This is a genomic window from Maribacter litoralis, assembly GCF_902506355.1.
Taxonomy (GTDB): domain Bacteria; phylum Bacteroidota; class Bacteroidia; order Flavobacteriales; family Flavobacteriaceae; genus Maribacter; species Maribacter litoralis.
Genome location: NZ_LR733271.1, coordinates 461374 through 576716, shown reverse-complemented (window position 1 = coordinate 576716; position 115343 = coordinate 461374). Strand labels below are relative to the sequence as shown.

General features: G+C 36.0%; 87 protein-coding genes (2 of these 87 only partly in view). 52 read left to right on the top strand and 35 right to left on the bottom strand.

Annotation, left to right across the window (positions count from 1 at the left end; translation table 11 throughout):
• The 5 genes from rplJ to EXIGUO8A_RS02255 form a co-directional block, all read left to right on the top strand.
• Nucleotides 1-38: the final stretch of a 50S ribosomal protein L10 gene (rplJ, locus tag EXIGUO8A_RS02275; protein ID WP_116769917.1), read on the top strand. The gene continues 478 nt to the left of window position 1, outside the view; only the last 38 of its 516 coding nucleotides appear in the window; the start codon falls outside the window, past its left edge; its stop codon occupies nt 36-38.
• Between the two features lie 51 nt (nt 39-89).
• The gene (gene rplL / locus EXIGUO8A_RS02270; RefSeq protein WP_116769916.1) at nt 90-467 is read left to right on the top strand and encodes a 50S ribosomal protein L7/L12; all 378 of its coding nucleotides are present in this window, start codon (nt 90-92) and stop codon (nt 465-467) included.
• A 132-nt stretch (nt 468-599) separates the two neighbouring features.
• Nucleotides 600-4409 (top strand): DNA-directed RNA polymerase subunit beta, encoded by a 3810-nt coding sequence (rpoB, locus tag EXIGUO8A_RS02265; RefSeq protein ID WP_116769915.1) that lies wholly within the window; start codon nt 600-602, stop codon nt 4407-4409.
• A 62-nt stretch (nt 4410-4471) separates the two neighbouring features.
• Nucleotides 4472-8770: a DNA-directed RNA polymerase subunit beta' gene (rpoC, locus tag EXIGUO8A_RS02260; protein ID WP_159301785.1), complete on the top strand. Its 4299-nt coding sequence runs from the start codon at nt 4472-4474 to the stop codon at nt 8768-8770.
• A gap of 56 nt (nt 8771-8826) precedes the next feature.
• On the top strand, nt 8827-9141 hold the full coding sequence (locus tag EXIGUO8A_RS02255) for a DUF3467 domain-containing protein (RefSeq protein WP_116769913.1): 315 nt from the start codon (nt 8827-8829) through the stop codon (nt 9139-9141).
• Between the two features lie 31 nt (nt 9142-9172).
• Here the strand turns inward: EXIGUO8A_RS02255 and EXIGUO8A_RS02250 are convergent, their stop codons facing one another.
• A complete protein-coding gene (locus EXIGUO8A_RS02250) occupies nt 9173-10762 on the bottom strand; it encodes a peptide chain release factor 3 (protein ID WP_159301784.1) in 1590 nt (529 codons plus the stop codon).
• Nucleotides 10763-11266: 504 nt separating this feature from the next.
• On the opposite strand from EXIGUO8A_RS02250, the gene EXIGUO8A_RS02245 reads away from it, so the two are divergent.
• From EXIGUO8A_RS02245 to EXIGUO8A_RS02190, 12 genes are all read left to right on the top strand, one after another.
• Nucleotides 11267-15127: an Ig-like domain-containing protein gene (locus tag EXIGUO8A_RS02245; protein WP_456085615.1), complete on the top strand. Its 3861-nt coding sequence runs from the start codon at nt 11267-11269 to the stop codon at nt 15125-15127.
• Nucleotides 15128-15140: 13 nt separating this feature from the next.
• On the top strand, nt 15141-16094 hold the full coding sequence (locus EXIGUO8A_RS02240) for a PorP/SprF family type IX secretion system membrane protein (RefSeq protein ID WP_159301782.1): 954 nt from the start codon (nt 15141-15143) through the stop codon (nt 16092-16094).
• Nucleotides 16095-16109: 15 nt separating this feature from the next.
• The gene (locus EXIGUO8A_RS02235) at nt 16110-18050 is read left to right on the top strand and encodes an OmpA family protein (RefSeq protein ID WP_159301781.1); all 1941 of its coding nucleotides are present in this window, start codon (nt 16110-16112) and stop codon (nt 18048-18050) included.
• Nucleotides 18051-18324: 274 nt separating this feature from the next.
• The gene (locus EXIGUO8A_RS02230) at nt 18325-22776 is read left to right on the top strand and encodes a Calx-beta domain-containing protein (protein ID WP_159301780.1); all 4452 of its coding nucleotides are present in this window, start codon (nt 18325-18327) and stop codon (nt 22774-22776) included.
• A 252-nt stretch (nt 22777-23028) separates the two neighbouring features.
• Nucleotides 23029-28632 (top strand): FG-GAP-like repeat-containing protein, encoded by a 5604-nt coding sequence (locus tag EXIGUO8A_RS02225; protein WP_159301779.1) that lies wholly within the window; start codon nt 23029-23031, stop codon nt 28630-28632.
• Nucleotides 28633-29088: 456 nt separating this feature from the next.
• Nucleotides 29089-31716: a beta strand repeat-containing protein gene (locus EXIGUO8A_RS02220; RefSeq protein ID WP_159301778.1), complete on the top strand. Its 2628-nt coding sequence runs from the start codon at nt 29089-29091 to the stop codon at nt 31714-31716.
• Between the two features lie 32 nt (nt 31717-31748).
• Nucleotides 31749-33770 carry a T9SS type B sorting domain-containing protein gene (locus EXIGUO8A_RS02215; RefSeq protein ID WP_236564415.1) on the top strand — a complete coding sequence of 674 codons (2022 nt, stop codon included), beginning with the start codon at nt 31749-31751 and terminating at the stop codon, nt 33768-33770.
• A gap of 5 nt (nt 33771-33775) precedes the next feature.
• On the top strand, nt 33776-34729 hold the full coding sequence (locus tag EXIGUO8A_RS02210; RefSeq protein WP_159301777.1) for a PorP/SprF family type IX secretion system membrane protein: 954 nt from the start codon (nt 33776-33778) through the stop codon (nt 34727-34729).
• 58 nt (nt 34730-34787) lie between these two features.
• Nucleotides 34788-35315, top strand: a complete 528-nt coding sequence (gene idi / locus EXIGUO8A_RS02205) for an isopentenyl-diphosphate Delta-isomerase (RefSeq protein ID WP_116769906.1) — start codon at nt 34788-34790, stop codon at nt 35313-35315.
• 2 nt (nt 35316-35317) lie between these two features.
• Nucleotides 35318-35725, top strand: coding sequence for a 6-pyruvoyl trahydropterin synthase family protein (locus tag EXIGUO8A_RS02200; protein ID WP_159301776.1), 408 nt, complete (start codon nt 35318-35320; stop codon nt 35723-35725).
• A 74-nt stretch (nt 35726-35799) separates the two neighbouring features.
• Nucleotides 35800-36762, top strand: coding sequence for a type I phosphomannose isomerase catalytic subunit (locus EXIGUO8A_RS02195; protein ID WP_116770181.1), 963 nt, complete (start codon nt 35800-35802; stop codon nt 36760-36762).
• Between the two features lie 57 nt (nt 36763-36819).
• Nucleotides 36820-37092 carry a hypothetical protein gene (locus EXIGUO8A_RS02190; RefSeq protein ID WP_159301775.1) on the top strand — a complete coding sequence of 91 codons (273 nt, stop codon included), beginning with the start codon at nt 36820-36822 and terminating at the stop codon, nt 37090-37092.
• 81 nt (nt 37093-37173) lie between these two features.
• Here EXIGUO8A_RS02190 and EXIGUO8A_RS02185 read toward each other — a convergent pair whose 3' ends face one another.
• The 5 genes from EXIGUO8A_RS02185 to EXIGUO8A_RS02165 all read right to left on the bottom strand — a co-directional run bounded on the left by EXIGUO8A_RS02185 (nt 37174) and on the right by EXIGUO8A_RS02165 (nt 44637).
• Nucleotides 37174-37869 (bottom strand): DUF4369 domain-containing protein, encoded by a 696-nt coding sequence (locus tag EXIGUO8A_RS02185; RefSeq protein ID WP_116769903.1) that lies wholly within the window; start codon nt 37867-37869, stop codon nt 37174-37176.
• Nucleotides 37870-37952: 83 nt separating this feature from the next.
• Nucleotides 37953-39227, bottom strand: coding sequence for a DUF819 family protein (locus EXIGUO8A_RS02180; protein ID WP_159301774.1), 1275 nt, complete (start codon nt 39225-39227; stop codon nt 37953-37955).
• A gap of 27 nt (nt 39228-39254) precedes the next feature.
• Nucleotides 39255-40058, bottom strand: coding sequence for a Cof-type HAD-IIB family hydrolase (locus tag EXIGUO8A_RS02175; protein WP_159301773.1), 804 nt, complete (start codon nt 40056-40058; stop codon nt 39255-39257).
• Nucleotide 40059: 1 nt separating this feature from the next.
• Complete coding sequence (locus EXIGUO8A_RS02170) at nt 40060-42258, bottom strand: DUF5916 domain-containing protein (protein WP_159301772.1); 2199 nt, start codon at nt 42256-42258, stop codon at nt 40060-40062.
• 117 nt (nt 42259-42375) lie between these two features.
• Nucleotides 42376-44637: a transglycosylase domain-containing protein gene (locus EXIGUO8A_RS02165; RefSeq protein WP_159301771.1), complete on the bottom strand. Its 2262-nt coding sequence runs from the start codon at nt 44635-44637 to the stop codon at nt 42376-42378.
• A gap of 88 nt (nt 44638-44725) precedes the next feature.
• Here EXIGUO8A_RS02165 and EXIGUO8A_RS02160 point away from each other — a divergent pair, with 88 nt between their 5' ends.
• Nucleotides 44726-45499, top strand: a complete 774-nt coding sequence (locus EXIGUO8A_RS02160) for a S1/P1 nuclease (RefSeq protein WP_159301770.1) — start codon at nt 44726-44728, stop codon at nt 45497-45499.
• A 7-nt stretch (nt 45500-45506) separates the two neighbouring features.
• Here EXIGUO8A_RS02160 and EXIGUO8A_RS02155 read toward each other — a convergent pair whose 3' ends face one another.
• Both EXIGUO8A_RS02155 and EXIGUO8A_RS02150 read right to left on the bottom strand, forming a co-directional pair.
• Nucleotides 45507-45785 carry a TIGR03643 family protein gene (locus EXIGUO8A_RS02155; RefSeq protein ID WP_159301769.1) on the bottom strand — a complete coding sequence of 93 codons (279 nt, stop codon included), beginning with the start codon at nt 45783-45785 and terminating at the stop codon, nt 45507-45509.
• Between the two features lie 164 nt (nt 45786-45949).
• Nucleotides 45950-46822: an AraC family transcriptional regulator gene (locus tag EXIGUO8A_RS02150; RefSeq protein ID WP_058105794.1), complete on the bottom strand. Its 873-nt coding sequence runs from the start codon at nt 46820-46822 to the stop codon at nt 45950-45952.
• A 214-nt stretch (nt 46823-47036) separates the two neighbouring features.
• On the opposite strand from EXIGUO8A_RS02150, the gene EXIGUO8A_RS02145 reads away from it, so the two are divergent.
• Complete coding sequence (locus tag EXIGUO8A_RS02145) at nt 47037-47621, top strand: T9SS type A sorting domain-containing protein (RefSeq protein WP_116769898.1); 585 nt, start codon at nt 47037-47039, stop codon at nt 47619-47621.
• Nucleotides 47622-47672: 51 nt separating this feature from the next.
• On the opposite strand, the gene EXIGUO8A_RS02140 is transcribed toward EXIGUO8A_RS02145, so the two are convergent.
• From EXIGUO8A_RS02140 to htpG, 5 genes are all read right to left on the bottom strand, one after another.
• Complete coding sequence (locus tag EXIGUO8A_RS02140; RefSeq protein ID WP_159301768.1) at nt 47673-48032, bottom strand: DoxX family protein; 360 nt, start codon at nt 48030-48032, stop codon at nt 47673-47675.
• Between the two features lie 2 nt (nt 48033-48034).
• Complete coding sequence (locus EXIGUO8A_RS02135) at nt 48035-49828, bottom strand: DUF885 domain-containing protein (protein ID WP_159301767.1); 1794 nt, start codon at nt 49826-49828, stop codon at nt 48035-48037.
• Nucleotides 49829-49844: 16 nt separating this feature from the next.
• Nucleotides 49845-50480 (bottom strand): MOSC domain-containing protein, encoded by a 636-nt coding sequence (locus tag EXIGUO8A_RS02130; protein ID WP_159301766.1) that lies wholly within the window; start codon nt 50478-50480, stop codon nt 49845-49847.
• Between the two features lie 154 nt (nt 50481-50634).
• Nucleotides 50635-52038, bottom strand: a complete 1404-nt coding sequence (locus EXIGUO8A_RS02125; RefSeq protein ID WP_159301765.1) for a hypothetical protein — start codon at nt 52036-52038, stop codon at nt 50635-50637.
• Between the two features lie 93 nt (nt 52039-52131).
• Nucleotides 52132-54021, bottom strand: coding sequence for a molecular chaperone HtpG (htpG, locus tag EXIGUO8A_RS02120; RefSeq protein WP_159301764.1), 1890 nt, complete (start codon nt 54019-54021; stop codon nt 52132-52134).
• A 369-nt stretch (nt 54022-54390) separates the two neighbouring features.
• Between htpG and EXIGUO8A_RS02115 the strand changes: the two genes are divergently transcribed.
• From EXIGUO8A_RS02115 to EXIGUO8A_RS02100, 4 genes are all read left to right on the top strand, one after another.
• Nucleotides 54391-55044, top strand: a complete 654-nt coding sequence (locus EXIGUO8A_RS02115) for a TetR family transcriptional regulator C-terminal domain-containing protein (protein WP_159301763.1) — start codon at nt 54391-54393, stop codon at nt 55042-55044.
• Nucleotides 55045-55059: 15 nt separating this feature from the next.
• Complete coding sequence (locus EXIGUO8A_RS02110) at nt 55060-56370, top strand: ABC1 kinase family protein (protein WP_159301762.1); 1311 nt, start codon at nt 55060-55062, stop codon at nt 56368-56370.
• A gap of 111 nt (nt 56371-56481) precedes the next feature.
• Entirely contained in the window at nt 56482-57492 is a 1011-nt protein-coding gene (locus EXIGUO8A_RS02105; RefSeq protein ID WP_159301761.1) for a 3-oxoacyl-ACP synthase III family protein, read from the top strand.
• 399 nt (nt 57493-57891) lie between these two features.
• The gene (locus tag EXIGUO8A_RS02100) at nt 57892-58251 is read left to right on the top strand and encodes a CoA-binding protein (protein ID WP_159301760.1); all 360 of its coding nucleotides are present in this window, start codon (nt 57892-57894) and stop codon (nt 58249-58251) included.
• Here the strand turns inward: EXIGUO8A_RS02100 and EXIGUO8A_RS02095 are convergent.
• Nucleotides 58248-59735 (bottom strand): sodium:solute symporter, encoded by a 1488-nt coding sequence (locus EXIGUO8A_RS02095; RefSeq protein ID WP_159301759.1) that lies wholly within the window; start codon nt 59733-59735, stop codon nt 58248-58250. The genes EXIGUO8A_RS02100 and EXIGUO8A_RS02095 overlap by 4 nt on opposite strands.
• Nucleotides 59736-59931: 196 nt before the next feature.
• On the opposite strand from EXIGUO8A_RS02095, the gene recR reads away from it, so the two are divergent.
• The 14 genes from recR to EXIGUO8A_RS02025 all read left to right on the top strand — a co-directional run bounded on the left by recR (nt 59932) and on the right by EXIGUO8A_RS02025 (nt 71329).
• Nucleotides 59932-60552, top strand: coding sequence for a recombination mediator RecR (gene recR, locus EXIGUO8A_RS02090; protein WP_116769888.1), 621 nt, complete (start codon nt 59932-59934; stop codon nt 60550-60552).
• Nucleotides 60553-60642: 90 nt separating this feature from the next.
• Nucleotides 60643-62085 (top strand): dihydrolipoamide acetyltransferase family protein, encoded by a 1443-nt coding sequence (locus tag EXIGUO8A_RS02085; RefSeq protein ID WP_159301758.1) that lies wholly within the window; start codon nt 60643-60645, stop codon nt 62083-62085.
• 168 nt (nt 62086-62253) lie between these two features.
• On the top strand, nt 62254-63030 hold the full coding sequence (locus EXIGUO8A_RS02080) for a 3'-5' exonuclease (protein WP_116769886.1): 777 nt from the start codon (nt 62254-62256) through the stop codon (nt 63028-63030).
• A gap of 1 nt (nt 63031) precedes the next feature.
• On the top strand, nt 63032-63946 hold the full coding sequence (locus EXIGUO8A_RS02075; RefSeq protein WP_159301757.1) for a carboxypeptidase-like regulatory domain-containing protein: 915 nt from the start codon (nt 63032-63034) through the stop codon (nt 63944-63946).
• A gap of 6 nt (nt 63947-63952) precedes the next feature.
• Nucleotides 63953-64564, top strand: a complete 612-nt coding sequence (locus EXIGUO8A_RS02070; RefSeq protein WP_159301756.1) for a fumarylacetoacetate hydrolase family protein — start codon at nt 63953-63955, stop codon at nt 64562-64564.
• A complete protein-coding gene (locus EXIGUO8A_RS02065; RefSeq protein ID WP_116769883.1) occupies nt 64564-64902 on the top strand; it encodes an Hpt domain-containing protein in 339 nt (112 codons plus the stop codon). Before EXIGUO8A_RS02070 ends, EXIGUO8A_RS02065 begins: the two co-directional genes overlap by 1 nt.
• Nucleotides 64902-66152, top strand: coding sequence for a competence/damage-inducible protein A (locus tag EXIGUO8A_RS02060; protein WP_159301755.1), 1251 nt, complete (start codon nt 64902-64904; stop codon nt 66150-66152). Before EXIGUO8A_RS02065 ends, EXIGUO8A_RS02060 begins: the two co-directional genes overlap by 1 nt.
• A 69-nt stretch (nt 66153-66221) precedes the next feature.
• Entirely contained in the window at nt 66222-66461 is a 240-nt protein-coding gene (gene rpmB / locus EXIGUO8A_RS02055; RefSeq protein ID WP_036155860.1) for a 50S ribosomal protein L28, read from the top strand.
• A 21-nt stretch (nt 66462-66482) separates the two neighbouring features.
• Nucleotides 66483-66665, top strand: a complete 183-nt coding sequence (gene rpmG, locus EXIGUO8A_RS02050) for a 50S ribosomal protein L33 (RefSeq protein WP_058105695.1) — start codon at nt 66483-66485, stop codon at nt 66663-66665.
• Between the two features lie 37 nt (nt 66666-66702).
• A complete protein-coding gene (locus EXIGUO8A_RS02045; RefSeq protein ID WP_071340023.1) occupies nt 66703-66855 on the top strand; it encodes a DUF4295 domain-containing protein in 153 nt (50 codons plus the stop codon).
• Between the two features lie 86 nt (nt 66856-66941).
• Nucleotides 66942-67898, top strand: coding sequence for a signal recognition particle-docking protein FtsY (gene ftsY, locus EXIGUO8A_RS02040; RefSeq protein ID WP_116769881.1), 957 nt, complete (start codon nt 66942-66944; stop codon nt 67896-67898).
• 2 nt (nt 67899-67900) lie between these two features.
• Nucleotides 67901-68782 (top strand): DUF2911 domain-containing protein, encoded by an 882-nt coding sequence (locus EXIGUO8A_RS02035; protein WP_236564414.1) that lies wholly within the window; start codon nt 67901-67903, stop codon nt 68780-68782.
• A gap of 4 nt (nt 68783-68786) precedes the next feature.
• A complete protein-coding gene (locus EXIGUO8A_RS02030; RefSeq protein WP_159301754.1) occupies nt 68787-70469 on the top strand; it encodes an amidase family protein in 1683 nt (560 codons plus the stop codon).
• Nucleotides 70470-70483: 14 nt separating this feature from the next.
• The gene (locus tag EXIGUO8A_RS02025) at nt 70484-71329 is read left to right on the top strand and encodes a metallophosphoesterase (protein ID WP_159301753.1); all 846 of its coding nucleotides are present in this window, start codon (nt 70484-70486) and stop codon (nt 71327-71329) included.
• 10 nt (nt 71330-71339) lie between these two features.
• Here EXIGUO8A_RS02025 and EXIGUO8A_RS02020 read toward each other — a convergent pair whose 3' ends face one another.
• The gene (locus EXIGUO8A_RS02020; RefSeq protein WP_159301752.1) at nt 71340-71942 is read right to left on the bottom strand and encodes an NAD(P)H-dependent oxidoreductase; all 603 of its coding nucleotides are present in this window, start codon (nt 71940-71942) and stop codon (nt 71340-71342) included.
• A 78-nt stretch (nt 71943-72020) separates the two neighbouring features.
• Entirely contained in the window at nt 72021-73142 is a 1122-nt protein-coding gene (locus tag EXIGUO8A_RS02015; protein WP_159301751.1) for a serine hydrolase domain-containing protein, read from the bottom strand.
• 117 nt (nt 73143-73259) lie between these two features.
• Between EXIGUO8A_RS02015 and rimO the strand changes: the two genes are divergently transcribed.
• Nucleotides 73260-74561: a 30S ribosomal protein S12 methylthiotransferase RimO gene (gene rimO / locus EXIGUO8A_RS02010; protein WP_159301750.1), complete on the top strand. Its 1302-nt coding sequence runs from the start codon at nt 73260-73262 to the stop codon at nt 74559-74561.
• 7 nt (nt 74562-74568) lie between these two features.
• Here the strand turns inward: rimO and EXIGUO8A_RS02005 are convergent, their stop codons facing one another.
• The 4 genes from EXIGUO8A_RS02005 to EXIGUO8A_RS01990 form a co-directional block, all read right to left on the bottom strand.
• A complete protein-coding gene (locus tag EXIGUO8A_RS02005) occupies nt 74569-75792 on the bottom strand; it encodes a DUF3999 family protein (protein ID WP_159301749.1) in 1224 nt (407 codons plus the stop codon).
• A complete protein-coding gene (locus EXIGUO8A_RS02000; RefSeq protein ID WP_159301748.1) occupies nt 75776-78145 on the bottom strand; it encodes a DUF2339 domain-containing protein in 2370 nt (789 codons plus the stop codon). Before EXIGUO8A_RS02000 ends, EXIGUO8A_RS02005 begins: the two co-directional genes overlap by 17 nt.
• A 154-nt stretch (nt 78146-78299) precedes the next feature.
• Nucleotides 78300-78494 carry a DUF4177 domain-containing protein gene (locus EXIGUO8A_RS01995; protein WP_159301747.1) on the bottom strand — a complete coding sequence of 65 codons (195 nt, stop codon included), beginning with the start codon at nt 78492-78494 and terminating at the stop codon, nt 78300-78302.
• An 8-nt stretch (nt 78495-78502) separates the two neighbouring features.
• Nucleotides 78503-80956 (bottom strand): M14 family metallopeptidase, encoded by a 2454-nt coding sequence (locus EXIGUO8A_RS01990; protein ID WP_159301746.1) that lies wholly within the window; start codon nt 80954-80956, stop codon nt 78503-78505.
• Between the two features lie 173 nt (nt 80957-81129).
• On the opposite strand from EXIGUO8A_RS01990, the gene bshC reads away from it, so the two are divergent.
• Both bshC and EXIGUO8A_RS01980 read left to right on the top strand, forming a co-directional pair.
• Nucleotides 81130-82734: a bacillithiol biosynthesis cysteine-adding enzyme BshC gene (bshC, locus tag EXIGUO8A_RS01985; RefSeq protein WP_159301745.1), complete on the top strand. Its 1605-nt coding sequence runs from the start codon at nt 81130-81132 to the stop codon at nt 82732-82734.
• A gap of 3 nt (nt 82735-82737) precedes the next feature.
• Nucleotides 82738-84111: an ArnT family glycosyltransferase gene (locus tag EXIGUO8A_RS01980; protein ID WP_159301744.1), complete on the top strand. Its 1374-nt coding sequence runs from the start codon at nt 82738-82740 to the stop codon at nt 84109-84111.
• On the opposite strand, the gene EXIGUO8A_RS01975 is transcribed toward EXIGUO8A_RS01980, so the two are convergent.
• Together EXIGUO8A_RS01975 and EXIGUO8A_RS01970 are read right to left on the bottom strand one after the other, a co-directional pair.
• A complete protein-coding gene (locus EXIGUO8A_RS01975; protein ID WP_159301743.1) occupies nt 84108-84653 on the bottom strand; it encodes a pyridoxamine 5'-phosphate oxidase family protein in 546 nt (181 codons plus the stop codon). The two genes, EXIGUO8A_RS01980 and EXIGUO8A_RS01975, sit on opposite strands and share 4 nt — an antisense overlap.
• Before the next feature lie 374 nt (nt 84654-85027).
• Nucleotides 85028-85753 (bottom strand): SIMPL domain-containing protein, encoded by a 726-nt coding sequence (locus EXIGUO8A_RS01970; RefSeq protein WP_116769868.1) that lies wholly within the window; start codon nt 85751-85753, stop codon nt 85028-85030.
• A gap of 73 nt (nt 85754-85826) precedes the next feature.
• On the opposite strand from EXIGUO8A_RS01970, the gene guaA reads away from it, so the two are divergent.
• Genes guaA through EXIGUO8A_RS01950 form a run of 4 tightly spaced genes read left to right on the top strand, consistent with a single transcriptional unit; the run spans nt 85827 to nt 90474 of the window.
• On the top strand, nt 85827-87359 hold the full coding sequence (gene guaA / locus EXIGUO8A_RS01965; RefSeq protein ID WP_159301742.1) for a glutamine-hydrolyzing GMP synthase: 1533 nt from the start codon (nt 85827-85829) through the stop codon (nt 87357-87359).
• A gap of 1 nt (nt 87360) precedes the next feature.
• A complete protein-coding gene (locus tag EXIGUO8A_RS01960) occupies nt 87361-89547 on the top strand; it encodes a LysM peptidoglycan-binding domain-containing protein (RefSeq protein WP_159301741.1) in 2187 nt (728 codons plus the stop codon).
• 1 nt (nt 89548) lies between these two features.
• Nucleotides 89549-89953: an OsmC family protein gene (locus tag EXIGUO8A_RS01955; RefSeq protein WP_116769865.1), complete on the top strand. Its 405-nt coding sequence runs from the start codon at nt 89549-89551 to the stop codon at nt 89951-89953.
• Nucleotides 89941-90474 (top strand): DUF922 domain-containing protein, encoded by a 534-nt coding sequence (locus EXIGUO8A_RS01950; RefSeq protein ID WP_236564413.1) that lies wholly within the window; start codon nt 89941-89943, stop codon nt 90472-90474. The genes EXIGUO8A_RS01955 and EXIGUO8A_RS01950 overlap by 13 nt, the downstream gene beginning before the upstream one ends.
• A gap of 62 nt (nt 90475-90536) precedes the next feature.
• On the opposite strand, the gene EXIGUO8A_RS01945 is transcribed toward EXIGUO8A_RS01950, so the two are convergent.
• On the bottom strand, nt 90537-91406 hold the full coding sequence (locus tag EXIGUO8A_RS01945) for a hydroxypyruvate isomerase family protein (RefSeq protein ID WP_159301740.1): 870 nt from the start codon (nt 91404-91406) through the stop codon (nt 90537-90539).
• A gap of 51 nt (nt 91407-91457) precedes the next feature.
• Here EXIGUO8A_RS01945 and EXIGUO8A_RS01940 point away from each other — a divergent pair, with 51 nt between their 5' ends.
• The 3 genes from EXIGUO8A_RS01940 (at nt 91458) to yidC (ending at nt 95311) form a co-directional block, all read left to right on the top strand.
• The gene (locus EXIGUO8A_RS01940) at nt 91458-91700 is read left to right on the top strand and encodes a DUF3820 family protein (RefSeq protein WP_116769863.1); all 243 of its coding nucleotides are present in this window, start codon (nt 91458-91460) and stop codon (nt 91698-91700) included.
• A gap of 50 nt (nt 91701-91750) precedes the next feature.
• Nucleotides 91751-93367 carry a CTP synthase gene (locus EXIGUO8A_RS01935; RefSeq protein ID WP_116769862.1) on the top strand — a complete coding sequence of 539 codons (1617 nt, stop codon included), beginning with the start codon at nt 91751-91753 and terminating at the stop codon, nt 93365-93367.
• A 90-nt stretch (nt 93368-93457) separates the two neighbouring features.
• On the top strand, nt 93458-95311 hold the full coding sequence (yidC, locus tag EXIGUO8A_RS01930; protein ID WP_159301739.1) for a membrane protein insertase YidC: 1854 nt from the start codon (nt 93458-93460) through the stop codon (nt 95309-95311).
• Between the two features lie 245 nt (nt 95312-95556).
• Here the strand turns inward: yidC and EXIGUO8A_RS01925 are convergent, their stop codons facing one another.
• On the bottom strand, nt 95557-97584 hold the full coding sequence (locus EXIGUO8A_RS01925) for a fasciclin domain-containing protein (RefSeq protein WP_159301738.1): 2028 nt from the start codon (nt 97582-97584) through the stop codon (nt 95557-95559).
• Between the two features lie 290 nt (nt 97585-97874).
• On the opposite strand from EXIGUO8A_RS01925, the gene mnmA reads away from it, so the two are divergent.
• On the top strand, nt 97875-99065 hold the full coding sequence (mnmA, locus tag EXIGUO8A_RS01920; protein ID WP_159301737.1) for a tRNA 2-thiouridine(34) synthase MnmA: 1191 nt from the start codon (nt 97875-97877) through the stop codon (nt 99063-99065).
• A 157-nt stretch (nt 99066-99222) separates the two neighbouring features.
• Complete coding sequence (locus EXIGUO8A_RS01915; protein ID WP_159301736.1) at nt 99223-100164, top strand: NAD(P)H-dependent flavin oxidoreductase; 942 nt, start codon at nt 99223-99225, stop codon at nt 100162-100164.
• A 1-nt stretch (nt 100165) separates the two neighbouring features.
• Here the strand turns inward: EXIGUO8A_RS01915 and EXIGUO8A_RS01910 are convergent, their stop codons facing one another.
• Nucleotides 100166-103597 carry a HEAT repeat domain-containing protein gene (locus tag EXIGUO8A_RS01910; protein WP_159301735.1) on the bottom strand — a complete coding sequence of 1144 codons (3432 nt, stop codon included), beginning with the start codon at nt 103595-103597 and terminating at the stop codon, nt 100166-100168.
• 196 nt (nt 103598-103793) lie between these two features.
• On the opposite strand from EXIGUO8A_RS01910, the gene EXIGUO8A_RS01905 reads away from it, so the two are divergent.
• Nucleotides 103794-104729, top strand: a complete 936-nt coding sequence (locus EXIGUO8A_RS01905) for a 3-keto-disaccharide hydrolase (protein ID WP_159301734.1) — start codon at nt 103794-103796, stop codon at nt 104727-104729.
• Between the two features lie 52 nt (nt 104730-104781).
• On the opposite strand, the gene EXIGUO8A_RS01900 is transcribed toward EXIGUO8A_RS01905, so the two are convergent.
• The 4 genes from EXIGUO8A_RS01900 to EXIGUO8A_RS01885 all read right to left on the bottom strand — a co-directional run bounded on the left by EXIGUO8A_RS01900 (nt 104782) and on the right by EXIGUO8A_RS01885 (nt 108422).
• The gene (locus EXIGUO8A_RS01900; RefSeq protein ID WP_159301733.1) at nt 104782-105003 is read right to left on the bottom strand and encodes a putative signal transducing protein; all 222 of its coding nucleotides are present in this window, start codon (nt 105001-105003) and stop codon (nt 104782-104784) included.
• Nucleotides 105004-105010: 7 nt separating this feature from the next.
• Nucleotides 105011-106105: a Gfo/Idh/MocA family protein gene (locus EXIGUO8A_RS01895; protein ID WP_159301732.1), complete on the bottom strand. Its 1095-nt coding sequence runs from the start codon at nt 106103-106105 to the stop codon at nt 105011-105013.
• 9 nt (nt 106106-106114) lie between these two features.
• A complete protein-coding gene (locus EXIGUO8A_RS01890) occupies nt 106115-107488 on the bottom strand; it encodes a sensor histidine kinase (protein WP_159301731.1) in 1374 nt (457 codons plus the stop codon).
• Nucleotides 107489-107711: 223 nt separating this feature from the next.
• On the bottom strand, nt 107712-108422 hold the full coding sequence (locus tag EXIGUO8A_RS01885; protein WP_159301730.1) for a pirin family protein: 711 nt from the start codon (nt 108420-108422) through the stop codon (nt 107712-107714).
• A 190-nt stretch (nt 108423-108612) separates the two neighbouring features.
• On the opposite strand from EXIGUO8A_RS01885, the gene EXIGUO8A_RS01880 reads away from it, so the two are divergent.
• A complete protein-coding gene (locus tag EXIGUO8A_RS01880) occupies nt 108613-109080 on the top strand; it encodes a hypothetical protein (protein ID WP_159301729.1) in 468 nt (155 codons plus the stop codon).
• A 1-nt stretch (nt 109081) separates the two neighbouring features.
• Here EXIGUO8A_RS01880 and EXIGUO8A_RS01875 read toward each other — a convergent pair whose 3' ends face one another.
• Genes EXIGUO8A_RS01875 through EXIGUO8A_RS01850 form a run of 6 tightly spaced genes read right to left on the bottom strand, consistent with a single transcriptional unit; the run spans nt 109082 to nt 115244 of the window.
• Nucleotides 109082-110416 carry a DUF58 domain-containing protein gene (locus EXIGUO8A_RS01875; protein WP_159301728.1) on the bottom strand — a complete coding sequence of 445 codons (1335 nt, stop codon included), beginning with the start codon at nt 110414-110416 and terminating at the stop codon, nt 109082-109084.
• 6 nt (nt 110417-110422) lie between these two features.
• Nucleotides 110423-111421: an AAA family ATPase gene (locus tag EXIGUO8A_RS01870; RefSeq protein WP_159301727.1), complete on the bottom strand. Its 999-nt coding sequence runs from the start codon at nt 111419-111421 to the stop codon at nt 110423-110425.
• Nucleotides 111411-112631, bottom strand: a complete 1221-nt coding sequence (locus EXIGUO8A_RS01865) for a DUF4350 domain-containing protein (protein WP_159301726.1) — start codon at nt 112629-112631, stop codon at nt 111411-111413. The genes EXIGUO8A_RS01870 and EXIGUO8A_RS01865 overlap by 11 nt, the downstream gene beginning before the upstream one ends.
• A gap of 1 nt (nt 112632) precedes the next feature.
• Nucleotides 112633-113355, bottom strand: coding sequence for a hypothetical protein (locus tag EXIGUO8A_RS01860; protein WP_159301725.1), 723 nt, complete (start codon nt 113353-113355; stop codon nt 112633-112635).
• 1 nt (nt 113356) lies between these two features.
• Nucleotides 113357-114295 carry a hypothetical protein gene (locus EXIGUO8A_RS01855; RefSeq protein WP_116769846.1) on the bottom strand — a complete coding sequence of 313 codons (939 nt, stop codon included), beginning with the start codon at nt 114293-114295 and terminating at the stop codon, nt 113357-113359.
• The gene (locus tag EXIGUO8A_RS01850) at nt 114258-115244 is read right to left on the bottom strand and encodes a stage II sporulation protein M (RefSeq protein WP_159301724.1); all 987 of its coding nucleotides are present in this window, start codon (nt 115242-115244) and stop codon (nt 114258-114260) included. The genes EXIGUO8A_RS01855 and EXIGUO8A_RS01850 overlap by 38 nt, the downstream gene beginning before the upstream one ends.
• Nucleotides 115245-115277: 33 nt before the next feature.
• Between EXIGUO8A_RS01850 and EXIGUO8A_RS01845 the strand changes: the two genes are divergently transcribed.
• A protein-coding gene (locus tag EXIGUO8A_RS01845; protein ID WP_116769844.1) for an RDD family protein crosses the window boundary here: on the top strand, nt 115278-115343 show its beginning. It continues 660 nt past the right edge of the window; the window shows 66 of its 726 coding nt (coding positions 1-66); the start codon lies at nt 115278-115280; its stop codon lies off the right edge, out of view.

The window sequence follows — 115343 nt, the reverse complement described above, 5'->3', positions numbered from 1 at the left end:
AAATCGCTGGTATCCTTAAAACATTATCTGAAAAATAAGTACGCACAATAAACTAAGTATATTTTAAAAATTTTATTAAACGATAGAAAATGGCAGATTTAAAAGATTTCGCAGAACAATTAGTTAACTTAACAGTTAAAGAAGTAAACGAGTTAGCTGATATATTAAAAGAAGAATACGGTATTGAGCCTGCAGCAGCAGCAGTAGCGGTAGCTGCCGGTGGTGGTGGTGAAGCTGGTGAAGCAGCAGAAGAGAAAACTGAATTCGACGTTATTTTGAAAGCAGCAGGTGCTTCTAAATTAGCAGTTGTAAAATTAGTTAAGGAATTAACTGGTTTAGGTTTGAAAGATGCTAAAGATATCGTTGATAGTGCACCAAAAGCAGTAAAAGAAGGTGTATCTAAAGACGAAGCGGAAGGTATCAAAAAATCATTGGAAGAAGCTGGAGCAGAAGTTGAGCTTAAATAATAGCGACAACCATATTACTTTTGGTTTAGGTCTTTGCGCTTTTTGCGTTTAGACCTAAGCCTTTTTATAGAATTAGGTATATCAAGAGGTATACTACCCAACTAGTACTCACGATCAAAACACTGTCCGTAGATGTTCACAAATAATACTGAAAGAATAAGCTTTGCTTCTGCAAGAAACACACCGGATTATCCGGATTTCTTAGATATTCAGATTAAATCTTTCCAAGACTTTTTTCAACTTGAGACTAAATCAGATGAAAGAGGTAATGAAGGTCTTTATAACACCTTCATGGAAAATTTCCCAATTACTGATACCAGAAATCAGTTTGTATTGGAATTCCTTGATTATTTCATAGATCCACCTAGATATTCAATTCAAGAATGTATTGAGCGTGGTCTTACTTATAGCGTTCCGTTAAAAGCACGTTTAAAATTATATTGTACAGATCCAGAACATGAAGATTTTGAGACTATTGTACAAGACGTTTATTTAGGGACCATTCCTTACATGACTCCGAGTGGTACTTTCGTTATCAACGGAGCTGAAAGAGTTGTGGTATCTCAGTTACATAGATCTCCAGGGGTTTTCTTTGGTCAGTCTTTCCATGCAAATGGAACAAAATTATATTCTGCTAGGGTAATTCCTTTTAAAGGTTCTTGGATAGAATTTGCTACCGATATCAATGGCGTAATGTACGCTTATATCGATAGAAAGAAAAAATTACCGGTTACTACTTTGTTCAGGGCTATTGGTTTTGAACGTGATAAGGATATTTTAGAGATTTTTGACCTTTCTGAAGAGGTTAAGGTTTCTAATGCCGGACTTAAAAAAGTACTAGGTCGCAAATTAGCGGCAAGAGTGTTGAACACATGGCACGAGGATTTCGTAGATGAGGATACAGGTGAGGTAGTGTCAATTGAACGTAACGAGATAGTTTTAGATCGTGACACTATTCTTGAAAAAGAACACATTGCAGAAATTATTGATGCAGATGTAAAAACAATTCTATTACATAAAGAAAATAATGCGCAATCTGATTACGCTATTATTCATAATACCTTACAGAAGGATCCAACGAATTCTGAAAAAGAAGCTGTTGAACATATCTATCGTCAATTGCGTAATGCAGAACCGCCAGATGAAGAAACTGCTCGTGGTATTATAGATAAGTTATTCTTCTCTGATCAACGCTACAACTTAGGTGAAGTTGGTCGTTATAGAATGAACAAGAAATTACAGTTGGATATTGGAATGGATAAGCAAGTCTTAACCAAAGAAGATATCATAACTATTATAAAATATTTAATTGAGTTAATTAACTCAAAAGCAGAGATTGATGATATTGACCACTTGTCTAACCGTCGTGTTAGAACTGTAGGTGAACAATTATCTTCTCAATTCGGTGTTGGTCTAGCTCGTATGGCAAGAACAATTCGTGAGCGTATGAACGTTCGTGATAACGAGGTGTTTACACCTATAGATTTGATTAATGCCAAGACATTGTCTTCTGTAATTAATTCTTTCTTTGGTACCAACCAGTTGTCTCAGTTTATGGATCAAACGAATCCATTGGCAGAGATTACGCACAAGAGAAGATTATCGGCATTAGGACCAGGTGGTCTATCTAGAGAACGTGCTGGTTTTGAGGTACGTGATGTTCACTACACGCACTACGGTCGCTTATGTCCTATTGAAACTCCTGAAGGTCCGAATATTGGTTTGATCTCTTCATTATCGGTGTTTGCGAAAGTAAACCCAATGGGATTCTTAGAGACACCATATAGAAAAGTAACTGACTCTGTTGTTGATTATAAGAACTATGCATATTTAAGTGCAGAAGAGGAAGAAGGAATGAAAATTGCTCAAGCGAACATTCCTATGAAAGAAGATGGTACTATAGATGCTGAAAAGGTAATTGCTAGAGAAGAAGGTGATTTCCCAGTAGTAGATCCATCTGAAATTCAATATACGGATGTTGCTCCTAACCAAATTGCTTCCATATCGGCTTCATTGATTCCTTTCTTGGAGCATGATGATGCAAACAGGGCTTTGATGGGATCTAACATGATGCGTCAAGCAGTTCCTTTGTTAAAACCACAGTCTCCAATTGTTGGTACTGGATTAGAGCGTCAAGTAGCTTCTGATTCTAGAGTATTGATAAATGCTGAAGGTGATGGTGTAATCGAGTATGTAGATGCTCAGAAAATTACCATCAAATATGATAGAACTGATGAGGAGAGATTGATCAGTTTCGAAGAAGATAGCAAGACTTATTTCTTGGTGAAGTTTAGAAAAACAAACCAGGGAACTAATATTAACCTAAAACCAATTGTACAAGTTGGTGATAGAGTTAAGAAAGGACAAGTTCTTTGTGAAGGTTATGCAACTGAAAAAGGTGAATTGGCATTAGGTAGAAACCTAACTGTGGCATTTATGCCTTGGAAGGGTTACAACTTTGAGGATGCAATTGTAATTTCTGAAAAAGTTGTACGTGAAGATATTTTCACATCTATTCATGTTGATGAATATTCTCTTGAAGTAAGAGATACCAAATTGGGAGCTGAAGAACTTACTCATGATATACCGAATGTTTCTGAAGAGGCAACAAAAGACCTTGATGAAAATGGTATGATCAGAATAGGTGCAGAAGTAAAACCTGGTGATATTCTTATTGGTAAGATTACACCAAAAGGTGAGTCTGATCCAACTCCTGAAGAGAAATTATTACGTGCCATATTTGGTGACAAAGCTGGTGATGTAAAAGATGCTTCTTTAAAGGCTTCTCCTTCTTTAAGAGGTGTTGTAATTGATAAGAAATTATTCTCTAGATCTGTAAAAGATAAGAGAAAACGTTCTGAAGATAAAGAAGAGCTTTCTAAACTTGAATTGGAATACGAAGTAAAATTCCAAGAGTTAAAAGATATTTTAGTAGAGAAATTGTTTACGATTGTAAACGGTAAAACTTCTCAAGGTGTTCTTAATGATTTAGGTGAAGAGGTATTGCCTAAAGGTAAGAAGTACTCAATGAAGATGTTGAACTCTGTTGATGATTTTGCACACTTGGTAGGTGGTAGTTGGACAACAGATGCAGATACAAACGCATTAGTTGCTGATCTTCTTCATAACTATAAGATTAAGCTTAATGATTTACAGGGTAACCTAAGAAGAGATAAGTTTACCATATCAGTTGGAGATGAATTACCAGCAGGTATTATGAAACTTGCTAAAGTATATATCGCTAAAAAGCGTAAGCTTAAAGTTGGTGATAAAATGGCAGGTCGTCACGGTAACAAGGGTATCGTATCAAGAATTGTACGTCATGAAGATATGCCTTTCTTGGAAGATGGAACTCCGGTTGATATTGTATTGAATCCGTTAGGTGTACCTTCTCGTATGAACATTGGTCAAATCTATGAAACAGTATTAGGTTGGGCTGGTCTTAAACTTGGTAGAAAGTATGCTACGCCAATTTTTGATGGTGCTACTTTAGAAGAGATCAATAAATATACCGATGATGCTGGTATTCCAAGATTCGGACACACATACTTATTCGATGGTGGTACAGGACAACGTTTTGATCAACCTGCAACAGTTGGGGTTATTTATATGTTGAAGCTTGGTCACATGGTAGACGATAAGATGCACGCACGTTCTATAGGACCATATTCTCTTATTACACAACAACCTTTGGGTGGTAAAGCTCAATTTGGTGGTCAGAGATTTGGTGAAATGGAGGTATGGGCGTTAGAAGCTTATGGTGCATCTGCAACTTTACGTGAGATATTAACGGTTAAGTCTGATGATGTTATCGGAAGAGCTAAAACCTATGAGTCCATTGTTAAAGGTGAAACAATGCCAGAGCCTGGTTTACCAGAATCTTTCAACGTTTTAATGCACGAACTTAAGGGATTAGGTTTGGATATTAGATTGGAAGAATAGTTCAATAGTTAGTATTGAAGACTATTAAGTAAAACAAATTAAAACATTATCAGAACGCTATTATGGCTAGAATAAAAGATAATAACCAAGTAAAAAGGTTTGATAAAATTTCCATAGGTTTAGCTTCTCCAGAATCTATTTTGGCAGAATCTAGAGGTGAAGTTTTAAAGCCAGAAACAATTAACTATAGAACTCACAAACCAGAACGTGATGGTTTATTCTGTGAACGTATCTTTGGTCCTGTAAAGGATTATGAGTGTGCTTGTGGTAAATATAAGCGTATTCGTTACCGTGGTATCGTATGTGACCGTTGTGGGGTAGAGGTAACTGAAAAGAAAGTTCGTAGAGATCGTGTAGGTCATATTAACTTGGTGGTACCAGTTGCACATATTTGGTATTTCCGTTCATTACCTAATAAAATAGGATATCTTTTAGGTTTACCTTCCAAGAAATTGGATATGATCATTTACTACGAACGTTACGTAGTAATTCAACCAGGTATTGCTAAAGGTCCAGAAGATGAAGAAATCAATAAAATGGATTTCTTGACCGAAGAAGAGTATTTGAATATTTTAGATACGATTCCTCAAGAAAATCAGTATTTAGAAGATTCTGACCCTAATAAGTTTATAGCTAAAATGGGTGCAGAGTGTTTAATTGATTTATTGGGTAGAATAAATCTTAAAGAGCTTTCTTTTGAGCTTAGACACAAAGCAAATACAGAGACTTCTAAGCAGAGAAAAACTGAAGCACTTAAACGATTACAAGTTGTTGAGGCGTTAAGGGAATCTCAAGAGAATAGAGAAAACGAACCAGAATGGATGATTATGAAAGTAATTCCGGTTATTCCACCAGAATTACGTCCATTGGTGCCATTGGATGGAGGTCGTTTTGCAACATCAGATTTAAATGATCTTTATAGAAGGGTAATTATCCGTAATAACCGTCTAAAAAGATTAGTTGAAATAAAGGCTCCTGAAGTAATTTTACGTAATGAAAAACGTATGCTTCAAGAAGCGGTAGATTCTTTGTTTGATAACACAAGAAAGGCTTCAGCTGTAAAAACTGAATCTAACAGACCATTAAAATCGCTTTCAGATTCATTGAAAGGTAAACAAGGTCGTTTCCGTCAAAACTTACTAGGTAAGCGTGTTGATTATTCTGCACGTTCTGTAATTGTTGTTGGACCTGAATTGAACTTATACGAGTGTGGTCTTCCAAAAGATATGGCAGCTGAACTTTATAAGCCTTTTGTAATCAGAAAATTGATTGAAAGAGGTATTGTAAAAACGGTTAAGTCTGCTAAGAAAATTATAGACAAAAAAGAGCCTGTAGTTTGGGATATTTTAGAAAATGTATTGAAGGGTCATCCAGTTTTATTGAACAGGGCTCCTACATTACACCGTTTGGGTATCCAAGCATTCCAACCTAAATTAATAGAAGGTAAGGCAATTCGTCTACACCCATTGGCTTGTACTGCATTTAATGCGGATTTTGATGGGGATCAAATGGCGGTTCACTTACCATTGGGTCCAGAAGCTATTTTGGAAGCACAATTATTAATGCTTGCTTCTCAAAACATATTAAATCCAGCGAACGGTTCGCCAATTACGGTACCATCACAGGATATGGTCTTGGGTCTTTATTATATGACCAAAGAGCGTAAGTCAACTCCCGAAGTTCCAATTATCGGAGAAGGTTTAACTTTTTATTCTGCAGAAGAGGTAGAAATTGCTTTCAATGAAGGTAAGGTTAACTTAAATGCAGGTATTAAGGTTAGGGCTAAAGATTTTAACGAAGAAGGAGAGTTGGTTAATCAAATTATACCTACAACTGTTGGCCGTGTATTATTCAATAAGAACGTACCAGAAGAAGCAGGTTATATTAACCAAGTTTTGAATAAAAAAGCTTTAAGAAATATCATTGGTGATATTTTAGCGGTAACAAGTGTACCCGCAACTGCTGCATTCTTGGATAAAATTAAAACTATGGGTTATGAATTCGCCTTTAAAGGTGGATTGTCCTTTAGTTTAGGGGATATTATTATCCCAGCAGAAAAAATGGATATGATCGGTGAGGCAAATGGTCAAGTAGATGGCATTATGGCCAACTATAACATGGGTCTTATTACCAATAATGAAAGATACAATCAAGTTATTGATGTTTGGACATCGACTAACGCTATGTTGACGGAGTTAGCTATGAAACGTATCCGTGAGGATCAACAAGGTTTCAACTCTGTGTATATGATGCTTGATTCTGGTGCAAGGGGTTCTAAAGAGCAAATTCGTCAGTTAACAGGTATGCGTGGGTTAATGGCTAAACCTAAAAAATCAACTGCTGGTGGTGGTGAAATTATTGAAAACCCTATTCTTTCTAACTTTAAGGAAGGTCTTTCAATTTTGGAATACTTTATTTCAACCCACGGTGCTCGTAAAGGTCTTGCGGATACCGCTTTGAAAACGGCGGATGCTGGTTACCTAACAAGAAGATTGGTTGATGTTTCTCAAGATGTAATTATCAATACAGAGGATTGTGGTACACTTAGAGGAGTAGAAGTACAAGCACTTAAGAAGAATGAAGAAGTAGTTGAAAGCTTAGGTGAAAGAATATTAGGTCGTGTTTCATTACATGATGTATATAACCCTATGACCGAAGAATTAGTTCTTGAGGCAGGTCAGCAAATCATGGAATCTGATGTGAAGAGAGTTGAAGCATCCCCGATTGAAAAAATCGAGGTACGTTCAGCACTTACATGTGAGGCAGAAAAAGGTATTTGTGCTAAATGTTACGGTAGAAACCTATCAACCAATAAAATGGTGCAAAGAGGTGAAGCTGTTGGTGTAGTTGCCGCTCAATCAATTGGTGAGCCGGGTACACAGCTTACACTTAGAACATTCCACGTAGGTGGTATTGCGGGTAACATTTCTGAAGATAATAAATTAGAGGTAAGATTCTCTGGTATCGCTGAAATCGAAGATTTAAGAACGGTAACAGGTGAAGGTTCTGATGGTAAACCAGCAGAAATCGTAATATCAAGAACAACTGAAATAAAAGTTGTTGATGCTAAAACCGGTATCACGTTAAGTACTAGTAATATTCCTTATGGTTCTCAATTATTTGTGGAGAATGGAGCTAAGGTTGAAAAAGGTGATGTTATTTGTTCTTGGGATCCATATAACGGTGTAATCGTTTCTGAATTCCCAGGTAAGATTGCTTATGAGAATATTGAGCAAGGTGTTACTTATCAAGTAGAAATAGATGAGCAAACTGGTTTCCAAGAAAAAGTAATCTCTGAATCTAGAAACAAGAAGTTGATACCAACATTATTGATTCAAGATTCGAAAGGAGAAACATTGCGTTCTTATAACCTACCTGTAGGTTCTCACATTATGGTTGATGATGGAGATAAGATTAAAGAAGGTAAAACTTTAGTGAAAATACCACGTAAATCTGCTAAAGCAGGTGATATTACCGGTGGTCTTCCAAGAGTTACCGAATTATTCGAAGCTAGAAACCCATCTAACCCAGCTGTAGTATCTGAAATTGATGGTGTTGTTTCTTTTGGTAAGATAAAGAGAGGTAATAGAGAGATCATTATTGAGTCTAAATTAGGCGAGGTTAAGAAATATCTAGTGAAACTATCTAATCAAATATTAGTTCAAGAGAACGATTATGTTAGAGCTGGTATGCCATTATCTGATGGATCTATTACCCCAGAAGATATCTTAGCAATTAAAGGACCATCTGCGGTACAACAATACTTGGTGAACGAAGTTCAAGAGGTATATAGACTACAAGGTGTGAAAATTAATGACAAACATTTTGAGGTAGTTGTTAGACAGATGATGCGTAAAGTAAGAATACAGGATCCAGGTGATACGATTTTCTTAGAGAATCAATTGATTCATAAAGATGATTTCATTAAAGAAAATGATGAAATCTTTGGTAAGAAAGTGGTAATGGAAGCGGGTGATTCTGATAACCTTAAACCGGGTCAAATTGTAACTCCAAGAGAGTTGAGAGATGAAAATTCTTTATTGAGACGTGGAGATAAGGCATTGGTTGAAGCTAGAGATGCAGTTTCTGCAACGGCTACCCCAATACTTCAAGGTATTACAAGAGCATCATTACAGACGAAATCATTTATATCTGCAGCATCGTTCCAAGAAACGACTAAAGTATTAAATGAAGCTGCTGTAAGTGGTAAAGTAGATACTTTAGAAGGTCTGAAGGAGAATGTTATTGTAGGTCATAAGATTCCGGCAGGTACGGGTATGAGAGACTATGATAGTATAATCGTTGGGTCTAAAGAAGAGTATGATGAAATAATGGCCAGAAAAGAGGCATTAAGATTCTAATAATTCAATAACCCTCAAATTTTATTTGAGGGTTATTTTTTTAATATAAATTACGCATGAGTGACAATAAAAATCCGAATCAGAAACAAATAAATATTGAATTGGATGAGAAAATGGCAGAAGGGATATACTCCAATCTTGCTATTATCAATCATTCAGTCTCTGAATTTGTTGTTGATTTTATTAGTATGATGCCAGGAGCACCAAAGGCAAAGGTTAAAAGTAGAATTATTTTAACCCCTCAACATGCCAAGAAATTTTTAAAGGCATTGAATGATAATGTACAGCGTTTCGAAAAAGCTCACGGAACAATAAAGGATTATGAACAACCTTCTATACCAATAAATTTTGGTCCAACTGGAGAAGCATAAATAAAAGCCCAATTTTTAATTGGGCTTTTATTTATTCAAATTCTGAAGTGAAATGTAACTTGACCGACGGGTATTTTTGTTGGGTCATTTGTAGAGAAAATTGAGAATCTGCCAAGAAAACCAATTGTCCTCTTTTATCCTTTGCCAAGAATTTTTGTTTTACCCGTTCAAATTCCTTGAACTCATCTGTTTTTCTGTTTTCAGTACCAACCCAACACGCTTTGTGAACATTGAAATTTTCGTAGCTACATTTGGCACCATATTCATGCTCCAATCTATATTGAATTACCTCAAACTGTAATGCTCCTACAGTACCAATAACTTTTCTACCATTCATCTCTAAGGTAAATAATTGAGCAACTCCTTCATCCATTAATTGGTCAATTCCTTTATTAAGTTGTTTTGATTTTAAAGGGTCTGCATTATTTATGTATCTAAAATGCTCTGGAGAAAAACTTGGTATTCCTTTGTAATGTAGTGTTTCGCCCTCGGTTAAAGTATCGCCAATTTTAAAGTTGCCGGTATCATGCAGGCCAACAATATCACCTGGATAAGAAATATCTACAATTTCCTTTTTCTCAGCAAAAAATGCATTGGGGCTGGAAAATTTTAAATTTTTACCATGTCTTACATGTAAGTAGGGTTTGTTTCTTTCAAAAGTTCCAGAGACAATTTTAATAAAAGCAAGACGATCTCTATGCTTAGGATCCATATTGGCATGTATTTTAAATACAAAACCGGTCATAGCTTTTTCGGTAGCCTCTACTAATCTCTCTTCAGCATTTTTTGAACGAGGGGTAGGTGCAATTTGAATAAAACAATCAAGTAACTCCCGAACTCCGAAATTATTTAAGGCCGAACCAAAAAATACAGGTTGTTGATCTCCTTTCAAATAAAGTTCTTTATTGAACTTTGGATATACACCCCAAACCAATTCAAGATTATCTCGTAATTCTGCAGCAGCGTTACTACCAATTATTTTATCTAAATCTGGGTTGGTAACATCGTCAAAAGCTATGGTTTCCTTTATGTTCTTTTTGCTGTCACCACTAAACAAATTAATATTCTTTTCATAAATATTGTAGATTCCTTTAAAATCATAACCCATTCCTATAGGGAAACTTAATGGGGTGACAGATAGTCCTAGTTTTTGCTCCAATTCATCCAATAGGTCGAAAGCATCTTGACCCTCTCTATCTAACTTATTAATGAATACCAGCATAGGTATTTTACGCATTCTACAAACTTCAACCAGTTTTACAGTTTGCTCCTCAACACCTTTGGCTACATCAATAACAACAATAACACTATCTACTGCAGTTAACGTTCTAAAAGTATCTTCAGCAAAATCTTTGTGCCCAGGAGTATCTAGAATATTAATCTTCTTATTTTTATAATTGAAAGCAAGTACAGAAGTAGCGACAGAGATACCCCTTTGTCTTTCAATTTCCATAAAATCACTAGTTGCCGATTTTTTGATTTTATTATTTTTAACGGCACCTGCTTCTTGAATAGCACCTCCAAAAAGTAAAAGCTTTTCTGTTAAAGTAGTTTTACCTGCATCTGGGTGTGAGATGATACCAAAGGTTCTTCTTCGTTCTATTTCTTGTTTGAAGCTCATATAAAAAATTTGTGCAAAAGTAAGATAAAATAGATACTTAACATTTAAGAATACATGCTTATCCTTTGGTGTGGAATATTATATGAACATACATAAACAAGTCCATTTTTAAATTAAGAATTGGATTTTATTCATGAAAATGATCCATATTGTAAAAATTAACGTATTTAAATAAATGTTAAATTGTTTACATCAATTAAACTAATTAATTGACCGATTAACTATTGATTTTGAGGGTTAATCGAAAAAGAATTTGAGTTCAATTCATTTTAATATATCTTAGCAACGTTTTAATAAGACTGCCCCACTTTCTTATAAAGAACATTAAAAACACTACCATTTGCCATGGTGATTAGTAAAACACTAACACTTATGGGTAAAATTACTTTTAGAAAATATTTCCTTTTTTCCTTTCAAACTTTCGTTGTTGTATCAACTTTGTTTTTGACTTTGTCATTTAAGTCTGGAAATTATTTGAGTCACAATTATGATAGTTTCTATTTTATGGATACTGATGGGGACGGTGTGCCAGATGTTGATGATTTAGATGATGATAATGATGGAATTATAGACTCTAGAGAAGATAGTAACTTAGATGGAGATAATAATCACTTGACAAATCCTACAGATGTAGATGGTGACGGTATACCTAATTACTTAGACGTAGACTCTGATAACGATGGGATTTTAGATAATATTGAAGCTCAAGTTTCTAAAGACCTGGTTCTTGCTACAGGCGATGATAATGATAATAATGGTTTAGATGATGTTTACCAGTCAGAGTTTGGAAGTGGCGAAGGTTTGATACCAGTAGACACTGACAGTGATGGTATACATGATTTTTTGGATTCAGATTCTGATAACGACGGAATATTTGATAGTGTAGAGTCTATTGAATTAAGTACCGATTTTGATTGTGAAGTTGTACCTAATTTAGATTTTAGTAGCGCACCAATTCTTGAAGAAGGAACAGCGTTAAATGAAGGGGCTGTATATAGGTTTCCCAATATTACTGCAAACCTTGATGCCTTGGTGACCATTGAGGAAATTGTTAATGGGAGAATAAGTACACTTGACCAAAATTCTGTTGATCCGGAATTTTTTAAACCTGAAATTGAATTTACGACTACAGATGATGTAAGAAGACCATATGTCGATTTACGTATTAAAATAGTTAAATCAGGTACAATTGAAAATGAGTTTTTAGATGAATTGATTGCTAATTTTATAGATGTCGATGGAAACGAACAATACCAAGAATTTAATAGATTTGATACACCGGCTAGTTATACTTACGACAACCCTACGGATGTCGGTATAAATTACACTTCAGGTGGGCTTTTGATTAACGGAGGAATGCGGGAATATGATGGAATATCAAACTCTAATCCATCTGTTAATGTCGCTGTAGAATTCATTAATATAAATACGTTTGTATTTCGTTTTGGAATTGAAACGGAAACTTCTGATAATTTTACTACCTCTGTACCTCGGCAATCTGGAATTCAATTTTCATGTTTGGACAATTTTTTGAATCCCCAAACGATTTCTTTTAGTCAGGATGTTGACTCCGATTCAGATGGTTATCCAGATAGGGTTGATATCGATAGTGACGATGATGGTATTCCCGATAACGTTGAGGCACAGACCACCGATGGTTATATCGCCCCCAACGATGACGATTCCGCAACCTATGCTTCGAACGATGGTGTGAACAGTGCGTATCCCGATGGTCTGGAACCGGTGAACACCGATGGTACCGACGATGTTGATTACCTTGATGACGACAGTGACAACGATTTAGTACCGGACAACAACGAAGGCAACGATTTTAACTTCGACGGAATCCCGGATCAGACCTATACAGGTGTGGATACCGACGGTGACGGTCTTGATGACGGTTACGAAGGTTCTGATGTAAACGATGGCTTCGATGTCAATGACGAGATCGATGACCCTGCGAACGACTTGCCCGATACCGATGGTACCGAGGACGTGAACTACCGTGACCTTGACGATGACGGTGACGGAGTTGATACTCCCGATGAGGACGTCGACATGGACGGCGACCCTACCAACGATGACAGTGACGCAGACGGAACTCCCGATTATCTGGATCCCGATAGTCCTGGTCCCGATACCGATGTTGATGGAGTTCCCGATAGTGCGGACCTTGATGATGACAACGATGGTATCTTGGATGCGGTTGAAGACCCGAATATGGATGGGGACAATGATCCATTGACCGATTCGTTGGATACGGACAACGATGGCATACCTAACCATTTGGATATCGATAGTGACGATGATGGTATTCCCGATAACGTTGAGGCACAGAGCACCGATGGTTATATCGCCCCCAACGATGACGATGCCGTAACCTATGCTTCGAACGATGGTGTGAACAGTGCATATCCCGATGGTCTGGAACCAGTGAACACCGATGGTACCGACGATGTTGATTACCTTGATGACGACAGTGACAACGATTTTGTACCGGACAACAACGAAGGCAACGATTTTAACTTCGACGGTATTCCGGACCAGGCCTATACAGGTGTGGATACCGACGGTGACGGTCTTGATGACGGTTACGAAGGTTCTGATGTAAACGATGGCTTCGATGTCAATGACGAGATCGATGACCCTGCGAACGACTTGCCCGATACCGATGGTACCGAGGACGTGAACTACCGTGACCTTGACGATGACGGTGACGGAGTTGATACTCCCGATGAGGACGTCGACATGGACGGTGACCCTACCAACGATGACAGTGACGCAGACGGCACTCCCGATTTTCTGGATCCCGATAGAGGAAACCCTGATGAACTTGATGTTGTCGACGATATAGTTTCCACACCAATTGACACACCTATCGAAGTAGATATATTGAATAATGATTTCGGTATTCCGACCGATGGTACTTTAACTGTGACCGATCCTTCCAATGGAACGGTGGACATCAACGACGGAGGAACGCCGGATGATATTACGGATGATATTACGGATGATACCATAACCTACACACCGAATGATGGTTTTGAGGGTGAAGATGTAATAGAATACACGGTGTGCGATTCAGATGGCAATTGTGATACTGCGACGGTGACGATAACAGTAGGTGAACCAGAAGAACTTGATGTTGTAGACGATTCGGTTTCAACACCAGTTGACACACCTATCGAAGTGGATATATTGGATAATGATTTCGGTATTCCGACCGATGGTACTTTAACTGTGACCGATCCTTCCAATGGAACGGTGGACATCAACGACGGAGGAACGCCGGATGATATTACGGATGATATTACGGATGATATTACGGATGATACCATAACCTACACACCGAATGATGGTTTTGAGGGTGAAGATGTAATAGAATACACGGTGTGCGATTCAGAAGGCAATTGTGATACTGCGACGGTGACGATAACAGTAGGTGAACCAGAAGAACTTGATGTTGTCGACGATATAGTTTCCACACCAGTTGACACACCTATCGAAGTGGATATCTTGGATAATGATTTCGGTATTCCGACCGATGGTACTTTAACGGTAACCGATCCTTCCAATGGAACGGTAGACATCAACGACGGAGGAACGCCTGATGATATTACTGATGATACCATAACCTACACACCAAATGATGGTTTTGAGGGTGAAGAGGTAATAGAGTACACGGTGTGCGATGCAGATGGTAATTGTGATACTGCAACGGTGACTATCACAGTGGGTGAATTAGAAGAACTTGATGTTGTCGACGATTCGGTTTCAACACCAGTTGACACACCTATTGAAGTGGATATATTGGATAATGATTTCGGTATTCCGACAGATGGTACTTTAACGGTGACCGATCCTTCCAATGGAACGGTGGAAATCAACGACGGAGAAACGCCTGATGATATTTCGGATGACACCATAACCTATTCACCAAATGATGGTTTTGAAGGTGTAGATTCTTTTGAATATACTATATGCGATGCAATGGGAAACTGTGATACAGCAACAGTAGATATAAGTATTATCAATGATGATCCTACTGACCCAAATGATAATTCAATTGAAGTAAATCAGCTTGTGACCCCAAATGGAGATGGTAGAAATGAATTCCTATTCATCAGAGGTGTTGATAAAATACAAAGTAGTACTTTAAGAATATTCAATAGGTGGGGAGTAGCAGTTTATGAGGGCGAGAATTATAACAATCAAAATAATGTATTTGATGGAAGATCAAGAGGACGATCTACTTTGAGTGTTGAGGAATATCTTCCATCCGGAATTTATTTCTATATTTTTGATTATACTACCTTTGAAGGTGAAAGTAAAGTGGATAGTGAATATCTGTACATTAGTAGATAATAGATAATAAAATATGAATATTAAGAATAAAGTTTTAATTCTATTTGGAGGTTTACTACTTGCTTGTGGTACTTCTTTCGCCCAGCAAGATGCACAATATACTCAGTACATGTTCAATACTATGAGTGTCAACCCTGCTTATGCTGGTAGTAGAGGACAGTTAAGTATAACGGGTTTATACCGATCACAATGGGTAGGTTTAGAAGGGGCGCCCAAAACACAAACATTAAACATTCAATCACCTATTAGAAATAGTAAACTTGGTTATGGTGTTTCAATTGTAAATGATGAAATTGGGGATGGTGTTGTTCAAGAAACATATTTTGATGCGGTAATATCATATACCATAGACGTTTCTGCAGAAGGAAAACTTTCTTTTGGACTTAAAGCTGGCGGTAACTTATTGAATCTTGATTTTAATAAGTTGCGTAATTTTGATTCAGAGCCGGTTAATTCAGAAAATATAGAAAACAAATTCTCACCGAACGTTGGTGTTGGTCTGTATTATCACTCTAATGAATTTTATGCAGGACTTTCTGCTCCAAATTTGTTTCAAACTGAACATTTTGATAATTCGCAACAAGACGCAAATACCGTAAGATTTTTATCAAAAGAAAGAATTAATTTTTATTTGATTACTGGTTATGTATTTGATCTTAATGGGAATTTAAAATTTAAACCGGCATTGCTTACCAAAGTTGTCGGTGGTGCGCCTTTACAGGTTGATGTTTCTGCCAATTTTATGTTCAATGAAAAATTTACTTTTGGTGCGGCATACCGGTGGGATGCTGCTGTAAGTGCAATGGTTGGTTTTCAAGTATCTGACCAGCTTATGATAGGGCTTGCTTATGATAGGGAAACAACAGATTTGGGAGGTACACAATTTAACGACGGATCATTTGAAGTACTCTTAAGATATGAGTTGGTAAAATCTTTTCAAAGATTGGTATCACCACGTTTTTTCTAAAAGGCAAATTTATATATGAAGCATAAAGTAAAATTTTTAATAATCACCTTAATAGCTTTTTGCGGAATAGCTATTGGACAAGAACGACTAATTCAAAAAGGGAACGAAAAATTTGAGTCGTATTCATTTAGTCCTGCTATAGATATTTATAAAAAAGTCTTAGAAAAAGGATATGTCTCGGCGGACTTGCTTCAAAAATTAGGCAATTCATATTATTACAATGCAGACTATAAAGAGGCTGCGGGTATTTATAAACAGTTAGTTTCTGATTATACTAGTGATGTTACCGCTGAAGATTATTTTAAATACGCTCAAGCGTTAAAATCAATCGGGGAATATGATACCTCTAAATCTATAATGAATAAATTTATAGAGGAAACTAAAAAAGATGGTCGTGCCTCTGCCTTTACTGAGGATAGAGATTTTATGTCGGAAATTGAGGAGAATTCTGGTAGATATACTTTGGGATCCTTTGAATATAATTCTCCATATTCCGAATTTGCTCCTTCTTTCTTCAGAGAGGGTTTGATTTTTTCTTCCGATAGGGATACTGGTAATTTTGCAAGATATCGACATACTTGGAATGCAAAAGATTTTTTAGACCTATATGAAGTTAATGCAGATAGTTCTTCGATAGAGAATGTAAAAAAACTTGGAGAAAATGTAAATACCCGTTACCATGAATCTACATCTGTCGTTACCAAAGATGGTAAAACAATGTATTTTACCCGAAATAATTCAGAAAAGAGAAAAACGGTTAAAGATAATAAAGGTATTGTACGATTAAAAATTTTAAGAGCCCAAATGAATGAGGAAGGTATTTGGGGAGAAATTGAAGAGCTTCCATTTAATAGTGATTCATATTCTGTTGCGAATCCGGCATTAAGTCCAGATGAAAAAACACTATTCTTTGCTTCAGATATGCCAGGTACCTTAGGTGCTTCAGATTTGTTTATGGTTTCAATAAATCAGGACGGCACGTTTGGAACTCCTGTAAATTTAGGCTCCAATATAAATACTGAAGCTAGGGAGACATTCCCTTTCGTTACAAGTGAGGAAATATTATATTTCTCATCTGATGGTCACCCAGGGCTTGGTGGCTTAGATGTTTTTGCTACTAAAATTTTAAGACAAGATTTTAGCGGTAAAGTTTTAAATGTAGGAGATCCGGTAAATGGACAAAGTGATGATTTTACTTTTATTTTCAATGAAGAGTTAAGAACCGGCTATTTCGCATCTAATCGTGAAGAAGGGTTAGGTTATGATGATATTTATAGTTTTACAGAAACGAAGCCATTGACTTTCGACTGTTTACAAAAAGTTACTGGTACCGTAAGAGATAAAATTTCTAATGAAGTTTTGGTTGGGGCTACGGTTAAAGTCATTGATGAAAATAATGTTGAACTTTTATCTGCAATTACCGATTCCGATGGTAATTACAATCTAGAGCTTGATTGTAACAAAGGAAATTTTGTAAGAGCTTTAATGGAAGGTTATGTACCGTTTGAAGAGTACATAGGTGTCTCCGATGGAAAACCGAAAATTATTGATTTTTATTTAGAAAGAGATCGCATTACTGCTGGTTTTGGAGATGACTTGGCTAAGTTACTTCAGTTGAGCACTATTTATTTCGATTTTGATAAATATAATATTAGAAAAGATTCGGAAGTAGAAATAGAAAAGGTAATTGCAGCCATGGAAAAATATCCTAGCCTAAAGTTGAAGGTTAATGCTCATACTGATAGTAGGGGAACAGAGGAATATAATTTATGGCTATCCCAAAAAAGGGCGGAGTCTACGGTTAATTATATGATTGGTAAAGGAATTTCATCAAGCAGACTAGTTAGTGAAGGTTTTGGCGAAACAAAATTGTTAAATGAGTGCGAAGATGGTGTCAAATGCTCTGCAGCTCAACATGACCGAAATAGAAGGTCTGAATTTATTATTTTGGAATAATGTATTTGACTTAATAAATAGAAAAGCAACTCAGTAACGAGTTGCTTTTTTTGTTTATAACGAGATTAATCGATTGATAATTAATTTAGAAACAAACAAAATGGTCCTAATTTTAAGACAATTTTAAGATTACACCGCATCATTTAAGGTGTTCACTTGGTTTAATTCCCACTTCACAACAATAATTACACTTTGCAATATCTCATCATTAATTTTACATATTAAATTGATTGTATTTAAGTTATGCAATTAAAATTCCCCCTAAGACTTAATTATGAGATTGAAGTTTTATTTTTATATAGTAGTTTTTTTATGTACCACTAGTTTCTTTGCGCAAGAAACTTATTTGGACACCTTTACCAGTACTTTTTATGGAAGTAATGAAGGTACGCAGAATTTTAGTTCAGATTGGTTGGAACAAAACGATAATAATGGTGCTTGGGGTGGTGATATAAGAATTACTGGTGGTCAATTAAGATTTAGAAATAGTGATAATGGATGGATTTATCGGTTTGTTCCACTTTCAGGAGCTAGTTCAGCAACTTTGACTCTGGATTATAATGCCAATTCTGCGGGAGGTGAGGGGCTTGATGTTTTCATATATAATGCAGATACCAATGACTGGAATTTTGTACAAAGAATTAACAGTGGTAGTGGTACTCTTACTTATAATTTAACTGCAGCTGAAATTGATTCTAATCCGGCGTTAATATTTTTTCCAGTCGATAATAATTGGCAAAATAATGATACAATTTATATTGATAATGTCCTGTTTACGGCAACTTTTGGTTCGGAGGTTCTTGTAGATGATGTTACTGTTGATGAAGACGCAGGTACGGCAACTTTTACAGTTAGACATGGAGGTAGTGCAGCAAGTGGACCATATAGTGTAGATTATATTACAACAAACATTTCTGCTGTAGCTGGTCAAGATTATACGGCTTCAAGCGGTACTCTAAATTTTAATGGAACAATATGGGATACTGAAACTATCACTATATTTATAACCGATGATACCATTTTTGAAGGAGATGAAACTTTTAGTTTGTCTTTTAATTCAACTTCGGATTCAAATGTGGATATTTCAGATTCGGCAATTGGAACTATTCTGGCAAATGATGCCTTAATAATCACTGATGGCGGTTCTGCAACCACTTGTGATGATACATTCTTAGATTCTGGTGGTATTGGTAATTATTCCGATAATGAAGATTTAGTTTATACTATTTGTCCAGATACGGCAGACAATTACACTCAAGTAAATTTTGATCAATTTGATGTCATCCCAGGAGATATCTTATATGTATATGATGGTAATAGTACTGGGGCAACTTTAATTGGTCAATTCGACAATGATAACATACCAACACAAATTTTTGCTACCAATGCCAATGGTTGCTTAACCTTTAGGTTTACTTCAAATAATAATACAACCGGTAACGGTTGGCAAGCAAGTGTTAGTTGTTCCCCACCAGGTCCAAAGATAGTTGTTGATGATGTATACGTAGATGAAGATTCTGGTAGTGCTATTTTTACGGTAACACATGTACGTGATCGACATGGTTATGCTTGGTTTTTGGGTTTTGTGGAAACCCCGTTTACGGTAGAATATATGGTTAGCGATGGTACCGCTAATAACGGTAGTGACTATATTTCCGTTAACGGTACACTAACATTTACGGGTGAAGTAGGTAATGTGCAGACATTTTCAGTACCTATTGTAGATGACGGCGTGCCAGAATTGGTAGAGTATTTTACAGTGGGCTTTTCTGATGCAACGGCCCAATATGCTACTGTCGATTATAGCGATACTGCAAATGGCTATATTAACTCTCAAATTTTAGCAAATGATCCACTTACACTGTTTCAAGAGTTTGACGGTTATTATGATTATTCAACCACAGGTGGCTCGCTAAGAACAAATGATAATAATACAGACCCCTGTTCGATTACAACTTCTTCTTCAAATACTTTAATTGCACCTATACCTAATACGGGTACAATAAAGAAAGCTTATTTATATTGGGCACATTCAAGTACGGTTGTAGATGGTACCGTAACTTTTGAAGGGCAGACCGTAAATGCCAATTATCAATATCAAACGACTTTAACGAACAGAAACTTTTATGGTTATGTTAGTGATGTTACCGATATTGTTGAGGGTATTGCAGATCCTTCAACAAATGTTTTTGATTTCTCAGGATTATCAATAGACAACTCCAATACGTATTGTTCTTCTGCTACGGTTTTAGGAGGTTGGACATTATTCGTATTTTATGAGGACCCCAATTTACCAGCCGTTAATATTAACCTTTACCAAGGTTTTGATGGTTTAAGTAATGCAGGTAATTCTTTTACATTAGATAGTTTTTATGCGATTGCGGGTGCAGGTGCCAAGGCATCGTTTTTATCCTGGGAAGGAGATTCCACACTAGATGGTAATAGTTCAGGTACCACAAACCCCAATGGGGAAAGGTTGTCGATTACCAATCAGGCAAATCAAGATTTTACGTTAGCGGGCGATGGGGGTCAAACAGGTAATAATGCCTATAATTCTACCATGTATGACAATACTACAACACCTGATTATAATGATAATACAACATATGGTGTAGATTTAGATACGTATGATATTTCTACATATATTTCTCCAGGAGATTCTGAAGTAACTGCAAATGTAGACGTAGGTCAAGATTTCTTGATTTCTGCGGCTGTGGTTCTTAAAGTCCCTTCAAACTTAATAGCAGGTACTGTTTTTGAAGATATTAACTATGGTGGTGGTCAAGGTAGAAATATGACCGATGCCAATGGGGTTGGTATTTCTAGTGCTATTGTAGAATTATATGAAAATGATGGTACGTTTGTTAGAAGAACTACGTCTAATGTTAGTGGTGATTATAGTTTTGGTGGTATGGCCGATGGCGATTATTATGTTAAGCTTGTAAACTCTACGGTAAGATCTACTAGAGATAATGGTATTAATTGTACAACATGTGTGCCTATACAGACATTTAGAACTTATGGCGATGTAACCAATACAGTTGAAGTATTAACAGAGATAGGGGGTGCTGACCCTACAGCTATCGGCGATTCTGCTTTAGGCGTATTTGATGATTCCCAAAGCTTATCGCTTGTAAGTATTGAGAGTAGTGGTGTTGCCAATATTGACTTTGGTTTTAACTTTAATACCATTGTAAATACCAACGAATTTGGGCAAGGTTCTCTTGAACAATTTATTTTGAACAGTAATACTTTAGACGAAACTGGTCTTGATATAGAGCCTAATGCCATTTTTGATCCTGCAGCGGAAGAAGATGTGTCGATTTTTATGATTCCGCCTATTGGAGATAGTTTTGGTAGGGCGGCTGATGCAAATTACAATGTAGATGGTTATTTTGATTTATTATTGGATAATGCTAATACCTATACGGTCATTACGGGTACAAATACTATAATAGATGGTAGAACTCAGATCGCATATTCAGGTGATTCAAATACTGGAACAGTTGGTTCTGGAGGTTCAGGAGTTGGTGTTGCAAATACAGCTTTGCCAAATTTTGATAGACCAGAAATACAAGTTCATAGAAATGGCGGAGATGTTTTAAGGTTAAATGGTTCAAATGTAACTGTAAGGCATGTTTCAGTGTATGCTAACAATAATGCAGGCATTCGCGTACAAGGTGGTACGGCAACTATTTCTAATAATTTACTAGGTGTCAATGCCTTAGGTGTAGCTTCTGGTAATATAGATTATGGTATAGAACAAACAGGCGGTGAGTTGTCCGCTCTTTCAAATTATATATCATCAAATACCGACGCTGGTATATTAATAGATGGTGGTACACGAAGTACAATTCAGCTTAATCATTTAGAAGCTAATGGTAGCTCTGCATGTGCAGATAATATTTTGGTTGAAGATGGTAGTACTATAATTATTCAAGAGAATTTAATTGAAAATGCAGCATCTTCCGGAATTGAAATTGACAATGTAGATGGGGTTACGATCTCTAACAATAATATATTGTTATCAGGTCAAAATGGAGGTAATTGTAGCGGTAGTTATGAAGGTATGGCTATAAAGCTCTCAACCAATGGTTCTGTTGTTGAGCAGAATAGAATATACTCTAACGGTAGTGAAGGTGTAGTTGTTTTATCTGGTACATCAAATACCATTTCCCAGAACAGCATTTATGCAAATGGAACTGTAGTACCAAGCTTGGGTATTGATTTAGGTATGGATGGGGTAACGCTTAACGATAATTCAGATTCAGATACAGGATCAAATAACTTAGAAAACTTTCCGATAATAAACTCTGCTTTTATCTCAGGCTCTAATTTAGTAGTTACAGGTTGGGCATCTCCTGGTAGTACAATAGAAGTGTTCTTTACAGATGTAAATGAGGGCACAGCGACATTGGGTGATAATCAATTGGGACTTACTCAAGATTACGGGGAAGGTCAAACCTATATTGGTACGGCAGTAGAGGGTAGTAGTGATGATCAAGATGCTTCTTCCTCTGCTTATTTAGATGATGATGGTAATACCGATGATACTAATAAGTACAAGTTTGTATTTCCAATTCCATCAGGAACGGCTGTGGGAGATTTAATCACTACAACGGGTACTAGAAGTAATTCTACTTCAGAATTTTCTCCAGAAGTAATTATTAAAGCTTACACCGTCATTACAAATAGGAATATTACATACCGTATTAAAGGAAACTAAATTAAAGAAAGTTTTTTCTTACAAAACAAATCTTTGTGAGCTCTGTGTTTTATTGGGCTTATCGAGTTAGTCCACATTTTTTTAAGACTTAACCAATAACTTAACACCATTTGGCAACATTAATTTCTTGCCATGGTTAGATTAGCTGAATTTTATATAAAGAAATCATGCTATAATTCCCCCTATCAGCATATCAAAGATATATCCATGGGGTTTTCTTTATTTAAGAGAATTAAATTAAAGTATTTAGGCATGTTTATACTTGCCTGGTTTTGTAGTGTTGAGTCAAATGCTCAAACAACTTTCACGGAAAGCGCAGTATCTTTTGGACTGGATTTAGGTCAAAGGAAAGATGGTGGTCATGCATGGTCAGATTTTGATAACGATGGTGATTTAGATGTTCTCGTTCTAGAGAATAACAACAGTTCTGGAGTAAAGAGTTTTTTAATGCGTAACAACGGTAACAATACATTTACCAATGTGCAATCTACTTTAGCTCCCGGAATGTTAGGAGACTATGCAGAAAGGCAAGCTGTATGGGGAGACGCTAACAACGATGGCAGACCAGATTTTATGATAAACTCATCTGGTAATAATAATGCCAGACAGGCTATTCAAATTTTCATTCAAAATACAGACGGTACATTTGGTGATGGAATTGGTGGGTATACTCCTATAACAATAGGTAGGTCGGGGTCCACAATTGTTGTCCCTTCCGTTAATTCTGAAGGTGTCGGTTTTTTTGATTTTGAAGGAGATGGCGATTTGGACGTATTTTTTGATAATCACGATATGGGAATAGAGATATTGCGAAATAACTTTATTGATCATACAACACATACCGTTACCAACCCTGCACCAAATGCATTGTTTACCCATATTACCACCGGTAATGGTAACGGTGTAACTGAATTTGGTCTTAATCAATATGCCACCGATGGAGATTATGGTACGGCAGCTGATGTTAATGATGATGGTTGGGTTGATATTTTTATGCGTAAACGCGATGAAAATGATTTTTTCTTAAACCAAGGAGGTACATTTTCTAATGGAGCAGATTTAGGTCAGGCGGCAAATAATAACAAAGGTGGTAACGGACTTTGGGATTTGGATAATGACGGCGACTTAGATGCTGTCTGGACGGAAAACGGACAAACACAGATACATAGAAACGATGGTGGCGGAGTTTTTACTGCACTAGGAGCGGGTTCTTTTCCTGGTTTACCACAACCAAGTAATTTAAATAACGGTAGTTCAGGTGCGCGAATAGATGCTTTGGCCGGTGGTGATATTGATAATGATGGTGATATAGATATTATTCTGGTAGGTAATAGTAGAAGTTATTTGTACATCAATCAATTAAACAGTCCAACTCCCGCTCCAGGTGTTATAGGCAGTGGGGCGGCTATGAACTTTTCATTAGATTCTCAGCAATTTAATTCTGGTAGAGATGGTGAGGGTACTACTATGGTCGATGTCGATGATGATGGTGATTTAGATATTTACATTAATATAAACAATAGCGCAAACCAACTATATATTAATAATTTACCGGCAGCAAATCGAAACAATCACTTATTGATAGATGTTACGGAGGATAGAGGAGCTAATGGCTCAACCGGAGGCTTTTTAGGTAGGGTAGCTATTGGTACAAATGTATTGATCAGAGATTGTTCGGGTAATATTATTAGCGGCTTAAGACAGGTAAACGGTGTATATGGTCATGGTACCCAACAACCAGAGGAAGTACATTTTGGCTTGCCTTTAGGTGAAAATGAAACCTATATTATAGAAGTTCACTATCCTAATTTCTATGATGCGTCAGATCCAAGTGGATATTCAAGACTTATCGCAACGGCTATTGCACAGCCAAGTACCATTGCAGGTACCAATCACTATACGTTAACTACCACAGATGCAGAAGCAATAGAAAATCCAAATGCTCCCGAGGCTAATGATGATGTAGAACAGGTGTCATATGGAAATACAATTTCTGTTCAAATTAATCTATTTGATAATGATTCTGATGCAGATGGAGATAATTTTTCAATAGAAAGTGTTACACAGCCATCCGTAGGTTCCGTAATTATTGATGACGCGGAAAACGGACTTGTAACTTATACCTATAGCGGGGCAACCCCTTTTCCTGGTGAAACTACTTTTGACTATACGATTACAGACTCAACAGATTCTCTTTGTCCGTCATTAGGAAAAAGTGATACTGCAACAGTGCGTATATATGAACCTTGTACCGATCCTACAGGCATAGATACAGATGGTGATGGTATTAACGATGTTTGTGATTTGGATAATGATAATGACGGAATCTTAGATTCAGACGAATGTAATATATCTTCGAATTTGGTAGATAACGGAGATTTTTCAAATTGGATTTTTAATGCCCCAGGGTGGACGGGAGATGGGAATCAATGGAATATGAATGCCGATAGGGCTTGGTTTCCTCATTGGAACGGAACAGGCACTGCCAGTTTTTATCAGACAATTAGTGTAACTCCTGGAGTTATAAATACTATAACTTTTGATTTGGGAGCCGATAATAGCTATGGTCGTGAAGTTACCTTAAATGTACTAATAGACGGAGTGGTTCAGTTTAACGAGACTTCAAATCAAATAGTGACAGCAAATGGTGGTAGGGCTCAAAATGGCAACGCTTCCTTGAATATGGCAACAAGAACGTTTTCGTTCACTCCTTCATCTAGTTCTATAGAACTTAGATTTAATGGTGTATCTACGCAAACTAATCATGATAGAATGTATGTTGATAATGTAGAACTTTCAACAGGTTGTGGTGATATTGATGGAGATGGCATTGTAGATAATTACGATTTAGATAGTGATGGAGATGGATGTTTTGATGCTTTAGAGGGTTCAGGTAGTTTAGATTTTTCCGATTTAAACGGCGATGGTAGTATTGCTGGTCCTGTGGATGAAAACGGAATCCCGACTGCCGTTAGTGGTGGGCAAGGAAAAGGTAGCGCTGATGATTATACGGTTACTTCTGGTTTATGTGATGATGATGGGGATGGTGTCAATAACGCAAATGATAAATGTCCTTATTTTGATGATGCTATTGATAGTGATAACGATGGAGTTCCGGACGGGTGCGACTTAGATGATGATAATGATGGTATTTCGGATTGTGAAGAATCTATAGACAATGTGTCAAATGAATTTGCTTGGACCTTAAATAATCCTTCAGGAAATCTAGAAATGGATACCAATTATGATGCAAAAATTAGTGATTGGGCATTAAGCGATACAGAAACAATGGTATTAAACGGTTCACAGTTTAATATCTCGGGCAGTAATATTAGAATAGAAAGTTTTACTTCCCAAACAAAAGAAGAAGCAGTTCATAATAATGACTATATAGAAGTTTCATTTACTACTAGCGCTGAGGTTTCCTCTTTTGAGTTAAATGAAATACGTTCTGGCTGGTATTTGCCAAACCAAGGGGATTCTTATTATTCAGCGACTGCATATACAATAACGGGCTCTAATGTTTGGAATACGTTGTCAACAGATGTATATCATACAGATAATGGGTTATCATACGCTAGTTTTCAGCATTTGGCAACAGCACCGGTTTACTTAAAAGCAAATACACAGTATACATTTCGTTTTTATGTATATGGACAAATTAATAACTCTTCGCAAACATATTCTATTTTTGACGATGTTGCTTTTGGTATTACAGCTTGTAGAAGCGGTAATTTAGACGGTGATGCAAACCCTAATCATTTAGATGATGATAGTGATGGTGATGGTTGTAATGATGCGGATGAAGCTTATGCAGATACATCATCCGATTCAGATGGTAATGGTATGTACGGATCAGGTACACCAACGGTAAATGCAAATGGTTTGGTGTCGTCTGCATCTTATGATGAGCCTATCGATGGGGATAATGACGGTAATTATGATTTCTTACAAATTGCTGCAGCACCTGTTATTACGTATCAACCGGTAGATGCAAATGCATGTCCCGGAGGTTCGGCAACATTCAGTGTAACTAATTCATCAGGAGATGAATACCAATGGCAAGAATTTGTTAGTGGAAGTTGGACGAATATTTCGGAAGGAGGAATATATTCCGGTACGGACACGGCTACATTAAATATAACCAATCCTACTTTATCAGATCATAATAATAGATATAGGGTTGTAATATCCAATTCGGCATATGTGTGTGAAGACACCATATCAGATGAGGCGGTATTGAGCGTTAGAGTGCCCACGGCAGATGCAGGTGAAGACGAAACTATTTGTGACGGTGAATCTGTTACCCTAACAGCTTCGGCAACGGGAGGTAGTGGAAGCGGTTATAGTTATTTATGGAGTACGGGAGATACCACATCTTCAATAACAGTTTCTCCTTCAGGTAATACAAGTGGAGATGTAACGGTCAATTATTCGGTAACCGTTACAGATAGTAGTGGTTGTACCGATACCGATGAAGTTGTTGTAACGGTAGCGCCAACTCCAACTATAACGGTCAGCAGTTCACCAAGTTGTAATTTTAGATTGTTTCAACCAACTACATATTCTTTTGAAGTAACTGTAACCGGTGGTACAGTAACGGCTACAGAGGGTACGGTAAGCAACGTATCGGGCAATGTTTGGAGAATAGCAGATGTAACAGATGGTACAAATGTCGTTGTAACGGCAACGCAGGGCAACTGTAGTAGCGATTTACCGGTAACGGCACCAAACTGTGTTTGTCCGGTAGTAGATTCGCCAACAAGCGATGGTGATGAATCATATTGCCAAGGTGACACCATCCCAGAGATTTCTGCGAGTACAAGTGGTGGTACGGTAACAATAGATTGGTATGATGCATCCTCTGGAGGAAATTTACTAGAAAGCGGTAGTTTAACATACCAGCCATCTGTAGCAGGAACCTATTATTCCGAAGCAAGAAATAACGCAACAGGATGTGTTAGCGGTACAAGAACGGCGGTAAGTGTTATTGAGAATTCGCCTCCGTTAGCAAATGCAGGTTCTAATCAAACGATTTGTGATGGTGAATCGGTTACTTTAACGGCATCGGCATCTGGCGGCAGTGGATCGGGTTATTCTTATGTTTGGAGTACGGGAGACACTTCACCTACTATTTCGGTAAGTCCCGCAGGAAATTCAAGTGCAAACACAACTGTAACTTATACGGTGACCGTTACAGATGGTAATGGTTGTAGCGATTCAGATACGGTGAATGTTACGGTATATTCAAATCCAACGATAACTATAGACGCAGACAATATAAGTTGTGGAGAGGACAATGGTGCTATAACTTTTAATTTTCCAGACCATCCAAATAGAACAGGCATTAAGTTTAGTATAGATGACGGGGCAAATTATACCAGTGCGTCCGATAATATTGGAAGCTATACGTTTTCCGATCTTTCGGCTGGAACATATTCACTTTGGGTTAGATGGGGAAATAATGCTTGTCCGATAGATTTGGGAGAATATGAAATTCATACGACTCCTGAAGTTTCGGTTATTGCACAGCCTGTAAATCAAACAGTTTTAACCGGTGAAAATGCGCAGTTTACAACTAATGTAAACAATGCTGATACCTACCAATGGCAAGTAAGTAGTGACGGGGTCAGCTTTGTTGATCTCTTGGATGATTCTGAACATTCTGGTACACAAACATCTACATTAACCGTATTAAATGTACCAAAGCAAAAAGATGGCTATTCTTATAGATTACTTGCTTCAAACTCTAGTACAACGTGTACTGCAACACCATCAAATGCGGCTTTATTAAATGTAAAAGTAAGGACGGTTATTACAAATAGAAGGATTACTTACCGTATAAAACCAAATTAGAACACCAGTTAGGCTCTTATATAATTTTTACAGGTAGCGGTTTTTATGTCATTCATTTTTTAATGGCGTAAAAGCTTAAGCTGAAAATAGTACCACTAGCTGTAAATGGTAAGGTTTTCATTAAATGATTTATCACATTTTTTAACCCTAAACAAAAAGTCCATGGTTTTTTGTAGCACCAAAAACTACCCGAATAACAGTCTATACTCGACGAACGACAATAACAATTTGCAAAGTTTTAACAACTCTATACCTCATAATTATAAGACTATATGTCATAAATATTGGCTTACACAACATTTATTTTAGTGAGCACTACTTAAAATGAATATTTGTGTATTGTGATTACCATAAATCCAATTTGTAAGAAACAGATAATGATGTTTTTGGTAACTATATTTTTTTAAAACCTATATGACCAACGAATTTTTGAAGGTGGAATTGAATATTAAAAGTATGAAAAGTCAAACTACTACAACCTTGAGTAATACCATTAAATTTACATTGGTATTATTTGCCTTACTGCTATCGGGCATTTCTATGGCACAAACAACTGTGACCTTAGAAGATCAATGTAATTGTGAGGTGCTACAAGGTACAGATGTAACTGCACCAGGAGGGGTAACGCCTGCCGGAGCAGATTTAGGGGATTTGTATGTGAATACCGATACCGGCACAATTTATTTTTGGGATGGAGATTCTTGGGAATATACTTCTATAGATGAAAATACAACCAATGCTTCTTTAACAGAAGATGGTGTAAACCTTATTTTAACCGATAGCGATTTAAATACGGTTTCTATCCCTTTAGCGGATATAGCGGCAGTTGTAGATACAAATACGACCAATGTTACTTTCACTGTAAACAGTACAAATGGTACTTTAGATATTATTGATTCCGATAGTAATGTAGTTGCTGTTCCCTTGGCGGATATCGCTGCACTTGTAAATACAGACGAGCAAGAAGGTACAGAAGTATTGTTGACAAATCCTTTAGATGTAGATGGTGATACCGTAAATGAGACTACAGTTGAAGAAGCTATAGCGGATTTAGCAGCAAACAATTCATTGGATTTAGACATTGACCCAACCAACGAACTTACAACAAGTGGTGCAGGTGCTCCTACGGCAGCTCCGGCAAATGACAATCCTGGAGTAACCTATTTAGATACCGTTACAAATGAATTATATGTTTATGATGGTGCGAACTGGACCATGGTTACCGATAATCAAAACGCTAGCGAGGTTGAAGTGACCCCTGCAGGAAACATCACTACAAATGATGTACAAGCTGCATTGGAAGAGTTAGACGGTATTATTACGTCTAGCGAACTTACAACCACTGTTGTAGAGGGAGACGGGGTAGATGTTACATCGACTGTAGTAGGTAACAATACGGAATATACTGTAGCAACTGAAATCAGTGCAGATTTAACGGGTCCTACAGGAGCTAATGGTGCTGATGGAAATGATGGAGCAGACGGAAACGGCATAGCATCCACGACCGATAACGGAGACGGTACATTTACATTGACCTACGATGACGGAACAACTTTCACTACGTCGGATTTAACAGGTCCTCAAGGAACTCCTGGAAATAACGGGGCAGATGGTGCGGATGGAGCTGATGGAGCTGATGGCAACGGCATAGCTTCGACGACCGATAATGGAAACGGGACATTTACGTTGACCTACGATGACGGTTCTACATTTACGACATCAGATTTAACGGGTCCTACAGGAGCTAATGGTGCAGATGGAAATGATGGAGCAGACGGAAACGGCATAGCATCCACGACCGATAACGGAGACGGCACTTTTACCTTGACTTATGATGACGGAACAACATTTACTACGTCGGATTTAACAGGTCCTCAAGGAACTCCTGGAAATAACGGGGCAGATGGTTCGGATGGAGCTAATGGAGCTGATGGCAACGGCATAGCTTCGACGACCGATAATGGAAACGGCACTTTTACCTTGACTTATGATGACGGAACAACATTTACTACGTCGGATTTAACAGGTCCTCAAGGAACTCCTGGAAATAACGGGGCAGATGGTTCGGATGGAGCTAATGGAGCTGATGGCAACGGCATAGCGTCAACAACTGATAATGGTAACGGCACTTTTACATTGACCTACGATGACGGAACAACTTTTACTACATCAGATTTAACAGGTCCTCAAGGAACTCCTGGAAATGATGGTGCTGACGGAGCAGATGGAGACGGCTTTACCGGAGGAAACTATAATGCAAGTACAGGAGTGGTTACGTTCACATCCGATGACGGATTAGGTTTTTCAACAGGTGATTTACGAGGTGCTGACGGAGCGGATGGTGCCGATGGTGCGGACGGCGCACCAGGTGCAACAGGGCCAGCGGGTGATCCTGCAACAGATGATCAAACATTGGCAACAACAGGTGCTGCAGGTCAGATTTCAATAACGGGAGGTAATGCAATTACATTGAATGTAGACGATGCCGATTCAAATGCATCGAACGAACTTCAGACAATAAGTAGGTCTGGAACCAATGTTGTATTATCTAATGGTGGTGGTACAGTTTCAATCGCGGATAATGATAATAATTCATCCAACGAAATTCAAACAATAACATCTACAGATGGTTCGGTAACAGTGACCCAAACAGATATTAATTATAATTTATCTGTACCAACAGCAAACGGTGCAGAAACCATAGTGGAAGCGGCACCGGATACAGATATCAGTGTTACTGGAACTGGTACATCAGCTGATCCATATTTGATTGCAAATACAAGACCTGATATATTTTATCCACCTTCTATAGAGGTAGATGTAGCAACAACGGGTACTGGTAGAACAATAGATTTACATGCGGAGTATTTAGCTCAGTACGGTACACCGGCAGTGGTTAGTGCAGGTGCCCCAACAGCAATACCTACATATGCAAATACTGAATTATACTACTATGTTACTTATTTTGATGACACTGTTTTTGCCAATGTATCGGTTAGTGCAACGGGTATAATGACTTACGATGTCATAGCTGCACCAACTGATTATAACACATTGATTAACGTAGTATTCGTAGCACAATAATTAGCTAATTGAAGCTTAGATTCCAAATCGATTTGAAAAAAACGCATATATATAAAACCATATTTCTCAGTATCGTTACTACGATACTGGGGGTATTGGTATCTAACGCCCAGTTCTTACTACAGGCACCTACGGATAGTGATCAAAATAACTTTCGTTGGTATGAAGCTTCAGACACGGCAACGGTACTTGGTACAGATTCTTTTTACGAAGTAACCCAACCGGGTATTTACTTTGCAACATACGATGGTACTTTATGTGGCTCTAATGCAACGGGATATTTTATTGTAACGGATTGTAATAATCCAGACAATGAGGTAACTATGGATATTACCAATAACGTTTCTACCGGGGCAACGGTAAATTGGAGTCCGCCATTGACCGGTGACCAATTAAGCCCAATGGTTATTGCAACAGATGCCGTTGTAAAATATACCGCAACGGTAACCAAAGCGGGCAATACGTTTAGTCTACCAAATTTTACAGTGGTTTGCTTACCACAGGCGGCAGATTTGGAAGATGACTTAGTAACTACAGATGAAGAAGTACCGGTAGTTGTTGATATTTATGCTAATGATGCCGATTTACCTGATGTTGGTGCTTTAACCACAACTGATCCTGCAAATGGTTCGGTATCAATTGACGATGCTGGTACACCTAACAATCCTATGGATGATATAGTAACCTATACTCCAGATCTAGATTTCAATGGTACGGACACTTTTGATTATACGATTTGTAATGCTTACGGAGATTGCAGTACGGCAACCGTAACTGTAGAAGTATTACCAATTTTAGATACTAATGATGATTCCATTGCAATTGATATCAATGCAATCACTGCAATTGATACATGGCAATTGAATGATAACGATTTACCTACAGATGGTACATTTAGCGTAACGCAACCAACAAATGGTTCTGTAACTGTTGATGATAATGGTACACCGAATGATCCATCTGATGATATTCCGACATACTTCCCGAATAATAATTATTTAGGTACAGATACTTTTGACTATACGGTTTGTGATACTGTAGGTAACTGTAGTACATCGACCATTACAATTATGGTAAACCCGTTAGGAGTAGATATGGATAGTGATGATGATGGTATCGTTGATAGCTTTGAAGATTTGAATTTAGATGGCGATAATGATCCTTCTACTGATCCAACGGATTCTGATGGTGACGGCTTCCCAGATTATTTAGATATCGATGCAGATGGTGATGGTATACCCGATAATGTTGAAGCTCAGGCAACTGCTGAGTACATACCGCCATCAGGGATCGATGCGAATACCAATGGTTTAGACGATGCTTATGAAGCTAATGGTTTAACTGGGTTGTTCCCAGTGGATACTGACGGAGATAACTTACCTGATTATCTAGATGAGGATAGTGACAATGATAATGTTCTTGATGCAATTGAAGCTCACGACCATGATCATGATGGTATTGCAGATGTAGTTAGTATTGGCTCTGATAAAGATAATGACGGACTAGATGATGGGTATGAAGGTGCAATTTCGGTTGATGTAGACGTCAATGATGAAATCGATGATCCTTACGTACAATTGCCAAATACCGATAGTGATGATGAATCTGATTATAGGGATACCGATGATGACGATGATGGTATTGAAACGCGCGATGAAGATTTAAATCTAAACGGGGATTATGTAGATGACGATACCGATGGTGATGGTATACCAAATTACTTAGATTCAGATTTAGGCCAATTAGAAGAAGAAATAGAAGTTTTCAACGTTATTACACCTAACGGTGATGGAATTCATGATGTTCTAAGAATAAACGGATTGGAAAACTATCCGAACAATACCTTGAAAATCTATAATAGATGGGGTGTGTCGGTTTACATGACCAAGGCATATAATACAGAAGGTAATGTCTTTGATGGTACATCAGAAGGTAGGGTAACCGTAGATGTTGATCGTAAATTACCGGTAGGTACCTACTTCTATATTCTGGATTATGAACTGCCAAATGGAGAAATGGAAACACTTTCTGGTTACATATATATAAATAGATAATAACAATGCTTAAAGAATATATATACATAAATAAAGTACAATTGTTAAAGCAAGTGGTCACTTTTGTGGTACTTAGCTTTGGGGTACTTTGTTATGGCCAGCAAGACGCTCAATATACACAGTATATGTATAACACTATTAGTGTAAATCCTGCATATGCCGGTTCAAGAGGACATATAAGTATTGGTGCATTGCATAGGTCTCAATGGGTAGGTCTAGATGGTGCACCTACCACGCAGACTTTTAATGCTCATTCGCCTATAGGTTATAGAGGTGTAGGCTTAGGTTTATCAATAGTTAATGATGAAATTGGTCCAACTTCCGAAACAAATTTTGATATCGATTTTTCTTATACTGTTTGGACATCTACCGAGGGTAGATTAAGTTTTGGTTTAAAAGCTAGTGCTAACCTATTGGATATTAGGTTTTCAGAATTAAATCAATATACAACAGATCCAACATTACAGCAAGATATCGATAATAGGCTTTCACCCAATATTGGTGCTGGGGTCTACTATCATACGAACAAGTTTTATGTAGGCTTGTCCGTTCCTAGGTTCTTGGAGACCACACATTTTCAAGGGTCTAATTTATCTACTGCGAAAGAACAGATGAACCTTTATTTGATAACAGGTTATGTTTGGGATTTAAATGAGTTTTTGAAATTTAAACCCGCATTACTTACCAAAGTGGTTCAGGGAGCACCCTTACAGGTAGATTTATCAGCAAATTTTATGTTGAACGACAAATTTATTTTAGGTGCGGCCTACAGGTGGGATGCTGCTTTCAGTGGTATGGCAGGGTTCAATGTCTCCAATAAATTCTTGATAGGAATAGCCTACGATAAAGAAACGACCGAACTGGGTAATACAGCTTTTAACGATGGATCGTTCGAAGTTATTTTTAGGTATGATTTCATCTCAACCAAGAACAATTTAAAATCTCCACGTTTCTTCTAGACTTTTCTTTTTATATACATCATTACGTTAAATAAGTTAAACGCCTTATTTTTACGTTATGAAGGAAGAACAGGTAATTCTCGTAAATGAAAATAATGAGCAAATAGGTACAATGCCTAAAATGGAAGCCCATGAAAAGGCGCTTCTACATAGAGCTTTTTCTGTATTTATTGCGAATGATAACGGCGATATTATGTTGCAGCAACGTGCGGCATCTAAATATCACTCTCCCTTATTATGGACCAATACATGCTGTAGCCATCAACGTGTTGGGGAGTCTAATATTGAAGCCGGTAAAAGACGACTACAAGAAGAAATGGGGTTTCAAACAGAATTAAAAGAATTGTTTTCTTTTATCTACAAAGCACCTTTTGATAACGGATTAACCGAGCATGAGTATGATCATGTAATGTTAGGCACTTATAATGCCGAACCGAACATTAATAAAGATGAAGTAGAAGCATGGAAATGGATGTCTCCAGAAGCTGTAAAAGAGGATATTTCTAATAATCCGAATGCATATACAGCTTGGTTCAAAATAATCTTTGATAAATTTTACGAACATCTTTTTAATATGCCTGCATAATTATGAAAGTAAAAGTTAGTAGAAAGGCGCATTTTAATGCAGCACATAGGTTATATAGAAAAGATTGGGAAGATTCTAAAAACAGCAAAATTTTTGGAAAATGCAATAACCCCAATTTTCATGGACACAATTATGAGATGATAGTAAGTGTAACTGGAGAAATTGATCCAGAGACCGGCTTTGTCATGGATATGAAGGTGTTAAAAGATTTGATCAAAGTAGAGATTGAAGATTATTTAGACCATAAGAACCTTAATATAGAGGTAGATGAATTTATAAGTCTAAATCCTACGGCAGAAAATATTGCGGTCGTTATTTGGAAGAGACTACGACCACATATTCATAAAACAAATGAACTAGAAGTAGTGCTATATGAAACACCTAGAAATTATGTGACATTCTCTGGGTAGTCAAGTATTTATTTGTAAGAAAAATCTTTAAATTACGTTATTAATTCAATAGACCAACAAAAAAAAAAGCAATGATACATCCATTAAAATTTAAACCCATTTTAAAAGAAAGACTTTGGGGAGGTACTAAATTAAAAGAGGTTTTTGGTAAACCTATTGAGAGTGATATTACCGGTGAAAGCTGGGAGTTATCTACTGTACCTGGCGATATTTCTGTGGTTGCCAATGGTAGTTTAGAGGGTAAATCTCTACAAGAACTTATAGACTCCAATGCAGAAGAATTATTGGGAAAAAGTGTAGTTGAGCGCTTCGGAAAGGAATTTCCTATTTTAATAAAATTCATAGACGCCAAGCAAGATCTATCTATTCAGTTACACCCAAATGATGCATTGGCAAAAGAACGTCATAATTCGTTTGGTAAGACAGAGATGTGGTATATAATGGATGCAGACCCTAAGGCTGAGCTTATTGTAGGTTTCAATAAAGATGTTACCAAAGAAGAATATGCTGAAAGTGTTGCTAATGATACCCTGCTTGATCTTCTTAATTATGAGCAAGTTAAAGAAGGGGATACATTCTTTATTAACACCGGTAAAATACATGCGATTGGAGCAGGGGTGATGTTGGCGGAAATTCAACAAACTTCTGATGTTACTTATCGTGTTTTCGATTTCAATAGAAAAGACAAAGAAGGTAATTTGCGCGAGTTACATACAGATTTGGCCCTTGATGCCGTTGATTATGAAAAGAAAGATGATTTCATAGTTTCTTATGACAAAACTAAGAATGAAGTAAATACAATGGTAGATTGCCCGTATTTTAAGACCAACTTCATAGAGTTAACCGAAAATTTAGATTTAGATACGGCGCAAAGAGATTCTTTTACCATTTACATGTGTGTTGGTGGTGAAGCTAAGATTAGTACTGCTGAAGGAGAAGTGTCAATAAAAAGTGGAGAAACAGCATTATTGCCGGCATCTACACAAAAAATATCTTTACAATCAACAGGAGCTAAATTACTTGAGGTTACTATTTAGGCTGTAATTAACAATACGGCAAATCAAAAATTGTACTTTTGTAAAAAATAATTAGAAATGGCAAGTATTAAAAATTTAAAGAAAGACATAAATAATGTTCTTGGTGGTATAATAGAAGGTGTTGATATAGTTGAAGCAGCTAACGGTACAGCTACATATTCAAAAGAAGGTTTGGCAATTATTGACGAAGTTTTTGTAGCCTTTGATGAGCTTATCGCTAAAATCAACAAAAATGATGTTGAGAATAAAAAAGCGCATTTCAAAGAAGTTAGAAATGATTTGGAAACCAAAGCAACTAAATTGGTAGAAGACTTAAACAATTTAGCTTAAGTCAAGATTTCTTTAAAAAAATAAAAAGCATCCTAAATATTTAGGATGCTTTTTTAGTTGTACCAATTTGGTAAGTTTTAATTAATCCTTCCCAAGAAGCGAAGCTAGTTCTTTACCATATTTAGATGCTGCAACCTCTGGCGATAATACACTGTAAATAGAATCTAAATACTTTGTATTGGCGTCTGGTATTTCCTTTAACGCAACATAAGGCGCTATATAAGAAGATTTGTTGTTTAGAGCATAATTGATGGCAAATGCATAACCACGTTGTAAATTTCTATTACTGATATTTTCTAAGGAGTCAATACTAATTTGACTGACGTCACCATTGGCTTGAGCGGCCTTCATCATAATCTCAATATTCCTCTTATTGATGCCAGACATGGTTTCTCTGTATTCCTCAAGTTTTTCTTGGGTTTCTGAGCCCGATATTTTTGCAGTGGTATCAAACGTGTTCCAATCTGAATTTATGGTCATGGTACCTGGTTCTGCAAAAAAGGTAATGCGATCATTGATATCGTTGTTATCTTTCTTATCTAAATACAGATAAAATATCTCGGGACTCGTTAATTTGGTTTTGAAAGAAAAATTGCCGTCTCCGTTTATAGCAACGGAATCTACAGTAATCAAAACCGAATCAGGTACATGCTGTAAGTAAAGCGTTCCTTTTTTTAGACCTTTTATTTTACCGTTTACAATTAACGTCTCCTCAGCGTTATCTCCACATGAACTCAATGCCAATAATGCGGCAACAACTAATAATATTTTCTTCATTCTTATAATTTAGGGGGCAAATATCTATAAAATTTGATAATTAAGAACGCCCACTTTTTAATTTGTTAGTAACTATAATCGGTTTATAAACTTGATGCCACTTCCATTAAATATGCACAGAGCAATGCACCGCCTGTTCCCACTACGTAGCCTAATACTGCCAATAGCACACCAACCGAGGTCAACGAAGGGTGAAATTCAGCAGCAACTACCGGAGCAGAAGCAGCACCACCAACATTGGCTTGACTACCAACTGCTAAAAAGAAGTACGGAGCTTTTATGAGTTTGGCAACCAATATCATTAATCCGGCATGTATGGAGATCCAAATAAAGCCAACCGCAATTAATCCGGGATTTTCAAGCACTTTTCCTAAATCCATTTTCATACCTATGGTGGCAACCAGTATATAAATGAACATTCCTCCAATTTTACTGGCTCCCGCTCCCTCATAATTTTTCGCTTTCGTAAAAGAAAGGGCTATGCCTAAACCGGTAGCAATGACCACCATCCAGAAAAATCCGGAACCTAGGAAAGATAGAAAACTCTTTTGATCACTTACAGCATCAAAACTACTCGTTAAATATGTACTCATGTAATCCCCAAAGAAATGTGCGATCCCCACTGCGGTGAACGCTAACGCAAGCATGATCATATAATCGTTCAAAGTGGGTACACGGGTTATTTTTTCCGTAAACTCCGTCACCTTTATTTTAAGGGTTTCAATGGCTGAAGTATCTGCCTTTAACCAGGCATCTATTCTTTTTGTTTTGCCCACTCCCAATAATACAATGGCCATCCATACATTGGCAACTACGATATCGATCAATACCATACCGCCATATTTTTCTGGGTTGTATTGAAAAATTTCTAGCATAGCTGCTTGGTTTGCCCCGCCACCGATCCAACTTCCGGCAATTGTAGATAAGCCCCTCCAAATGGCATCGAAATCATTTCCGCCAACGGTATCGGGTGAAAATATAGAAACGATAAGAATAGCAATGGGTCCACCAATAATAATACCTGCACTCCCTGTCAAAAACATAACAATAGCTTTGGAGCCGAGGTTTGATATTGCCTTTATATCAATACTTAAGGTCATAAGCACCAAGGCTGCTGGCAGTAGATATCTACTTGCCATAAAGTATAGGTTAGAGATTTCATCAGAAACGATACCTGTACTTGTCAATATAGCCGGTAGTAAGTAACACATGAGTACAGCTGGGACAATGGAGTAAAATTTGCTCCAGAATCCTGTTTTAATGCTAGAGGTGTAAAAGATGAAACCTAAACAAAGTGCCAATAGTCCAAAAACTACGGTGTCATTTGTTATTAAGGGTTGTACAAATAGATAGGGCATAAAATTATAGGTAAGATTCAAATATAGTTAATTCACCAAGTTTTCTGCAATGAAATGGGCTACGCCATCGTCGGTATTTTTTAAGGTAATATAATTTGAGATGGCTTTTACTTCGTCTCTTGCATTGGCAACGGCTACACCACAACCAACATTTGCAAGCATATCAATATCATTATAATTATCGCCAAAGGCTATTACCTCTTTTAAGGTGATATCTTTATGTAATAGAAGCTCAATGGCAGACAGTTTTGAAACCTCTTTTGGAGCAATTTCAATTAGGGTATCGTTAGAACGGTACAGGTTAAGTACATCATCAAATTTATCCTTAAGAACTGGCATTAATGTATCTGCACTTTCTTTTGTGCACATGAGCATAATTTTGTGTGCACCTACTTCTCTTTTCTCCCAATTGGCTAAGGTACTTTCGGTATCTTGAAATATGGGTGTTGACTTAGTATATTTCGTCTCTTTCTCTACACGTAAGCTTGATTTGGGTACATACCATTCATTATTAAAATATAAACCCAGGTCAGCTTCTAAGCCTTTGCATAGGCTATAACATTCTTTTAATATAGGAACAGGAATGAATACCGATGTAAGTTCGGTGTCACCAGATAAAACCAAAGCTCCATTATAGCATATTATAGGCTGATCGGTAATACCTAAACTTTCTTGTATATAACGCATACCACTTGGCATTCTTGCCGATACAAGAATAACCTTGGTTTCATTTTTTATTTTATTGATTTGTTCGATTGCAAATTTTGAAACATCGCTTTTAGAAGATAACAAGGTACCGTCTAAATCTGAACAGAGAATTTTATACTTCATTTTAAATATTTAACCAGTAGGTTAGTTTTAAGTTTATAGAACGATATTTGGGTTCAAACGAATTAACAAAGTAATTGTCATTGTATACTATGAACAAATCGGACAATGGGGCAAAACGCCACTGCAGTCTTGAATTAAAACCTAAATTATCTCTCTGATTGCTATATTGTACCAGTGTTGACCAAAATATAGATTTGCTAAAGGTAACATCTATTTTAGGACTTATCAGCCAAATATCTGTACTTGAATATGGTTGTGGCAGTGAAATTTTATCATAATTCATAGCTAAGGATAAGAAGACTTTTGGTTGAAACCTCAAGAACATTTCTGCACCTAAAGAAAATCTATCTCCATTAAAGAAGCTGCCAATGGTGGGTTCGATACTATAGGCAAATCTTTTTCTACTATCAGATTGATATTCCAATGAAACAAAATTATAATGGTAGCCCAGCAGGCCTGGTAACGGTAGTGCATCATCTAAATTTGTTGGGTCGAATTCTTCAAATAGATAGGTGTATGAGTGTGTAAAAGATACATTGATTTCCGATTGGTCGTTGAATTTAGATTCCCACGCACCCATTAAATCATAGTCTGTATGTAAAAAATCATTTTGAGGGCTCCAGGTCAGAACAGGGAAAAACTGAAAGCTATGACTTTGTAAAGCGCTATCCTCTGGCCAGAAAACACGCTCAACCATTGTTGCGGTCTTAAATATATCCGTTCTTCGAATAAAACCTAGGTCTGATCTAAAATCTTCACCTATATAGACTAAGTCTTCAAAAAAGTTCCAGTTTCTAGAATTATACTGCATAAATGCCCCGGAAGAAAGATTTGCTTTTCCAGCATTGTGCGCAAAAGATTTATGAAGATAAAATTTACCGTTCCAAATGTTATTGTCCGATATTAAATTGTAGTCAATACCGGCAACCCTATTGTAGCGATCTTCCGCATCTTGAAACTCGTAATCTTTAAAGGTTTGTCTGTTGATAAAGAACATACCAATATTTGAACGCCCGAAAATATTTTGCTGCAAGGCCAGCATGGTGTTGTTGTTAGAGGCTATATTTTCATCGAGGTCTTCAGCAGTCTGTAGGTTTAAAAACCCCAATCTAAGGTCATTGGTTACTTTTCCACTTAACCGTACTCCGCCAATAATTTTATTTTCAATGGTATTATCGGCTGTGTCCTTAGCTATACCTATGCGTCTAGAGAAAAACGGATTAGCATCTCTGCCACCACCAAAACTGCCAAATAAATCGCTATTATCAATGAAGAACTGTCTTTTTTCAGGGAGGGAAACTTCAAAACGCGTTAGGTTCGTAATCTGGTCATCGACTTCTACTTGAGAAAAATCTGGGTTTATGGTGACATCTAAATTCATACTATTGCCTATAGCAATTTTGGCATCACCGCCAACGTTTACTTTAGTATTTGAATCATCAAGTTCAAAATCTTTTTGAGATCCCATATTTACGTATGGTATTACAGTGAGCGGAGTTCTGTATTTACCCAATGGCTGTTCAAATATCATGTCGCCCATAAAAGTAAGCCCGTAAATATTCTGATTTTGAGGAATGTTCATCCAGGTGCTGTTCTCATTAGATTGGGTATCAAACCTATAACTGTTGAATCGCCATTTTGTCTCACCTTCTTTAAACTTAAAAGCAGTTAAAGGAATAACCATTTCAGAAGTATAGTAATCGTCGTAAATTTTAGAATCTCCTCGCCACTTAACATCCCAAGAAATGGTAAATCCGTTAAGGTTTAGACCACCTCCCGAAACAAGACCTTCACGACGCACACCATAAGGATTGATACCAAATAAAAATGCATTGTTACCGTCATTGAACGTATCAAAGAGTAAGGTAATGTTATCACTGTTTCCAGCTCTAAAATCGCGCTTTAAAGATTGAATGGAATAGTCTTTACCAGCAGTGTAAATGGTTATGCCTATATATATGTTCTTGTCATCATAGAGCATTTTAATTTCTGACTGCTTTTTAGATTGTACGGTATCTAAGGGGAAGTATTGCCAAAATTTATCTGCTTTATCCGCATCGGTCCAAATAGGTTCGTCAAGAATACCATCTGGCACTATGGCTGTAGTTATTTTTTTTACAACAAAAGATTTATTGATGGTTTGGGCATTTAAAACAATGCAAAAAAGCATAAGTACAAGAGTACTTAGATATTTGGTCATTTTGGTAAAAGTTTGGTAGTCAACCAAATTTAGGTTTTTGTTTGTTAAAAAAGTTGTACTTCTGGAATAAAAACACAAAATATTTAACTAAAAAGGAATTTAAAAATCGTAATTATTTTACCCTTTAAACTTTTTACTCTTCTTTTTATTTGGATTTTTAAAGAGACGTTTAAAGAATCCGTCACGTTTTACAGGCTCACAATTTAAGGCTTCTTGTACTGCTGCAGATGGTGTTGAAAAGGTAGCTTTTGTGTAGCTATCAAACTGTTTATCTTTATTCAGTTCTTTCATCCATAGTCCAAATAGGGGAAGGGCGGCGTTGGCTCCTTGTCCTATGCTTGTATTGCTAAATCCAATTTCATGTTGATCAAGACCTACCCAGGTTATATGTACCAGTTTAGGATTAAGGGCTACAAACCAAGCATCTTTATTATTTTGGGTAGTACCGGTTTTACCCGCAATATCATTTTTGAGTCCGTATGTATTTCTAAGTCTCGCAGCTGTACCACTGTTCACGGTAGATTTCATCATTTCAATCATTATTTGAGCAGTTTCTTTTGAAAATGCCTCTTTCTCGTTCAATTTGGATTCAAACTCCACTAAAACCGAGTCTTTATGATTGGAAATACTTTTTATCAAATTTGGTTTTATATGCTTACCATAATTGGCATAACTGGTGTAAGCCTGTGCTAAATCAATAATTTTTAATTCGCCCGTACCAAGTGCAATAGAAGCTTCTTTAGGTAACTCACCTTCAATGCCCATTTTTTTCGCCATTTGAAGAACGTTTTCAATACCTGCCTTTTCTAAAACTTTTACGGCAATGGTATTGATCGAGTTGCTAAGCCCTTCTTCCATAGAATAGTTGAGGTAGGCTTCATCCTTATCACCAGAATTAGATGGCGACCACCCTTTTAAATTATCGTATTCTATTTCTTCTGCAGAGAAATAGGTGCAGGGAGAAACGCCCTGATCTACGGCAGTAGTATAAACTATGGGTTTAAAGGTAGAACCAACTTGACGTTTACTTTGAGAAATGTGATCGTATTTGTATTGTTCAAAATTGATGCCGCCTATCCAAACTAAGATATCCCCGTTTGTTGGGTCTACAGCTAAGGAACCCGTATTTAAAAATTTGGTATAGTGCTGAATACTATCCATGGTACTTGCCATTTGTTCTTCGTCACCTTGCCAAGATTTTAAAGTTCTTAACTGTTTGTCATTAGAAAGGCTATCAATAATTTGTTTGTGCGATAGCCCCGCTTTTTGTAATCTTTTATATAACGGAGTTCGCTTGGCTATTTTCTCCATTAATTTTTTATCCTTTAACCACGGAGCGTTGTTACCATAACTTTTTTCAAAAGAGCCTTGAAGCTTTGTCATGTGATCGATCATAACTTCTTCGGCCAATTGCTGCATCTTATAGTTTAGGGTAGTGTAAATTTTGAGTCCCGAGGTGTAAATATTGTAGTCCGTATCCCCTTCATTTTGCTCAGCGATCCATCTTAACATCTCCTTTCTAACCTCTTCCCTAAAATAAGGGGCTGTACCAGCATTGTAATCAAATTCTCGGTAGTCAAGATCTAGACCTTCTTGAGAAAATTTGGTTACCTGTTCTTCAGTAATAAAGTCATTGTTGTACATGGCACGTAAAACCAAATTACGTCTGCCTAAACTTTTTTCTGGGAATATTCTTGGGTTATACCCATACGTAGCTTTTAACATACCTACCAAAGTTGCGGCTTGTGGTGCAGAAATATCTTTGGTTCTGGTATTGAAAAATTTTAGTGCGGCACTCTCTATACCAAAGGTATTATCGCCAAATGAAACCGTATTAAGGTAGTTGGTTATAATTTCATCTTTGGTGAAAATTTTTTCCAACCTTTTGGCAATGATCATTTCTTTGATCTTATTGACAACTATATTTGTTTTATTTCTTTCTTTTCTTGGGTACAGGTTTTTAGCCAACTGCTGAGTTAGTGTACTACCTCCGCCCGAAGAGTTATCTCCTAAAAGTATGGTTTTAAAACCTACACGAACAAGACTTCTAATATCAATACCAGAGTGTTCGTAGAATCGTTCGTCCTCAATGGCGACTAAGGCATGAATTAAATGCTCAGGAAAATCCTCATAAGCCACCGGTTGCCTATCATATAAATAATATTTACCGATCAGTACACTATCTGCGGTAAAAACTTCTGATGCCATTTGATACTGAAAGTTGGAAAGCTCCTTTTTAGAAGGAATTTTTCCCCATAATCCAATATTAATACTACCAATAAATAGTATAAACAGCGCAAAAAGACCCAGAATACCCAAACCTATTTTTTTAAGTATTCCTTTTTTTCTGAATGTTTTACTAGACTTCTTTTTCATCATTGTTGCAAGTTCTAATATAAATTTAATCTTACCAAGTTTTAACAATACCTTAAATTTCGATGTGCTATTTTTGGGCAAAATTTCAACAATGAAGAACATTCTTTTTTTATTGGTATTGGCTACGAATATCACATTTGCCAACGATATGTTTTGGTCTAAAACTGGTCATAGGGTAGTGGGTGAAGTTGCTGAGCAACATTTGACCAAGAAAGCAAAAAAAGCGATCAACGATTTATTGGGAGGCGAAAGTTTAGCTGCCGTTGCCAATTTTGGAGATGAAATAAAATCTGACCGTACCTATCGTAAATTTAGCGCTTGGCATTACGTAAATATTCCTTTCGGTAAAACTTATGATGAAATAGAGAAAAGTGAGTACGGAGATCTTGTACAAGGAGTAAATACATGCGTAGAGATAATAAAAGATAAAAATAGTAGCAAAGAGGATAAAGCTTTTTACCTTAAATTTTTGGTGCACTTAATAGGTGATTTACACCAACCAATGCATGTTGGTAGGGCAGAAGATAAAGGAGGTAATGATATACAGTTGCAGTGGTTTGGTAACGGAACCAATTTGCATAGGGTATGGGATTCTAATATGATAGATGAAAACGGAATGAGTTTTACCGAGCTGGCGACCGAGTATCCTAAAATGTCTAAGGAGCAAGTAAAATTTCTACAGAGCGGTACTTTGCTTGATTGGGTCGAGGAATCTCATTTATTAGCAGAGAAAGTATATGCCTCAGTAGAGGTTGGTGAAAAATTAAGCTACCGTTATAGTTATGATTGGTGGCATACTGTAGAAGATCAGTTACAAAAGGGCGGCGTAAGGTTGGCTGCGGTTTTGAACGATACTTTTAAGTAATTTACAATTATCGCTTAGATATTTTATTGCCGGTAATTTGTCGCTGTCTTGAACATCTAAATCGGTCTGTGTCACCTGATCGCAGTTTTGCATGTTTTGTAGCACGGCCTTGTACACGTTTACGCCACATTCTAAAACTGCTGGGTTTCATTTCTCGACGCATAACTTCAATGGTTTCTTGCTCGCTAATACCAAATTGAAAAGTAATGGCCTCAAAGGGTGTTCGATCTTCCCATGCCATTTCTATTATACGGTCTAACTCTCTTTCTGTAAATTCTTTATTCATAGCTTGATAAAGGTACTACATGATATGATAAAGTAGAAATTTGTTCATATTTTATTGTAGCTCAAACAAAGTGATAGGACAGGATAAAAAAACAAATCCGGATAATGTATGAAAACACCATCCGGAAGCTGTAAAAGTGTGATACTATATATAAGGTATAAAACTTATACCAAAACATTCTTTAATTCATTTCTATATTCAGACGGATTTTGCCCCGTAAATGCTTTGAACGATTTATTAAAATGAGAAAAGTTATTGAATCCGCATTCAAAACACACTTCGGTTATACTTAAAGGCTTTTCGGCCAAAAGTTTAGAAGCATGCACCAATCGATATTCATTTACAAATTGTACAAAGGTTTTATTGGTGATCTTCTTAAAGTATCTACAGAAAGATGGTATGGTCATACTGACCATTGAAGAAATTTGCTCTAGGGTAATTTCTTCCCTAAAGTTATTCTTTACAAAATTGAAAACGATATTTATACGGTCGTTGTCCTTAACATCTGTTGCAAAAGAGAATCCTTCTGCGTTCAACAAACGCATATCGTCAGAATTTCCGAGGTCGTTCAATATATTAAGAATGGATAGTAAGCGTTGAAAGTCTGTTTGATATTCTAGTACTTCCATTTTATCACCAATCTTTCTTTTTGTTTTACCAGAGAAGGCAATACCACCACTTGCGCTATTGAATAGTTTTTCAATTTTCTTCATTTCTGGAATCTTAAAAAAATCTGTTCCAAGAAAATCGGTTTTCATTTGTACAACGGTTTCACTGGTATTACCGGTAAGGGCATCGGTAAACCCGCAATGTGGCAAATTACTACCTATTAATATAAGGTCTCCATTTGTATAATAAGATACATGACTACCAATCTGTCTTTTTCCAGAACCGCCATTAACGTATACCAGTTCTAGTTCTGGGTGGTAATGCCACAGGTTATTGCGGTTAATTCTATTCTCATCAAACTTTTGGTAAGTAAATGAATGGCCAAAATCGGGCTTTATGGCTTCAAATGTAGGTTTATGTTTTACCATGATAACTAGTGTTTGTAATATAAAATTAAACATCAAGATTTAGATGTTCTTTGCAAAATTAACTAAAATATGTGTAATCTTAACATAGGGGTAATAACGAGTATGTAAGTAGGTTAAAATAGAACATAAATTGGGAAAATATGATGTAGTAAGAGCTTTATAACGGCTGTATGTTTGTAGTGTAAATTATAATGAACCCGTAAAATAATTTATTATGAAAAACCTAGTAAAATTCACAACAGTTGTTGCCTTTATGTTCGCTACAGTAGCAGGCATGGCAAGAGAGCCAAAGTTAAACCTATTATCTGCAGGAAAAGCCAAGAGTGTGGTTTTAACGATGGATGCATCTTCTAACGGTGTACAGGTTAAGTTAATGGATTCTGATTTAAATGTAATTTATTCAGAGAAAATGGCACAGGGTCATTTTAGCAAGAAGTTAAATTTAAAAGATTTGACAGATGGTGTATACTTTCTATCTGCCGATGATAACATGACAAAATATTCATATACTATTGTTTTAGATAACAATGATGTGAAAATCGTAGAGTCTGATGAAGATATCAAGCCTTTCTTTAGAAAGACAGATAACATGATCTTCATGAACTATTTAAACTTAGACAAGTCTAAATTATCTATAAAGATATACGATACAGAAAGTAGAACAGTATTTACACAAGAAGTAGCAGACGAAATGATCGTTGAAAAAGCTTTCAATTTCGCAGATGCTTTCCCAGGTACTTACACGGTAACAGTGAAGTCAGGTGGTAAAACATATACTGAAGAGTTTGTTGTTAATTAAGTTGATTTAAGTTGATTAAGAAGGGGACGGGAGCGTCCCCTTTTTTGTTTTCTATAATTTCAAATAGGAATATGCCCAGTACATAAGGGCAAATTGTAGCGGTAATCTTAGTAGCAATAGCCATTTAGGCAAACCCGCACTTGCTTTTTCACTTGACAACATGTAAAAGTGTACTGATAAAAACACTGTCAACATAGCTATAATACCATAAATAGATAGGTTTTTCGTCGCTTTGAAAAACAACCCGACACCTAAGGCAACTTCGGCAATACCACTAAGTAGAACCAATGGCTTATGAAAAGGTAGGTAGCGTGGCATTATCCTTAAATAAACCTTAGGTTTTAAAAAATGCATAAAACCGGCAAAAATGTAGATTGCCCCCATTACATATAAATGCCAAGGATATATCATGGTTATGCCTTAGTATTTGCTGAAATCCAATTCATGATTTTCTCTTCAAGAAGCGCTAGTGGAACACAGCCAACTTCTAAAACCTTTTCATGAAAAACCTTTATGTCAAAATCTTTGCCCAAGTTAGCTTCCGCTTTAGCTCTAAGCTCCATAATTTTAAGTTGCCCTATTTTATAGGATAAGGCTTGACCAGGGTTTGCCATATATCTCTCGATTTCGGCGGTAATACTAGATTCAGATTCTGCTTCGTTATCTAAGGAATACTGAATTGCTTTTTCCCTAGACCACCCTTTTGAGTGTAAACCGGTATCAACAACCAAACGAACCGCACGATGCATTTCTGCACCAAGCATACCAAAATATTGATATGGGTCGGTGTAAAGTCCTAATTCTTTACCTAAAGATTCGGTATATAATGCCCAGCCCTCGCCGTATGCACTGTACCATAACGTTTTTCTAAATTGAGGCAAGCTCTCATTTTCTTGGGTCAGCGAAATCTGAAAGTGATGACCAGGTATGGCTTCATGTAAAAACAGATCTTCATCGGAGTAAGTGTTGTACGACGTTACGTCTGGTATAGGCACATAAAAAATACCGGGTCTTGTACCATCTAAAGAGCCAGGGTTGTATTCTGCACTGGCAGAGGCTTCTCTAAATGCTTCGGTACGTCTAACCTCAAACGGAGTTTTAGGCTGTTTGCTGAACAAGGCGTTTACCTTTGGCATCATTTTTTTATGGATGTGGTTAAAATTTTCAATAACCTGTTGCGGTTCAGTAAAAGGCATTAATTCTTTTTTAGTACGCACTTCGTTGAAAAAAGCTTTTAAATCGCCTTTAAAGCCTACCTGTTTTTTAACGCTTTCCATTTCTGCACTAATTCTGGCAACTTCTTTTAAACCAATTTCATGAATTTCATCGGCTGTTAAGTTTGTTGTTGTGTACAGTTTAATCTGATGTGCATAAAATGCATCACCATCAGGTATTCCTTGTATACCACTAGTTTCTCTACCCGCATTCATATATTCGGTAGCCATAAAATCATGTAATTCTTTATAGGCAGGGATTATTTTGTTATTGATGATGTCGGTATAAACTTCAGTAAGCCTTAGTTTGTCAGATTCAGAAAAATCTGCTGGAAAGTTTTTAATTGGAGAATAAAATAAGTTGTTTTCTAACTTGGCATCTGCAACACTGGCCAACTGTGGTAAAACTTTTTTGATCAGTGATTTGGGTAATACATTTTTTGCCTTTATACCTGCTTGCATTTTGGTTTTAGCAGAACGAAGCCAAACGACATAATCTTCTAAACGCTTGCTCCAATTAACATAATCGTCGGTGGTTTTAAATGGTTGAGCACTGGTTCCGCCAGCTAATTGCCCCATCATTAAATTCATCGACCACATTTGATCTACAGGAGTGTAATTTTCAAAAGCAAGACCCTCTAAATTGATTTCACATTCCCATTTTAGAATAGCTTTTGACATTTGCTCACTTTCAGAAAGTTTTGCGTTATCAAATTTTTCTGCTCTCTCTAGATACATTTCATAATAGTTGACCAATTCTTTTTTATATGCATCGGATAAAAAATTGGGCAAAGTGTCATTGTACCTGTTATCTCCTTGAAAAGTAGCTGCTAGCGGATTCAATTTTAATCCGTCATCATAATAATGGGCTAATAGGGTTATAAACCCTACATTATGAATGGTTGGGTTCGTAGAAACCTCTCCGTTCGTTTTCAATTGTGCTTGGGTATGTAGCCCAGTAATCAAGGCAAATGCTATAAATATCTTTTTCATTAAAAGTGTATTAAAATTAAGATAGGTATTTCTTGAACCCGTCCTTTTTATATTGAGGTACAGCTTCGTTGGTCATGAACAGTTCAAGCAAATCTTGTGATTTATTTTTTGCGAACATTAGTTCATAAAATTGTTGTGTGGTAAAGGTATTTTGAGATTGTTCTACTAGTGTTATATTATCACCCACAACAACATGGCCTTCTTCCAGTATTTTGACATAAGTACCGGGGTGATTATGATCAATAAATTCTTTTAATATTTTTTGTGTTCCAAATCTTATACCAAGTTTATAGCAAGGCTCACGTGGTTGAGAAACTTGTACAAGGGCTTTTCCAATTTTGTAAATGTCCCCAACTCGTATTTTAGATTCATCTAGTCCTTCTACGGTTAAATTTTCACCGAACATGCCCCAATCCCAATTCAAATCTGGGTAAAGATTTTTCCAGTAATCATAGTAATCGGCAGAAAAAAGGTAGCATGCTTTATTGGTTCCTCCATGATGAACGCGGTCTATGATGGTATCATCTTTTACGTCATTTTCGGTTAAAAATAAACCTGTTGACGTAGGGTATTTAAAGATACCGGTTTGCTCTTCAGCACCGTTCCATTCAAAAGTAACCGGGTCTCCTAAATTCGTAGAAATCACCTTCATGCGGTGAAGATAAAAAAAGCACTAGTATTTATAGTAAAAGGTTTACCTAAAGTTGACCAAACTGTTATTAAATTGGTTGAAATCTAGCTTTAATTATTGCTTGGAAGTATTTTAAGCACATAATTATTATTGAATTCATATTTAAGGGGATTGATCAATTGGTTGTTATTGTACCTAATGATTCAGTTGTGTTTTGAATATTTTGTAATGAGCTATTTTCTGGGAAATACCAAAAGGGGATTGTAACCAATACTTTTTCAATAGTCTTAGATTTTGAATCCAATTTATCTTCTTTTGTAGGTCCGGTAATTGTTAAAATATGTTTACCATCATTTAAGTTTTTAATGTTCAAATAGGTTTCAAAACCCATCCTATCTTTTGTATTTGAGCTAATAATAAAATCACTTAGGTATACATCTGAATCTATATGTATCTTGTAAATTTCGTTAACGGTTTTAAGGTATTCTTTTAAATTCAATGAATCTTTTATTCCAGCAGCATCATTAAAACCACTTTTAATTCCATTAGTTGCCGAAGATTGAAAACCTCTACTATCGTCCTTAGGTCTAAGGTTAGAGTTTTTATCATATATAAAATCTTCCATTTCTTTATTATGTAATAGAAATACAGGAAGAAATCTTGTTACAATTAATTTTGATGGTATTGAAGCTATATTAATAAAATATGTTTCTTTAGTTGATAGATTATCGTAATGTTCGCTCAGTATTTGATATTCAGAAGAATCATTTGTTGAGTTTAGATAATTTGAGCTTTTATATTCTAAAGTGTTAATAATAACAACTATAAGGTAAATAGGTAGTAGAATGAAACTTAAACGTTTTCCTAATTTATTATCTAAAAAATTATAAGCTAATGGGCGATATAAAAAGGATAGTGTGAGTTTGCTAAACACCCAATAAATTGGAAAGTATAATGTTGAAGTCCACTTTTTCTTTTTTAAAAATCCTTGACCCAAAAAGTCAATAAAAACCACTAATGATGATAGAAATAAAGGAAATATAAGTAATAAAAGAGTCATCTGGATAACCCATTTAGGAAGAAAAGTTAGAAATTCTAAAAATTGAATAATAAGTAGTATGCTAATTGTTACCGTAAAGAAACCGATAACATAAAATATCATTAAAAATGAAGCTGCAAAAATGATACTGCAATAGGCTTCAAGGCTAGCTATGTAACGGTCAAATGATCCAACTTTTTTCTTTAAATAGGAGGTGAATTTATCGGAATAATTAAGGGATGAGTAATTAATATCACCGGAAACATATCTTAAGCCTATGGCACCTATCCAAAGACCTCTTAGAAGTACGTGAATAATTAAGTTGAAAGTAAATATTTGACAGCATATTAATGCAATTGCCCAGATCATTCCAAATTGTTCAACGCCAGAAATGTCACTAGTTATAGCTTTTAGTTTTAAAGGCTCATAAGCAGCAAACAATCCGTATATAGCAAATCCCGAAATAATCAATTCTAATTGCCAACTTTCTTGTTGTAAAGTATCTAACCATTTTTTAAACTTCGGTGAATTGTATTTCATGAATAATTTCTTTGTTGAAAGATAACAACATTTAACAAAAAAGCCACTACAAAAAATGTAGTGGCTCTTCTAAAAAATTATAGGAAAAGGAACTTACTTCACCATCTCGTAGCTACGCTTAATAAACTCCGTTAAAGCTTTACCTTTAAGTAAGCCTTTAGATAACTTCGCCAAGTCAAGTGATTGATTGATCAATCGCTCTTTTTTCTTTGCTGTCTTTGTGTTTAGAAACTCACTTACCAATGGGTGATTTGTATTAACGATTAGGTTGTACATTTCTGGCATGGCACCCATACCGAACATACCACCGCCACCGCCGGTCTGTTGCATTTCTTTCATACGACGCATAAACTCAGGCTCGGTAATGGTAAACGGAGAAGAGTCGCTGTCCATTGCTTCTAACTGAACGGTGAAGCTTTTATCTGTCATAGCTTCTTCCAATTCTTTTTTCAAAGTCTCTTTTTCTTCATCAGATAGTTTAGAAATTTGAGTTTCCTCTTTCTGTATCAACTTATCTATATGGTCTGCATCTACACGAGCAAATGATATGTTCTCTTTAGAACCTTCAAGTTTTTGCATTAGGTGACCAATAATAGGAGAATCTAATAACAGCACTTCATAACCTTTAGCCTTGGCCGTTTCAATGTAGCTGTGCTGTGCCTCTTTATCAGATGCATAAAGAATTATAGTTTTTCCGTCTTTATCGGTCTGCGTGTCCTTAATTTTTTCCAGTAACTCGTCATAAGTAAAGTAAGCACCATCTACGGTAGGGTATAGTGCAAACTTATCTGCTTTGTCAAAGAATTTATCTTCAGAAAGCATACCGTACTCGATCACGATTTTAATATCGTTCCATTTAGCTTCAAAATCTTCTCTGTTGTTCTTGAATAAAGAATTTAGTTTATCGGCAACTTTTCTGGTGATATAAGACGAAATTTTCTTTACCGCACCATCTGCCTGTAAGTACGAACGAGAAACGTTCAAAGGAATATCTGGTGAATCTATAACACCACGTAACATAGTCAAGAATTCAGGAACAATACCTTCAACGTTATCTGTTACGAAAACTTGATTTTGGTATAATTGAATCTTGTCTTTTTGAACATTTAAGTCGTTCGTTAACTTAGGGAAATACAAAATACCCGTTAAGTTAAAAGGATAATCAACATTTAAATGAATGTTGAACAAAGGCTCTTCAAACTGCATTGGGTATAGTTCTCTATAGAACTCTTGGTAATCCTTAGCCTCTAATTCTGCAGGTTGCTTTGTCCACGCCGGGTTAGGATTGTTGATGATGTTGTCTACCTCTTTTGTAGGTGCAGGATCCTCTTCTTTAGCATCTTCTGGTTTAGGCAAAGTTTCAGTCTTCATTCCAAATTTGATCGGAATAGGCATGAACTTGTTATACTTACTTAATAACTCGTTTATTTTACCATCTTCTAAAAATTCGGTAGAATCATCTGCAATATGAAGTATAATTTCGGTTCCTCGCGTTTCTTTTTCTGCTGGCTCCATAACAAACTCAGGAGAACCGTCACAAGACCAATGTACCGCTGGTTCATCTTTATAACTCTTTGTAATAATCTCTACTTTATGGGCAACCATAAATGCAGAATAGAAACCTAGACCAAAATGACCAATGATACCAGAGTCTTTTGCAGAGTCTTCATATTTGTTCAAAAACTCTTCAGCCCCTGAAAAGGCTACCTCATTAATATATTTTTTAACTTCTTCCTCTGTCATACCAAGACCTTGGTCAATGATATGTAGTTTCTTACCTTCCTTATCTGCTTTAACTTCTATGATAGGATTGCCATACTCAACTTTGGCTTCACCTATTGTAGTAAGGTGCTTTAACTTTAGGGTTGCATCTGTTGCGTTAGAAATTAATTCTCTAAGAAAAATTTCATGATCACTGTATAAAAATTTCTTGATCAGTGGAAAAATGTTGTCTACCGACACATTAATTTTACCTGTTGCCATTTTTTATATGTTTTATGCCACATTCAGCGTGGCCATTGTTAATTATTAGTTGTCTGCGTAAAGACAAAAAAAATACCATAGTAGGTAAGAGTGACAAACTGACAGTAATACAGGCGTAAAAGTTTAACAAATATTTTTGTTTAATAATAATGATAAAAAGTTAAACATAATGTATATTTGTAATGTGATTATGAACAATTGCTATGAAAAAGAATTTCAAGCATAATCACTTGTTGATTATTTATTGGTTAGGTTGTTTAGAAACGTGCTATCGCCCGATAGCACGTTTTTATTAAATAAAAGCTAATGTTTTATAAAAACTTCTAACTATTATATCTGCATCGTACCTTTTAATAAAATATATTAGATATGCCTGCTAAAGCTAAAAAAGTAACTAAAGATTCTATTATTGCCATGTTTATGGACTATGTGTTAGAGCATGAGCAGTTTCCTAAAACGGTATATAAATTCTGTAAAGAAAATGCTTTTAAAGAGTCCGATTTTTATTTGTACTTCGGTTCTATCGAAACTTTAAAAAAGGGAATATGGAATGTCTTTTATGAAAATACAGTCAATGTTATTCATAAAAATGCAGAATACAACGGCTTTACCAATAGAGATAAAATGCTCACATTCTTTTATACTTTTTTTGAGGTTTTGACTTTAAATAGAAGTTATGTTTTGTTCGTAATGGAATATTCAAATAGTCCATTAAAGAATTTAGAACAGTTAAAAGGACTTAGAAAAAATGTGAAGGATTTTGCCAAAGGTTTAATCTCTGATGGTAATAAGGAAAAGAATTTAAAGATAACAAAGCATAATCCGCAATTGTTTTCAGAAGGGGCTTGGTTGCAGACGTTGTTCTTGTTGAATTTTTGGAAGTCAGATGAGTCTGCTTCATTTGAAAAAACAGATGTAGCCATTGAAAAATCGGTCAATACCATTTTTGATGTATTTGATGATACGCCATTAGAAAATATTCTAGATTTCGGAAAGTTTCTGTACAAAGAAAAATTTGCCTAAACTAAGCTAAAGGTTATGAAGACACTTGATAAAATACCTACCGGAAAAATAGAACGTGCCAGTAAATTGGTGAAAACCGGTGCTAAAATAGGAGGTAATTATGCCAAATATTTCGGCAAAAAAATTATCAATCCAGAAACTACAAAAGACGAACTGAACGAAGATAATGCCGCAGATATTTATGACGGCTTAAAATCTTTGAAAGGTAGTGCATTGAAAGTAGCTCAAATGTTGAGCATGGAAAAGAACCTGCTACCCAATGCCTATGTAGAGAAGTTTTCGTTATCGCAATTTTCAGTTCCCCCTTTATCTGCACCCTTGGTAAGAAAAACATTTAAGAAATACCTAGATAAATATCCTGAAGAAGTTTTTGATACTTTCGATAAAGACTCCATAAATGCAGCAAGTATTGGGCAGGTACATAGGGCTACAAAAAATGGAAAAACGTTAGCGGTTAAAATTCAATACCCAGGTGTGGCGCAAAGTATAAGTAGCGATTTGGCTATAGTGAAGCCAATTGCTATTCGAATGTTCAATCTACAAGGAAAGGATTCTGACAAATATTTTAAAGAAGTTGAGAATAAACTCGTAGAAGAGACAGATTATGTTTTGGAGGTTGCGCAAAGTAAAGAAATTACAGAAGCGTGCAGGGTGATACCTAATATTAATTTTCCTCAGTATTATACAGACTTGTCCAGCGAACGTATTATTACCATGGATTGGATGTCAGGTAAGCACCTTAGTGAGTTTACCAAGACCAACTTTTCACAAGAAACAGGAAATAAGCTGGGGCAAGCCTTATGGGATTTTTATATGTTTCAAATCCACGGACTTAAAAAAGTACACGCAGATCCACATCCGGGCAATTTTTTGGTAAATGATGCCGATGAGCTTATTGCTATTGATTTTGGATGTATAAAAGAAGTGCCCGATAGTTTCTATGTGCCTTATTTTGAATTGGCAAAACCTGAAAATATTTCCAACGATAAAATATTTACCGAAAAGTTATATCAATTGGAAATATTAATGCCAACGGATAGTGCTGAAGAAATTTTATTTTTTAAAACGATATTTCACCAATTGTTAAGTTTGTTTACATCACCTTTTCACAAAGAGGAATTCGATTTTGGTGATGAGGTTTTCTGGGGTAAAATTGCAGATTTGGGAGAACAGTTTTCTTCAGATAAGCAAATAAGAAAAATGAACGGTAACAGGGGATCGAAGCATTTTTTATATATGAACCGTACCTTTTTTGGACTATACAATCTACTACACGATCTAAGGGCAAATATAAAAGTTAATAATTTCAAGCAATACCTAAGCTGATTACTAACTATCTTATTGTCAGTGTTTGTTACATTTTTAAGGTGAATTCTTAATAGTTGTTTATATTGCAACACTAATTCTTCCTGAAGTTATCAGGATTAAAAAATTACTATGTATAATTCAAAAATAATTGGCTTAGGTCATTATGTACCTGAAAATGTGGTGACGAATGACGATTTGTCTAAGGTTATGGATACAAACGATGCTTGGATCCAAGAAAGAACCGGTATCAAAGAAAGAAGACATGTAGTTAAGGGAGATGGTGATACTACAACTACAATGGGTGTAAAGGCGGCGAAGATTGCCATAGAAAGAGCGGGTATAGATAAAGATGATATTGATTTTATCGTCTTTGCCACTTTAAGTCCCGATTACTATTTTCCTGGTCCGGGTGTTTTAGTGCAAAGAGAATTAGGAATAAAGACCGTAGGAGCATTAGACGTACGTAACCAATGTTCTGGCTTCGTTTATGCAATTTCAATAGCAGACCAATATATAAAAACTGGCATGTACAAAAATGTACTGGTCATTGGTTCAGAACTGCACTCTCATGGTTTGGATATGACAACAAGGGGTAGAAGCGTATCTGTAATTTTCGGAGATGGTGCAGGTGCAGCCGTACTTACCAGAGAAGAAGACACAACTAAAGGTATTTTATCTACACATTTACATTCAGAAGGTCAGCATGCAGAAGAACTTTCGTTGATAGCGCCAGGTATGGGTAATAGATGGGTTACCGATATTATGGAAGATAACGATCCTAATGATGAGTCTTACTTTCCGTACATGAACGGACAGTTTGTGTTCAAGAATGCTGTGGTTCGTTTCAGTGAGGTTATAGTAGAAGGCCTAGAAAAGAATAAATTGAATGCAACAGATATTGATCTATTGGTGCCGCACCAAGCTAATTTGAGAATATCTCAGTTTATTCAAAAGAAATTTCAGTTAAACGATGACCAAGTTTTCAATAATATTATGAAATATGGTAATACTACTGCTGCATCTATTCCTATTGCACTTACAGAGGCATGGGAAGCAGGTAAGGTAAAAAGTGGCGATTTAGTAGTATTGGCTGCATTTGGTAGTGGTTTTACCTGGGGCAGTGTCATCATAAGATGGTAAAATAAAGCACCCATAGATTATTGCTATGGGTGCTATATAGTTTTACCTAATAAGAAAAAACCAACCAATCTTCAATATTAAATATCACTATACATAGTAATAGACGTATTTAACTTTCAATTGTTACTAAAGGTGAGCAATTCTATTGCGTTAAATTATAGGTTAGGACAAAAATTAATTTTTTAGAGGTAAGCTTTAAAAGAAGAAACCCGGACATTCCAAAATAAATTGGAAGCCGGGCTTCAAATGCTGATAGGCTATACTAAACACTAACCATTAACTATAAACATATAGCGTTACCAACAATATTTTTATACTCGTAAGAGTATTTAACTTTACTAATAGACGAAATATTGCCTAAATAGTTACATATATGTATACTTTTAACATTTTTTTATTATGAAAAAGACCCTGGTATTCGGTGCCTCCTTAAAACCAAATCGATATAGCAATTTAGCAATACATAGACTGGTAGATTCGGGGGTGGAAACCTTAGCTTTTGGATTAAGAGAAGGAAAGGTTTCAGGAGTCAATATCAGTAATAAGTTAGACAAAATTAATGATATTCATACAATAACCCTATATATTAACCCAAAAAGACAAGAAGAATATTATAATAAAATTGTTTTCCTAGCGCCTAAAAGGGTCATTTTTAACCCGGGAACAGAAAACCCTGAGTTGTATAATATACTGAAAAACAACAACATAGATATTGAGGTTGCTTGTACCCTAGTCCTTTTGAGTACCGGTCAATATTAAGCAATGTCACCAATACTTGGTGATGTATTTTTCTTACGAATTAACCATAATCCTACAAAGGTTAGTAGTCCGTTTAATGGCAAAAGTTCGTAGCCAAATACGTAGCCACCTAAATATTCAACCGGTAATTTTGCCAAAAGCAGAATAATGGACACGCAAACCAGTGCAACTACCCAAACGTATTTGTCTTTTACTTGATGCTTTGTGAAAATCCCGAAAGAGAACAAACCTAATAATGGGCCATAGGTATAAGATGCTACGGTAAGTAAGCCGTCTATAACATTTCTATCCAGAATATATTTAAATGATATTACCACAATTATTAGCAGTACGCTCATGCCAATATGTGTAAATCTACGAGTCTTTTTGGCAACTGATTCCGGTTTCTTTTCGGTGTTCAGAAAATCTACACAAAAAGAGGTGGTCAGTGAGGTAAGTGCGCTATCTGCGCTACTATACGCCGCTGCAATTAGCCCTAACATAAAAGTAACGGCAACCGTAATGCCCAAACCGCTGTTTAATGCAATTTCAGGAAACAATAAATCAGACTTTGGCGTACCGTCCATAAGCGGTATGGCAATATTATAGGCATCTGCATAGATGAAAAGTAATGCTCCTAGAAGCATGAATACGAAAGTTACAATAACTAGAACAATGCTAAAACTCACCATATTTTTTTGCGCTTCACCTAAGTTTCTGCAGGTAAGATTTTTTTGCATCATATCTTGATCAAGTCCGGTCATACAAATAGTAATGAACATACCGCCGAGAAAAGATTTTAATAAATGATTTTTAGAAGATAAATCGTCAGTAAAAAAGGTCTTGCTGTATTGATCTAATTCCGGGGAGTTTAAAAACTCGATAAATGTCCAATCCATTTTATCCAGAATAAAATAAATGGAAAGACCTACCGAAATCAACATAAATAGCGTTTGTAAGGTATCTGTCCAAACGATTGTTTTTATTCCTCCTTTAAAAGTATAGATCCAAATAAGCAGTATAGAAAGAATAACCGTTATTTCAAAAGGAACGTTCCAAGCATCAAAAACAAACTGTTGAAGTACAATTGCTACCAAGAATAACCTAAAAGCAGCGCCAAGAACTCTAGAGATGAAAAATGAAACAGCACCGACCTTGTAACTCACAAAGCCGAATCTATTATCTAAGTATTCATAAATAGAAGTTACGTTCTGTTTGTAATATATTGGAAGAAGTATAAAAGCGGTAACCAAGTATCCCAGAAAATATCCAAAAACCACCTGCAGATAGCTAAACTGTGAAGTTTCTACCCAGCCAGGCACAGAGATAAAGGTTACACCAGATAGTGAAGCGCCTATCATACCAAAAGCCACCAAGTACCATGGAGATTGCTTTCCGGCTTTAAAAAAATCTTCGTTAGAATCGTTTCTCCCTGTAAAATAAGAAATGATCAAGAGTAATACGAAATAACCCGAAATAAGCAATAGAATGTGCGAGGCGTTCATGAATTCTAATTTGCCGCCAAATTACAAAAAGTTGAAAGAGGAATTATAAAGAGGTGCTATCTTAAAGCGAATGGGCTATCTTAAAATGTTTAAATGCAGACCATTGATAAGGGTTATATGATGGTATGTTAAATTTTAAGAAAACTATACCATACCCTTAATAAGTTTAATCGTAAATTTATGGCCATATTTAACTATGGATTTTTCGTCTAAATTATTGGAAAATGCAGTATACGAGGTCTCGCAATTACCGGGTATTGGTAAGCGTACGGCTTTACGTTTGGTGCTTCATTTATTAAAACAGCCAGAACAGCGAACCAATAATTTGGCTACATCACTAGTAGATTTAAGAAGTAAAATACAGTTTTGTGAAAACTGTCATAATATATCCGATACGGCACTGTGCGAAATTTGCGCCAATGCGAAAAGAGATGATTCTCTGGTATGTGTTGTAGAGGATATTAGAGATGTTATGGCTATAGAAAATACCGGGCAATTTAGAGGTAAGTACCATGTACTTGGTGGTAAAATATCACCAATGGAAGGTGTAGGACCTCAGAATTTGAAAATTGGAAGCTTGGTAGATAAAGTAAAGAGCGGCGTAATAAAGGAGCTTATTTTTGCGTTGAGTTCTACCATGGAGGGTGATACCACTAATTTTTATATTTTTAGACAGATAGAAGGTCTTGATGTTAAAACTTCTACAATTGCAAGAGGTATAGCGGTTGGTGATGAACTGGAATATGCAGATGAGGTAACCTTGGGGAGGAGTATTTTGAACAGAGTACCTTTTGAAGGTTCGCTACGGCAAGATTAACTCTTGATTTTTAGTTAAGTATCAATAAAAAGGTATTTATTTTATTATTTTTGTAAATATTACAAACAAAACAAGCATTAAATTATCGATATGTCAAAATTTGAATTGAAACTACCACGAATGGGAGAGAGTGTTGCAGAAGCAACATTAACGTCATGGTTGAAAGAGGTAGGTGATACGATTGAGATGGACGAGCCCATTTTTGAAATTGCAACAGATAAGGTTGACAGTGAAGTGCCTAGCGAGGTAGATGGCGTTTTAATTGAAAAATGTTTTAATGTTGATGATGTTGTAGAAGTTGGGCAAACCGTAGCTATAATTCAGGTTGGTGATGATGTTGATGTTACTGAACCTGAGCAAACGGTAAAACATGTTGAAGAAGAGGAAGAACCTGTATTGCAAGAAATGGTCTCTGCTGCTGAATCTGCAGTTATGCATGCCAGAGCACAAACATCGGTAGCGCAATTGAACGGAACTTCAGATCGCTTTTATTCTCCATTAGTAAAGAATATAGCGAGACAAGAAGGTATTTCTTTTGATGAATTGGAGACGATTACAGGAACCGGAAAGGACGGAAGGGTTACAAAAGATGATATTTTAAACTATGTAAAAAAAGGAGGTAGTACCTCGGTAGAAAAAACCACGGCACCAGAAACTGCGGCTGTTCAAGAACGTGTAGCTGTATCGCAAAAAGTGGCTACACCAGAAAAGGTAGCTGCCCCTGTAAAAGAAGAAGCACCGGCACCTTCTGTTTCCGCAAAGGCTGCACCTGCTGCTGCAAAAGAAGCGCCAGTTCAAGAAAAACCTAAAACACAAATTTCTCGTGGAGATGAAGTAATACCAATGACGAGAATGGGCAAGCTAATTGCCAAGCATATGACAGATAGTGTTTCAACATCTGCACATGTACAGAGTTTTATTGAGGTAGACGTAACAAATATAGTTACTTGGAGAAATAAAATAAAAGACGTTTTCTTTAAAAGGGAAGGTGAGAAATTTACGTACACGCCAATTTTTATGGAAGCTGTTGCCAAGGCTTTGAAGAAATATCCTATGATGAATATTTCGGTAGACGGTGATAGCGTAATTAAAAAGAAAAATATTAATATAGGTATGGCAGCTGCCTTACCAGATGGTAATTTAATTGTTCCGGTGATAAAAAACGCAGATCAATTGAACCTTACCGGGTTGGCTAAGGTCGTAAATGATTTAGCTGATCGCTCTAGAAATAATGCTTTAAAGCCCGATGAGGTTCAAGGTGGTACATATACGGTTACTAACGTAGGTACATTTGGTAGTGTTTTTGGAACTCCAATAATCAATCAGCCTCAAGTAGGTATTTTAGCATTGGGCGCAATTAGAAAAATACCGTCGGTAATAGAAACGGCAGAAGGAGATGTAATAGCCGTTCGTAGTAAAATGTATTTGTCCCACAGTTATGACCACAGGGTGGTTAACGGTGCGCTAGGTAGTATGTTCGCTAAAGCGGTAGCTGATTATCTAGAGAATTGGGATGTGAATAGAGAAGTATAAGTATCTAAATTTTAAAATTAATAGCGCCCCGTTATACTCTTATAGCGGGGTGTTTTGTTATTTATAAGGTTGATTTATAGAGAGTTATGACTTTAAATAAAAATTTATCAATGCTAACTTTATGTGCCTAAAAAACGAAAAGGTATATTTGTTAAAAGTAGAACTCGTATGGAATTAAAGCTTACCAGACCCATTTGTTTCTTTGACTTGGAGACAACAGGTGTAAATGTGGCAAAAGATCGTATTGTTGAAATTGCAATATTAAAAGTATACCCTAATGGAAATAAGGAGAGTAAAACATGGCTGGTTAATCCGGAAATGACAATACCCGAAGAGGTTATTGCCGTTCATGGTATTACAAATGAAAAAGTGGCTAATGAGCCAACATTTAAAGAGCTATCCAAAGAAATATATAAAATGATCAAGGATAGCGACCTTGGTGGTTTTAATTCAGATAGGTTTGATATTCCTTTGCTTGCAGAAGAGTTATTGCGGGCAGGTATTGATTTTGATATGAAAAACACGGTATCCGTTGATGTGCAGACCATTTTTCATAAAATGGAAAAACGTACCCTAGAAGCTGCTTATAAGTTCTATTGTGATAAAGACCTTACAGATGCACATAGTGCGGCAGCAGATACCAATGCTACATATGAAGTATTGCTCTCGCAATTGGACAGGTATCCCGATTTAGAGAATAATATTAAAAAATTATCGGAGTTTTCAAGAAGAAAGCAATCGGTAGATTTCGCAGGTTTTATTGCGTTAGATGAAAATGGGGAAGAAATATTTGCATTTGGTAAGCATAAGGGCAAAAAAGTACATGACGTATTAGAAAATGAACCGGGCTATTTTGGTTGGATGTTGAATGCAGATTTTCCGTTATATACCAAAAAAATACTCACACAAATCAAGTTAAGTAAATTGAATAACAAGCTGAGTTGATATGCGTACCCTTGTCGTAATTTTTTTATGTGTCTTTTGTGCTGGTCATGCTCAAGAGGTGTTGGTTGAAGGGCATGTATTGGACGAAAAATCAAAAACCCCAGTACCTTATGCTAATGTTAGTTTTTTAAAAACCCTAAAGGGAACATCTAGTGATGAAGAGGGGTTTTTTTATATTGATGTTCCAGAATCTTATTTAGAACGGCAAGTACATATTTCTGCACTAGGTTTTAAAGACACTATTGTACCAGCTAAGATTATTTCTCAAAAGAAAAAAATACATCTTAAAGAAGAAACTTTTGAACTAGAGGAAGTAGTTGTGTCACAAAGCTTAGGAGACTCACAGGTATTGAACCCGGTAAGTTCTTATAGTATAAAAAGTGGATTTTCATCGGCTGAGACACCTTGGGTGTTGGCATTGTATTTTCCTAATCTGGGTGCGGCCAAAAAATTTATAGAGAAAATAACCATACATGTTCAGCAGAATAGTAAATTTAAAAGAGCATCGTCCAAGTTTAGGCTACGTGTATATGATGTGGATAAGGAAACACGAAAACCAACCCACGATCTAATTCGCAAAAGTATTATTTTAGAGAGTTCTGCAACAGAGGATTTTGTTTCAATTGATCTCTCTAGTATGAATATTAAAATGCCAGATGAAGGAGTTTATATTGGTTTAGAGTGGTTGTTTTTACCATATAATTGGTATACAAATACCTACAAACATGCTATTACGAATAAAAAAGTGATTGAAGATAGGTTTGCGCCTACATTTGCTGCAGTATATCAAAAGAACCAAAATTTTAAAACAATGGTTTATGGTATGGGGGGATGGAGTGATTTTGCGATTAAAGCGCCAGGTAACAATGAGAATTTAATACCGGCGGTAAGTTTAAAATTGTCTAAGAAAAGATAAATTGATATGAAGATTATATGCATAGGCAGAAATTATACTGCACATATTAATGAACTTGAAAATGAAAAACCAGAAGAACCGGTTGTTTTTATAAAACCAGATTCATCGGTATTGCCAAAACAACAGGATTTTTATATTCCAGAATTTTCAAATGATGTGCATTATGAAGTTGAGGTTTTGGTGAAAATAAAGAAAGTAGGGAAGCATATCGGTAAAGAGTTTGCTCCAACATACTACGATGAAGTTGGGTTGGGTATTGATTTTACGGCAAGAGATTTACAATCTAAACTAAAGGAAAAAGGTTTGCCTTGGGAAAAAGCTAAAGGTTTTGATGGCGCTGCCGTTATAGGGGAGTGGTTACCAAAAAAGGATTTTAAAGATATTAATGACTTGAATTTTAAGTTGGTAAAAAATAATGAGATAGTTCAAGAAGGTAATACTAGTTTAATGCTTTGGAAGATTGATGAAATTATTGCCTATGTTTCAACATTCTTTATGTTGAAAAAAGGCGATATTATTTTTACAGGAACTCCTGCCGGTGTTGGCAAAATAAGTCCAAATGACTATCTTTCGGGGAGTTTGGAAGATAAAGAACTTTTTACCTTAAAAATTAAATAATGATTTATAACCTTGATAAGATTAATGAGATGGCAGAAGGAGATCAGGATTTTATAAATTCTGTTATTTCTGTTTTTTTGGAAGAAGTGCCCGAGGATTTAGAAGCCTTAGAAAATGCATTGCAAGCCAAAGACCACGATCAAGTATACAAACTTGCCCATAAAATTAAACCTAATGTAGATTTATTGGGTATGGAGCAAACACGAGCTATAGCTTTAGAAATTGAGACATTAGGTAAGCAAGAGGCAAATATGACAGAGATAGAAACAAAGTTTCCTTTGCTAAAGACCGACATCAATCAAGTTGTGGCAGAATTAAAAAATGACTTCCATTTATAATGCTTGCAGAAATTATTACTATTGGCGATGAGATTCTCATTGGTCAAGTTATTGATACCAATTCGGCATTTATAGGAAAAGAGCTTAATAAAATTGGTATTTCGGTATATCAAATAACATCGATACAAGATGAGCGTATTCATATGTTGAACGCTTTTAAAGAAGCATCTGAGCGTGTGGATGTTGTAATAATCACCGGTGGGCTTGGTCCAACAAAAGATGATATCACCAAACATACATTATGTGAGTTTTTCAATGATGAACTTATTGAGAACAAACAAGTTTTGGCGCATGTTGAAGAGCTTTTCGCAAAATATATAAGTAATACACCAATTTCCGATATTAATAGAATGCAAGCTTTGGTGCCTAGTAAGGCCGAGGTTTTGCATAATGCCAACGGTACCGCACCAGGTATGTTGATGAGAAAAGGAGAGGTAACATTTGTGTCGTTGCCGGGAGTACCTTTTGAGATGAAGCATTTATTGAAATCATCGGTAATACCCAAGTTGGTAAACTATTACAAGCGACCACATATAATGCATAGAACAATTGTAACCTATGGTATGGGTGAAAGTGCTATTGCAAAACGAATAGAAGCATGGGAAAATGCATTGCCTTCTAATATAAAGTTGGCATATTTACCCAGTTTAGGTAAAGTTAGGCTTCGTTTATCTGGTAAATCGGTCGACCATGACGAGTTGGTCACCGCAATGAATCTACAGAGTGAAAAGCTGTTTCCGTTGATTGAGGATATTGTATATGGTTTAGAAGATGATCAAAGTCTAGAAGAAATAGTAGCTAAATTGTTGATCGATAAAAATTTGACGCTTTCTACGGCTGAAAGTTTTACAGGTGGTATGATCGCAGAGAAACTAACTTCGTTACCTGGGGCATCTGGCTATTTTAAGGGGAGTGTGGTCAGTTATGCTACAGAAGCCAAAATAAATGTATTAAAAGTTCCGACAGAATTGGTCGATAAACATTCAGTAGTAAGTGCAGAAGTTGCGACCGCAATGGCAAAAGGAGCCAAAAAACTAATGAAAACCGATTTCGCAATTGCTACTACTGGTAATGCCGGACCAACAAAAGGAGACTCAAATGCAGAGGTGGGAACGGTATTTATTGCAGTGGAAGGACCAACATCACAATTTGTACAAGAATTTCAAATGGGAAGCACTAGAGAACGCGTTGTGGAAAAGTCTGTAAATAAGGCATTTGAGCTGCTTCAAAAAGAAATTTTAAAAATGTGAACTTTATTGTTGTTGGAACGATAAAAAAGATATAAATTTGCACCCTGTTTAAAAGAAAAAGTCAGCACGATGTCAAAAGTTTGTGAAATTACGGGAAAGAAGGCGATGTTTGGAAACAATGTTTCGTTTTCAATTAATAAGACAAGAAGAAGATTTGATGTAAATCTTTCTAAGAAGCGTTTTTACATTCCAGAAGAAGACCGTTGGATAACACTTAAAGTTTCTACAAGAGCTTTAAAGAGTATCAATAAGAAAGGTATATCTGCTGTTTTAAAAGAAGCAAAAGCAAAAGGATTCGTAATTAAGTAATCTGGAAAATAGAGCGTTAAGATGGCAAAGAAAGGCAATAGAATACAAGTTATATTAGAGTGTACTGAGCACAAAGAATCTGGTCAACCAGGTACTTCAAGATACATCACTACTAAGAACAAGAAGAATACTCCTGAGAGATTGGAAATTAAAAAATTCAATCCTATTCTTAAGAGAATGACCGTTCATAAAGAAATTAAATAGATTTTCATTTTAAGAGAATCACAAAAAAATATAAGTCATGGCTAAGAAGACCGTAGCAAGTTTACAGACAAGTTCTAAAAGATTGACAAAAGCTATAAAAATGGTTAAGTCACCAAAATCAGGTGCTTACGTTTTTGTTGAGCAAGTAATGCCACCAGAATTGGTAGATGCTTGGATAGCTAAGAAATAAGAATTATAACTTTTAGTAGTTATTGAGCCCCTTTCCTACGAAAGGGGCTTTTTAATTTTTATATTTGAACAACTATTTGATGAACAATGAGCTTATTTAAAAAAATATTTTCTTCCCAGAAAAAAGAAACCTTGGATAAAGGTTTGGAAAAAACCAAAACCAGCTTTTTTTCTAAATTAGGTAAAGCGGTAGCCGGTAAGTCAAAAGTAGATGATGATGTTTTGGATAATCTTGAAGAAGTACTGGTGTCTTCAGATGTAGGTGTAGATACTACTTTAAAGATTATAGAAAGAATAGAAGCTAGGGTAGCACGTGATAAATATGTTGGTACAGATGAATTAAATGCAATTCTAAGAGCTGAAATTGCAGGGCTTTTATCTGAAACCAATGATGGTGATGTTTCCGATATTCAAATACCAAAAGATAAAAAGCCGTATGTAATTATGGTTGTAGGGGTAAACGGTGTAGGTAAGACTACTACTATTGGTAAGTTGGCACATCGTTTCAAAAATCAAGGATTAAAAGTTGTTCTTGGTGCAGCAGATACTTTTAGAGCTGCAGCAATTGATCAATTGCAGGTTTGGGCAGACCGCGTAGATGTTCCTATTGTAAAACAACAAATGGGCAGTGATCCAGCTTCTGTCGCCTTTGATACCCTTAGTTCTGCCGTAACTCAAGATGCAGACGTTGTAATTATAGATACTGCTGGGCGTTTGCATAACAAGGTGAATCTAATGAACGAATTGACCAAGGTTAAACGTGTCATGCAAAAAGTAGTGGAAGAAACTCCGCATGAGGTATTATTGGTTTTAGATGGTTCTACTGGTCAAAATGCCTTTGAACAAGCTAAACAGTTTACTAAAGCCACTGAGGTAACAGCTTTGGCGATTACCAAATTAGATGGTACGGCAAAAGGTGGTGTGGTAATCGGTATTTCCGATCAATTTAAAATTCCGGTAAAGTATATAGGTGTAGGTGAAGGTATTGAAGATTTACAGGCGTTTAATAAACACGAGTTTGTAGATTCATTTTTTAAAATCTAAAGTTGAGATATTTATACTGCATACTTTCTTTTTTTATATGTAGTTTGAGTTGGGGGCAAATGCTGCACCCAAAAGCTAGTCCTTTTTCTAAGTTAGAGCAAGATGAAGGGCTTTCAAAAATAACGGTTGAGTATTCAAGACCATCTGCAAAAGGTCGTACATTGTTCGGTAATCAACCCAATGGAGAACCTGGCTTAGTGCCTTATGGTCGTATTTGGCGCGTTGGTGCAAACGAATCTACCAAAATTACATTTAGTAACGATGTATTGGTTGGTGGGTATCCCTTAGCAAAAGGTACTTATGCGCTTTATGCGTTTCCAGAAGAGAAGTTATGGGAAATTGTATTTCATAAAAACACCTCGCATTGGGGAGATGGTAGGGATAATTATAATGCAGACGAAGATGCACTTAGAATTACTGTTGAACCTTCAACTATATCTGGTTTTCAAGAAAGTTTTTTGATATCGTTCGATGATATAGACCATAACGGAACATATATGAAATGGAACTGGGGTACTACTCAAATTTCTATTCCCATTCATTTTGATACCAAAGCAATTATGGCCGTTCAAATAGCTGAAAAACTTTCAACTTCCCCTACGGCACAAACATATTATGAGATTGCTAGATATTATCAAGAACAGAATATAAACCGTGCAGAGGCATTAACGTTCGTTGATAAAGCTATTGAATTAGGTGGAGATACATATTACTTTCATAGAGTTCGTTCTTTAATTTTAGCGGATTTAAAAAATTATGAAGAAGCAATACGTGCGGCTAAAATTTCTATGAAGTTAGCGGAGAAGGAGGGTAAAGACGAATTTGTACGTCTAAACAAAAATAATATTGATCGTTGGATAACAACCATGACAAATAAAAACTAGGGTTATGAAAAAGCTTCTTTTGTTATTGGCACTTGTAATGTTGGGTGCTTGTAAGACCGATCAAGATGTAAAAAAGAAAGATGAAGTTATTCTTTGGACTCCCTATAACGACTCTTTGGAAGTAGCAGGTAATGCTGACCATAGTAATAGTCGTATGCGGTACAAATTGATTCAATCTAAAGTACTTGATAAAAATGAAGTTTTTAGACCGTTATATGATGAAGTTTCTAAAATGAACGAATCTGAATATCAGAAATTGCTACCAATGATTTTGGAGCAAGATATCTTTGTTATTAGAAATCATATCAAAGAAGGTAGGTTAACTTATGAGAATCTGGTATTGTTTTATTTATATCGTATTTATAAGTATGAACTCAATAATTCTACCACCTTAAATACCGTAATTGCCCTAAATAAAGAGGTGTTGAAGCAAGCACGTTTATTGGATGAGCAAAATGAAATGGGTGTAGCTACGCAAATGCAACATCCAATTTATGGAATGCCAATATTATTGAAAGATAATATAAATGCTATGGGCATGAAAACAACAGCTGGGTCAATTGCTCTAAAGGATAATAAAACTGAAGATTCATTTATAGTACAGCAGCTAAAAAAGAATGGAGCCTTAATATTGGGCAAAGTGAATTTAAGCGAATGGGCATATTTTTTATGTTCAGGATGCCCGGTAGGTTATAGTGCGTATGGTGGACAGACACTTAATCCATATGGTCGAAGAATCTTTGAGACAGGTGGTTCCAGTTCTGGCAGTGGTACGGCGGTTGCGGCTAATTATGCGGTTGCGGCAGTTGGTACGGAAACATCAGGGTCTATTTTATCACCTAGCAGCCAGAATTCGGTTGTGGGCTTAAAGCCTACCATAGGGCTGTTGAGTAGATCGGGGATTGTACCGATATCGAGTACTTTAGATACACCAGGACCTATGACTAAAAATATAAAGGACAATGCAATACTACTGTCGGCTATGTTGGGTTATGATGAATTTGATAATGCTTCATTAAAAGAAAACTACCCCGGTATTTTATCCGCTGGTTTACATCCAGAACCTTTTAATGAAATAAGATTAGGAGCCATTAAGGAGCTTATTGAGTCCGATAGTATTTATAGAAATACCATAAAAAGCTTTCAAGAACAAGGTGCTACCATAATAGAAATAGTGCCACCAGAGGTTCGTATGGAAGGATTCTTGAGTATTCTAAATAATGATATGCGCAACGATTTACCGGTGTATCTGAAGCAAAATACAGATACTAATTTTATAAAGATTACATCAATTGAGGATGCAGTGGCATTTAACAATGCAGATTCATTAATCAGAATTCCGTACGGTCAAGCCTTGTTCAATGGAATACTTTCAGATACTACCACTGCAGCAGAGCTGAATGAAATTAAGTCAAAGCTAGAAAAAAATGGCCGTGCTTTCTTTGATACAGCAATGGACAAGTATAAACTAGATGCTGTATTGTCCATAAATAATTATCATGCAGGTTATGCCGCGTTCGCCAAATATCCGGCACTTACCATACCTATGGGTTATAAATTATCTGGAGAGCCAATTAGTCTTACTTTTATAGGAAAGCAATTCTCAGAAGCCAAATTATTGAGAATAGGTAAGGGATATGAGGAAAAATTTCCGAATAGGGTTATGCCCGAAGACTATGCAAACTAAAGTAATCTTGTAGAATGAAAAGAAGAGGTTTTATAAAAAGAACTTTTCGTTGGGGTGCAGGTTTCGGTTTATTGGTCGGTTTATATAGTTGGCAAATAGAACCTTTTTGGTTGAGGTTTGTTCAGATTAAAATGCCTTTGAAAAATTTGCCAGATGCTCTAGTAGGTAAAACATTAATGCAGATCAGTGATGTTCATATAGGTAATGCTTTCGACTATCAATATATTATAGAATCGTTTCAAGAAGCACAAAAGTTGAATCCAGATTTTGTAGTGTATACTGGTGACTATGTAACTTATGAAAATGATGAGCAGATCGTTCAGTTAAAAGAGGTGCTGCAATATGTGGTTAAGGGTACTCTGGGTACTGTAGGTATTCTTGGAAATCATGATTACGGTATTGACTTTGTTGAAGAGCCCGTGGCTAAGATAATTACCGAATGTTTGGAAGATGTTGGGGTTACCATGCTAAGAAACGATGCAGTAGAAATACACGGACTTAATTTTTTAGGGATGGATGATTTTTGGGGAAGTAATTTTTATCCCTTGAAAGCTACTGAACGGTATAAGCCAGAGATGGCAAACATTACCTTATGTCACAATCCGGATGTTTGCGATCTTCCCGTATGGAACAATTTTGAAGGGTGGATACTGTCTGGACATACACATGGCGGACAAGTTAAGCCTCCTTTTTTACCTGCCCCGTTATTACCCGTAAAAAATAAAAATTACGATGCAGGTATTAAGAAATTGGATGAGGGAAGAACACTTTATATTAATAGTGCTTTGGGGTGCCTACGTCAGGTACGTTTAAATGTAAGACCGGAAATTACATTGTTTGAGCTAACGAAAGAGGTGTAATTAACTTTTACTAGTCAATGGATTGAATTATAGTATCAACAGGTAATCTAGATTTTCCAATTAAACTAGGTTGATTGCTATCTTCATTGTCTCGGTACCCAATGGCGACAGAAAATAGAACTTTGTGGTCTTTAATTTTTAGAATGTCCTTATACTTTTCAGGTTCAATACCTTCCATAGGTGTAGAATCTATTTCCATAGATGCACAGGCGGCTAAAAAGAATCCCAGCGTTATGTATACTTGGTGTGTTAGCCAAGTAATGGTTTTTTCTTTAGGTTGCTCTTTAATGAATTGTCGGTAAAAATTAACTGAACCTTGGGGTAAATTACCTTCTACATGACGTTCAAATTCTTCTAGATTTTCTTGAACACTAAATACTACAAGATGACTGGCATCTTTAATTTTAGGAGCATTGAAAAAAGAGGCATCTGCCAATGCATCTTTCGTTTCTTTATTTGAAACAAATGTAAACAGCCAAGGTTGACTGTTTATAGAAGAAGGACTTAATTTTAAAATTTGTTTTAAATCCTCAATTTGCTTTTGCGAAATTCGCTTTGTAGCATCAAACTTTTTAGTTGTATACCTATTCTCTGCGATGCTTCTAAAATCCATCCTGTAATTTTATACAAAAATAAGCATAGTAATTGCTAAGTCTAAAGAAGAAACTAATTTGTAAGTGAAAAAGTATGGTTATTCTATAATAATGTTAATTAACTCCCATAATTCGTTATCAAAACTTGAAGGTCCTAAAAGTTCTTCATTACTGGCTCCGCCCATTCGAACAACAACCAAATCTAGACTGGGCACCATGTATAGTTTTTGGTCGTTTAATCCAAGTCCGGCATAAAGGTCATCCGGGGCATTTGGTATAAGGCTACCCGTGTATTCTGTTTCAGAACTTGGTAGTCTATAAGTGTTCTTTCCGTTTAACCAATAGAGGTATCCGTATGCGGGGTTAAGGTTTTGAGAGGTATTGGTCATGGCGTTAAAATAACTTTGGTCAGAAAGAATCGATGTTCCGTCCCAATTACCTTCGTTCAAATTAAGAATGCCAAAGCGTGCCATACTTCTTGCAGTACTAAAAAATACATTATTGTAACCAACTTTTATGAACAAGCCTTGCATACCAATTGGTTCTTTGATTTTTTCAGAAAAGTAAGCGTTAAAATCTGTTTCGGTAGCATTTGCAATTACATCATCTAATAATGTATATGGTCCGTTATGATAGTACCAAAATGTACTAGGGTCATTTAGGTATGTTAGACACTCTGGATCAGTGCAAAAAATATCATCAACCGTATAATCCAAACCAGTTGTCATCGTCAACTGATTTTCAATAGTAATATTCAATTCTTGTTCAATGGGCATAGTAGACCATCCTTCACCTAAATAAGAAGAAGTAGGGTCGGTAATATTTAAATAATTTTCCTCTTGAGCAATACCCGTTAACATAGATGTCAAATTCTTGCCTGCAGAATTCCATGCATGATTGTCATCTGACTTAAAATCACCAAAATATTTTTCAATTACAATTCTGCCATCTTTTAAAATGATAAAGGCATCGGTGTTATTAATTTCCAAAAAGAAGTACAAATTGCTAACTTCATCTTCGTTCCAACCTAAGCTTTCCATAGTTATTGTTTCCCATTCGTCAGTTCTTGAAATAGGAGGGAAATAAGTTTCGGTGGGTATCGGTGATACTGCCGGCGGTGTTTCACTTTTGTCAGCTTCTGATGAAGGTTCAGAATCGCTCGAACATGAAACTAAAATTGTAGAAAGTATTATTAGGCTGAAATATTGGGAGAATTTCATGGTTAATTTAAGATTTGGGTATTGATAAACCGTAATCCATTAAAGATTACAAGTAAATTTGTCCATATCTAACGTTTTTAAATACCCAAATCGTATTTTTGCACCCCAATTTATATTATGAGGACAAAATCCCTTAAGAAGAACAAAATCAACGTAGTAACACTAGGTTGTTCAAAGAATGTTTATGATTCTGAAGTACTCATGGGCCAGTTGAAGGCAAATGACAAAGAAGTTGTGCATGAAGAAGAAGGAAACATCGTAGTAATTAATACTTGTGGCTTTATTGCAAATGCAAAAGAAGAGAGTGTTAATACCATTTTAGAATATGTTCAAAAGAAAGAAGTAGGAGCGGTAGATAAGGTTTTTGTTACCGGTTGTTTAAGTGAGCGTTATAAGCCAGATCTGCAAAAGGAGATTCCTAATGTAGACGAATATTTTGGTACAAGTGAATTGCCCGGACTTTTAAAAGCTTTGGGAGCAGATTATAAGCATGAGTTGATAGGGGAGCGATTGACCACTACACCAAAAAATTATGCTTACTTAAAAATTGCCGAAGGTTGTGATAGACCATGTTCATTCTGTGCAATTCCTTTAATGAGAGGTAAGCATAAGAGTACTCCGATTGAAGAATTGGTTACCGAGGCAGAAAAACTTGCCGGTAAAGGGGTTAAAGAATTAATTTTAATTGCCCAAGATCTTACATATTATGGTTTAGATCTTTATAAGAAAAGAAATCTTGCCGAGCTTTTAGAAGCTTTGGTAAAAGTGGAGGGTATTGAATGGATTCGTTTACATTATGCATTTCCAACAGGTTTCCCAATGGATGTGTTGGATGTAATGAACAGGGAGCCAAAGGTTTGCAACTATTTAGATATTCCGTTACAACATATATCCGACAGTATACTAAAAAGTATGCGACGTGGTACTACAGAAGCTAAAACGACCAAACTAATAAAAGAGTTTAGGGCCGCTGTACCAGAAATGACGATAAGAACAACATTGATTGTTGGGTACCCTGGTGAAACTGAAGAAGATTTCGAAATTCTTAAGAACTGGGTAATAGCCATGCGTTTTGAGCGTTTGGGATGTTTTACATACAGTCATGAAGAAAATACACATGCCTATACCTTGGTCGACGATGTACCTGAAGAGGTGAAACAAGAGCGTGCAAACATTATCATGGAAATTCAGTCCCAAATTTCTTGGGAATTAAACCAACATAAAGTAGGAGAAACGTTTAGGTGTATAATTGATCGTAAAGAGGGCAATTACTTTATTGGAAGAACTGAATTTGATTCGCCCGATGTTGATAATGAGGTTTTAATAGATGCTACAAAGCATTATGTAAAGCAAGGGGAGTTTGTAAATGTAAAGATTACAGAAGCCGCAGATTTTGATTTATACGGTGAACCGGTATAACTTTTTATTAAAGTTCTTTTTTCATCATACCGATAGTAAAGTATCCTAATGTTGCAATAACAATGGCGATAATGACCCACAACCACCATTTGTTTTCAAATAGAGGACTGGTATTTTCGATTTGGGGTTGAGGTATTTCAACAACATTTCCAAAATCTAACTTAGTGATATGTTTAGGTAATGAAATTGTGGTTTTTGAGATATCGTAATCGGGGAAATTGGCATTTGGTTTATCGTATACTAGAAAATATCTAGCCGGTTCTGTAAAACGTGTAGTCAACGTGTGTATATAGCCCTTCAGTTTTACATCGGAAATTTTTAGGGGTTGATTGTCATTATTTAAGATGATCACACGTAGCTTCTGGGCAAGTGTGCCAGGTAATTGAAAGCTAGCTTCTTCCCTTGAAGAAAGGGTCTTTGTTGCTAAAGGTTTGTAATTATAAAAGTAACCTTTATCGGTCTTTACACTGTCTGCCATATACTGAATGGAGATAGGTCTGTAATAATCAATTTTATCATTTAAGGTTAATTCTAACAAGTTTATAGGTACTCGATTTTCTAAATCTATATCTATAATGGTCTTTTTGTCTTCTTTGGATATACTAAAATCACGTACACCATAATCTCTATAGGTTGCGGCCTTATTTGCTTTTTTTAAAATGTTTACTGATGTGAGATTCGGTTTTTCGGTGCTTTTAATCAATAGCCTGTAATATTTATAATTGGCATCAGGGAATTTTAATGTGGTAAACGAATAGTCGGTTTGGTCATTATTAATGGACAGAATACGATAATCTTCTAAAATGGTAAACCACTGTTTTAAGTGTTGACTTCCTTCTAATGTAACCATCCAATTAAAGTTTGGATCCTCAATGTTTAAGAAAATCTCATCGATAGTTTCTTTATTAGGTAATTCATAAGTATAGAAATAACCTTTAGCATTATTTACGCTGTTAAATAGGTTAAATAAAATTTTAGAATTTGCATTTTTGGCCTTTGACACTTTATGAAGATATGGTGCTTCAATGGTATCGGTAGCGGTAATTCCATACACACGAATATCACTCATGTTTCTATTTAAATCTTTAAATACAATGTTCGGTATTTCAATATTGTGCCATAGACTATCTATACCTTTCAATTCTATTTTTTTTGAATAAGTATCCATCTGTCCAAAACAGAAAGAGGTTATCATAATGACAAGTATGTATAAGCTATTCTTTGGTTTCATCTGAAATAATGTTTTTGTATTTGTTATACAGGAATGAGATAATCAATAATAATATTCCAAGAGAAACGAATACGATTGTTTTAGAGATAGTGTTTAATGAAGAAATATCATAGAAGAACAACTTAATGAGGGTAAGTGAGAAAAGAATAATAGCACCAATACGTAAGTATTTCTTTTTTTTCCAAATACCCAATGCGATAAGTAGCAAAGCATATACGCCCCAAAGAATACTGAGTCCTAATTTGTAAGACTGATTTGATCCTGCAATATCCATCCAATTGAGCAATTCGCTACTAGTCACCCAAATGATAGAAATATGTAATAAAATTTCAAAGGGAATTTTGTAATTGATTTTTAGCTGTTGATTCTGTGCTATTTTGTAAATAGTGAATAGTAAGAATGAAAAAACGGCAAACGAAATATAGCGAATGTATATGTTATAAGCTCCTACGTTATAATATTCCGCTAGCTCTTGTGAGATATAATTTTCTCGTAATTCACTTAATGTATAAAGTCCATTCGTTAAAAAAATAAATGTGGCTAATAGTGCTGCGGTTATCGTAACAATACCTAAAGTCTTATTTTTTATTTTAAAACTGTTGATAAGACCTAAGGAGCCTATAAATATCATTGTATATAATATGAGCCAAATAGATTCAAAATCCTTAATGTTATAATTGTATTCTGGATAATTACCAGCCGAGCTATCAATATCAACTTTTGATGCTTGGTAGGCATTGCTCCAGTACTGTGCTATTTCAAGATATATAGAAAAGTATAAAGTGCTTAAGAACAAAACAGGAATACCGATTGACATTATTTTTTGTACTATAGATTTTTGGTCCAGACCAAATTTTACCTGAATCCAATTCATAAAGCCAAATGCCGAGGCACATAGTATTGAAGTTAAAAAAGTGGTGTTTGCAATAACGCTCCATTCATTCGACGACATACGCCAAGAGTAACTTTCTCCCCAATCCATCGTTAGACTAAAAAATGCCAACCCGCCCATGATATACGAAAGGTATTCGTAAAAGCCTACCTTTTTTGTACGACCTATCCAAAAAAGAAGAGCTGCTTCAAAAGCCCAGATCAGGGTTACCCAATTACCGTCTAATTGTACGGGTACGGCTATGGTAATAAAAGTAAGCACAAAACCAGCGGTTAAGAAGAACAGTTTTCGGTCTGCCAATTTTCTTTTAAAAATAATGACGGTAATTGCAAAATGAATCAATGCATTAAATACCGTAAAAAGACCTAAGTAATTTTCTCCACCTTCATACTCGTATAGCCAGGCGATTCCAAAACCATAAAAAATAAAGGAGTTCAGCATAATCAAAACAATATCCCCAACTTGAAATTTGTCGGTTTTAATCAGTTTGAACGCCAAGAATGTTGCGTAAAATATTGTAAAAAAGAGTGCTAAAAAGGTAATTCCTATATTCAGTTCTAGAGGGCTAAACGAGTAACTATTTTCAAAATACCAAAAGCTATAAATAAGCCAAGTGAATGCGAAAGAAACATAGTACAGCGATTTCCAATATTTCTTGAAGGATATCACTAATATTCCAATATTGATCAATGCGATATAACCGAACAAGATGGTAACATTTCCAGAATTGTTACTTAATAAAAATGGCACCGCGTAAGCTCCAACTAAACCTATATGGGCAATTACCGATTTATTATAATTGAGTGCTGCTACGACCCCAAAAACAGTACATAAGAGCATAATTCCAAACGCCACCAACTGCGGAAAAAGTGCATAGAGGTCATAAGCTGCAAATGTTATAAAATATAATATCGCCAAAGCCCCACTAACGAGAACGGCACTATAGCTTTCATATTTGGCTTTTAGTTTAAATCCGAATCCTAACAAACCTAAACCTACCAAATACCCTAGTATAATTCTGGTAAGCGGACTAATTAAATTATTTTCAATGGAATATTTAGCACCTATAACAACTCCTATTACCGTAATTAAAATTCCAATTTTATTGATAAGGTTTTCACCAATAAATTTCTCTAGATTTGATTTACCCCTTGGCTTGATTATGTTCTTTTCAATAGTGGTTTTTGCTTCCTCTTTAGCTGTTGTAGGTTCAGCAATTGAAGAAATTGGAGTTTTTGTGGTATCCGTTGTTGGGGCATTTACAGGTTCTTTTTTTGAACTTTCTTTATGTTCTGTACTTGGCTCGGTAAGAGGTTCATTGAATTTTATTGACTGGGTGTTTCTAAGAATTTGAATATCCCTACGTAATTCATTTACCTCAATATTGAAATCCTGCTGCTTTTTCAACAAGATATCCAGTTTTTGCACTAATGCATTTATTTGGTCTTGGTCGTTAGCCATATGCGTTGGTTTTTGCCTTAAATATTAAGGTCTTCTATTTAAACGTAAAAGAAGCGAATTTGTTGGCAACTGTACGGGAGTGCAATTAAATGAATATCCCTAAAACAAATTTAATCGTTTTAGGGATATTTAAATGTGATGGTTTTGCTATGCGTTACTTTTCAAAATATAAATAAATATACATGGCGGCACCAAAATTAGAGGCATCGGTAGAGGTTAATCTCCAACCATCTTTGGCATATGCATCTAACTTTTCTTGAATTTCTTTGTTAGATGATTTTGCGATATGATACTTATCGAATGTAAGTTTAGAATAGTAAATAAGAGTTTCAACTTTATATTGCTTCATAATATCTTCTATTTAACCATGAATAAAGCGTTTGCAAAAAATAGTTTTCCATTTTCCCAGAAACCTCTAAATAAAGGGTTGTCTACCATGTAAATAACCTGACCACGACCCATTTGCTCAGTACCATAAATTAGGGTTTCAGCAATTTTTTTCTTTGCTTCGCTACCTGCGAATCCAGATACCGGTTCGTTATTGCCTTTGCTTAAATACACTGCGCTACCATTTTCTAAGTAATTGTAAGAACGTGCTCCTAGTTTTAATGTGAAATAGGTGTCGTCGTAACCATAAGCTAACGGATTTGTATTATCGACAGTTGCTTTAAAAATAGCACCGGTTATAGCAGATTTAATTTGTTCTCTTTCAGAAACTTCAAAAGACTCGATCGTAGTAGAAGAATCTTTTTCCATTTCTTTTTCAGAAAGTTTAAAATCTTCGTCTTTAGCTGTAATACCATCAATGGCGCCACCCATGGCAATTAACTTTCCGCCTCGCTTTACCCAGTCTTTTATTTTCTCTTTAGTATAAGAATTTAAAAAGCTGTTGTAACCACGGCCATCTGGTAATATTAAAATATCATATTTAGAAAGGTCTACACGCCCAAAATAACCCTCATCAAGCACGGAAATGGGATAATCTAATTGTTGTTCAAAAAAGTTCCATATTTCACCAAAACGTAAGGTTGAGGTTGGTTCTCCAGAAAGTACGGCAATTTTTAAATTTTGAATAACATCTACATAACCAGAGCCAAAATCCTTTCCGCTTTCTACAAACCCTGTATTGGTTGAAATTACATTTTTAGAATTATTGATCGATGCGTTTTTAAGAATGTCATTGAAATCTTTTAAATGCTTATTATCACTTTTGGTTATGATAAGTGTTCCACGTTCATGAGAAATACCGTCTAAGGTAAAAGGCTTATGGGCGTAACGTACCCGTACATTGTTTCTTAATAGCTCTGCCAAGAACTTGGCATCTTTTATACTGTTCCAGTCAGCTAAATAGGCATAGCTATTTGCTACGGCACTCTTTAATTCAGGTTGGGTTATTGAATTTGAAGTTTTACTAACGCTACTTTCGGAGGCTATAGCATCTAAACCGTATGCATAAGGTAAAGACCATGCGGTGATATCGTAAGTAACCGAATCGCTTAATTTCGCTGAAGGCTCAAATAGAACTTTGACCAATGTACTTTTTGGCTGGTTGGTAGAAATTACCAAACTTTTTTCGGTACTTTTTATTGTTCCAGTTTTACCTGTGTTATAGTTGTACCCTTTAACCATTGCGTTCGTACCTGCTTGGAATTCAATTTCATGCTTGCTCAATAAATCTGCCAAGGCTTCAATTTTATCAGGATTACCATTTAGTACATAGCTATTATACTTGTAGTCTTTGTTCAAATAGAATTTCTTGAATTCGTCGTTAAGTTTAGCAACATTATTAGCGGCCACTTCAACAGTAGATAAACCTGTAGTGTGGTGATGTGCAATTCTATCTTTTAGTGTTAGGGTATCGCCAATGCTGGTAATTATGCCTAAACCGGCACGACCACTACCACCTTGTTCGTAAGTCATACCTATTCCTCCATTATAGGTTGGGTACGTGTCACCATAACTTGGGTATAAAAGATCAAATACTTCTTTTGTAAAATAGAACCATCCGTTTTCATCAAAATATTTAGCATGATTCTTTCCAATGGTTTCTTGAAATTCTCTTTGAAAATCGGTGATTACCTCATGAAAAGGTTCCGCAGCCGGAGCAAAGAAATATGGATTATCAACTCCTTGCTCATGAAAATCTACATGTACGTGAGGCAGCCATTTATTAAATTGCTTTAAGCGTTGCTGACTTTCTACTTGTGTTAACCACGCCCAATCTCTGTTTAAGTCGAACATATAATGGTTGCTACGACCGCTCCACCAATTTTCATGATGTTCTTTGCTTTGAGGGTCAACTTGGTTGGGAGCGTTTTTAAATTGGTTGTACCAGTTTACATAACGATCTCGCCCATCTGGGTTGATACATGGGTCTATTAAAACCACAATGTCTTCTAAATATACACTTTTACTAGTGAACAGGTCGTAAATTGTTTGCATTGAAGCTTCGGTACTTACGCTTTCATTACCATGTACGTTATAGCTAAGCCAAACAATAGCTTTATTTGGAGACCCTTCGCCGTTTAAACCTTTCATATGCTCTTCCCTTATTTGCTCTAGGTTTTGCATGTTTTCCTCTGTAGAAATGGTTGCCAAAATCAATGGTCTACGTTCGTTGGTCTTACCGTATTCAATAAGCTTCATTCGGTTTGGTTCGGCTTCTGCCAAATATTGATAGTAATCTACGACCTCATGGTGTCTAGTAAATTGTGTGCCTAATTCATAGCCTAAAAACTCTGAAGGCGATTTTAATTGCGCCAAGCCCAAAATCGGAATAAGGAGCAAAGCAATGCGTAAAGTTAGTTTCATATAGGTTTGTTTGTATTCTGAGTCAGCCAAATCTATTAAATTAAATGCAATTTGCATCTGATCTCATCTGTAATTCGCCGAGTAAATAGGTATTTAGCGGTATCGGTAATTAACTTATATTTAGGAAATGTAAAACGAAAGGGTTTTATATTTACCAAGATTTTACTTTTTATATGGATATTGACTGTTTGCCCATAGCAAAAACGGGCTATTTTTCGAAACTGATTTGCGATTATATTGCCGCTGATAACGATCTTAAACCATTGTATAATCGATTTCCCGATGTAGAAGGTTTTAAAGGTCAAATAGAGGAAAAGGGTAAACATTTTACTCAAGCACAAAGAGATGTGCTGTTCAATGCTTTGACCGTTCAGTATCAGAAAACAGATACCTCTAAAAAAACTACGGCAAACATTGAGCTATTAAAAGAGCAAAATACCTTTACCATAGTTACGGGCCATCAATTGAACCTATTTACTGGTCCGTTATATTTTCTGTACAAGATTATCTCCACGATCAATTTGACCGAACAATTAAAGAAAGAATATCCAGAAAATAACTTTGTGCCTATTTATTGGATGGCAACCGAAGACCATGATTTTGACGAGATTAATTATTTTAATTTCAAGGGATTAAAATTTCAATGGAATAAGGATGCTTCAGGTGCTGTAGGGCATTTACCTACGGAAGGATTAGATGAGGTTTTTAACTTGTTTTCAAAAACAATAGGGGATAGTAAAAACGCAAATGTTTTAAAGCGACTTTTTGAAAATGCCTATTTAAAACATGATAACCTTACCGATGCTACCCGTTACTTGGCTAATGAGATCTTTAAAGATTATGGGTTGGTCATTGTTGATGGAGATGATGTTAACTTGAAAAAGTTGTTAGTACCGTACATGAAGAAAGACATTTTTGAACAAACAGCGTTCAAAAAAGTGTCGGAAACTATTCAAAAAATAGAGCAAATATCTTCTGATTATCCGGTACAGGTTAACCCTAGAGAAATAAATTACTTCTATTTAAAAGATGGTATTCGCGAGCGTATAATAGAGAGTAAGGGTGCCTACGTGGTAAATGATACTTCTATTTTTTTTACGAAAGATGAGTTGATCGATGAGATGGATAATTTTCCGGAAAGATTTTCTCCGAATGTCATTGCTAGACCTTTATACCAAGAGGTTATTTTACCAAATCTTTGCTATATAGGCGGTGGTGGTGAAATTGCATATTGGCTAGAATTGAAGTCGGCTTTTGAAGCTATGGATGTTCCTTTTCCAATATTATTGGTAAGAAATTCTGCTGTGATCATCACGGAAAAACAAGCCGACAAATTAGAGCGAATGAATATATCTAAGACTGATATGTTTTTAAAGCAGAACAGCTTGATCAATAAAAAAATTAGAGAGATTTCTAATATCGATATAGATTTTTCTCCGCAGAAAAAATTACTGGAAGAGCAGTTTAAAGAGATGTATATGCTTGCTGAAAAAACAGACAAATCTTTTTTAGGTGCCGTTAAGGCTCAGGAAGTAAAACAGAAAAAAGGTTTGGATGCCTTGGAGAAAAGATTGTTACAGGCACAAAAAAGAAAGCTGAAAGACCATGTAGTTCGTATGACCGAGCTTCAAAATGAAATTTTCCCCAACCAATCGTTACAAGAACGTCAGTTGAATTTTTCCGAGTTTTATTTAGCATACGGGGAAGATTTGATTCCCATGCTTTTTGAAGCTTTACAACCTTTAGAATTAAATTTTACCGTTATTACCCAAAAGTAGATTATGGGCAAGACCGTATCTCTAAATAAGATTACCGTACTTGCCATTGTATCTTTCGTATCAATTACCCTAATAACTTTTTTTAAAAGTGCTTTAGAACTTGAGGATGCAGAACAGGCGTATTATTCACAGTGGTTACGTTGGGGCTATGACGATCAACCGCCCTTATATACGTGGTTGCAGTACATTTTAAATATTATTTTTGGTACGGCTAAGCAATCTTTTTCGCTGTTAAGGGGGGTGTTGTTCGCTAGTACTTTGCTCTTGTTATATCGGTTTTCAAAAGAAAGGATTAAAGATATTGATAAAGCTAATCTATCGGTGTTAATATTGGTTTTGGTGCCCGTATATATCGATTTTACATTCCGTAGATTATCGCATACCAGTTTATTGTGTTTGTGTATTGTTGCTTCATATTATTGTATACAACTCTTATTACAACGTAAGTCGATATGTAACTATTTGCTATTTGGTGTAGTTGTAAGTATTGGCATCATGTCTAAATACAACTATGCATTTTTTTTGGTGACATTTGCTCTGGTTTCCTTATGGGATAAAGAATTGCGAAATGTGGTGTTAAATATGAAAATGCTGATTTCGTTCTTACCAACCATAGTGATTGTTAGCCCACATTTGTATTGGTTGTTAGGACCAGACGGATTTCAATCTTTTTTAGAATCGAGTATTCAAGAAAAAATTGGGGCAGAGACAGAAAGCAAAGAGTTTTCTTTACTGCCGATAGCTATTTATTTGAAAGGGATTTTTGCATTGTCTTTTCCTATTGTTGCTTTGCTCATATTAGGTGTGCTTTTGAAGAAAATAACCTTCAATAAAAATAAATTGCATTGGTTCTCTAAAATGTTCTTCATGCAATTATTGGTGTTGGGTATATTTTTTCTTGTATTTCAAAGTCAGAAAGTTGAAACAAGGTGGTTGCTTCCATTGTTTATTCCGTTTGTTGTTTTGCTTTTCGAAACAGTGAGTTTTAAGAGTAACCGAAAGATGGTTAACGTTGGGTATATCGTTTTTTTAGCCGTTATTCTATTGCAAACATTGAGAACACCGGCAGAGAAATTATTGAATATACAATCATCTGTACATTTCGGATTTGAGCCAATAGCAAATAAGCTGGTTAGGGATTATGAGGAGTATCAATGGGTATTGCCAAATGTGACTTATGCAGGTAATGTGCGACTGTTACATCCGGATAGAACGATATTTTCGGCGGACGATTATTCCTTGAAAGATTCAGAATCGATTTCTAAAAAGCGCATTGAAGTAACCATTCATCCATCCGAAGAAAACAATAGAACTCCTGTTGATAGTCTTGTTAATTTTGGTAAGCATATGGAAAACCTATATTTCTATACAGATTAAGGAACCAGAAATTCCCCATTCCAAGAATTGTCTATTTTTTCGAATAAAGCTCTAATATGGTTGGGACGTTTTAGTTTTAAATATTCAATTTTTGTGGGTACTACATCTATTATACAGAAATAATTCTCCTTCTCAATATAAGTTATATGATCGGGATTTTTAATTGGGCTACCGGGGCTTGAGTTGGTGATGTAGTCTTTTTTGCTATTGGGTTGAATAGTTTGCCATGTTGAAATCAATCTATCTTTATCGGTAACAACTATTGCTGATCCTTCTATTTTTAATTGTAACATTTTTTCAGGATGATATAAAAGAAAGCTCACCTGATCGTTAGTGTTAATATGGTTTATTTTCTGGGTGCGGCTATCGGTATAAATAGATAAGCGTAAATCTTCACTCACTTCACGAAGAACTACGGTGCGTAATCTTGCTACGGTTTCATCGCCTACGGTTGCCATGGTAATGAACCTAAAAGGGTGACCGTGTTCTGTAACTCCCTTTTTAATTTCACTGTTTAACTCGTCAAAAAATGAATTGATCATACCGATAATATATTTAAATGTAAAAATAAATGAAAAAGTGGGTAGGGTAATTGTTTTGTTGGTTGTTATAAAAGTAATAGCTGTGAAAAAGAAATTGATTATGGTCAATTTTTAGCTTTTGGTTTAATTTGGTTTAATTTGGTTTTTGATTTATTTAAAAGCTCGGGGTGGTTTCCGAGCTTTTTTAGTTTGTATGTGTAAGGCTTTGAGAAAAAGAGCGACAAAGTATTTGAATACAAATTGCTATGAAAAAGATTTTTTGATGTATTCGGTTTGATAATTGATTGATGAAAAAGCCCGGGTGATTCCCGGGCTTTTATATTGTATATTGTTATTTATCAGATCGGTATATGTAATTGATCAAAGTAGTACTGTTACTTTACTTTGTATTCTAAGCGCATGGTAATTGAGGCGGTCTTGTTTTTAGAAGAGGTGTTATAGGCGCCTCCCCAGCTATAATCTTCACCAGAATTTTGACCGGTTATTTGAAAAACACCCATGTTGGCAGAAACTAAATCCCCTAAATTACTACCTGCATTTTCAGCAATTTTTTCGGCACGTATTCTTGCATCTTCGGTCGCTTTTGAAATCATTTCTATTTTAAGGTCTGCTAATTTTGTGTAATAATATCTTGGGGGAGAGGAGTTAAATTGCACCCCTTTATTCAGTAGTTCGGTAATTTCTCTAGAAACACCTTCAATTAAAGCAACATCTTCAGATTCTATTTTTAAGGTTTGTATCAATTGGTAACCTTTAAAAATACTGCCCACGTAATTGCCATTTTCATATTGGTTGTCTCGCATTTCTGAAGTCTGAACGCTATTGAAAATAATACTATTGGGGTCAATACCCTTAGATGTTAAATATTCGCGAACAATCTCCTTATCTTGGTTTAATTGATCAAAGGCGGTTTTTAAATTGGTACTATTTGTAGAAAATTGACCTTCCCAGACAATGAGGTCCGAGGTAAAATTTTCATTTCCCAATCCCGTTACAGAGATCATTTGAGGCGGGTTTGCCCTTTGTATATAAGCGTTACCTAAAAAATATGCAGCGATAACTATTGCAGCTCCAAAAATAATTGCACTAATGTGTTTCATGAAAAATATTTAAATCGAGTCTAAATATATTAAAAGATACTTTTCAAGAACGGTCAATTTGCTATTTTTGCCCATGCAAAATAAAGTCCTTATACTAGATTTTGGTTCACAGTACACCCAATTGATTGGAAGACGCGTACGTGAGCTGAATATTTTCTCCGAGATTAAACCTTATAATAAATTACCAAAAGACCTTTCTGAGTATAAAGCGGTGATCCTTTCTGGCTCTCCTTTATCGGTAAGGGGTGAAGATGCCGTACATCCGGATCTTTCTGAAATTAGAGGTAAAAAACCTTTATTGGGTGTTTGTTATGGCGCGCAATATTTGGCACACTTTAATGGTGGTAGTGTAGAAAAATCGAATACTAGAGAATATGGTCGTGCAAACCTTAGTTTTGTAAAGGATAGCGAACCATTTTTCGATAAAGTAGAAGCGGGTAGCCAAGTATGGATGAGCCATGCGGATACCATTAAACATTTACCAGAGGATACTGTTCTTTTGGCGAGTACGCACGATGTTGAAAATGCCGCTTTTAAGTTTGAGGGCGAAGAAACCTATGCTATACAATTTCACCCAGAAGTATATCATTCTACAGATGGAAAACAGGTATTGGAAAACTTTTTGGTGAATATTGCCGGAATGGAACAAACTTGGACTCCCGACGCATTTGTTGATAAAACGGTTGCGGAATTAAAAGAAAAGATTGGCGATGAAAAAGTGATCTTAGGTTTATCGGGCGGTGTAGATTCTTCTGTTGCTGCCGTTTTGTTGCATAAAGCTATCGGTAAAAACCTGCACTGTATATTCGTAAACAACGGACTTTTGAGAAAGAACGAGTTTTCCGATGTATTAAGGCAGTATGAGGGTATGGGGTTAAATGTAAAAGGAGTGGATGCTTCGGCACGCTTTTTGGATGATTTAGCCGGAGAGAGCGATCCAGAAACTAAAAGAAAAACTATAGGTAGAGTATTTATCGAAGTTTTTGATGATGAATCTCATTTGGTAGAAAATGCAAAATGGTTGGCACAGGGCACCATTTATCCCGATGTTATAGAATCAGTATCAGCAACCGGTGGCCCGTCGCAGACTATTAAGAGTCATCATAATGTTGGTGGTTTACCAGATTTTATGAAATTGAAAGTGGTTGAGCCTTTAAAAATGTTATTTAAAGATGAGGTAAGAAGAGTTGGTGCTAGCTTGGGTATAGATAAGGCATTATTAGGAAGACATCCATTTCCAGGTCCTGGTTTGGCAATACGTATTCTAGGTGATATTACACCAGAAAAAGTGGCTATTTTGCAAGAAGTGGATGCTATTTTTATCGATGGATTAAAGAAATGGGGCTTATACGATAAAGTATGGCAAGCAGGAGCCATGTTGTTGCCTGTTAATAGTGTAGGTGTAATGGGAGATGAACGTACCTACGAAAAATGTGTGGCACTTAGAGCAGTGGAAAGTACTGATGGTATGACTGCCGACTGGGTTAATTTACCATATGAGTTTTTACAAAAAACATCAAATGATATCATTAATAAAGTCCCTGGCGTAAATCGTGTCGTATATGATATAAGTTCTAAGCCGCCAGCAACAATAGAATGGGAATAATATGAAATATATATTTAATCAAGTTTACACTATATGTGCATTTTGCGTTTTGGTCTCTTGCACCGCAATGGCTCAAAAGTTTGATACACATGCAGTAAAAAGGGGAGAAACCTTAGAAAGTATTTCTAAATTATATGGGGTTTCTACCGAAAGTATTTTACAGTATAATAAAGAGATAAAAGCCGGTCAAGATTTAAGACCAAATACCATATTGGTGGTACCTGGTTCTTCGGTAGTATCAAAGCCAGCTAATAGCTCTACTAATAATACTACGGTATCTGATCAAGAATCGGTAACTTCAAGAGAGCCTATAGGTTTTACCGAGCATCGTGTAAAGAAAAGAGAGACCATTTTTGGAATTACTCAAATGTATAATATTACCGAAGATGAGCTAAAAAAATATAATCCGGTATTATATGCCTCACCGCTTCAAAAAAAGATGGATTTGCGTATACCTAAGTATGCGGCACCCAAGGAAGAAGATTTGGGTATAAATGAAGATGATTTTGAGAAGTACACTGTTGCCGCAAAAGAGACCAGATGGAGTATTGCCCACAAGTACGGTATTACCATTGATAGCATGTTGGTTTTAAACCCTGGTTTATCTAAAAGCGATAGTTATTTGTCTGAGGGATATGAATTATTGATGCCTAAAATTGCCGGTAGTACGGTTAAGAATCAAGTTACTCAGTTATATACATCTTATACAGTACCTGCCAAAATGAACTTCTATCGCTTAGAAAAGGAGTTCGGGGTGAAATCGGACGAAATTGTACGCCTTAATCCAGAAATTACTGAACGCGGCGGATTAAAAGAAGGTATGGTGATCCGTATTCCTGAGCAAAGAGTGGAAACTGGTGAGATTAATACGGATAATTATATCTTCTACGAGGTTAAACCAAAGCAGAACGAGTTTAGATTAACTAGAAAATTCGGTATGACCTGGGCAGAATTGACACAGTTGAATCCAGATTTAAAAGACGGGCTAAAAGCAGGTATGATTTTAAAATTGCCAAAAGATAAAGTTGGCGATTTTGAGGTAAAAAATGCTTTGGTCTTGGATAAGGTGAATCTATTGGATAGTATCAATGTAGCCGTAAAACCAAAATTGTTGTTCATGTTGCCTTTTAGGTTGGATAAGGTGAATTTATCAGATAAGGAAAACGCTGAAAAAACAATAGATTCAAGACGTGATATGACCATTAGTTTGGGGCTATATTCCGGTGCATTGGTGGCTATAGATTCTTTAAATTCCTTAGGGATTTCGGTAGATGTAAAAACCGTTGATAATCAATTGAGTTTAGCTAAGACCAAAGAGATTTTACAAGGCGAGCAGTTAGGTGGTTACAGCGCTGTTTTCGGTCCTTTAGATGTACCTTCTTTAAAAGAGACTGCCATTCAGGCATCGAGGTTTAATGTTCCTGTATTGGCGCCGGTTACTGCAAATAGTGATATCAGTTTAGAGAATGTATTCTATTCTTATACAGATGAAGAAGTATTATGGAAGCATATGTTGGATTATGTAGAGAATACCCATAAAGATGAAACACTTTTGGTTATTGCTGATGAGAACAATAAAAAGGAAAAAGATGCTATTCTAGAGCGTTTTCCAAATGCAAAAGTGGTGGTTGTAAAAGAAGAAGAGAAAAATATTGGCATTAATAGGGATAAGTTGCAGACCTTACTTTCTGATCAAGTTCCTAATTGGGTTTTTGTAGAATCGGATAATTATAAGTTGATAGCCAGTGTGGTCTCTATATTGAACTCTTTTAATAATACGGCTTTTGATCCGTTATTGGGCAAGGATAAAGTTAGTGTGCGCATGTTTACTACTGACATGAATCCTGCATTTGAAAATGATGTGATATCCAACACTCATTTATCAAATTTGAAATTCACATATCCTTCGGTGAATAAGGCGGTTGCCAATAGTTCTTTTGTAGATAACTATAGAAAGCGTTTTGGTGATGATCCTAATAAATATGCGGTAAGAGGTTTTGACCTTACTTATGATTTGTTGTTGAAACTGGCTTATAAGAACAATTTATTGGACGTTTCTAGATTTATTGGAGAAACGGAATATAATGGTAACAAATTCAATTATCAGAGAAAGGGAATTGCCGGTTACTACAACCAATCATCTTATATTATGATGATGGACGATTTAAGAATTAAAACAATAGAATAGCATGACATCTAAAGTAACGTACAACGGAGAGTTGAGAACAGAATGTGTTCACTTAAAATCTAACGATTCATTCGTTACCGATGCTCCAGTAGATAACAACGGATTAGGGCAGGCATTTTCTCCTACTGATACGGTCGCTACAGGTTTGGCAAGTTGTATGTTGACAATGATGGGTATAAAGGCAAATGGTCTGGACGTTGATTTAAAAGGAACTACGGCATCCGTTACCAAGCATATGGCTGCCTCTCCTAGAAGAATTGCCAAAATAGAAGTTGAGGTGCATTTGCCACAGCAAGTTTCAGAAAAGGATAGAAAGATTTTGGTGCACACGGCAAATACTTGCCCTGTGCACTATAGTCTGCATCCGGATATTGAAAAAGTAATCACCTACCATTGGGACCTTTAAGAAATACATACCATTTATTCCTGTTATTGATTACGTTCGGCATAGTAGCTGTTCATGGTCAAGAAGAAGTAGAATGGTCTCCAGATTTTAGATTTACTTGGAATGATTTCAAAGGTAAGGTGCCTGCTGGTTCAGGTGCTGCAGCCACTACCGCAAGCGGTATCAGTTATGATTTCTCCACTTACTACGAACATGGTGAAATGAAGGTTGATTTCAATGTCTACGCCTATTTTTACCCAACAAAATCTTGGTACAAGCCAGATATTAGTAACGATGTAACCTTATTACATGAGCAATTGCATTTTGATATCACAGAGCTTTATGCACGTAAACTCAGGGAAAAATTGGATAATGCTACTTTTACCGATAATATTAAGGAAGAAGTTCGTAAAATGTATAAAGCAACAATTCGGCAATTGAACGATTTTCAGAATAAGTATGATTCCGAAACCAATTACTCGAGAAATTTGCCGGTTCAAGAACGGTGGGTGAAAGAAATAGGGGAGGCACTTAAAAAATAAAAAAGTCATTAAAAAAGCACCTTAATACAAGGTGCTTTTTTAATGTAAGTAACTAGTTGTAATTAAATATCACAAATGGTTACTCCTTGTTTTAAGGCATCAATTTTATTTTCCCAGCTTGGTACAAATTCCTGAGCAACATGACCTTTATACCCAGTTTTTAGAATTGCTTTCATTACCGCAGGATAGAAAATTTCTTGGGTTTCATCAATTTCATGTCTGCCTGGGTTACCACCTGTGTGATAATGTCCGTAATATTGATGGTAGTTTTCAATATTTCTAATGATATCGCCTTCCATTATTTGCATGTGGTAGATATCGTATAGAAGTTTAAAATGTTCCGATCCAATTGCTTCGCAAAGAGATACGCCCCATTCAGAAGTATCGCACATATAATCTTTGTGGTCAACTTTACTGTTTAATAGTTCCATTTGCAGCACAACGCCATGTTTTTCGGCTAATGGCATTAATTTTTTTAGTCCGGTAGCACAATTTCGTAAACCTACCAGATCATCCATACCGTTTCTATTACCGCTAAAGCAAATAAGATTGGTGTATCCTGCTTCTGCTACCAATGGTATTACACGTTCGTAATCTGCAATAAGTTCATCGTGCAAAGAGAGGTCGTTGAATCCTTTTTCAATACCCATTCCTGCGCCCCAGCACATCGATGCGTGTATGTTATATTTTTTTAAAAGTGGAAACTCATCCGGTCCTACTAAATCTATAGATCTAATGTCCAGTTCTACTAAATTTTTAAGAAAATCTTCAAAAGGGATGCTTCCGTAGCACCAATAACAAACACTATGGTTTATATTGTACTTAAGTTTCGCCGTGGTTTCAGTTTTTTTATTGCTTGCCACTGCGGTAGAGGTGGTTAAGAAACCAACAGATGCAGCTGCTGAGGTTCCTATAAAACTTCTTCTTTTCATGTTGTTTTTGAGTTGTTGATTTTTTTAAAGATAATTTTTTTAGAATTAAAAATGGAAATAAATCCTGATAGGGAAAAATTAATAGAACTAGCGCATTATAGAATGCCATTTGGTAAGTATAAAGGAAGGTATCTAGTAGATTTGCCAGAGCCATATTTGGTGTGGTTTCAACAAAAGGGTTTTCCTGATGGTAAATTAGGAGATTTGTTGCGATCTATGCTAGAAATCAAAACAAACAGCTTAGAATCGATAATTCGAAAAATACAAAAACATTTTCCTAAGGAAACCCGTTAAGTTCTATCCTCAATTTGTAACTTTGTCTCCCGTAACATAGAATTCGATACATGGCACAAACCAAATACATCTTCGTTACGGGAGGCGTTACTTCTTCGTTAGGAAAAGGCATTATTGCTGCATCTTTGGCGAAATTACTGCAATCTCGCGGATACAAAACTACCATTCAAAAACTGGATCCATACATTAATGTTGATCCAGGAACCCTAAACCCTTACGAGCATGGCGAATGTTATGTAACCGATGATGGTGCAGAAACAGATTTAGATCTTGGTCACTATGAGCGTTTTTTAAACGTTCGTACTTCACAGGCAAACAATGTAACTACTGGAAGAATTTACCAAAGCGTAATTGAAAAAGAACGTAGAGGAGAATTTTTGGGCAAGACCGTACAAGTAGTACCTCATATAACAAATGAAATAAAAGAGCGTGTTCAAGTATTGGGCAATAGTGGCGAATATGATATTGTTATTACCGAAATTGGTGGTACGGTAGGTGATATTGAATCGTTGCCATACATTGAAGCGGTTCGTCAACTTCTTTGGGAACTTGGAGATAACAATGCTATTGTTATTCATTTAACTTTGGTACCCTATTTATCAGCTGCAGGTGAATTAAAGACCAAACCTACACAACACTCTGTAAAAACATTGATGGAAAGCGGTATAAAAGCCGATATTTTGGTATGTAGAACAGAGCACGAAATTTCCAATGATATAAGGGAAAAATTGGCACTTTTTTGTAATGTAAAGCGTGAAGCGGTTATACAAAGTATAGATGCATCTACCATTTATGATGTGCCTTTGTTAATGCAAGAAGAAGGTTTAGATACCGTAACCTTACAAAAATTGGCATTGCCTAATACCGTAGAGCCAGATTTAGGTCGTTGGAACGAGTTTTTGGCTAGGCATAAAAATCCTAAAGATGAGGTTACCATTGGTTTGGTAGGAAAATATGTAGAATTACAAGATTCATATAAATCGATATTGGAGGCATTTATTCATGCAGGTGCCGCCAACGAAGTCAAAGTAAAAGTAAAATCTGTTCATTCCGAATATATTACCGCAGATAATTATAAGAACAAACTAAAAGGATTGGATGCTATTTTGGTAGCGCCAGGTTTTGGTGAGCGTGGTATAGAAGGTAAAGTAAAAGCCGTTGAATATGCCCGTGTAATGAACATTCCGTTTTTGGGGATTTGTTTGGGTATGCAAATGGCGGTAATTGAGTATGCACGCAATGTTTTAAAACTTGACAAAGCAAACTCGACCGAGATGGACGAAAATACGCCAGATCCTGTAATCAGTATTATGGAAGAGCAGAAAACCATTACCGATAAAGGAGGTACAATGCGTTTAGGTGCTTGGGATTGCGACTTAAAAGATGGTAGTTTGGTTAAAGAAATGTATAATGGAGCTTCTCAAATTTCTGAGCGTCACCGTCATAGATATGAATTTAACAATGCCTATTTAGAGCAATTGGAAAGCGCCGGACTTTTGGCAACAGGTTTCAACAAGGAGACTAATTTGGTTGAAATTGTAGAGTTAAAAGATCACCCGTGGTTTATTGGCGTGCAATATCACCCAGAATACAAAAGTACCGTTGCTAACCCGCATCCGTTATTTGTAGGCTTGGTAAAGGCGGCTTTAGACCATAAAAAGGCATAAAGTAATGCCACATTGGCATAAACTTCATATTTGGGCATATATTTGCAATCTTAAAAACTCAAAATATTCCCAATTAATTAGAAACACCACATGGAAGAAAAGAAATTTGATGTACAATCCATCATAGGCTTTGTGCTTATTTTTGGAATACTCATCTTCATGTTTTACCAAAATAGACCTACTCCAGAAGAGTTGGCTGCTGAAAAGGCAAAACAAGAGCAAGTAGAAGCTGCAAAGGCATCTGAGAATACAGAAACAGAGGCAGTTGATAACAACGTGTCACAGTTAGATTTACAGGATTCTACTGCAGTTGCCAATTACCAAGGTAAATTGGGAGCTTTTGGATTTACAAAACCATCAAACGATATCACCACCTTAGAGAACGATGTTCTTTTATTGAAAATAAGTAATAAGGGCGGACAGATCGTAGAAGCGAAAATGAAACAATTCGTAACCTATGATTCTGTACCGGTATATTTGGTGAAAGATGGTAACGCTTCTTTTGGATTGGATTTCTCTACATCTGATAATAGGGTTTTGAATACTGCTGATCTGTATTTTGAACCTACTATGACCAATGATAATGGTAATCAGGTTTTGTCGTTGAAAGCAAAAACATCGAACAATCAATACTTGGAGTATAGGTATGTAATGAAGCCAAATGATTATTTGGTTGACTTCACGATCAAATCTAAAGGATTGGATAATGTTATAAGTACAAGTAAACCGGTAACCTTAGATTGGAAATTAAAAGGGATACGTCATTCTAAAAGTATTCAGTACGAGAATAGATATACACGTTTAACTTATAATCACGAAGATGGTAAAATCAGTAAACTATCTGAAGGAAGTGATGATGAAGAAACTGAAGAAGATGTAAAGTGGATTTCGTACAGACAACACTTCTTCTCTAGTATATTGGCTGCAGATGAGCCTTTTAAAAGTGGAGATTTAACTTCAGTTAACTTAGTTGAGGAGGAAAGCAGAACTTTTGGCTTTACAAAAGAATACGCTTCAGCTTTACCCGTTGAATTGGAAGGCGGAGAAATTTCAAAAGATTTACATTGGTATTTTGGTCCAACGGATGTTGATACACTTTCAAAATATGAAGATTTAGGTTTAGACGATTCCATTCCTTTTGGTTGGGGTATTTTCGGTTGGATCAATCGTTATGTGTTTACACCATTTTATGGTCTTTTAAGTACTTATTTCCCTTATGGTATCGCTATTGTTATCATGACGATTTTAGTCCGTTTGGCAATGTCACCGGTAACTTATAAATCGTACTTATCGCAAGCGAAAATGAAGGTGTTAAAACCTGAAATAACCGAGTTGGGTGAGAAGTATAAGGATAATGCTATGAAAAAGCAGCAAGAAACCATGAAGCTGTATGGTAAAGCTGGTGTAAGCCCCATGAGCGGTTGTATACCTGCGGTCATACAAATGCCAATTTTCTATGCGCTTTTCATGTTTTTCCCTACATCGTTCGCTCTGCGACAGAAATCATTTTTATGGGCAGATGACCTTTCTTCTTTTGATACCATCTATCAATTTCCAGAAGGATTCTCTATACCGTTTTATGGTGACCATGTAAGTTTGTTTCCAATTTTGGCATCGATAGCAATATTCTTTTATATGAATATGACTACGGGTCAAAATATGCCAACACAGCCAGGTATGCCCAACATGAAATTTATCATGTACTTAATGCCATTTATGATGTTGTTTTTCTTCAACAACTATGCGAGTGGTTTGAGTTTGTATTATTTTGTATCTAACTTAATTACAATAGGAATCATGTTGGTGATTAAGAATGTGATCATAGATAATGATAAGATTCATGCTCAGATACAAGAGAATAAGAAGAAACCAAAGAAAGAGAACAAGTTTCAAAAGAAAATGCGCGAAATGATGGAGCAAGCAGAAGCGCAAAAGAAAAAATAAATCTTTTTGAATTTTATATTATAAGAAAAGCCCTTTCATTTTTGAAAGGGCTTTTGCCATTAAATAGAGTTGGTTTGGTAAGATTTGGGATGATAAAGATGTAATTAATTTAAGGTTCAATAAAAAGTTAGTTGTCAAGGGTGGCTAATTGTATGTTAAAGGGGTCAATGCTGATGTTAGTAATTTTAAGGCATAAAAAAACCTTCCGGATTATAGGAAGGTTTTTAAAACTTGAAGTTAATTTATTACAATGCATCAAGAGCAGCTTGTGGTAACAGAACTTTGTTGATGACATGAACAACACCGTTGCTTGCATCCACGTCTGCAATAACCACGGTAGCATTGTCTTCGCTGGCATCTTCAACATGCACCGTACCGTCTTCCTTAATATTGATGCCTACATTTTCACCTTGAAAAGTAGTAATTGACTGTCCGTCGCTCAGGTCTGCCGCATAGGCAGCGGTATTGGCGACAACATGGTAGGTAAGAATGGTGACCAATAGTTCTTTCTCTGCTTCTGTATCGAAATCAGCAAGACTATTGTAGTCTTCGCCTAAAGCATCTAAAAGAGCTGCAAAAGCAGCATTGGTCGGGGCGAATACAGTAAATGGTCCATCACCGTTCAAGGTTTCTACCAAGCCTGCGTCCGCTTGTACAAGTGCATCTACCAAAAGGCTCAAATCATCAGTTTCAACTGCGATTTCAACTATAGTTTTCATGTTCATGGCGGCTAGCATATCTAACACTTCTTGAGGTAAAATTACTTTGTCTATAACATGAACTACACCGTTGCTTGCCTCTACATCTGCTAAAGCTACATTGGCGTTGATCTCTGTGGCGTCCATAATTTCAACACCATTGTCAGATAAAACTATGGTTATATTTTCTCCTTGAAAAGTTTCGATGGCTTGCCCATTGTTTAAATCAGTGGAGAACGCTGCGGTGCCGGCAATAACATGATATGTCAATACCTTTGTCAACAATGCTTTTTCCTTGTCTGTATCAAAATCGGCAAGACTATTGAAATCATCACCCAAGGTGTTAAGTAAATCTGCGAATGCAGCGTTTGTTGGTGCAAATACAGTAAAAGGTCCGTCACCATTCAGTGTACCCACCAAACCTGCATCTGCTTGAATTAGTGCATCTACCAACAAGCTTAGGTCATCTGTGGCAATGGCTGTATCGACTATAGTTTTTAATTGCATGTTTATTACAAAATCTATAGCCGTTTGTGGTAACAATACCTTGTCTATTGTATGGGCGATACCATTAGAAGCCATAATGTCTACTCCGGTAATGTTCGCATCTATATCAGAAGCATCACCGATTACAAAAGTATCTCCAGAAGTAATAACCTCTATGCTATTATCCGCTAAGGCAGTAGTAACCGGTCCAGCTGATAAATCTGTAGAAGCTACCTCTGCTGTAATAACATGATAGAGCAAAATGTCTTTCAGCAAATCAATTTCTTCAGTTGTATCAAAATCATCAAGGCTATTGTATTCATCACCTAATATATCCAGTAGAGCAACGAAAGCATCGTCAGTAGGAGCGAATACTGTAAATGGACCGTCTGAACTTAAAGTAGCAACAAGGTCGGCTTTTATAACTGCTGCTTCTAAAAGGGAAAGAGGCTCTGTAGCTACAACAATATCTACTAAAGTGCCATTTTCCATTTCGTCATCTTCTTCGTTTAAAGCATCGATGATAGCTTGGGGCAGTAAAACTTTGTCAATAACATGTACTATACCATTACTTGCCTCTACATCGGCAATTACCACTTTGGCATCGATTTCCGTAGCGTCATCGATATAAACGTCTCCATCAATATTAATGGTTAAATCTTCGCCTTGTACGGTAGTAACCATCATGCCATTGGTTAAATCGGTAGAACTTGCAGCAACACCTGCAACAACATGGTAAGTTAAAATAGTAGTCAATATTTCTCTTTCTTCATCGGTATCAAAGTCAGATAAAGAATCAAAATCATCAAGTTGGTTCAATAAAGCGGTAAATGCATCATTAGTGGGAGCGAAAACGGTAAAAGGACCATCGGAACTTAGTGTTCCAATTAAATCTGTACCCTCAGAATTATCTGCAGTAGTTAAAGCTGATACAAGTGAAGATAAAGCATCTTCGGCTTGAGCAGTTTCAACTATGGTAATATCATTTGACTGTATTATATCACCATCATCGTCATCACTACATGACCATGAAATCAATACAATGAACAGTATCGGTAAAAAGTTGAGTAAGCGATTCATTTTTTTCATAACTGTGTTTTTAGGAATGTTTAATTAAATTTAAGATAAGTAAAACATAAATTAATTGACTAATTGTTAATTAAGTGCATTTAAAAGTACATTATATTAATTTTGTTTAATTAATTTTTAAAAAAGTTTAACAAAATAATTTTAACTAAAAAAAGATTCAATAGCTATTCTATCTGTTGGACTTCAAACTTTTTACATATTCTCATTAAATGAATATTGGGTACGCATAAATTGAAAAAAACTGACTTTGTAATGAAATTTTGTAATTTTGTTGCGACCAAGATGTAGAGATGAAAAAAGTAGTAATAGGACTTTCTGGAGGAGTAGATTCAAGTGTAGCGGCATACTTGTTAAAAGAGCAAGGATATGATGTTATTGGCTTGTTTATGAAGAATTGGCATGATGATTCGGTAACGATATCTGAAGAGTGCCCATGGTTAGAGGATAGTAATGATGCTTTGATCGTAGCGGAGAAATTGGGTATACCGTTTCAAACCGTGGATTTAAGTGCCGAGTATAAAGAACGTATTGTTGATTATATGTTCAAGGAATATGAGATGGGCCGTACTCCAAACCCTGATGTATTATGTAATAGGGAAATCAAATTTGATGTCTTTATGAAAATAGCCATGCAATTAGGGGCAGATTATGTAGCTACAGGTCATTATTGTAGAAAAGGTACTTTGCAAAATGAAGATGGTTCTGAAACCTATCAGTTATTGGCAGGAAAAGATGGTAATAAAGACCAATCTTATTTCTTATGTCAACTTTCGCAAGAGCAATTATCTAAAACTCTATTTCCAATAGGCGAATTGACTAAACCGCAGGTAAGGGAAATTGCGGCAAAAATGAATTTGATCACTGCAGATAAAAAAGATTCTCAAGGTCTCTGTTTTATTGGTAAAGTAAGACTGCCCGAATTTTTGCAACAACAGTTGAAGCCAAAGACAGGTAAAATTGTTGAGGTGCCTGCTGGCTTTGATGTATATGAGAGAGCTACTCCCAATTTTAATGATAAAAAATCTGAACTGGCATATTATGCCGAAAAACCGGTGTATCATTTATCCGATGGTAAAATAGTTGGTGAGCATCAAGGTGCACATTATTTTACAAAAGGGCAGCGCAAAGGGTTACATGTAGGCGGTACAAAAGAACCTTTATTTGTAATAGATACCGATGTTCACGAAAATATCATTTATACGGGTCAAGGTAAATCTCATCCAGGTTTATATAGAAGAACATTGTTTGTTAAGGACGAAGAGATCCATTGGGTACGTGAAGATCTGGCATTGAATATTGATGAGAAACTAACAGTGAAAGCGCGTATTAGGTACCGTCAAGAATTACAGGATGCTACTATTTATAGGGTTGAAGGTGGAATGTATGTAGACTTCGAAGAAATGCAGTCCGCAATAACAGAAGGTCAATTTGTGGCGTGGTATTTAGAAGATGATTTAATAGGTTCCGGGGTAATTTCTTAACCATCATTTTACATTTTAAAAGGTATAATAGTATCTTTAGAAAGTAGCTTAAATCTCAATTATCGAGATTTAAGTTTACTACACTTAGATTATTATCTAATTCAACTGTTCATTACAATGCCTTGCTGAAAATTCATCAAGGTAAGTCCTATAAAACATGCAAAATAGAATTACAGAACTTTTCAAGATAGAATTTCCTATTGTTCAAGGAGGAATGATTTGGACCAGCGGCTGGCGACTTGCTAGTGCTGTATCTAATTCTGGTGGTTTAGGTATAATTGGAGCCGGTAGCATGTATCCTGATGTTTTACGAGAGCATATTCAAAAATGTAAAAAAGCTACTACTAAGCCTTTTGGGGTTAATATTCCTATGTTGTATCCTGACCTTGACAAATTGATGGATATTATTATTGAGGAGGATGTGAAAATTGTATTTACATCAGCAGGAAATCCTAAAACGTGGACATCCTTTTTAAAGGAAAAAGGAATTACCGTTGTACATGTAATCAGTAGCTTAAAATTTGCATTGAAAGCGCAGGAAGCAGGTGTAGATGCAATTGTAGCAGAAGGCTTTGAAGCGGGCGGGCATAATGGACGAGATGAAACCACAACCATGGTTTTGATTCCTGCGGTGAAAGAACATATTAAAATACCTTTAATTGCAGCGGGTGGCATAGCTAACGGTAAAGCGATGCTGGCAGCAATGGTTTTAGGTGCAGACGGCGTGCAGGTTGGTAGCAGATTTGTTGCTAGCAATGAAGCATCTAACCACATGAACTTTAAACAGGTAGTGGTTGAGGCCAAAGAAGGAGCTACGCATTTAACATTAAAGGAACTGGCACCTGTTCGGTTGGTGAAGAATACATTTTACAATAAAGTACAACAAGCATACGCTGAAGGAGCGACTACCGAAGAATTAAAGGCGTTATTAGGTAGGGGTCGCGCCAAAAAAGGTATGTTTTTAGGTGATTTGGAAGATGGCGAGTTAGAAATTGGTCAAGTATCGGCTTTGATACATGATATAAAACCAGCAGGCGAAATTGTTAATGATATTATGAGTGAATTTAATAAGAGGAAAGCAGAACTTTCCTCTTTGTAGATTACACTTCTTTATCTTCTCCTTCAATAATCCGCTTTTTATTCTTTAAAGAGGAAAGATATTGAATGAGGTCGCGAAGTTCTCTTCTTGATATCATACGCCCCATTGCTGGCATTGCCGACATAGAGTTTTCTCTTTTGGCAATTCTCATTAAAGGTATTTCCAATGGCTCGGCCTCAGAAGTTCTCAATAAAATTTCCTTATCGTTTTCTTCGATGAGAACACCTTTTACCTCTTGTCCGTCTTTCAAGGTAATGGTTACGGTGCCATAACCAGGAGCAAGTCTTACACTTGGTTCAATAAGGGCTTCTAGTATTTGTTGTCTGTTTAAGATATTACCAATATTATCCAATGCCGGACCAACTTCACCACCGGAACCATTTACTGCATGGCAACGTACACATTGCGCGGTAGGGTTGTTATTAAAGACGGATCTACCTGCCCACCAGTTACCACCGTAAAGTGTCTCTTGAAAAGAATCGGCTGAATACCCCGCTCTTTTAAGCTTCTCCAATTGTGCGATCAATGACGGATTTTCGGTAGCTTTCACCGCTTCCATAAGATCTAATAAAATACCTTGTTTTAACTGGTCTTTACTAGCCTTGTAAATTAAATTGGTCAATAGGGCATTACTGTTTTCGTCAGGTAGGTCGCCTAGAACATCTAACATTCTTTGTTGTTCGGATATTGAGCCGCGCTTAAAAATCGGCTCCACAATGTTGGGTAGTTTCTCTTTTGGAATGTTCAATTGCGCTAAAAGCCCCACAGCGGCAGTTCTTACTTCTTCATTGCTATCTTGCATACCAATAGACATGGCAGCTTCCATTTTATGGTATTGCAATTGACCAAGTGTATTTAATACCGTTGCGCGCACCTCTGGCGATTTGTTCGATTTAAAAATATAGAACAATTCATCATTATAATCGGTTATACCTACGGCACTTAAGGTTTTGGCAATACCAATTAAAATTTCTGGTTGACGTTCTTTAAGAAATGCCGGAATGTCTTTTTTAATTTTGTCTTCTAACTGACTGTTTTCCCTAACAATTTCACCACGGTATCTGCCATCTACACGATCTAAAAGAGATGGGTTGTTCCATGTGCCCAAGGCAGCAAGAGCCTCGCCACGTAAATTACTTGAAACACCTTTTCGTTTCGCGAAATTGATTAGCATTTCTAGCTGATCTTCACCACCAACGCGCAATGCTGCATTTATTGCTCTTCGCAACAAAGGTTCAGAAGTAAATCTCTCATCGTTAAGTGTTGCTGCCAATGCGGGTAAAGCTACTTCAATTGAAAGGTCGTCATTAATGGCACGGGCAGTTTCGGTTACAATATATTCATCTTGATCAGATAAGAATATTGAAATTTTTGGTTCTTGTAGTTTTCTGAGCACTAAAACTGCAGCTATACGTAAACTTCTATTTTCACTATTGGCCAATGCTAGTAACGGTTCGGCATTGCCAATTCTTGAAAGCGCTAAAACAGCGGCATGTCTCAAATATAGATCTTGGTCGTTATTTGCTTCGATCATCGCTAATAAAGGCTCAACGGCATTTTCATATTTTAATCTTCCTAATGCTTGGGCGGCAAAGAACTTTACTCGGTCATTTTCATGGGAAGTTAATGATACTAAAGTATCTGCTGCTTTCTCGTATCTTAAATCACCCAGCACTTTCACACTTTGTGCTATAATTTCGGGGTCATCGTCGTTTAATAGTTGAAGCAATGGTTCTGCATCATCTTTATCATTAGCCGCGATTTGACCAATGCCCCAAATTGCATGTATGCGGGCAAATTGGTTTTCTTCTTCCGTAAGGGCTTTTTCTAACGCTCTATAGCCCCAAAATGTTCTATTGGCAAGTTCAAATTGAGCTTTTTGGCGAATTCTCATGTCGCTGTAGGACAATAAAGATACCAAACTATCGGTTTTTTGGTCTTCATAATCAAGCGTCATTAATTGTTGGGTTTTCAACCGTTCTTGTTCTAGATCATTGTTTTCTTCGGTAACGTCTAATTTCCAAACTCTACCGTAATCTTTGCTTCCCCAGCCATTTACCCAATCGGCAAGGTATAATGCTCCGTCTGGTCCAAAATCAATACCTGTAGGTAACACTCCCGATAAAATTGATTCATCGGTATTCAGTTCAAAAGAAGCTCCTTTAGGTTTTAGATCAAAAGACCAAATATGAGATCTACTTGGGTCACCTACGAACTCGACTAAAAAGAATTTATCTTGCCATTTTTTACCCAATGCCGTGCCTGGGTTATATCTCATTCCTGTTGGTCCGTTATGAAAATTTTGAATAGGTGGCATAATATATGCGGCCTGGCCATCCCAACGAGGAGTAAAAAGTTTTTCATCCATCCATACATTATAACCATTGTTTTTTGGATCGGTATACTTTCCATATTGCCAGTTTGCTCGCCATCCGGCATCAGATCCTTCTACAATATGAACCAAGCGTTCACTTTCTCCTTTGTGGTCTCCGTCATTATCCGATGAAATAATATTTCCGTAAGCATCAAAAACAAATTCATGGGTATTACGCAACCCGTGGGCAAAAACTTCAAAATCGGTACCATCTGGATTACTTCTTACGATAATACCTTCGTTCGGATATTTGTGGTTTTCACCATCGACAGTGGTAATATTTGCGCCAATATCACCAATACCCCAATATATTTTACCATCGGGACCTTCAATGGCGCCAGACATGCCGTGACCGCTAAAACCGATATGAACGGCAAAACCATCGGCAATGCTTGTTTTCTCATCCAAAATTTTATCTCCGTTAGTGTCCGTCAATCGGTACATACCAGGACCGATACCAACAAAAACATCTTCGTCACGGACTAAAAGAGCACCTGCTTGATCGTTAATTTCATCATTAAAATCATTCATGATTTGTGTTGAAATATCGGCGATGCCATCGTTATCTGTATCTTGTAACATCCAAATTTCATCTTTTTCTACGGCAAGATCACGCCAATCATGAATGCTATCGTTGTTTAGATCAGGAAACCACTCATTTTCCTTACTAAGTTCAGGAGCAAAGGTTTTGTGTAGAAAGGCCCTTCTGTCTTCAACTGATTCTAGAGCAATGGATTCCGTCATCCAATCCCTATGTCCGCGAATATCAAATTCAGAGTTTTTATTTCTGTTGGAACGCGTTATATATACATTGCCTTCATCATCAATATCCATGGCAATAGGATCTGGTGCCAAAGAATCTGAAGCCCATAAACTAAGTTCTAGTCCGTCTGCTACTTTAGCGGTAATTGTTTTTCGGGCAAGTTTTGCCATTTCAATGAGGTCAGTACTATCCTGCTCAATGGTCAGTGGTATTTCAATAGGTTTTTTGTTTACACATGATGCACAGAAAAATAATAGGGAAGCTATCCCAAAAAGGAATTTTTTAAAAATTGTCATTGTTGTTTGGTTGAATAATATTTTAAAAGTAGCGAATAATGTAGATAATCAAGAAAGAAATTGAATTCTAGTTAAATTATTAACCATATATGGTATAGATTTATCAATTTGGCATTTGGGCATAATTTAATTGAATGTTAAGAAAGGGAGTTTAAAAGTTACTTTATATTTGATTACTTATCAAACCAATATTTATATGAATACAATTAAAACAGCTGCCTTCATCTTTTTGATGGCTTTTAATTTAACTTTATTACAGGCGCAAGAAGGTCACCCATTAGAAGGTAAATGGAATTTGACCATAGATCAGGAAGGCGAAAAATTACCCTCTTGGTTAGAAATTCGCCACTCGGGTACCAATACCTTAATAGGTAGATTTACGTATGCATTCGGTAGTGCTAGACCAGTTGCGGAGATTGAAAAACATGGAGATTTATTTTCTTTTGAAATACCACCGCAATGGGAGCCAGGTGCTTCTGATATGGAGTTTGAAGGAAAAATAGTTGGTGAAGGATTGGAGGGCACCATGATTTATGTGGATGGTAAAACCTATAATTGGACAGCGACAAAGTCACCAAAATTACCTTATTATGAAAAGGCAAAAGAAGGTAAGACGGTTAAATTATTCAATGGTAAAAACCTAAAGGGTTGGATAATTAAACCAGGTAATCAATGGGCGGTAATAGATGGTATATTAACAAGCTCTAAGTCTGGTGTTAATTTAGTTTCAGAAGAGAAGTTCAAAGATTTTAAATTACATGCAGAATTTAGATATCCCAAAGGTAGTAATAGCGGTCTGTATTTAAGAGGTCGTTACGAGGTACAAATAGCTGATAATATAGGTTTAGAACCATCTTCGATTTATTTTGGAGGTATCTACGGATTGTTGACACCAAATGAAAACGCTGCCAAGCAAGCAGGGGAGTGGCAAACGTATGACATTACATTGATTGGAAGAAGGGTTACTATTGTTGCCAACGGTAAAACTATTATTTCTAATCAAAACATAGAAGCAATGACCGGCGGAGCCTTGGATAATAATGAGGCTGAAGCAGGACCAATAATGATACAAGGAGACCACGGGCCGGTAGAGTTTAGAAAACTAGAGATTACACCTTTGAGCAAAGGGTAGATTTTGAAAACATATCAATTAAAAAAGCCTCCTGATAAGGAGGCTTTTAATTTTAATTATTGTGTTGAGCAATAATGCTTAAAGCTTTGTTCTCTTCATCTTTATGGACATATATTTCAATTAATTCAGGTAAAGGAGAACCGAAACCTGCCAGTCTTGCAGATGCTGTTTCATCTTTAAGAATAGGTTCAATGTTATTATCTTTTAAAGCGAGCTCTATTCTTTGAGCTTCTATTTTATTACCACCGAATACTTTTGTATAATTTGAGTTCATTATTAGTTTAATTTAATTGTATTGTTTTTCCGTTTTTTGCACTGTTTATGGCAGATTGAAGAATTAACATTGTTATCATATTATTCTCAAGCGAGTAAGCATTGTATGGCTCTAATTTAAGGCTGCCATTAATGACTGCGGCAAAAACTGCAAACGGGTCATTATAAGGTTCTTTGCGCTCACCTAATAGAAATGTTTCTTCGGTATAGTCGCTATACCCTTTTGACAACCGAAGTCTCAACTGAGTAGGGTTATCGGAGTATATAGCGCCTTTAGTGCCATAGAGCTCCATGTCTTTTCTACCTATTGGCCAGTTCCATGAGGGCTCTAGAATTGCCATTTCATTATCATAAGTAAGAATAATAGTGGCATCATCATCAACTTTTGGATTGTTTTCTTTTTGTAATTGTTGTGTTACCGCAGTAACTGTATTAGGTTTTTTGCCTTTCGTGATCCAGGTCATAAGGTTGGCGCCATAGCAACCGAAATCTGTAATTGCTCCACCACCATTTAACTGTGGGTCGGTCAACCATTCAAAGAATTCATTGGATACCCCAATTTTTTTAGGTCCTTTGTGACCATCCCTAATAATTACTTTTCTTAATTCACCTATATCTCCTTGCCGGTACATACTGATCGCTTTTACGTTGGTTTCGTACCAAGAAGTTTCGTAATTGGTCAACACATGTATATTGTGTTTATCCGCTAGTGCTTTAATTTGCTGGGCTTCATCATAAGTGGTTGCTAAGGGTTTTTCTACCATTACATGAATTCCTTTTGGGGCACAGGCTTGTACTACTTGTAAATGGTCTTTAATATTGCCAAAGGCGGCCACTGCATCCGGAGAAATATTTTGTAACATTTCATCCATAGAATTAAAAACGATATCCATGGAGAAGCCAAATTCATCTGAAAGTTTTTTTGCCAGTTTTTGGTTAGGTTCAACAATACCAACCATGTTAATATCCGTATTAGATTCCCTGCTTAATATCCAACCAACGTGACCATGCGTCAACCCAGCTACAACTAATCTCAAAGGTGGGTCTTGTGCGTTAAGAGTGCTTATAAAAAGCAGCGATAAGAGTGCAATTATCTTCTTCATGAATAATTATTAAGTTGGGTTGGCAAGTTGTTTGTCTGTTGTATTTTGCTCTAATAAATTGGTGCTAATGGTGAAATAGAACGTACTACCCTTATTCTCTTCAGAAGTGACCCAAATTTTGCCTAAATGATGATCTACAATTTTTTTACTGCCGTAGAGTCCAATTCCAGAACCTTCGAATTTAGATTGATTGTGTAATTTATGAAAGGCATTAAAAACTTTTTCTAATTGCTCCGCAGGAATTCCAATTCCGTTATCGGCAACACTAAAAAGATATTCATTTTTTCTTTTCTCTGATGTTATCGTAATAACGGGATTATTAGTTGAGGTTTTAAATTTTAGAGCATTATGAACCAAATTCTGGAACAGCATTCTTAAATCACTTGGTCTTGCAATTAGGGTAGGTAAATCTCCATAATTAATGGTAGCACTGGTTTCTTTAATTTTTTCAGATAAATCATCTAGTACCAACTGTAAAATTTCAGTAATATTCACGGGTTCCATACCACTGGAGTTACCTATTTCTGCGTACTTCAATAGCCCTTCAACTAAATTGGTAAGCCTTGTGGAACTGCCTTGTAAATGTTTAAGGTAACTACTAAAATTTGAATAATTTGAAACCGCATGCTGTTGTTCCAATTCATTTGCAATAAGGTTTATATTGTTTAAAGGACCGCGTAAATCATGGGTAACTATAAACGTAAACTCTTCAATATGGGTGTTCTTAAGTTTTAATTCATTGTTCAGAACCTCAAGTTTTTTGTTCTGACTCTTTAAATCGTCTTGCGCTTTTTGAAGGTTTAACTCACTTTCTTTTAAGGCTTCGATATGATTTTCCAAATCGGAAGTGTAAGCCCTTGTTTTATTTTGATCATACATTCTAAAGGTTAGTGAAAGCCAGCCTAAACAGGCTAAAAATGCAAAAACTTCATCGAAAGGGACATCAATAGTGCCCAAAATCGGACCATATTTAGTAATGTAAATAGTAGGGAGAATAAACGCCAGTATATCAAAAGTGATGATAATATTTCTTAACCTAGGATTTTTTCGATAGCCTATAAATGCCAGAAACCCCATAGTAGCAAAAGCAACTGCTTGCCCGAAAAACCCACCAATTAAAAAAATGAGCGACATAAAAATTAACGGTGGCAATAGGGTCATATATATTCTAGTTGCCTGTCTATACTTTAATCGGTTTAAAATAAAACCTATACCAAATACTACGGCAACAATGAAGGCGAGTAATTGCTCTATATATGAATAAAATAGTAAAGTATAAATGAAAACGACAAAAGTAAAAATAGAAGATATAATGGTGATCAAACCAAATTCGTCTGTAAGGTTCCTATTTTTAATATTCTGTTTTTTTGAGGTCGTATTCAATTGTAAAAAGGTATTGGGATTTTTAAATAAGTAATTGGAGGTCTAAATGTAAAATAACCTACAAGTGAAAATAATTTATCTGCATATTTAGTTAGCAATCAACTCGTAAAGCACTTTCAAAAGGATAAGGTCAAACGAACTAAATTCCATTTAAATATAAACAAGTAGTTTAATAAATAACAGAACTATGTCGATTAATATGGTAATGAATTTTGTCTTATAACTAAGTCATTGGTATTTCCATGACTAATATATCCACTTTGCTATTTGCTTTGAATGAAACTTCTTTTGTTTCCCAAAGCCCTAAGCCGTCTCGTGAATTTAATTTCTGCCCAGCTACTTCTACTTCTCCATTAAGAACAAAAACGTATACTCCGTTTCTTTCATTTTTTAAAGTATATGAGTCTGTTATGCCATTATCATAATTTGCAAGGTGAAACCATGCATTTTGGTGAATCCATACACCGGAATCATCTTGGTTAGGAGATAAAATTTGATACAGGCTGTTTTTAGTTTTAACATCTGCAATTGAAATTTGATCATAGTGTGGAGTCACGTTCTGTTCATTGGGTATAACCCAAATTTGCAGAAATTTTACCTCGTTTTCTTGGCTTTTATTGTATTCGCTATGAGAAATACCTGTGCCGGCACTCATAACCTGTATGTCTCCAGCTTTTATTACCGTAGAGTTCCCCATATCATCCATATGTTTAAGGTCACCTTCTAAAGGAATGGAAATGATTTCCATATTTTTATGGGGGTGGGTTCCAAAACCACGACCTTTAGCTACGGTATCATCATTTAGTACCCTTAAAGTTCCAAAATTAATTCGTTGGGCATCATAATAATTACCAAAACTAAAGCTATGGTAAGAATTTAACCAACCAAAATCGGTGTGTCCTCTAGTGTCGGATTTGTGATATATCGTTTTCATTGATTTAGAATTTAGGTAATGATATAGTCGAAAATTTACTTGAATATTTACATAAATATGGTCATAAAATCTAGGTTGGGTTTAATACAACTCAAATTTTAAACTGTTCAAAGAATTTTTTACCTCAATACATGTATTATTATAATTTAATTGTACAATGTACGTTATTCACAAAAAATCCCTCAGTTAGATGAAAACATTTATTTGCACTTTTCTGCTACTTTCTTTTTGTTACTCCAATGCCCAAACAAGTGCAGATGCTGCCAAGCATTTGGGTGCAGGCATTGTAATTGGAAGTATTGGTGGTTATGCAGCAAATAAATTATCAAATGGACAAAGAGGATGGACTTGGGCTGGCGCTGTTGGAAGTGCTTTTGCTGCGGGTATTGCAAAGGAGGCTATTTATGATTCTTCCAGAGGTGCCGAATGGGAAACAAGAGATGTAGTTTTTACAACTTTAGGTGGGGTAATTTCAGCTTTGGCTTTAGAAGTTTTTACAAATAATGGAGGTAATCGTCGAGGCAGTTATAAAAGAGGTAAAAGTTGTGGCTGTTTGGTAACCCAACTTGATGCACATAAAGTTCAGTTACCCAAATTTGTAAAAAACGGTACGGGCGATATCACCTCTGAGTTACAGGCCGCATATCTTCTTGAATAGACTATATAAGACCTTTTGCCTTTATCTCTAAATACTTGTTTATAGTATTGATGGTTAAATCTTCTGGCTTGGTCAGTATGGTCTGTATGCCATACTTTTTAAGTTCGTTGACCACCAATTGTTTTTCATAAATAAATTTTTCTGCAATTGCCTGTTCAAAAACTTCTAATGTATTGTTAGGTTTATCCTTTGCATAAGATACCAGTTCTGAGTTCTCAAAGAATATTACAACCAATAAATGATGTTTGGCTATAGCTTGCAAATATGGGAGTTGACGATGAAGAGCGTCTAAAGTTTCGAAATTGGTATATAACAACAAAAGACTTCTTTGAGGTAGGTTCCTTTTTACGTCTATGTACAATCTACTAAAATCACTCTCAACAAAATTTGTTTTAAGGTTGTAGAGTGTCTCCAATATGAGATTCATTTGGGAGCTTCTACGTTCAGCGACAACCCTATTTTCTATTTTATTGCTAAAAGAGAATAAACCCGCCTTATCATTTTTTTTCAGAGCTATGCTGCTAATGACTAGAGTGGCATTTATGGCATAATCTAGCAGACTAAGTGAGTTAAAAGGCATTTTCATAACCCTGCCTTTATCTATTACGGAATAAATAGGTTGCGATTTTTCATCTTGAAATTGATTGACCATTAACTGACCTCTTTTTGCGGTCGCCTTCCAATTTATGTTTCTAATATCATCACCTTGTATATAGTCTTTGATCTGTTCAAACTCCATCGTATGACCAATACGCCGAATTTTTTTTATACCGAATTCCAGTAAGCGGTTACTAAATGCTAAAAGATCGTATTTACGAAGTTGTAAAAAAGAGGGGTAAACCGGAACTTCCTTACCCTCATCAAAAGTATATTTTTTGGACAATAGACCAATTGGCGATATGGCGAATACATTTAAATTTCCAAAACTATAAACGCCTCTTTCTACAGGTCTTACAGTATAGGTGTATAATTTTTGTTCTCCAGGTTTTAATAAGCTCTTAAAGTTGAAATCTCTCTTTTGAAACTGAAAAGGAAGTTCATCTATGATATTTATTTGACTAGGAAATAAATACTGATTGGTAACTTCTATTTTAATGGCATTTTCATCACCATTAGAAAGTTTGTCGGTAACAATTCTTTTCGCAATAATCTGTCCTTTGGATAAAAAAAGTAAAATTACATCTACAATTAAAAGGGCTAAAAAGAGATAAAAAAGTAGTTTAGGAATATATGCGATATTTTCAAAAATATAGGATACTAGAAAACACAAGACGATTCCCGATAAAGCCAGAAAAAATCTTTTTTGTATAAATATATTTTTAAAAACCTTTTTCACGGAAGTCTATCTTGGAATTTCTATAGTTTGAATCAAATCTTTAATCATTTTCTCTGCCGTATAGCCTTCCATTTCACGTTCTGGGGTCAGAATAATTCTATGGCATAATATTGGTGCTACAACCTTTTTGATATCATCTGGGGTAATAAAATCCCTTCCATTGATAGCGGCTACGGCTTTAGACGCATCTAGAATGGCAATAGAGGCTCTAGGTGATGCCCCTAGGTAAAGATTGGCATTTGTTCTGGTATTGTTGACGATGGCGGCGATGTATTTTATTAAATTATCTTCAACAACAATATCCTTAATGACCTGTTGGTAAGAAGCAATTTGTTCTGCCGAAAGAATAGTGTCTATGAGCGATTCAACATTGTTATTTTTTTGCTGATGTTTGTTTTCTAGTATCTGTACTTCTTCTTCCAAAGTAGGGTAGTGAACCTTTATTTTAAACAGAAAACGATCTAATTGAGCTTCGGGCAGTCTATATGTGCCTTCTTGTTCAACGGGGTTTTGTGTGGCAAAAACCAAAAATGGCGGTTGCATGTCAAATGCATTGCCATCAATGGTAATTTGACGTTCTGCCATAGCTTCAAAAAGAGCTGCCTGTGTTTTTGCTGGAGCTCTATTAATTTCATCTATCAAAATGATATTGGAAAAAATAGGTCCTTTTTTGAATTCAAATTCAGATGTTTTTACATTGAAAATAGATGTTCCAAGAATATCGCTCGGCATTAGATCAGGGGTAAACTGTATTCTGCTAAAATCTACGTTCATGGTTTTTGCCAATAGTTTTGCAGTAACGGTTTTGGCAACACCCGGGACCCCTTCAATAAGCGAGTGGCCATTGGCTAAAATGGAAACGATCAAAAGTTCGATCATTTCTTGCTGACCTATAATGACTTTGCCCAATTCGGTTTTGACCTTGGCTACGGAATCTTGAAGTTGGGTAAGATCAATCCTAGAATTGAATGCTACCTGTTGTTCGTCTTGTGTATTATCTTCCATAAGATTGTTTAAATGTGTTTATTTTCTTGGCAAGGATTATAGCATCTTGCTCAGAATGTAAAGGTTTATTTTTGAGACTTAAAATCAATTCAAAAAGGTCTTTGGTTTCCTCTATAGATTTACCTGCTTTAGCACTTACTTGGGCTATGAATTTTTCATCTAGCACAGTAGTGTTAACGTAGAATCGGTTTCTAATATGCGTAAGAAAATAAGTGATTTTTTTATGGTTAAGATTAGTGTAATCCTTTTTTTGATGATATAAAGAACCCACGGTTTTGGCAAATTCAACCGAAGAATTTTCTAATGGTTTAATTACCGGTATAATGCGTTGTTCTCTTTTGGCCTTAAAAATAACAAAGAGTAATAAACCGGTTATGGTAAGGTAATAACACCATTTTAATGCAGGCTGATTTAATACGAATCGCATTGGTGATGTAATTACTTTTCGCCCAGATTTTTTATAATCGTCCCATATTAGTGCTCTGTCCTGTAAATACGAGAAACTTTGACTACTGTAATCTATATTGTCACTCAATAAATAATAGTTTGTGTATGCTACGGGCAAAGAGTTGATGATAAAATTCCCTTTACCAAAAGTGGTTTTAATAAAGTTAGGTCTTACTTTTATTTCCTGTGGTTTATTATTTAATAAGGTAGAGCTTTTAACATGTATATGACCTAATACCTCTGTATTCAAAGTATCGATACTGGTCAAATATGCAGGGTTGACCCCTCTTTCAAAATAGAATTCTGGGTGCTTAAATTTTTTATTGGTAAATGAAACCTTAATGGAATCTTCTTTTATATCATATTGCTGGTCTATGGTAATATTTAAAGTATCTGCGAGCTTTCCGGTAAGGTTGCTAGTGGCTATGAATACCTGATTACCTTCACTTACAAAATTTAAAATTTGATTTGTTTCCTGTTCATCTAAATAAATGAAATCATTGATTAAAATATAATTTGTGGCTTTTGAAGAATCCCTTTCAACTAGCACATCGTAAATACTTCGGTCTGTCGTTTCTATTTCGCTACTAGGAAAAATAGCGGTCAGCTCGTTGAAAAGTACGTAACACCCAAATGGAATTTTTGCTGTCATCGTGTAAGATGGACTCCAATTAATGGGTCTTGGACGTACTATTTCTGTTACGATGATACCAATAAGTACCGCAATCAAAAGTCCGAGTATTATTTTAGAACGCTTTCCCAAGTTACGATTGAATTAGTTTGTTGATCTCGTCAAAATCTAAGACCGACAAATTATACTTATTACTATCTATAGCTTGTTCTCCATACCATATATAATCATATAGATATGCTATTTTTTTAAAACCTAGTTTTAACTGTGGTTGTTCAATCTCATTTAAATAGTCGGTATTGGTCTTATCAAAGTGCCAATCGATAATATCTTTTTTTGATAGTTTTTGAAGTGTTAGCAAAAACTGATAACGCACCGCTTGTCTATAGTCTTTTTTGGCAACGGCATCGTTTAATAATTTACTTATATCAACACCTTCAATATGTTCTTCGGTTAGGTTGATATCGTTCAATGTTTTTGCCTTAGTTTGAAAAAGAGCGCTAAAATTTTCATTGATGAGAAATTTAACGATGAGGTAAATGGCTAAAATGCCAAGTAAAATATAAATAAGATACTCTAAAAGTTGAAGTACATTTGGAGGCAATGTGATACCGAATACCTCAAACAAACCTTCACCTACCCAGTTTAAAAATCGTGCTAATAAATTTTGCGATTCTCCCGTTTTATAGGTGTAATTAAATTCATCGCCAGTATACTTCTTTGTGAGGTCTTCCTCAATGTCTCTGTATACCAAAACAGATGATGTATCGGTTTTAACGATACTATCCGTTTTAAGTTGAGCAAATGAACCAAAGGTCATCAACAAAAAGAAAATATAAGTAAATGTTAGCCTCAAATTAATCGTTTTGTCCTATTTGTTCAATTTTTGCCCTAGTGTTTTCATTATATGTTTTTTCATGTAAGGCATAATATAAAATGCCATTGATAAATTGAGAAAGGCATTGCCCGTAAACTGCAATAATCAAGAAAATCGATAACCCTAAAGTGTACACAATTGTTGAAACAATAGAGTTTGTATAATCTACATCGTTCTCTACAACATGAAAAGTATACACCCCTATTATAATACCGGGTATAATTAAAGCGACCATTAATAACAGACCCAACAGTAAACCTAAAATAAAGTTTACACCAATAGATTTCCAAAAACTACCTGTTACCAGTTTCCAACCTTCTCCTAACGCTTCGGTAACTCCTTTCTTATTTGCCAGCATATCAAAAAAAGAAACACCGACCCATGCCGTTAAAAAGAATTGAACAATATATTGGGCAAAAAAGCCCAATAGCGGAATAATGGCTAAAATTACTGCGATAATAAAATATACCATGTAAATAGGTATCAGTAATAGAACAAATAGCAGAACATTTCCAAATTGACTTTTAGCGTACTGCCAAACATCTTTTTTGTCTACGTTAGAATCTTTGGTTTCTACATATTTGATCATATAGCTAGTAGAAAGAGAATAATTCAAAAAGGCAACGCCTAAAAAAATAACAAAGAATAAAAATCCTCCTATACCTAGGTAAATAAAATATTCTTGTTCATTGCCTATATTTTCGGCAAACGGACTTTGTCCAGATTCTTGTGCGATCATGCCTATAAAACCCGATACCAATAAGTAGCTGGTTATTAAAAGTCCTATTAAGAAAATACCATTGTAGCTTATAAAAACATTGGTAAAATTTTTAATATTCTGTTTAAAAAAATCGAAATAGACAGAGATTATTCCTCCAAATTCACGGTTGACCTTTAACGGTATGTAATTGTTTTTCATGTTTGGTATTAAGTAATATGGGGTATGCGATGTAATAAAATATAATTAAGAATAATGATGCACCAATTATTAGGAATGCCAACCAATTGGGCATATTGGTATACCGTGTAATAAAGCCTTCAATAAATCCGGCAATGATAAAAAATGGTATGGTACTGACCACAACTTTTAGTCCGTCTTTTGCGCCCTTCATAAAAGATAATCGCCTAGCGTATGTTTTGGGAAAAAGAATACTATTTCCCATAATCAACCCTGCACATCCAGCGATAATGATTACAGAAATTTCTATGGTACCATGTAACCAAATTTGCTTATTGGCTTCAAAGAAGACTCCTTTTGTATAAAAAAATGTAATAAATGCTCCAAGCATAACTCCGTTCGTAAACAAAATGTATGCGGTACCAATACTGGTTATTACCCCAAAGGCAAAAGCTAAAAACGCAACTCTAATATTATTTATGGTAATACCTAAAAAAGATCCTATTTCGCTGCCACCCTTATAGATTGCTGCGGGGTCTCCGTTAGCAATATTGTTTAGAGTTTCGTTTACATAGGCATCGCCTAAAATTAGCCTTACAAAGGTAGCATCGTTAATAGCGGATAAAGCACCAATGGCAGAAGCTATAATGAAAATTAAAAAAGCAACCCCCAAGGTTTTATGGTACTGTCTAAAAAATAAGGGGAATTCGGTAATCCAAAAACTTAGAATACGATTTTTACTTTCTTTTTTGTTCTTGTAGATTTTTTGGTGTGCAATAGAAGCAAGTTCGTTCAAATACAATAAAGTCTTACTTTCTACGTAATACGTTTGCGCGTATGCCAGATCATTGGTCAATTGAATATAACCATTGGCAAGTTCATCTGGATCTGTTGAAGCACCTAGGTTAATAGCTTTTTCAAAAGCTATCCATTTTTCCTTATTTTGCTTTACAAAAGCAGCTTCGCGCATAAACTATATTTACCTTGTTAAATTTAAGATTAAATGAATAACCTTCAAATCAATACAACGCAAAATGTTAACCTTAATTATACTATTGTTAGTATTGGT

Coding starts and splice junctions, on each gene's coding strand:
- recR (WP_116769888.1), top strand. CDS start 59,932: ATGGATTTTTCGTCTAAATTATTGGAAAATGCAGTATACGAGGTCTCG.
- EXIGUO8A_RS02145 (WP_116769898.1), top strand. CDS start 47,037: ATGAAAAACCTAGTAAAATTCACAACAGTTGTTGCCTTTATGTTCGCT.
- idi (WP_116769906.1), top strand. CDS start 34,788: ATGAAGGAAGAACAGGTAATTCTCGTAAATGAAAATAATGAGCAAATA.
- rpoC (WP_159301785.1), top strand. CDS start 4,472: ATGGCTAGAATAAAAGATAATAACCAAGTAAAAAGGTTTGATAAAATT.
- EXIGUO8A_RS02100 (WP_159301760.1), top strand. CDS start 57,892: ATGAAAAAGACCCTGGTATTCGGTGCCTCCTTAAAACCAAATCGATAT.
- EXIGUO8A_RS02150 (WP_058105794.1), bottom strand. CDS start 46,822: ATGGTAAAACATAAACCTACATTTGAAGCCATAAAGCCCGATTTTGGC.
- EXIGUO8A_RS02085 (WP_159301758.1), top strand. CDS start 60,643: ATGTCAAAATTTGAATTGAAACTACCACGAATGGGAGAGAGTGTTGCA.
- EXIGUO8A_RS01995 (WP_159301747.1), bottom strand. CDS start 78,494: ATGAAGCAATATAAAGTTGAAACTCTTATTTACTATTCTAAACTTACA.
- EXIGUO8A_RS02070 (WP_159301756.1), top strand. CDS start 63,953: ATGAAGATTATATGCATAGGCAGAAATTATACTGCACATATTAATGAA.
- rplL (WP_116769916.1), top strand. CDS start 90: ATGGCAGATTTAAAAGATTTCGCAGAACAATTAGTTAACTTAACAGTT.
- EXIGUO8A_RS02020 (WP_159301752.1), bottom strand. CDS start 71,942: ATGGATTTTAGAAGCATCGCAGAGAATAGGTATACAACTAAAAAGTTT.
- EXIGUO8A_RS01940 (WP_116769863.1), top strand. CDS start 91,458: ATGGAAATAAATCCTGATAGGGAAAAATTAATAGAACTAGCGCATTAT.
- EXIGUO8A_RS01885 (WP_159301730.1), bottom strand. CDS start 108,422: ATGAAAACGATATATCACAAATCCGACACTAGAGGACACACCGATTTT.
- EXIGUO8A_RS02190 (WP_159301775.1), top strand. CDS start 36,820: ATGGCAAGTATTAAAAATTTAAAGAAAGACATAAATAATGTTCTTGGT.
- EXIGUO8A_RS01945 (WP_159301740.1), bottom strand. CDS start 91,406: ATGAAAAGAAGAAGTTTTATAGGAACCTCAGCAGCTGCATCTGTTGGT.
- EXIGUO8A_RS02245 (WP_456085615.1), top strand. CDS start 11,267: ATGGATACTGATGGGGACGGTGTGCCAGATGTTGATGATTTAGATGAT.
- guaA (WP_159301742.1), top strand. CDS start 85,827: ATGCAAAATAAAGTCCTTATACTAGATTTTGGTTCACAGTACACCCAA.
- EXIGUO8A_RS02110 (WP_159301762.1), top strand. CDS start 55,060: ATGAAGACACTTGATAAAATACCTACCGGAAAAATAGAACGTGCCAGT.
- EXIGUO8A_RS02185 (WP_116769903.1), bottom strand. CDS start 37,869: ATGAAGAAAATATTATTAGTTGTTGCCGCATTATTGGCATTGAGTTCA.
- EXIGUO8A_RS02220 (WP_159301778.1), top strand. CDS start 29,089: ATGAAAAGTCAAACTACTACAACCTTGAGTAATACCATTAAATTTACA.
- yidC (WP_159301739.1), top strand. CDS start 93,458: ATGGAAGAAAAGAAATTTGATGTACAATCCATCATAGGCTTTGTGCTT.
- EXIGUO8A_RS01895 (WP_159301732.1), bottom strand. CDS start 106,105: ATGAAGAAGATAATTGCACTCTTATCGCTGCTTTTTATAAGCACTCTT.
- EXIGUO8A_RS01975 (WP_159301743.1), bottom strand. CDS start 84,653: ATGATCAATTCATTTTTTGACGAGTTAAACAGTGAAATTAAAAAGGGA.
- EXIGUO8A_RS02250 (WP_159301784.1), bottom strand. CDS start 10,762: ATGAGCTTCAAACAAGAAATAGAACGAAGAAGAACCTTTGGTATCATC.
- EXIGUO8A_RS02225 (WP_159301779.1), top strand. CDS start 23,029: ATGTTTATACTTGCCTGGTTTTGTAGTGTTGAGTCAAATGCTCAAACA.
- EXIGUO8A_RS01880 (WP_159301729.1), top strand. CDS start 108,613: ATGAAAACATTTATTTGCACTTTTCTGCTACTTTCTTTTTGTTACTCC.
- EXIGUO8A_RS02155 (WP_159301769.1), bottom strand. CDS start 45,785: ATGAATAAAGAATTTACAGAAAGAGAGTTAGACCGTATAATAGAAATG.
- EXIGUO8A_RS02210 (WP_159301777.1), top strand. CDS start 33,776: ATGCTTAAAGAATATATATACATAAATAAAGTACAATTGTTAAAGCAA.
- EXIGUO8A_RS02075 (WP_159301757.1), top strand. CDS start 63,032: ATGCGTACCCTTGTCGTAATTTTTTTATGTGTCTTTTGTGCTGGTCAT.
- EXIGUO8A_RS02060 (WP_159301755.1), top strand. CDS start 64,902: ATGCTTGCAGAAATTATTACTATTGGCGATGAGATTCTCATTGGTCAA.
- EXIGUO8A_RS02240 (WP_159301782.1), top strand. CDS start 15,141: ATGAATATTAAGAATAAAGTTTTAATTCTATTTGGAGGTTTACTACTT.
- EXIGUO8A_RS02005 (WP_159301749.1), bottom strand. CDS start 75,792: ATGAAACCAAAGAATAGCTTATACATACTTGTCATTATGATAACCTCT.
- EXIGUO8A_RS02165 (WP_159301771.1), bottom strand. CDS start 44,637: ATGATGAAAAAGAAGTCTAGTAAAACATTCAGAAAAAAAGGAATACTT.
- EXIGUO8A_RS02065 (WP_116769883.1), top strand. CDS start 64,564: ATGATTTATAACCTTGATAAGATTAATGAGATGGCAGAAGGAGATCAG.
- EXIGUO8A_RS02015 (WP_159301751.1), bottom strand. CDS start 73,142: ATGAAATTCTCCCAATATTTCAGCCTAATAATACTTTCTACAATTTTA.
- EXIGUO8A_RS02175 (WP_159301773.1), bottom strand. CDS start 40,058: ATGAAGTATAAAATTCTCTGTTCAGATTTAGACGGTACCTTGTTATCT.
- EXIGUO8A_RS02130 (WP_159301766.1), bottom strand. CDS start 50,480: ATGAAGGTGATTTCTACGAATTTAGGAGACCCGGTTACTTTTGAATGG.
- EXIGUO8A_RS02140 (WP_159301768.1), bottom strand. CDS start 48,032: ATGATATATCCTTGGCATTTATATGTAATGGGGGCAATCTACATTTTT.
- EXIGUO8A_RS02160 (WP_159301770.1), top strand. CDS start 44,726: ATGAAGAACATTCTTTTTTTATTGGTATTGGCTACGAATATCACATTT.
- EXIGUO8A_RS02200 (WP_159301776.1), top strand. CDS start 35,318: ATGAAAGTAAAAGTTAGTAGAAAGGCGCATTTTAATGCAGCACATAGG.
- EXIGUO8A_RS02080 (WP_116769886.1), top strand. CDS start 62,254: ATGGAATTAAAGCTTACCAGACCCATTTGTTTCTTTGACTTGGAGACA.
- EXIGUO8A_RS02230 (WP_159301780.1), top strand. CDS start 18,325: ATGAGATTGAAGTTTTATTTTTATATAGTAGTTTTTTTATGTACCACT.
- EXIGUO8A_RS01900 (WP_159301733.1), bottom strand. CDS start 105,003: ATGAACTCAAATTATACAAAAGTATTCGGTGGTAATAAAATAGAAGCT.
- EXIGUO8A_RS01935 (WP_116769862.1), top strand. CDS start 91,751: ATGGCACAAACCAAATACATCTTCGTTACGGGAGGCGTTACTTCTTCG.
- EXIGUO8A_RS01970 (WP_116769868.1), bottom strand. CDS start 85,753: ATGAAACACATTAGTGCAATTATTTTTGGAGCTGCAATAGTTATCGCT.
- EXIGUO8A_RS02095 (WP_159301759.1), bottom strand. CDS start 59,735: ATGAACGCCTCGCACATTCTATTGCTTATTTCGGGTTATTTCGTATTA.
- rimO (WP_159301750.1), top strand. CDS start 73,260: ATGAGGACAAAATCCCTTAAGAAGAACAAAATCAACGTAGTAACACTA.
- EXIGUO8A_RS02030 (WP_159301754.1), top strand. CDS start 68,787: ATGAAAAAGCTTCTTTTGTTATTGGCACTTGTAATGTTGGGTGCTTGT.
- EXIGUO8A_RS01910 (WP_159301735.1), bottom strand. CDS start 103,597: ATGACAATTTTTAAAAAATTCCTTTTTGGGATAGCTTCCCTATTATTT.
- EXIGUO8A_RS01960 (WP_159301741.1), top strand. CDS start 87,361: ATGAAATATATATTTAATCAAGTTTACACTATATGTGCATTTTGCGTT.
- rpmG (WP_058105695.1), top strand. CDS start 66,483: ATGGCAAAGAAAGGCAATAGAATACAAGTTATATTAGAGTGTACTGAG.
- EXIGUO8A_RS02135 (WP_159301767.1), bottom strand. CDS start 49,828: ATGAAAAAGATATTTATAGCATTTGCCTTGATTACTGGGCTACATACC.
- EXIGUO8A_RS02235 (WP_159301781.1), top strand. CDS start 16,110: ATGAAGCATAAAGTAAAATTTTTAATAATCACCTTAATAGCTTTTTGC.
- EXIGUO8A_RS02000 (WP_159301748.1), bottom strand. CDS start 78,145: ATGGCTAACGACCAAGACCAAATAAATGCATTAGTGCAAAAACTGGAT.
- EXIGUO8A_RS01870 (WP_159301727.1), bottom strand. CDS start 111,421: ATGGAAGATAATACACAAGACGAACAACAGGTAGCATTCAATTCTAGG.
- EXIGUO8A_RS02125 (WP_159301765.1), bottom strand. CDS start 52,038: ATGAAATACAATTCACCGAAGTTTAAAAAATGGTTAGATACTTTACAA.
- EXIGUO8A_RS01915 (WP_159301736.1), top strand. CDS start 99,223: ATGCAAAATAGAATTACAGAACTTTTCAAGATAGAATTTCCTATTGTT.
- EXIGUO8A_RS02180 (WP_159301774.1), bottom strand. CDS start 39,227: ATGCCCTATCTATTTGTACAACCCTTAATAACAAATGACACCGTAGTT.
- EXIGUO8A_RS01925 (WP_159301738.1), bottom strand. CDS start 97,584: ATGAAAAAAATGAATCGCTTACTCAACTTTTTACCGATACTGTTCATT.
- EXIGUO8A_RS01990 (WP_159301746.1), bottom strand. CDS start 80,956: ATGAAACTAACTTTACGCATTGCTTTGCTCCTTATTCCGATTTTGGGC.
- EXIGUO8A_RS02105 (WP_159301761.1), top strand. CDS start 56,482: ATGTATAATTCAAAAATAATTGGCTTAGGTCATTATGTACCTGAAAAT.
- EXIGUO8A_RS01850 (WP_159301724.1), bottom strand. CDS start 115,244: ATGCGCGAAGCTGCTTTTGTAAAGCAAAATAAGGAAAAATGGATAGCT.
- EXIGUO8A_RS02025 (WP_159301753.1), top strand. CDS start 70,484: ATGAAAAGAAGAGGTTTTATAAAAAGAACTTTTCGTTGGGGTGCAGGT.
- EXIGUO8A_RS02255 (WP_116769913.1), top strand. CDS start 8,827: ATGAGTGACAATAAAAATCCGAATCAGAAACAAATAAATATTGAATTG.
- ftsY (WP_116769881.1), top strand. CDS start 66,942: ATGAGCTTATTTAAAAAAATATTTTCTTCCCAGAAAAAAGAAACCTTG.
- EXIGUO8A_RS02045 (WP_071340023.1), top strand. CDS start 66,703: ATGGCTAAGAAGACCGTAGCAAGTTTACAGACAAGTTCTAAAAGATTG.
- rpmB (WP_036155860.1), top strand. CDS start 66,222: ATGTCAAAAGTTTGTGAAATTACGGGAAAGAAGGCGATGTTTGGAAAC.
- EXIGUO8A_RS01855 (WP_116769846.1), bottom strand. CDS start 114,295: ATGAAAAACAATTACATACCGTTAAAGGTCAACCGTGAATTTGGAGGA.
- EXIGUO8A_RS02170 (WP_159301772.1), bottom strand. CDS start 42,258: ATGACCAAATATCTAAGTACTCTTGTACTTATGCTTTTTTGCATTGTT.
- rpoB (WP_116769915.1), top strand. CDS start 600: ATGTTCACAAATAATACTGAAAGAATAAGCTTTGCTTCTGCAAGAAAC.
- bshC (WP_159301745.1), top strand. CDS start 81,130: ATGGATATTGACTGTTTGCCCATAGCAAAAACGGGCTATTTTTCGAAA.
- EXIGUO8A_RS01905 (WP_159301734.1), top strand. CDS start 103,794: ATGAATACAATTAAAACAGCTGCCTTCATCTTTTTGATGGCTTTTAAT.
- EXIGUO8A_RS01955 (WP_116769865.1), top strand. CDS start 89,549: ATGACATCTAAAGTAACGTACAACGGAGAGTTGAGAACAGAATGTGTT.
- EXIGUO8A_RS02115 (WP_159301763.1), top strand. CDS start 54,391: ATGCCTGCTAAAGCTAAAAAAGTAACTAAAGATTCTATTATTGCCATG.
- EXIGUO8A_RS01980 (WP_159301744.1), top strand. CDS start 82,738: ATGGGCAAGACCGTATCTCTAAATAAGATTACCGTACTTGCCATTGTA.
- htpG (WP_159301764.1), bottom strand. CDS start 54,021: ATGGCAACAGGTAAAATTAATGTGTCGGTAGACAACATTTTTCCACTG.
- mnmA (WP_159301737.1), top strand. CDS start 97,875: ATGAAAAAAGTAGTAATAGGACTTTCTGGAGGAGTAGATTCAAGTGTA.